Consider the following 110,003-nt stretch of genomic DNA (forward strand, 5'->3'; position numbering starts at 1 on the left):
CAACTCGGTTAAAGGCAAGAAAGAGCGCGTGGGTCGTATGGTGCAAATGCACGCAAACGCCCGTGAAGAGATCAAGGAAGTACGCGCTGGTGACATCGCGGCCCTGATCGGCATGAAGGACGTCACCACTGGTGAGACTTTGTGCGACGCTGCCAAGCCAATCATCCTGGTTCGCATGGACTTCCCGGAGCCGGTTATTTCGGTTGCCGTAGAGCCTAAGACCAAGGATGACCAGGAAAAAATGGGTATCGCTCTGGGCAAGCTTGCTCAGGAAGATCCATCTTTCCGCGTCAAGACTGATGAAGAGACTGGTCAAACGATCATCTCCGGCATGGGCGAGCTGCACCTGGACATCCTGGTTGACCGGATGCGCCGTGAGTTCAACGTCGAAGCCAACATCGGTAAGCCTCAGGTTTCCTATCGTGAGCGCATCACGAAGAACTGTGAAATCGAAGGCAAGTTCGTTCGTCAGTCCGGCGGTCGTGGTCAGTTCGGTCACTGCTGGATCCGTTTTGCTCCTGCTGACGAAGGTCAGGAAGGTCTGCAATTCGTGAACGAAGTAGTAGGTGGTGTTGTTCCTAAGGAATACATCCCTGCTATCCAGAAGGGTATCGAAGAGCAGATGAAGAACGGTGTTGTTGCCGGCTATCCGCTGATCGGCCTGAAAGCAACCGTTTTTGACGGTTCTTACCACGACGTCGACTCCAACGAGATGGCGTTTAAGGTGGCTGCTTCCATGGCAACCAAGCAACTGGCCCAGAAGGGCGGTGGTGAGTTGCTTGAGCCAATCATGGCGGTAGAAGTTGTTACACCTGAAGACTATATGGGTGATGTCATGGGCGACCTTAACCGTCGTCGCGGCATGATCTTGGGTATGGAAGACACGGTTTCCGGCAAAGTGATTCGCGCCGAGGTTCCGTTGGGCGAGATGTTCGGTTATGCGACCGACGTTCGTTCCATGTCCCAGGGTCGCGCAAGCTACTCTATGGAATTCAAAAAATACAACACAGCTCCGGCGCACATCGCTGAAACTGTATCCAAAAAACAAGGCTGATTCAGTCCTTTAGGCAAGGAGTTAATTGTCGTGGCTAAAGAAAAATTTGATCGTTCCCTACCGCACGTAAACGTTGGCACCATCGGCCACGTTGACCACGGTAAAACCACTCTGACCGCTGCTCTGACTCGCGTCTGCTCCGAAGTTTTCGGTTCGGCTCGTGTTGACTTCGACAAGATCGACAGCGCACCAGAAGAAAAAGCTCGTGGTATCACCATCAACACCGCGCACGTTGAGTACAACTCGACTATTCGTCACTACGCTCACGTTGACTGCCCAGGTCACGCTGACTACGTGAAGAACATGATCACTGGTGCTGCCCAGATGGACGGCGCTATCCTGGTTTGCTCGGCCGCTGATGGTCCGATGCCACAAACCCGTGAGCACATCCTGCTGTCCCGCCAGGTTGGCGTTCCTTACATCGTGGTTTTCCTGAACAAGGCTGACCTGGTAGACGACGCTGAGCTGCTGGAACTGGTTGAGATGGAAGTGCGCGATCTGCTGAGCACTTACGACTTCCCGGGCGACGACACTCCGATCATCATCGGTTCTGCTCGTATGGCTCTGGAAGGCAACGACGAAAACGAAATGGGCACCACTGCCGTTCGTAAACTGGTTGAAACTCTGGACAGCTACATCCCAGAACCAGTTCGTCTGACCGACAAGCCGTTCCTGATGCCAATCGAAGACGTATTCTCGATCTCCGGTCGCGGTACTGTTGTGACTGGTCGTATCGAGCGCGGTATCGTTCGCGTTCAGGATCCACTGGAAATCGTTGGTCTGCGTGACACTACTGTCACCACCTGCACCGGTGTTGAAATGTTCCGCAAACTGCTCGACGAAGGTCGTGCTGGCGAGAACTGCGGCGTTCTGCTGCGTGGTACCAAGCGTGACGACGTTGAGCGTGGCCAGGTTCTGGTTAAGCCGGGTTCGGTCAAGCCGCACACCAAGTTCACCGCAGAAGTTTACGTTCTGAGCAAAGAAGAAGGCGGCCGTCATACTCCGTTCTTCAAAGGCTACCGTCCACAGTTCTACTTCCGTACTACTGACGTGACCGGTAACTGCGAATTGCCAGAAGGCGTTGAAATGGTAATGCCAGGCGATAACATTCAAATGACTGTTACCCTGATCAAAACCATCGCAATGGAAGACGGTCTGCGCTTCGCTATCCGTGAAGGCGGCCGTACCGTTGGTGCTGGCGTTGTAGCTAAAATCATCGAGTAATCTCTCTTTTGAGTGAGCTCTGATGTTTTGAAAAGGCCCCCGCTTAGCGGGGGCCTTTTTTATTGGGTTGACACCTATCTAGGGCGTCTATAGAATTGCGCCTCCTTTTAACGGGCGTATTGCGCCCGGTGGGAATAGCAGCCGGAGTCTGAAATCCAATGCAAAATCAGCAAATCCGTATCAGGTTGAAGGCTTTTGACCATCGCCTGATCGACCAATCCACCCAGGAAATCGTGGAAACCGCGAAACGTACTGGTGCTCAAGTGCGTGGTCCAATTCCACTGCCTACCCGTAAAGAGCGGTTCACCGTTCTGGTCTCCCCGCACGTCAACAAAGACGCGCGTGACCAGTACGAGATCCGTACTCATAAGCGCGTACTGGACATCGTCCAGCCAACGGATAAAACCGTTGATGCACTTATGAAGCTCGATCTGGCGGCCGGTGTGGAAGTACAGATCAGCCTCGGCTAAGACTTGGGTCTTAGTCGTGTAACGCTCTGAAATGGGCGGCCATAGCGGGTGAAAGCCCCGTACACTCATGAGGTTTACAACATGACTATTGGTGTAGTCGGTCGTAAATGCGGTATGACCCGTATTTTCACCGAAGAAGGTGTCTCCATTCCGGTCACGGTCATTGAGATCGAACCGAATCGCGTCACCCAGTTCAAAACTGAAGAAACCGATGGCTATCGTGCAGTGCAAGTCACTGTCGGCGAGCGTCGTGCTTCGCGCGTGACTGCTGCTCAAGCAGGTCACTTCGCTAAAGCAAACGTTGCAGCTGGTCGTACTGTCATGGAGTTCCGTCTTGAAGACGGCGACTACCAGGCTGGCGATCTGATCAACGCTGAAATCTTCGCCGCTGGTCAACTGGTTGATGTAACCGGTCAGTCCAAGGGTAAAGGCTTCCAGGGTACGATCAAGCGTTGGAATTTCCGTGGTCAAGACAACACTCACGGTAACTCCGTTTCCCACCGCGTCCCGGGCTCTATTGGCCAGTGCCAGACTCCTGGTCGTGTATTCAAGGGCAAAAAAATGTCCGGTCATATGGGCGCTGAGCGCGTGACCGTGCAGTCCCTCGAAGTAGTGCGCGTCGACGCTGAACGCAATCTGTTGTTGGTCAAGGGTGCTGTTCCTGGCGCTACTGGCGGCAACCTGGTTGTACGTCCAGCGGCCAAGGCTCGCGGTTAAGGGGAAGCTGACATGCAATTAAATGTAAATGACGCTCAAGCGATCGAAGTTTCCGAACTGACATTTGGCGGCGAATTCAACGAGACGCTCGTTCACCAAGCAGTCGTGGCCTACATGGCCGGCGGCCGTCAAGGTAGCAAGCAGCAAAAGACCCGTTCCGACGTACGTGGTGGCGGTAAGCGCCCTTGGCGTCAGAAAGGCACTGGCCGTGCTCGTGCCGGTACTATCCGTAGCCCAATCTGGCGTGGCGGCGGTACCACTTTCGCAGCTCGTCCACAGGATCACTCTCAGAAGCTCAACAAGAAGATGTACCGCGCAGCACTGCGCTCCATCCTTGCTGAACTCGTGCGTACTGATCGTCTGGTCGTGGTTCAGGACTTCGCTGTTGAAAGTCCAAAAACCAAAGATCTGTTGGGCAAACTGAACAACATGAGCCTGACCGACGTTTTGATCGTGTCCGAAGCTGTTGATCAGAACCTGTACCTGGCTGCTCGCAACCTGCCACACGTTGATGTACGTGACGTGCAAGGTTCCGATCCAGTTAGTCTGATCGCATACGACAAGGTGTTGATCACCGTGTCGGCCGTGAAGAAATTCGAGGAGCTGCTGGGATGAACCAGGAACGCGTATTTAAAGTTCTGCTTGGCCCGCACGTTTCCGAAAAGGCTACGGTTCTGGCTGACAAGAAAGGCCAGTTCGTTTTCAAGGTTGCAACTGACGCAACCAAGCTGGAAATCAAGAAGGCCGTCGAAAGCCTGTTCAGCGTGAAAGTAGAGCGTGTTACTACCCTGAATGTTCTGGGTAAGAGCAAGCGCACTGCTCGCGGTCTGGGCAAGCGTAATGACTGGAAGAAGGCGGTTATCTCCCTTCAGCCAGGCCAAGATCTCGATTTCAGCAGCAGTGCTGAGTAAGGAAGGGGTGCATCATGGCAATCGTTAAATGCAAACCGACTTCCCCTGGCCGCCGTTTTGTGGTCAAGGTGGTCAACCAGGAGCTGCATAAAGGCGCTCCTCACGCACCGCTGCTCGAGAAAAAATCGAAGTCTGGTGGTCGTAACAACAATGGTCGTATTACCACTCGTCACATCGGTGGTGGCCATAAGCAGCATTATCGTCTGGTCGACTTCCGTCGCAACGACAAAGATGGCATCGCTGCCACTGTCGAGCGTATCGAATACGATCCAAACCGTACTGCTCACATCGCTCTGCTGCTGTACGCAGATGGCGAGCGTCGCTACATCATCGCCCCTAAAGGCGTGAGTGCTGGCGACCAGCTGATCGCAGGTGCTCTGGCACCGATCAAGCCGGGCAACGCTCTGCAACTGCGTAACATTCCAGTTGGTAGCACCGTACACGGCATCGAATTGAAGCCAGGTAAAGGCGCACAGATCGCTCGTTCCGCTGGTGCTTCGGCTCAGTTGATCGCTCGTGAAGGTGTCTACGTGACCCTGCGTCTGCGTTCTGGTGAGATGCGTAAAGTACTGGCTGAATGCCGTGCGACCCTGGGCGAAGTCTCGAACTCCGAGCACAGCCTGCGTTCGTTGGGTAAAGCTGGTGCCAAACGCTGGCGTGGCGTTCGCCCAACCGTTCGTGGTGTTGCCATGAACCCGGTTGACCACCCACACGGTGGTGGTGAAGGTCGTACCTCTGGTGGTCGTCATCCGGTATCGCCATGGGGCTTCCCGACTAAGGGCGCGAAGACTCGTGGTAATAAGCGTACCGACAAAATGATCGTCCGTCGTCGCAAGTAAATAGAGGGATACGACAGTGCCACGTTCTCTGAAAAAAGGTCCTTTTATTGATCTTCACCTACTGAAGAAGATCGAAGTGGCGGCGGAAAAGAACGATCGCAAACCAGTTAAGACCTGGTCGCGTCGTTCGATGATCCTGCCACAAATGGTCGGTCTGACCATCGCAGTACACAACGGTCGTCAACACGTCCCAGTTCTCGTTAACGAAGACATGGTCGGCCACAAACTGGGCGAGTTTGCCGGTACCCGCACTTATCGTGGGCACGTGGCAGACAAGAAAGCCAAGCGTTAAGGGGTTAGGAAATGGAAGTAGCCGCTAAGTTGTCGGGCGCTCGAATCTCCGCCCAGAAAGCCCGCTTGGTCGCCGACCAGATCCGCGGGAAGAAGGTGGGCGAAGCGCTCAACCTGTTGGCTTTCAGCAGTAAGAAAGCCGCCGAGATCATGAAGAAAGTGCTGGAGTCGGCCGTAGCCAACGCCGAGCATAACGAAGGCGCAGACGTTGATGACCTGAAGGTCAGCACCGTTTTCGTCAACGAAGGGCGTTCGCTGAAGCGCATCATGCCACGTGCCAAAGGCCGTGCTGATCGCATCGTCAAGCGGTCTTGCCATATCACTGTCAAGGTTGCTGACAAGTAACGGAGTCGAAGAGATGGGTCAGAAAGTACATCCCATTGGCATTCGCCTGGGAATCGTCAAGGAGCACACCTCCGTCTGGTACGCAGACGGTCGGACTTATGCGGACTATTTGTTCGCTGATCTGAAGGTGCGTGAGTATCTCCAAGACAAACTAAAAAGCGCGTCCGTAAGCCGTATCGATATCCATCGTCCGGCCCAAACTGCACGTATCACCATCCACACCGCTCGTCCAGGTATCGTTATCGGGAAGAAAGGTGAAGATGTTGAGAAACTGCGTCAGGACCTGACCAAGCAAATGGGTGTGCCTGTGCACATCAATATCGAAGAGATCCGCAAGCCGGAGCTCGACGGTATGCTGGTTGCGCAGAGCGTAGCTCAGCAGCTGGAGCGTCGCGTAATGTTCCGTCGCGCTATGAAGCGCGCCGTACAGAACGCCATGCGCATTGGTGCCAAAGGCATCAAAATCCAAGTGAGCGGTCGTCTCGGCGGTGCTGAAATCGCACGTACTGAATGGTATCGCGAAGGTCGTGTGCCACTGCACACCCTGCGTGCCGACATCGACTATGCCAACTACGAAGCTCACACCACTTACGGTGTGATCGGTGTAAAGGTTTGGATCTTCAAAGGCGAAGTAATTGGTGGTCGCCAAGAAGAACTGAAACCACAAGCACCAGCGCCTCGTAAAAAAGCTGCTAAGTAAGGGGTACGCCAAATGTTGCAACCTAAGCGTACGAAGTTCCGCAAGCAGATGACAGGCCACAACCGTGGTCTGGCTCAGCGCGGTAGCAAAGTCAGCTTCGGCGAGTTCGCGCTGAAGTCTGTAGCTCGTGGTCGTCTCACCGCTCGTCAGATCGAGTCAGCGCGTCGTGCTCTGACCCGTCACGTAAAACGTGGCGGCAAGATCTGGATCCGTGTATTCCCGGACAAGCCGATCTCCAAAAAACCTCTCGAGGTTCGGATGGGTAAAGGTAAGGGTAACGTGGAGTACTGGGTAGCCCAGATTCAGCCAGGCAAAGTCCTGTATGAAATCGAGGGTGTTTCTGAAGAGCTGGCGCGTGAGGCTTTCGCCCTGGCTGCTGCAAAGCTGCCGCTCGCCACCTCCTTTGTTAAACGGACGGTGATGTGATGAAAGCGAATGAACTTCGTGAAAAATCCGCACAGCAGCTGAACGAGCAACTGCTCGGCCTGCTGCGCGACCAGTTCAATCTGCGTATGCAGAAAGCAACTGGCCAGTTGGGGCAGTCTCATCTGCTCTCGCAAGTTAAGCGTGACATCGCTCGCGTGAAGACTGTGCTCAACCAGCAGGCAGGTAAGTGATCATGGCTGAAGCCGAAAAGACTGTCCGTACGCTGACTGGCCGTGTTGTCAGCGACAAGATGGACAAAACCATCACCGTTTTGATCGAGCGTCGCGTTAAGCACCCGATCTACGGTAAATATGTTAAGCGTTCGACTAAGCTGCACGCGCACGACGAAACCAATCAGTGCCACATCGGCGACAAAGTCACTATTCGTGAAACTCGTCCGATGGCCAAGACCAAGTCTTGGGCACTGGTTGATGTTCTCGAACGCGCTGTGGAAGTCTAAGGACTAGGGGTCGGAGAAATTATATGATTCAGACTCAATCCATGCTCGATGTGGCCGATAACAGCGGCGCTCGCCGTGTTATGTGCATCAAGGTGCTGGGTGGCTCCCATCGTCGTTACGCTGGTATCGGTGACATCATCAAAGTTACCGTGAAGGAAGCAATTCCTCGCGGTAAGGTGAAAAAAGGCCAAGTGATGACTGCTGTTGTAGTCCGCACTCGTCACGGCGTACGTCGTGCTGATGGCTCCATTATCCGCTTTGATGGCAACGCTGCTGTTCTTCTGAACAACAAGCAAGAGCCGATCGGCACCCGTATCTTTGGGCCAGTGACCCGTGAACTTCGTACTGAGAAGTTCATGAAGATCGTCTCGCTCGCCCCAGAAGTGCTGTAAGGAGATCCGACATGCAAAAGATTCGTCGTGACGACGAGATCATCGTGATCGCCGGCAAAGACAAAGGTAAGCGCGGTAAGGTGCTTAAGGTTCTCGCTAATAACCGTCTGGTTATCGGTGGTCTGAACCTGGTCAAGCGTCATACCAAGCCTAACCCGATGTCGGGCGTGCAGGGCGGTATCGTCGAGAAAGAAGCTCCGCTGGATGCTTCTAACGTCGCCATCTTCAACGGCGAAACCAACAAGGCTGACCGCGTTGGTTTCAAAGTAGAAGACGGTAAGAAAATTCGTGTCTTCAAGTCGACCCAAAAAGCGGTTGATGCTTGAACACTGCTAGGTAGATTAGACCATGGCACGACTACAAGAGATTTACCGGAAGGAAATCGCCCCTAAGCTTAAGGAAGAACTTAAGCTCGGGAACGTGATGGAAGTTCCGCGCGTCACCAAAATCACCCTGAACATGGGTCTGGGCGAAGCGATCGGCGACAAAAAAGTCATCGAGCACGCTGTTGCTGACCTGGAAAAGATCACCGGTCAAAAAGTCGTTGTGACTTACGCTCGGAAATCCATCGCTGGCTTTAAAGTCCGTGAAGGTTGGCCGATCGGCGTCAAAGTGACTCTGCGCCGTGAGCGTATGTACGAATTCCTGGATCGTCTGCTGTCGATCTCCCTGCCTCGGGTCCGCGACTTCCGCGGCCTGAATGCCAAGTCCTTCGATGGTCGTGGTAACTACAGCATGGGCGTTAAAGAGCAGATCATCTTCCCGGAAATCGACTACGACAAGATCGATGCTCTCCGCGGTCTGGACATCACCCTGACCACCACTGCCAAGAACGATGATGAAGGCCGCGCTCTGCTGCGTGCGTTCAAATTCCCGTTCCGCAACTGATTGGAGTAGGACCATGGCCAAGATGAGCATGAAAAACCGCGAGCTGAAGCGTCAGCTCACGGTTGCCAAGTACGCCAAGAAGCGTGCAGCACTGAAAGCAATCATCGTTGATCTGAACGCAAGTCCAGAAGCGCGTTGGGAAGCTACAGTTGCTCTGCAGAAGCAGCCACGTGACGCAAGCGCTTCGCGCATGCGTAACCGCTGCCGCCTGACCGGTCGTCCACACGGCGTTTACCGCAAGTTCGGCCTCGGCCGTAACAAACTGCGTGAAGCGGCAATGCGTGGTGACGTACCAGGTCTGGTTAAAGCCAGCTGGTAAGTACTTTCAACGTCCAGGTGGTCGGAATCGCAAGATACTGACCGCCGGTGACCTTGAATCTGGATCAAGCCCCTTTTGGGGCTTGTTTCATTTCTGGAGTATGTCTAAAATACGCGGCTCGCCTGAGCCCGTGTTTTTTGTGCTCGGAGATTCTCGGCGACATATGTAGCCGCAAGGCTAATTTTTTTGTATTAGGAGCGTCTAGCCCATGAGTATGCAGGACCCGTTAGCGGACATGCTAACTCGTATCCGTAATGCCCAGATGGCTGAAAAGTCCGTCGTAAGCATGCCATCTTCCAAGTTGAAGGTAGCTGTTGCCAAAGTCCTGAAAGACGAAGGCTACATTGCGGGTTATCAGATCAGCAGCGAAATCAAACCACTGCTGTCCATCGAGCTGAAGTACTTCGAAGGCCGTTCGGTCATCGAGGAAGTGAAGCGCGTTAGCCGTCCAGGCCTGCGTCAGTACAAGTCCGCTGAAGATCTGCCGAAAGTTCGTGGCGGTCTGGGCGTGTCTATCGTCTCCACCAACAAAGGTGTGATGACGGATCGTGCTGCGCGCGCTGCCGGTGTCGGCGGCGAAGTTCTTTGCACTGTGTTCTAAGGGGGGATAAGCATGTCTCGCGTCGCTAAGAACCCCGTTAAGCTGCCAGCCGGTGTCGAAGTCAAATTCGCAGGCCAACAGCTTTCGGTGAAGGGTGCCAAGGGTACTCTTGAACTGAACATCCATTCGTCCGTTGAGATCGTTGAAGAAGCTGGTGAGCTGCGTTTCGCTGCTCGCAATGGCGATCAACAAACTCGCGCAATGGCCGGTACCACGCGTGCGTTGGTAAACAACATGGTCCAAGGCGTAAGCCAAGGCTTCGAGCGTAAGCTCCAGCTGGTCGGTGTTGGTTACAAAGCGCAAGCAAAAGGCACGGTTTTGAACCTTGCCCTTGGCTTCTCGCACCCAGTGGATTACGAACTGCCAGCGGGCATCACTGCTGAGACTCCTAGCCAGACCGATATCCTGATCAAGGGCATCGACAAGCAGCTGGTAGGTCAAGTGGCCGCTGAGATCCGCGACTTCCGTCCACCAGAGCCGTACAAAGGCAAAGGTGTGCGCTACGCGGACGAAGTCGTCCGTCGTAAAGAAGCCAAGAAGAAGTAGGGCATAGCAAATGACCGACAAAAAAGTTACTCGACTGCGTCGCGCTCGCAAAGCACGCCTGAAAATGCACGAACTCGAAGTCGTGCGTCTCTGCGTGTTCCGCTCGTCGCAGCACATCTACGCCCAGGTCATCTCGGCCGACGGCAACAAAGTCCTGGCAAGCGCCTCGACTTTGGATAAAGAACTGCGTGATGGTGCCACTGGCAACATCGACGCGGCCACAAAGGTTGGCCAGCTGGTCGCTACGCGTGCTAAGGCCGCTGGCGTCTCGCAAGTGGCTTTCGACCGCTCTGGCTTCAAGTACCATGGCCGCGTGAAAGCGCTGGCTGATGCTGCTCGTGAAGCTGGGCTGGAGTTCTAAGTTATGTCAAATAACGACCAAAAGCGCGACGAAGGCTACATTGAGAAGCTGGTTCAAGTTAACCGCGTAGCCAAAACCGTTAAAGGCGGCCGTATCTTCACTTTCACCGCGTTGACCGTGGTGGGTGATGGTAAAGGGCGTGTTGGCTTCGGCCGTGGCAAGTCACGTGAAGTGCCTGCTGCGATCCAGAAGGCAATGGAAGCTGCTCGTCGCAACATGATCCAAGTTGATCTGAACGGCACCACTCTGCAGTACGCAATGAAGTCCGCTCACGGCGCTTCGAAGGTGTACATGCAGCCTGCTTCTGAAGGTACCGGTATCATCGCTGGCGGCGCTATGCGTGCTGTCCTCGAAGTTGCTGGCGTTCAGAACGTTCTGGCCAAGTGCTACGGCTCGACTAACCCGGTAAACGTGGTTCACGCCACTTTCAAGGGTCTGAAGGCTATGCAATCTCCTGAGTCCATCGCTGCCAAGCGTGGCCTGACTGTCAAGGAGATCTTCTGATCATGGCTACCGTTAAAGTAACGCTGATCAAAAGCATGACCGGCCGCATCCCTAACCACAAATTGTGCGTTAAAGGTTTGGGTCTGCGTCGCATCGGTCACACTGTAGAAGTCCAGGATACTCCCGAGAATCGCGGGATGATCAACAAGGCTTACTACATGCTGCGTGTAGAGGGTTAATCGATGAAACTCAATGATCTGAGTCCAGCGCCGGGTTCCCGTCGCGAAAAGCATCGTCCGGGCCGTGGTATCGGTAGTGGTTTGGGTAAGACCGGTGGCCGTGGCCACAAGGGTCAAACCTCCCGCTCCGGTGGCACCATTGCTCCAGGCTTTGAAGGCGGTCAACAGCCGCTGCATCGTCGCCTGCCTAAGTTCGGTTTCGTGTCCCTGAAAGCTATGGATCGCGCAGAAGTGCGTCTGTCCGAGCTGGCTAAAGTGGAAGGCGACATCGTTACTGTGCAGACCCTGAAAGATGCCAACGTGATCAACGTCAACGTACAGCGTGTGAAAATCATGCTGTCCGGTGAAGTGACTCGCGCTGTCACTATCGGCAAGGGAATCGGCGCCACCAAAGGTGCGCGTTCGGCTATCGAAGCAGCTGGCGGCAAGTTCGAGGAATAAATGGCTAAGCAAGGTGCTCTCTCAGCGCTCGGCAAAGGCGGTATGTCTGAACTTTGGGCTCGTCTGCGTTTTCTGTTCCTGGCGATTATCGTCTACCGAATAGGCGCACACATCCCGGTTCCAGGTATCAACCCGGACCGACTCGCAGACCTGTTTCGACAGAATGAGGGGACCATTCTTAGCTTGTTCAACATGTTTTCCGGCGGCGCGCTGGAGCGGATGAGCATCTTTGCACTGGGGATCATGCCGTATATCTCGGCATCGATCATCATGCAGCTGATGACAGCCGTCAGCCCGCAGCTGGAGCAGTTGAAGAAGGAAGGTGAAGCTGGCCGTCGCAAGATTAGCCAGTACACCCGCTACGGCACTGTCGTCCTCGCCCTGGTTCAAGCTATCGGCATGTCCGTTGGCCTGGCAGGGCAGGGCGTTGCGTTCACTGGTGACTTTGGCTTCCATTTCGTCGCGGTATCCACGTTTGTGGCTGGTGCGATGTTCATGATGTGGCTGGGTGAGCAGATTACTGAGCGTGGTGTTGGCAACGGTATCTCGATGTTGATTTTCGCAGGTATCGTCGCCGGTCTTCCGAGAGCAATCGGGCAGTCTTTCGAGTCTGCGCGTCAGGGTGATATCAATATCTTCGCCTTGGTTGCCATCGGTTTGCTGGCAGTAGCGATTATCGGTTTTGTGGTGTTCATTGAGCGTGGCCAGCGTCGTATTGCTGTTCACTACGCCAAGCGTCAGCAGGGCCGTAAGGTCTTTGCTGCGCAGACCAGCCACTTGCCGCTGAAAGTGAATATGGCCGGTGTTATTCCGGCAATTTTCGCGAGCAGCATCTTGCTGTTTCCGGCTTCGTTGGGTACCTGGTTTGGTCAGTCTGAAAATATGGGCTGGCTGCAGGACCTCTCTCAGTCGATCGCTCCTGGTCAGCCGTTGAATATTCTGCTGTTTAGTGCAGGGATTATTTTCTTCTGCTTCTTCTATACGGCGTTGATGTTCAATCCGAAAGACGTAGCGGAAAACCTGAAGAAGTCCGGTGCCTTTATTCCGGGCATCCGTCCAGGTGAGCAGTCGGCACGCTACATTGATGGCGTTCTGACCCGTTTGACCCTGTTCGGTGCTCTATATATGACGGCCGTGTGCTTGTTGCCCCAGTTCCTGGTGGTTGCAGCAAACGTTCCGTTCTACCTTGGCGGGACCTCGTTGCTGATCGTGGTCGTGGTTGTGATGGACTTCATGTCCCAAGTACAATCGCACCTCGTTTCGCACCAGTACGAATCCCTGATGAAGAAAGCCAACCTGAAGGGCTACGGCAGCGGCATGTTGCGCTGAGTACCCCATAAGGTTCGAGGAGTTGGTGATGAAAGTTCGTGCATCGGTGAAAAAGCTGTGCCGTAACTGCAAGATTATTCGCCGCGAAGGTGTTGTTCGAGTAATTTGCAGCGCGGAACCGCGTCACAAACAGCGCCAAGGCTGAGTGTGATCCGCTTGAAGCCCGGCAGCTAGTGCGCTGCCGGGTTGATTATTTGTTATTACAGCGATATTATCTCGCGCCCTATTTCTTGGCTTCCGGGGCGTAGGTAGCTGTCAATTGGAGTCCCACTGAATGGCCCGTATTGCAGGCGTTAACATTCCAGATAACAAGCACACTGTTATCTCGCTGACCTACATCTATGGTGTTGGTCGCACTACTGCGCAGAAAATTTGCGCAGTTGCTGGGGTAAACCCAGCCGCTAAGATCAAGGATCTGAGCGACGAGCAGATTGAACAGCTGCGTGGCGAAGTGGCGAAGTTCACCACTGAAGGTGACCTGCGTCGCGAAATCAACATGAAAATCAAGCGTTTGATGGACCTCGGTTGCTATCGCGGTCTGCGTCATCGTCGTGGTCTTCCAGTACGCGGTCAGCGTACCAAGACTAACGCGCGTACCCGTAAAGGTCCGCGTAAGCCGATCCGCAAGTAATCGCCCCAGCGAATCGACAGGAAAATTATCATGGCAAAACCTGCTGCTCGTCCTCGTAAAAAAGTTAAAAAGACAGTGGTTGATGGCATCGCCCACATCCATGCATCTTTTAACAACACCATCGTGACCATCACCGACCGTCAAGGTAACGCGCTTTCTTGGGCTACCTCCGGTGGTTCGGGTTTCCGCGGTTCCCGCAAGTCCACCCCGTTTGCTGCTCAAGTAGCTGCTGAACGTGCTGGTCAAGCTGCGCTGGAATATGGCCTGAAAAACCTCGACGTTAACGTCAAAGGTCCAGGTCCAGGTCGTGAGTCTGCTGTCCGTGCTTTGAACGGCTGTGGCTATAAGATCGCCAGCATCACCGACGTGACGCCAATCCCGCACAACGGGTGCCGTCCGCCGAAGAAGCGCCGCGTGTAATCCAGGAGATTGTAAAGAATGGCTCGTTACATTGGTCCAAAATGCAAACTCGCTCGTCGCGAAGGCACCGATCTCTTCCTGAAGAGCGGCGTGCGCGCGATCGAATCGAAGTGCAACATTGAAGCAGCACCTGGTATCCACGGCCAACGCCGCGGTCGCCAGTCCGACTACGGCACCCAACTGCGTGAAAAGCAGAAGGTCCGTCGTATCTACGGCGTTCTCGAGCGTCAGTTCAGCGGCTACTACAAAGAAGCTGCTGGCAAGAAAGGTGCAACCGGTGAAAACCTGCTGCAACTGCTCGAATGCCGTTTGGACAACGTTGTATACCGTATGGGCTTTGGTTCGACTCGTGCCGAATCCCGTCAGCTGGTATCGCACAAGTCGATCAGCGTTAACGGTCAGACCGTAAACGTTCCGTCCTACCAGGTTCGTGCTGGTGACGTGGTCGCAGTTCGCGAGAAAGCAAAAAACCAACTTCGCATTGTCCAAGCTCTCGATCTGTGTGCCCAACGTGGCCGCGTAGAATGGGTAGAAGTAGACACTGAGAAGAAGTCGGGCGTTTTCAAGAACGTTCCTGCTCGCAGTGATCTGTCCGCCGACATCAACGAAAGCCTGATTGTCGAGCTCTACTCCAAGTAAGGGCTAGAAAATAGGTGCATCCATGCAGATTTCGGTAAATGAGTTCCTGACACCCCGCCACATTGATGTGCAGGTTGTCAGTCCAACCCGCGCCAAAATTACTCTCGAGCCTCTCGAGCGTGGTTTTGGCCACACCCTGGGCAACGCGCTGCGCCGCATCCTGTTGTCCTCAATGCCCGGCTGTGCAGTAGTCGAGGCCGAGATTGACGGTGTGCTCCACGAGTACAGCGCCATCGAAGGTGTACAGGAAGACGTAATTGAAATCCTGTTGAACCTTAAAGGTCTGGCTATCAAGCTGCACGGCCGTGACGAAGTTACGCTGACCTTGTCGAAGAAGGGTTCGGGGGTGGTTACCGCTGCCGATATTCAGCTGGATCATGATGTCGAGATCGTTAACCCCGATCACGTAATCGCTAACCTGGCGTCTAACGGCGCCCTGAACATGAAGCTCACTGTAGCTCGTGGTCGTGGTTATGAACCGGCCGACTCGCGTCAGAGCGATGAAGACGAAAGCCGCAGCATTGGTCGCTTGCAGCTTGACTCTTCGTTCAGCCCGGTTCGCCGTATCGCATACGTGGTGGAAAACGCCCGTGTCGAGCAGCGTACTAACCTGGACAAGCTGGTTATTGATCTGGAAACCAACGGTACCCTGGATCCTGAAGAGGCTATCCGCCGCGCTGCAACCATTCTGCAACAGCAGTTGGCTGCGTTCGTCGACCTCAAAGGTGACAGCGAACCAGTGGTAATCGAGCAGGAAGACGAGATCGATCCGATCCTGCTTCGCCCGGTTGACGATCTGGAACTGACTGTACGTTCGGCTAACTGCCTTAAGGCGGAAAACATTTACTACATCGGTGACCTGATCCAGCGCACCGAAGTAGAACTGTTGAAGACTCCGAACCTGGGCAAGAAATCCTTGACTGAAATCAAGGACGTTCTGGCCTCCCGCGGTCTGTCCCTCGGCATGCGCCTCGACAACTGGCCGCCTGCAAGTCTTAAGAAGGACGACAAGGCGACTGCCTGATCGTCGTAATCACCGAACGTGAGTTTGGTAAGGAATGAACCATGCGTCATCGTAAAAGTGGTCGTCACCTGAGCCGTACCAGCTCGCACCGCAAGGCCATGTTCCAAAACATGGCGGTGTCGCTGTTCGAGCACGAGCTGATCAAAACTACACTGCCGAAAGCTAAAGAACTGCGTCGCGTTGCTGAGCCGCTGATCACTTTGGCCAAGACAGACAGCCTGGCTAACCGCCGTCTGGCTTTCGACCGTACTCGTTCGAAAGCTATCGTTGGTAAGCTCTTCAACGACCTGGGCAAGCGTTACGCTACCCGTGAGGGCGGCTACCTGCGCATCCTCAAGTGCGGTTTCCGCGCTGGCGACAACGCGCCTATGGCGTACGTCGAGTTGGTTGATCGTGCTACTGCCGGCGAAGCTGTAAGCGCCGAGTAATACGACAAGCTGCAACGAAGAACCGGGCCTAGTGCCCGGTTTTTTGTGCGCGTAACAAAAGCGCGTTGCGTACAAGAATCTTCAGGCGACACGCTTCACTATGAGCGTCGGGCATGTTGGTAGTTATTTTCTATTGAAGCCTACAATTTAATGAATTTGTAGGTGTCATGTGGATGGTCAATACTCCCTCCAAGCCGATTAGCCGGCAGTTTCAAGCCCGACCTGAGGAAGATGCGCATGAGCCAGAATAAAGTCCTTACCACCGCCAGCGGCGCGCCCGTTGCGGACAATCAGAACTCACGTTCCGCCGGCCCTCGTGGCCCCTTGCTGCTCGACGATTTTCACCTGATCGAGAAGCTCGCTCACTTCAACCGTGAAAACATCCCTGAGCGTCGCGTGCACGCCAAAGGTTCGGGTGCCTTCGGTACCTTCACGGTGACAAAAGACATTACCCAATACACCAGCGCCAAATTGTTCGAGTCCGTTGGCAAGCAGACCCCTACGTTCTTGCGTTTCTCCACGGTGGGTGGGGAGCGCGGTTCGGCCGACACTGAGCGCGATCCACGTGGTTTCGCCTTGAAGTTCTACACCGAGGAAGGTAACTGGGACATCGTCGGTAACAACACCCCTGTGTTCTTTATCCGTGATCCGCTGAAGTTCCCGGACTTTATCCACACCCAGAAACGCCTGCCGCAGAGCAACCTGAAAAGCGCGCAGATGATGTGGGACTTCTGGTCGCACTCACCAGAGGCGCTGCATCAGGTCACCATTCTGTTTTCGGACCGTGGCATCCCGGACGGCTATCGCCACATGCATGGTTTCGGCAGCCACACTTACAGTCTGATCAATGCCCAGGGCGAGCGTCATTGGGTGAAGTGGCACTACAAGACCAAGCAAGGCATCAAGAACCTGGCGCCGGCCGAGGCTGCCCGCTTGGCGGGTACCGATCCTGACTACGCCCAGCGCGATCTGTTTGGTGCAATCGAGCGCGGTGACTTCCCCAAATGGCGCGTGTGCATCCAGATCATGACCGAGGCACAGGCGAATGCCCATTACGAGAACCCGTTTGATGTGACCAAGACCTGGTCGCAAAAAGAGTTCCCGTTGATTGAAGTGGGTGAGCTGGAGCTCAACCGTAATCCGCAAAACTACTTCGCAGAAGTTGAGCAGGCTGCATTTGGCCCAAGCAACATGGTCCCAGGCGTTGGCCTGTCCCCAGACCGTATGCTCCAAGGTAGGGTGTTCGCCTACGCAGATGCTCACCGCTACCGTGTCGGCACTAACCACCAGCAACTGCCGGTGAACGCGCCACGTAGCCCGGTTAACAGCTACCAGCGTGACGGTTCCATGGCTTTCGGCAGCAATGGTGGGGCGGCTCCGAACTACGAGCCAAACAGCTATGCCGACGCACCAAAACAAGCCCCGCAATATGCAGAGCCAGCACTGGCCCTGAGCGGTGCCGCCGATCGTTACGATCACCGCGAAGATACGGACTACTACAGCCACGCCGGTGCGCTGTTCCGTCTGATGAATGATGAGCAAAAAGCGTTGCTCACCAATAACATCGCGGGCGCAATGGCTGGGGTTTCCAGCGATGTGGTCCAGCGTCAACTGCAGCACTTCTATAAGGCCGACCCGGCTTATGGAGAAGCAATTGCAAAGGCATTGGGTGTATCGCTTAACTGACTCTAAACGATAAGCAGAACCGCCCTCATTTGGGCGGTTTTTGCGTTATTTCAGCTACTTTTCTCCGGAAATCTTCACTTTTCTGCCGTTTGTCCCGTGACCTTCAAGTCAGCATGGTTCAAACTACAGTCTTTCAAGCAGGGAGATGTAGGGCGATGCAAGGTCACCCCGACGTAATCGATTACCTCAACACGTTGCTGACGGGCGAACTGGCAGCTCGTGACCAATATTTCATCCATTCGCGTATGTACGAAGACTGGGGCTTTACCGAGCTCTATGAGCGTATCAACCACGAAATGGAAGAAGAGGCACAGCACGCTGACGCCCTGATGCGCCGCATTCTGATGCTCGAAGGCACGCCGCGTATGCGTCCTGATGATCTGGACGTGGGTACCACAGTGCCTGACATGCTCGCTGCCGATCTTCGCCTTGAGTACAAGGTCCGTGCCGCACTCTGCAAGGGCATTGAGCTTTGCGAACAGCACAACGACTATGTCACCCGGGAAATATTGCGGGTGCAGTTGAATGACACCGAAGAAGATCACACCTACTGGCTGGAAAAGCAGTTGGGCCTGATCAAGTTGATCGGCCTGGAAAATTACCTGCAATCGCAGTTCTGATTCCCGGCTATAAAAAAGCCCCCGTCACCGCAAAGTGGCAGGGGCTTTTTATTGGGCGATGAAAAAATCAGGCCCTGTCGCGTTCCAGCAACGGTTTCAAGTAGTAACCGGTGTGCGATTGAGGCATTTCGGAAACCTGCTCCGGAGTGCCCACTGCGATGATCTGGCCACCCTTAGAACCACCTTCTGGCCCCAGGTCTACCAGCCAGTCGGCAGTCTTGATCACATCAAGGTTGTGCTCGATCACCACCACGGTATTGCCGTGGTCCCGCAAGCGGTGCAGTACGTCCAGCAACTGCTGGATATCCGCGAAGTGCAGGCCAGTGGTCGGCTCATCGAGGATATACAAGGTTTTGCCGGTATCACGCTTGGACAGCTCGCGAGACAGCTTGACCCGCTGCGCCTCGCCACCCGACAGCGTGGTCGCTGACTGCCCCAGCTTGATGTACGACAGGCCCACATCCATCAGCGTCTGCAGCTTGCGCGCCAGCGCCGGCACTGCGTCGAAGAACTCGCGAGCTTCCTCGATCGTCATTTCCAAGGTCTCGTGGATGCTCTTGCCCTTGTACTTGATCTCCAGGGTCTCGCGGTTGTAGCGCTTGCTCTTGCACACATCGCACGGCACGTAGATGTCCGGCAGGAAGTGCATTTCCACCTTGATCAGGCCATCGCCCTGGCACGCTTCACAGCGGCCGCCCTTGACGTTGAACGAGAAGCGGCCCGGCCCATAACCCCGTGAGCGCGACTCTGGCACGCCAGCGAACAACTCACGGATAGGGGTAAACAGCCCGGTGTAGGTGGCTGGGTTGGAGCGAGGCGTACGCCCAATCGGGCTCTGGTCGATGTCGACCACCTTGTCCAGATGTTCCAGGCCCTTGATGCTGTCGTGAGCCGCCGCTTCCAGGGTGGTCGCGCCATTCAGGGCGGTGGCACTCAGTGGGAACAGGGTGTTGTTGATCAGCGTCGACTTGCCCGAACCGGAAACACCGGTCACGCAGGTCAGCAGGCCCAGCGGAATCTCCAGGTCGACATTGCGCAGGTTGTTCCCGCGCGCGCCCTTGAGATGCAGCGCCATCTTCTTGTTACGCGGCGTTCGCTTGGCGGGTACTTCAATCTTCACACGCCCCGACAAGTATTTGCCGGTCAGTGAATCAGGATGTGCCATCACCTCGGCAGGCGTGCCTTCAGCAACGATATGGCCACCATGCACGCCCGCGCCGGGGCCGATATCGACCACGTAGTCCGCCAGGCGGATAGCGTCTTCATCATGCTCGACCACGATCACGGTATTGCCGATATCACGCAGGTGTTTCAGCGTGCCCAGCAGGCGGTCGTTATCTCGTTGGTGCAAGCCAATCGAGGGTTCGTCGAGGATATACAGCACGCCCACCAGGCCGGCGCCGATCTGGCTGGCCAGGCGAATGCGCTGTGCCTCACCGCCAGACAGGGTATCGGCACTGCGGTCCAGCGACAGATAGTCCAGGCCCACGTTGACCAGGAACTGCAATCGCTCGCGAATCTCCTTGAGGATCTTGTCGGCAATCTCTCCACGACGACCGGTCAGCTTCAGCACGCCAAAGTATTCACAGGCATCGCCGATCGGCAGGTTGGTTACTGCCGGCAGGGTCTTCTCGCCCACCCATACATGCCGGGCTTCACGGCGCAGGCGCGTGCCACGGCAATCCGGGCATGGCTGTGTGCTGAGGAACTTCGCCAGCTCCTCGCGCACGCTCGCCGATTCGGTTTCGCGGTAACGGCGTTCCAGGTTCGGCACGATGCCTTCGAACGGGTGCGAGCGCTTGACGATATCGCCGCGATCGTTCAGGTATTTGAAGTCGACATTCTGCGAACCGCTGCCATTTAGAATGACCTTCTGCTGGTCTGCCGGGAGTTGGTTGAACGGTACTTCCAGGCTGAACTTGTAGTGGGAGGCCAACGACCCAAGCATCTGGAAGTAGTAGACGTTACGCCTGTCCCATCCGCGTATCGCACCCTCGGCCAAGGTCAGCTCGCCATTGACCAGGCGCTTGATGTCGAAAAACTGCTTCACACCCAGGCCGTCGCAAGTCGGGCAGGCGCCGGCCGGGTTGTTGAAGGAAAACAGTTTGGGTTCGAGCTCGCTGATGGCATGGCCACAGATCGGGCAGGCGAAGCGTGCGGAGAAGATGATCTCTTCGCCCGGCTCGTCATCCATCGGCGCTACCAGGGCAATGCCATCGGCCAGCTTCAGCGCGGTTTCGAACGATTCCGCCAAACGCTGTTGCAAGTCGGCACGCACCTTGAATCGGTCGACCACCACATCAATGGAGTGCTTTTTCTGCTTGTCCAGCTTCGGCGCTTCGTCCAGCTCGTAGAGCTTGCCGTTGATGCGCGCACGTACAAAACCCTGGGCACGCAGCTCTTCGAAGACCGACAGGTGTTCGCCCTTGCGCTCGCGAATGACAGGCGCCAGCAGCATCAGCTTGGCGCCTTCGGGCTGGGCCAGCACCAGGTCGACCATCTGGCTGACGGTCTGGGCTTCCAGGGGAATATCGTGGTCCGGGCAGCGCGGAATGCCCACGCGCGCATACAGCAGGCGCAGGTAGTCGTAGATTTCGGTAATGGTACCCACGGTGGAGCGCGGGTTGTGGGACGTGGATTTCTGCTCGATGGAAATAGCCGGCGACAGGCCTTCAATGGTGTCGACATCGGGCTTTTCCATCATCGACAGGAACTGCCGGGCGTAGGCCGACAGCGATTCCACATAGCGACGCTGACCTTCGGCATACAGCGTGTCGAACGCCAGGGACGATTTGCCGGAGCCGGACAAGCCGGTGATGACGATCAGTTTGTCCCGGGGCAGGGTCAGGTCGATGTTCTTCAGGTTGTGGGTTCTAGCCCCACGAATCAGGATCTTGTCCAAGATGGCCTCGCACGGCGGGCGTAAATGATGCCGGAGTATACGGCTAAAGACTGGATGAATATACACTGTCAAAACGCCGCCTGCAGCCTTACATGAAAGCTGCGCGGCAAAGCGCCGCATATACCCTCTCAATCGATGGGACTGGTAGAATCGCCGCCGGTTCACACGAGGTTTTTCCATGCACGATCCCCACAGCGAACGCATGAGTAGCGGCGAGACCCGAGCGGCAAGCGGGCTGGCCCTGGTGTTCGCCTTCCGTATGCTGGGCATGTTTATGGTGTTGCCAGTGCTGGCCACCTATGGGATGGATCTCGCAGGTGCGACCCCCGCCTTGATCGGCCTGGCGATTGGTGCCTATGGCCTGACCCAGGCGATTTTCCAGATCCCGTTCGGGATTATTTCCGACCGCATTGGCCGTCGCCCGGTGATCTATCTCGGGCTGATCGTATTCGCCCTTGGCAGTGTGCTAGCGGCCCAATCCGATTCGATCTGGGGCGTGATCGCCGGCCGCATCCTGCAGGGCGCCGGTGCGATTTCCGCCGCCGTGATGGCGCTGCTGTCGGACCTGACCCGCGAACAACACCGCACCAAGGCCATGGCGATGATCGGCATGACCATCGGCCTGTCGTTTGCCGTGGCCATGGTGGTCGGGCCCTTGCTCACGCGCGCGTTCGGCTTGCATGGGCTGTTCCTGGCCACGGGCGGCATGGCGTTGTTTGGCATCCTGATCGTTGCCTTTATGGTGCCGCGCTCCACCGGTACCCTGCAGCATCGTGAATCGGGCGTCGCACGCAAGGCGTTGCTTCCCACGCTCAAGCACCCGGACTTGCTGCGCCTGGATTTAGGTATCTTCGTATTACACGCCATGCTGATGTGCAGCTTCGTCGCCTTGCCCCTGGCCCTGGTGGAAAAAGCCGGCCTGCCCAAGGAACAGCACTGGTGGGTCTACCTCACTGCGCTGTTGATTTCGTTCTTCGCCATGATCCCGTTCATCATCTATGGCGAGAAGAAACGCAAAATGAAACGAGTTTTACTCGGCGCCGTCGCGACATTGATGCTCACTGAACTATTCTTCTGGCAGTTCGGCGACAGCCTGCGAGCATTGGTGATCGGTACGGTGGTGTTTTTCACCGCCTTCAACCTGCTCGAAGCGTCGTTGCCGTCATTGATCAGTAAAGTTTCACCGGCAGGCGGCAAGGGCACGGCCATGGGGGTGTATTCCACCAGCCAGTTCCTGGGTTCCGCGTTGGGCGGCATCATGGGCGGCTGGATGTTCCAGCATGGCGGTTTGTCGGTTGTGTTCCTCGGATGCGCCGGGCTGGCTGCACTTTGGCTGGTCTTTGCTGTTACCATGCGCGAACCTCCCTACGTCACCAGTCTGCGTTTGCCGCTATCGCCCGAGGCGATCCGCGAAGCCGGCCTGGTAGAGCGCCTGAAGGCTGTCGTAGGGGTAACGGATGCAGTCGTGGTCGCTGAAGAGGCGGCCATTTACATCAAATTGGACACCGAATTATTGGATCGCGCGACGCTCGAGCAACTGGTCAACCCAGTGCCGACAGCGCGCCCAGCCTAGGAGAACGTTATGGCCCGTGGGGTTAACAAAGTCATATTGGTCGGTACTTGCGGCCAGGATCCCGAAGTTCGCTACTTGCCTAACGGTAACGCCGTGACCAACCTGAGCCTGGCGACCAGCGAACAGTGGACCGACAAGCAGACCGGCCAGAAGGTCGAGAAGACCGAATGGCACCGCGTGTCGATGTTCGGCAAGGTTGCGGAGATCGCCGGTGAATACCTGCGCAAAGGTTCGCAGGTGTACATCGAAGGCAAACTGCAAACCCGCGAGTGGGAAAAAGACGGCATCAAGCGTTACACCACCGAAATCGTGGTCGACATGCAAGGCACCATGCAACTGCTGGGCGGCCGTCCACAGGGCGACCAACAGGGCCAGGGCGGCATGTCCAACTCGGCACCGCGCCCACAGCAGTCGCGTCCGCAGCCAAGCCAGCAGCCACAGCGTGAGTCGCGCCCAGCACCACAACAGGCTGCTCCGCAACCGGCTCCGGATTTCGACAGCTTTGATGACGATATCCCGTTCTAAGGTCCAAGACCGACCCTGAACAAACAAAACCCCCGATAGCGAAAGCATCGGGGGTTTTTTATGGTCGACGTGCAGGCGTCGCGCGCGGGGTGCCTTTGTACAGGCAGCACACCAACCCCAGCATTTGTTCTCATGGCTCACAAGATTTAGGCTGGCGCCACCTCTAACAAAGAAGGAAGGCTGTGATGACCTGGTCCGCCAAGCAGTACACGATGTTCGAACAGCAGCGCACTCGCCCCGTCCGTGACCTGGTTGCGGCAATTCCCAACACCGACGTGGGCACCGCAGTCGACCTGGGGTGCGGGCCGGGAAACTCCACTGAAGTGCTGGCCGAGCGTTTCCCCCAAGCGCACGTCACTGGCATGGACAGCTCCGATGACATGTTGGCAGACGCCCGCAAGCGCCTGCCCAGGTTGAACTTCGAGCTGGCGGACATCGGCGCCTGGCATCCTGCGCAACGCTTGGATGTGATTCTGGCCAATGCCTCGCTGCAATGGCTGCCCGACCACGCCACGCTCTACCCGCATTTGGTCCACCAACTGAACCCAGGCGGTACGCTGGCGGTGCAAACCCCGGACAACCTTGACGAGCCCGCTCATCGCCTGGCCCGAGAAGTCGCGGCCGATGGCCCATGGTCGGCAAAGATAGGGGCGGTCAAACACAATGAACGGCACACCGCCAGTTACTACTACGAACTGCTGAGCAAGCATTGCAGTACCGTGGACGTGTGGCGCACCACCTATCAACACCCCTTGGCGGACCACGCGGCGGTGGTGGAGTGGTTCAAGGCTTCGGCATTGCGGCCTTTTCTTGCGCCGTTGACGGACGATGAAAAAGCCGCCTTCCTGCAGCAATACCAGGCGCGAATTACCCAGGCTTATCCAGCCCTGGCCGATGGCACGGTGTTGTTGCCCTTTCCGCGGCTGTTCATCATTGCCACACGCTAAAGCGATCAGCCCAGGTGGCGGTCACGCAGCCGCTGCTTGGGCTTTCAGATATTCCTCTGCCGACACTACACCCGCATAGCCAAATGCCAGGGAGGCCATGTACGCCCCGTGCACCTGTGCCGCCGGAATCACCTGGCCGTTGAATTCCTGGTCGCGGGTCGCGCAGGCGTCATGGATCACCGTAACCTTGTAGCCCAGGTCCGCTGCCGCCCGCACCACGGCGTCAACGCACATATGGCTCATGCTACCCACCACCACCACCTCGGTGATGCTGCGCTGTTCCAGCAGTTCGCGCAGGTTGGTTTGGCGAAACGCATTCACGAAGTGTTTGAGCACCACCGGTTCATCGCCCTCGTTGAGCACCTTGGCATGCAAATGCGCGCCTTCGGAGCCCGGTGTGAAGAACGGTGCGTCGTCGCCAGCGAACTCATGCCGTACATGAATCACCGCATCGCCTGCTTGTCGAAACGCCTGGAGCACCTGCGCCGCCTTGTCCGCTGCGGCTTCCACGCCGTCGAGCGGCCACTTGCCCTGGGGGAAGTAGTCGTTCTGGATATCGATTAGGATGAGCGCCTGCTTGGCCATGTGTGTTGCCTCGTGATGGGTTGATGGGCCTAGTATCTTAGCTTGGCGATCACACCGAGAATTGGCTGCACCGACAATAACAGGGGGAAAACTGACAATGGTCGCGCAACGCAGCACTGTCGAGCTAGGTGTGTTGATCTACCAGGGCGCGCAACTCGCCGCAGTCCACGGGCTGACCGACCTGTTCGGGGTCGCTAACCGCATCGCCGCCGAGCATGAATCTGCGCAGTTACCGCTGCTGCGGGTCAGCCACTGGCAGGTAGATGCCCACGGCACGCCCGCGCGCACGTTCGACAGCCACCCAGGCCCCGAGCAACCGATGATGGCCGTGTTGGTGCCGCCCTCGATTGCAGAGTTCACCGAAGACCAGGCGCCGCCTGCGCTGCTGCAATGGCTGCGCCTGCAACATGCGGGCGGCACCGTGCTGGGCGGCGTGTGCATCGGCTCGATCATGCTGGCGCGCAGCGGCTTGTTGGATGGCCGCAGTGCCACCACCCACTGGTCCTCCGCGAAATCTTTTGCGACCTGTTACCCGGCGGTGCGACTGGAAGCGGATAAACCTATCGTCGATGACGGCGACCTGATCACCTCCGCTGGGCTGATGGCCTGGTCGGAACTGGGCCTGCGCCTGGTCGATCGGCTTATGGGGCCGAGCATTGCAGCTGACACTGCGCGCTTTCTGGTGATCGAGCACAGCGCCAGTGCCAGCCAGTGCGGTAGCAACTTTGCGCCGATTCTCAGGCATGGTGATGGTGCGGTCCTCAAGGTCCAGCATTGGCTGCAGGCCAGTGGCGCGGTGGATGTGTCCGTGGCGGCGATGGCGCAGGAGGCGAACCTGGAGGAGCGCACGTTCTTGCGCCGCTTTCGCAACGCCACCGGGCTGAAACCCACCGAGTACTGTCAGCATCTGCGAGTCGGCAAGGCGCGGCAGATGCTGGAGTTCACCAACGGCACGATCGATCACATTGCCTGGACCGTGGGCTATCAGGACCCCAGCGCCTTTCGCGCCATCTTCAAGAAAATCACCGGCCTGTCCCCCAGCGATTACCGCAACCGCTTCGGGGTTTGAATCGTGCAGAACGCCGCAGGCTTCTCCCCGGGTCGTGCAGAATAAAACAGGCTAACGGCCATCACTTTTTGCGCAACTGATTGATTTAACAGCTCTTCCCTCAATCCCAGCGTTGGCCTGATCCATGCAACCTCACTGCTACACAAAGGTTGATAGAAAAGGGGACCGCATGACCCCCATAAGTCGCAAGAAGTTGGTGGTCGCCCACTCCATGCGAGAGGGTGCGCCCCTGCATGAAATTGAGACCAACCGCGCCCTCGCACGCTGGCTCGCGCAGATCCTGGGGCTCAAGTTCGGTGGCAGTTACGACCCGGCCCTGCATGCGGGTCGGGAATTGTATCTGCTGCCCACGCAAACCCTGGTCGGGCCAGCCCAAGCGCACCAGCTCAATATCAAGGGGCCACAAGATCTGTGGGGCGGCTATGTCGATCACGCGTTCATCTGCACCAAAGCCATCAGTCACGGGCTGCTGAGTCCCGAGGCCAAGGCGCCCGAAGGCTGGTCGCCGTCATTCTGCGAGCGTGTGCGTGACGTGGTGTTGGACGGTGTGAGTGTGTTCGCCCTTGAGGATGCACGGCCTGCCGCGACCCGCTTGCTCTACAGCGGCCCGATTCGTCTGAAACCCGTAAATGCCTGTGCAGGGCGGGGGCAGGAAGTTATCCACAGCCTTGATGAGTTCGACGCGATAGTGGCGCGCCCGGAAGCGGCCCGAATGTTCAATGAAGGTGTGGTGCTGGAACAAGACCTGCACGCGGTGGTCACCCACAGTGTGGGCCAGAGCTTTATCGGCGATCACCTCTTCAGCTACTGCGGCGAGCAGCACCTGACGCAAGACGGGCAGGGGGAAGAGGTCTACGGCGGTTCCGATCTGCTGGTCGTCCCCGGTGATTACGCTGCCCTGCTCAAACTGGATCTGCCTGAAGACGTGCGTGAGGCCATCGAACAGGCGCTGGTTTTCGACCGTGCTGCGAATGAGGCCTACCCAGGCTTCTTCGCCTCGCGCCGCAACTACGACATCGCCCAAGGCCTGGACAGCACAGGCCAGCGCCGCAGTGGTGTGCTCGAACAATCCTGGCGCATGGGCGGGGCCAGCAGCGCGGAAGTCGCGGCGTTGCAGAGTTTTATCAACCATCCGGGCCTTAAAGCCATCCGTGTGTCCTCGGTAGAAACCTATGTAGACCAGGCGCTGCCGGCGGATGCCATCGAGGTATACCGAGGCCCGGCCGAAAACAGCGACTTTCTACTCAAGTATGTGACGGTCAAGACTTATGACGGCTAGAAGCGAGAGCATCACCATCGATATAGACGACGAACAGATGAGCGGGACATTCCTCAGTCCCAAGTCCAAAGTGCCCGGCGTGTTGTTCGTGCACGGCTGGGGCGGTAGCCAGGAGCGCGACCTGGAGCGGGCCAAAGGCATCGCAGGCCTTGGGTGTGTGTGCCTGACCTTCGACCTGCGTGGCCATGCTGGCACCGGCATCCCTTTGTCGCGCGTCACCCGCGAAGACAACCTGCGCGACCTGCTGGCCGCCTACGACCGCCTGCTGTCCCACCCGGCTATCGACACCTCGGCGGTGGCAGTGGTGGGCACCAGTTATGGCGGCTACTTGGCAGCGATCCTCACCTCATTGCGCCCGGTACGTTGGCTGGCGCTGCGAGTGCCGGCGCTGTACCGCGATCAGGAATGGCTCAAGCCCAAGCGCGACTTGGATAAAGCCGACCTGATGGATTACCGCGGCACCCTCGTGCACGCCGAAACCAACCGTGCCCTGCATGCCTGCGCGCAATTTACCGGCGATGTGCTGATTGTCGAATCGGAAACCGACGACCATGTGCCCCACGCCACCATCATGAGTTACCGCGCGGCGTGCCAGCAGACCCATTCGCTGACCCACCGCATCATCGACGGCGCCGACCATTCCCTGAGCGACCCGGTGTCGCAACAGGCCTACACCTCGATCCTGGTGGACTGGATTACCGAGATGGTGGTAGGGGAGCGGTTGAGCATCATTCAGGCTCGATAGTCGTTGCCCTTGTGATCGCTTTCGCGGACAAGCCCGGCTCCCACCTGGGAATGCATTCCCCTGTGGGAGCCGGGCTTGCCCGCGAAAGCGATTCCACCGTCACCACCGTCTCAACAGGCAGTTTTCTTAACCCGCAACGCCTTGGCCTTGGCCTCCACCCCCAAATACATCACCAGTGCAATCAACAACGGGCAGATAAAATAAATCGCCCGGTACGCGATCAGCCCGGCCAGCAAACTCCCCCGCGACGCCTCATGCTGCAACAGCGCAATGAACACCGCCTCCAAAACCCCCAAGCCGGCGGGAATATGGGTGACCACCCCGGCAATTGCGCTGATCAACAGCACCCCCAGCACCAGTGGGTAATCCAGTTTGGCGGGCAACAAGGCAAATATCACCGCCGCCATCAACGACCAGTTCAACGCACCCAGGGCCAGTTGCAAACAGGCCATGCGCAGCGACGGCAAGTTGATCTCGATACCGCGGATCGACCACGCGCGCTTTTTCGAAAACCGGCACGCCGCCAGGTAGCCCAGGCTCGCGAGCACCAACACCCCCCCGACCCCTTGCAAGGCGCCGCTGCTGAGCTTCCAGCCCGGCGGCAGAGTCACCAACCCGCTGCTGAAAACCACTCCGGCCAACGCCATATAGCCAAACCAATTGGTGGCCAGGCTCAGGCCGAGGATCTTGGCGATATTGCTGGTGCTCACGCCCAGGCGTGAATACAGCCGATACCGCATGGCGATGCCACCGACCCAGGCGCTGAGGTTGAGGTTGAACGCGTAGCTGATGAAACCCACCGGCAATATCTGCTTCCAACGCAACGGCTGGCGAATGTAGGTGCGGCCGATCAAGTCGAAGCAGGCATAGACGATAAAACTGCACAGCGTCAGCGCGCCGGCGATGAACAATGTGCGCAGCTTGAACTCGCTCAGGGTCTGGAACACTTCGCTCCAGTCGATGCGCCGGGCCAGCAGGGTAAACAACACGATCAGCAGCACGAAGAACGCGATCGTCAGCGGTTTCTTCCAGCGCTTGAACCCAGAGGCTTGCGCTTGGGGGCGGGCTTCAGACGTCATGGGGCGTGGCCTCAAAAGGTTTCAAGCGCGGTTTGTGGGCCGGTAACCAACTGGCCAGTACCGGGAAATGGCGCATCACATGAAACACCAGGAAACCCACGGTCAAGCGCCAGAGCCACAGGCGTGGCTTGCGCTTTTCCGGCATGGTCTGGCAATGATTGTGGGCGAGGGCTTCCAGGCGTTCGTAGAGATGCTGATTGAAAGCCCGGTCGCGAATCAGCACATTGGCCTCCAGGTTCAATGCCAGGCTGAGTGGGTCCAGGTTGCTCGAACCGACGGTGCTCCATTCGTCATCCACCAGCGCCACCTTGCCGTGCAATGGGCGTTGGCAGTATTCGTGAATCACCACGCCATCCTTGAGCAAGTAGTCATAGAGCATGCGCGCGGCCAGTTTCGCCAACAGCACGTCGGGCTGGCCCTGCATGATCAATTGCACCTGCACGCCACGGCGCGCCGCGTTACGGATCTCGCGAAGCAGGCGGTAGCCGGGGAAGAAGTACGCGTTGGCGATTACCACCCGCTGCCGGGCCTGGCTCAAGGCGTGGATATACGCGTCTTCGATGTCGTCACGATGCTGGATGTTATCGCGATAGATCAGGCGTACCAGGCCGTCGCCTGGCTCGTTCGTCCAGGGTGAAGGCCGCTGCTGGCGCCGTCGCCAACCGCGACGGCTGCGCACTTGGCGGCCACTTTGGGCGAGGGCGAAATGGTGCAGGTCGGCCACAGCCGGGCCGATCACCTGTACTGAGTAATCCTGCTTGGCTTCGGGGCCGAAATCCGCCAAGTGGTCAGCAGAAAAATTGATCCCGCCGATAAACGCCACGCGGGCATCCACCACGACAATCTTGCGGTGCAGGCGGCGAAACCAGTTAGTGCGTATGCCGAAGGTCTTGGGCGCCGGGTCGAACATCTGCACCATCACCCCGGCTTCGGCCAACTCCCGCAGGAAGCCCGGGCTCAGCTCGCCGCAACCAAAACCGTCGAGGCTGACCACCACCTTCACCCCGCGCTTGGCCGCCTCGATGAGGATGCTGTGCAGCTCAAAGCCGACCTTGTCTTCAAAAAGGATGAAGGTCTCCAGCAGGATCTCGCGCTCGGCGCTGCGCAATGCCTCGAACACGGCAGGAAAGTACGCCTCGCCGTTCTCCAGCAACGCCACCTGGTTGCCGCTCTGCCAGCCGTAATCCAGATCTCGCGCCTTGCTGTCATCTGGCGGTTGGTCTGTGGCGATATGGTCTACCGCAACGTTCATAGCTCAACCTCCACCGACAGCGGCACATGGTCTGATAAATGGGACCAGGGGCGAGTGGTGAGCACGCGAGGGTTGTGCACCGTCAGGTTGCGCACATAAATGCGGTCCAGCGGCAGCAACGGCAGGCGTGCCGGGAAGGTGCGCGCTGGTTTGCCGAGGGTGTGCATGAACACTTCCTGCAGGCCGCTTTGGCTCAGGTCGGCTTTTTGCCGCCAGTCGTTGAAATCGCCAGCGACCACCAACGGCGCATCGGCCGGAATCTCGCTGATACGTTGTTCCAGCAAGCGCAATTGTTGTTGGCGATGCACCTCGCGCAAGCCCAGGTGGATGCAGATCGCGTGCACCTGCTGGCCGCCGCCCGGCAGGCGCAACACGCAATGCAGCAGGCCGCGGTTTTCATGGCCGCTTTGCGAAATGTCGAGGTTGTCGTAGCGGATGATCTGGAATTTCGACAGCAGTGCATTGCCATGGTCGCCATGGGGGTACACCGCATTGCGCCCATAGGCAAATTGCGGCCAGATGCTGTCGGCCAGGAATTCATACTGCGGCATTTTTGGCCAGTCGCTGTAGCGCTGGGGATGACGTTCGTGGGTGCCATGGATCTCCTGCAAGAACACCATGTCTGCGCCCACGCTGCGCACCGCTTCACGCAGCTCGGGCAAGATGAAGCGGCGATTCAGTGCGGTGAAACCCTTGTGGATATTGACCGTCAGCACCGTGAAACGGGTGATGGCGGTGGTCGGCGGGGTGGGGATTAGCTCTGGATGCGTCATGGCAATACTCCTGGTTCCGGCAGCCGGCCAGGTTCGGTGAGCAGGTGTTGGTCCAGCCCGAAGCGTTGCAGCAATTGGCGTGCATCGAAAGGGGCGCGAACTTTGATGTCGTTGTCGAAAAAGCAGAACACGTCACGGTGTTTACGCCTGCGGGGTGTGTGGTGCGGGTCGACCAGGTGTGCATCGGCAGGCTGCTTGCCCTGGGCCCAGCGCTCGATGCGGTCACCCCAGCGCTGGAGCGCTTCGGCGCTATAACCACTGGCGTATAACTGCTTGTCGCCGTGCAAGCGCAGGTACATGAAGTTGGCGGTCACGTCTTCCATGTACGGCCACTTGCCGGCGGTGTCCGCGACCACCAGCGCCACACCGTGCTTATCCAGCAGTTGGATGAACTCCGGCACGGCAAAACTCTTGTTGCGAATCTCCACGGCATGGCGCAAAGGTTTCTTGGCATAGGCCTTCATGCTCGCCTTGCCGTTCAGGCGTGGCTCATGCTGGCGGGCGAGGGCGGCCGCCTGTTGGGTATCGGTGGGTAATTGGGCCAGGAAGGTTTCGAACAGCGTGGCGTCAAATTTGAAGCTGGGCGGAAACTGCCAGAGGATGGGGCCGAGTTTTTCTTTGAGTTCCAGTACCCCGGAAGCGAAGAAATTCGCCATCGGCTTGTGCACGTCCCGCAGGCGCAGGATATGCGTGATGAAACGGGGCGCCTTGACACTGAACAGGAAACCTTCGGGCGTATCGGCATACCACTCGGCGTAGCGCTTGGGGGTTTGCAGCGCGTAGAACGAGCCGTTGATTTCGATGCTGTTGACGGCGCGTGACGCAAACTGCAACTCGCGTTTCTGGGTCAGCCCTTCGGGGTAAAAGTCCCCGCGCCAGGGCGTGTAGCGCCAGCCGGAAATGCCGATGTGAATCGCCGCCATGTTTACTCCCGTGGATGGTGGGTGAGGTGACCTCCGTTATGGGATGACTGCGCTATTTGGCTGAAAGTTTCCACATTCCTACAGGCGGTAATAGGGGTGAAATGCGGGAGGGGCATTGCAAATGCAGGGAACGATAAAGGCCCAATCTCGTCAGTTCCTTACAGACCCTGCTGAAGGAGCTTGCTGTTTTGCTGAATTTAAAGACTGCATTACTGCTCGGCGCGCTGCTGCTCTGCGGCAATGGCGCATTGCAGGCCGCGGCCTCTGCGCCTGCTGCCGACACACCGGCCAAGCCGGAGCTGCTGGTGGAGGGCGGGTTGCTCGGGGCCATCAGTTCCAGCATCGACGACGTGCAGAACAAGCTCGACCTCGACCAGAACCTCATCGACGCCTGGCGCCTGCGTGCTGATCGCGCCGCGGACGAAGTAGGGCGCCTGGTAGACCAGACAGCCGCACGCTCGCCGTGGAGCGTGGCGGGCGATTTCCTGCTGTTGTCTGGGGTGTGGGTCGGTGCCTTTGCGGTCTTGACGATACTTGGGCGCCTGGTTGTGCAACGCTCGAGCCGCCGCCCATTCCTCGCGCGGCGCCAACGGCTGCAAGGCTTGCTGGGCTATGTGGTGCCCTACACGATTCCAGCGCTGATCTGCCTGCCGCTGACCCTTTATGTCAGTCACTTTTTACCTGCGTCTGTCGGCCGAGCCCTGGCACTGTGTTTTGCCTACGCCACCAGCAGTGGCATCTTTTCCACCTCGCTGTTGCTGTGCGTCATTGTCATGTTCAACGTCGGGCACAAGCGGCCTGCCGTGCAGATCATTCGTGACTATTGCCCCAAGCCGCTGTTCCTGATCGGCTTTCTCGCGGCCCTCAGCGATGCGCTGACCAGCCCGCAAATCGCTCGTCAGTTGGGCGGCAATATCACCAGCAGCATCGCCGTGTTTACCGGCCTGTTTGCCGCGGTCATCTTTGGCGTGCTGGTGGTACGCCTGCGGCGGCCGGTGGCCCATTTGATCCGCAACCGGCCACTGGCCCAGCGCCTCAAACATCCAGCATTGCAACAGTCGCTGCGGGTGTTTTCCGGGCTCTGGTACTGGCCGATTCTGTTGATGGTGCTGGTGTCGGTGGTCAACCTGATTGGCGCCGGTGACGACAACCAAGAGGCCCTGCGCTGCGCGTTGCTCACCACCTTGTTACTGATCGGCACGGTGTTTCTCAGCACCGTGCTGCAACACCTGTTCAAGTCCCGCAGCCAGGTATCGATCCAGCGCAGCAGTGCCTACAAGGAACGCTTCCTGAGTTTGCTGCACGCAATTTTGCGTATCGTCATGGCCATCGCGTTTATCGAGATACTCGGGCGTATCTGGGGCGTTTCGCTGTTCGAATTCGCCCAGCGCAACTCGGTGGGCCGGGCCATCAGTGATTCCCTCAGCAGTATCGGCCTGATCCTGTTGGTGACCTGGCTGTTCTGGGTGGTGCTCGACACTGCGATTCAGGAAGCCCTCAAACCACCGGTGAATAAACGCTCCAGTCGCCAGCCCAGCACCCGGGTCAAAACCATCCTGCCGCTGCTGCGCAATGCGGTGAAGATCATCCTGGTGGTGATCTGCGCGATTACCACCATGGCCAACCTCGGCATCAATGTCGCGCCGTTGCTGGCGGGCGCCGGGGTGGTGGGACTGGCGATCGGTTTCGGTTCCCAGCAACTGGTGCAGGACGTGATTACTGGCCTGTTCATCATCATCGAAGACACCCTGTCCATCGGCGATTGGGTGGTGCTCGACTCTGGTCACGCCGGCACCGTGGAGGGCCTGACCATCCGCACCCTGCGCCTGCGTGACGGCAAGGGGTTTGTGCATTCGGTGCCGTTCGGGCAGATCAAGGCGGTCACCAACCAGTCCCGTCAATTCGCCTATGCCTTTTTCTCGGTGCAGTTCACCTACGACACTGACGTGGACAGGGCCGTGGAGCTGATCCGCGAGGCCGGCCAGTCGATTCGCGACGATGTGTTCCTCAAGTACAACCTGCAAGGGCCGTTGGAGGTGTTCGGGGTGGACAAGATGGACCTCAATGGCGTGGTGCTCACGGCGCAGTTCCGCACGGTTTCGGGTGGCCAATACGCTGTCAGCCGTGCGTTTAATCAGCGCTTGAAAAAGCTTGTGGATAACTGTGATGAGGTGCATTTTGCGCAAACTTATCCACAGCAGGTGTTGTTGCCTAAGCGTGTGGCGCAGGAGCATGAGCAGGATGCGGTGGTGTTGACGGAGCAGCCCAGGTCTCAATCATGAGGCCCTCAAGGTCAGCGCCTGATCAACTTCTCCTGCACCGCTTGCTGATCCATCTCCAACAAAACCTGCTGCTTGCCCCCTACCATCACCGCCGCCGGCACCCCATCACGGTACACAACCCGATTACCGCTTACCGCTGGCACCTTGGCTCCCGGTAACAGCGTGCCGACAAGATTCAACGGATCCGCCCCACACACCGCAATTAAACTCCCATCATGGGGCCGCCGCCGCACCTCGCGCAGCAACGGTATCGCCTCCGGCAATGCAAACTGCTCTCCCGCCAACCCACTGACAAACCGCCCGCCACGGATCTCGCCTCGCGCCTCCAACCGATGGAAAGTGCGCAGCAACTCGCGCCAACTCGGTAACCAATCCGCCTCGCGCTCCAGCAGCCGCCAGAACACCACGCCATATCGGCGCAGCAGGGTCATCGCCACATGCTCCAGGGTCTCGGCCGTATGCGCGCCGGCGGCGGTCGCCGAGCGGCGAACCAAGGCCCAACGCCCGGCGTCGTCCATACCGCCGACAAATGCCCCGCGCCCACGTCGACTGCTGCGCGCCTGGCGTTTGCTCGCGGGGGTGGTCAAGGCGCGCAGGCCGGCGAAGCTGTCAGCATTCACCAAGCCGGCGCCTACCAATTCCTGCAAGGCTGTCTCCAGCTCGCTGCGCAGCAAATGGGCCTCGTGTACCAGTTCATCGAAAAACAGCGCGCCATGCTCGCGCAGGGCCAGGTGGACCTTCTGCGTCTTGGGCGACAACGTGGTGCTGTCGGTAGGCTCAGTCAGCCCGCTCCACAACGCTACCTGGCTACGGGGGAGCAAAACCACCGGGGTGCTGCGCAACGCCATGGCGCCGGCCCTGTTGCTCAGGCGCGTCCAGACCAGCTTGCCGCTGCGGCACAGGTCATCGAGCCAGGTCGATGAGTAATCCTTGATGCGGGCGCTGAGCAGGTCTGTGTCCCAGGCTGACGTGGCGGCGGCATAGCCTTCGAACTGGCCGACGATTTGCGGCAACACGGCGCTGCCCTGGCCGCGGGTGCTGTCGGACAGGTGTTGCCAATCGAACAGAAAGCGCATGAAATCCTGCAATGCCACCGGCTCGATTTCCCGGCGCAGGCGCTTGACCGTGTAGCGATGAATGCGCGCCAGCAAATGACGTTCGCACCATTGTTCTTCACCCACGCCGGGGCTGAAGTGACCGCGCAGCACGTAGCCTTCTTGTTCCAGGCGTGCCAGGGCCTGGGTAAGCGCCACCACCGGTAATGCCAGGGGCGCTGCGATCTCGACCAGGGTCAGTGGGCCAAAACCACTGAGGCGCGCACGTAGCACTTCCACCAGCGCTTCATCAAAGGACCAGGGCTCATCGAACCCCGGCAGCAACGGCAGATCGTTGGGATACAGCGCCTGCAAACAATTCAAGCGCTCTACGGCGCCCCACATTCCGTTGGGCAACTGATAGGCCCGCCCGGCCTTGCGCAAGGCCTGCAACCATTGGGCCCATTGCGGCGTAACTTCGCCCGCTGCGATGCACGCCAGGCTCATCAACGCTTCATGCATTTCATCCAGGCCATTGGGCGCCGGCCAGGCTTCTTCGCGTACACCGGCGATGGCGTCGGCATCCAGGGCGCCCAAGTCGTCAGTGCTCTGCGGGTCGCTCCAGCGGCGGTTGAGCACGGCCTGGGTGCGGCGCTCTTCCAGGGGGGCGTCGTCGAGGAAGGTATAGGGTTTAGCGCTGAGGATTTCTGCGGCCATGGGCGAGGGCGCGGGCAGGTCGCGGCTAATCAACCGCACGTCGCCGCGTTCCATGCGCCGCAGCAGCGCCAGCCAGGCGTCGCTGTCCATGGCCTCGTGCAGGCAGTCGTCGAGGGTTTGCTCCACCAGCGGGTGGTTGGGGATTTCGCGTTCGCCGGAGAGGTTTTCCAGGCAGGCGATCTGGTCGGGAAATACGCTGGCGATCAGGTCTTCGCTCTTCATGCGCTGGATCTGCGGCGCCACCTTGCGCCCGCCGGTATAACGCGGCAGCGCCAGGGCCACGCCGGCATTCCAGCGCCAGCGCACACCGAACAGTGGCGCATCCAGCACGGCCTGGATCAGGATGTGCTCGGCACTGTTGCTGTTGAGGTAACGCCACACCTCATCCAGCGCGAAGCTGTGACTGGTGGACAACGACAGCACGATGGCATTTTCACTGGCCGCCGCTTGCAACTCGAAATTGAAGGTACGGCAAAAGCGCTTGCGCAAGGCCAGGCCCCAGGCGCGGTTGATGCGGCTGCCAAACGGCGTGTGGATGATCAGTTGGGTGCCGCCGGACGCATCGAAAAACCGTTCCATGATCAATGTGTCCTGGGACGGCAAGGCGCTCAGGGCCTGGCGCGACCGGGCGAGGTAATCCAACAGTTGGTCGGCGCTGGCGACATTGAGACCCAGGGTGCCGGTAAGCCAGTCGAGGGCCGGTTGCAGGTCGCCGGGCGTGGCGCCGAGCAAGCTGTCCAATTGCCCTTGCAAGCGGGCCACGGCCACCGATAACTCGTTGCTGCGCCCGGGCGCTTCACCCAACCAGAACGGAATGGTCGGGGGTTGGCCCTGGGCGTCTTCGACCCGCACCTTGCCGGCTTCGACACGCAGGATGCGATAGGAGGTATTGCCGAGCTGGAAGATATCCCCGGCGATGCTTTCCACCGCAAAGTCTTCGTTGACGCTGCCGATATTCAGGCTTTGCGGCTCCAGCAACACGCTGTAGTCGGCGTTGTCGGGGATCGTGCCGCCGCTGGTTACCGCCGTGAGCCTGGCGCCACGGCGGCCACGCAGGGTGTGGGCCACAGCGTCGCGGTGCAGGTAGGCGCTGCGCATGCCCTGGCGGCCGTTGTAGCCCTCGCTGAGCATCTGCAAAAGGGCCTGGTAGTGGCGTTCATCCAGTTCGGCGTAAGGCGCGGCGCGGTGGATAAGCGCCAGCAGCGCCTGTTCCGGCCATTCCTGGGCGCTGACCTCGGCGATGATCTGCTGGGCCAGTACATCGAGCGGTGCCACCGGAATATGCAAGGTATCCAGCTCGCCACGGCGCACGCAGTCGAGCAGCGCGGCGCACTCGATCAGGTCGTCGCGGGTGGTGGCAAACAGGCGCCCCTTGGGCGTGCCACCGACCTGGTGCCCGGAACGGCCGACCCGTTGCAGGAAGCCGTTGATGGAACCGGGTGAGCCGATCTGGCACACCAGGTCCACTTCGCCGATATCAATCCCCAGCTCCAGGGACGCCGTGGCGATCAACACTTGCAGTTCGCCGGCCTTGAGGCGCTGTTCGGCATCCAGGCGCATCTCCTTGGCCAGACTGCCGTGGTGAGCGGCCACGGCGGTCTTGCCCAGGCGCTCGCTCAAGTGCCGGGCCAGGCGTTCGGCCAGGCGTCGGGTGTTGACGAATACCAGGGTGGTGCGGTGTTCACGGGCCAATTGCGCGAGGCGATCGTAGACCAACTCCCACACGTCGTTGGCCATCACCGCCGAGAGCGGCACCAGCGGCACTTCGATCGCCAGGTCACGGGGGCGGGCGTGGCCGATATCCACAATGGCGCAATCACGTTCGGTGCCAACTAAAAAGCGTGCGACGGCTTCGATGGGTTTTTGCGTGGCCGACAAGCCGATACGGGTCAATGGCTCGGCACACAGCCCTTGCAGGCGCTCCAGGCTCAAGGCCAAGTGGCTGCCGCGCTTGCCAGCGGCGATGGCGTGGATCTCATCGACGATCACCGTACGTGTGCTGGCGAGCATGTGCCGGCCGGAATCCGAGCCGAGCAGCACGTAGAGCGATTCAGGAGTGGTTACCAGGATATGCGGTGCGCGTTTGCGCATCTGGGCGCGGTCTTTTTGCGGGGTGTCGCCGGTGCGCACAGCGGTGCGGATTACCAGCGGCGGCAGCCCCCGCTTCTCTAGATGTTCGGTAATGCCGGCCAGCGGGTTTTGCAGGTTGATCTGGATATCGTTGGATAGCGCCTTGAGCGGCGACACATACACCACCAGGGTTTGGTCCGGCAGTTCGCCGCCGTTGGCCAGGCCTTGGTGCACCAGGTCGTCCAGCACTGCCAGGAAGGCCGTCAGCGTCTTGCCGGAGCCGGTGGGCGCGGCGATCAGCGTCGAGCGGCGCTGGCGGATCAACGGCCACGCCTGGGCCTGGGCGTTGGTCACCGAAGGAAAGGTACTACGGAACCAAGTGCTGACGGCGGGGTGAAAGCCGTGCAAACCCTTGTCCGTTGATTCGGGAAGGTTCATTCACCCTATATGCAACCGGCGGGGCCAAGTTGCAACCCCGCACTTTATCCGTGACGGTTGCGCTACAAACCCGCAAAATGCAACGATTCTGGCAACTACCTACGGCAAGGCGCACATGCCTGTCGATAATAACCATCGTTCCAAACAGACCGGGCCTGCTCAATCTATGCGAATGCGCCTTATGTTACTGGGCGGCGGGAATGCCCTCGGGCAGGCGCTGATTCGCCTCGGTGCGGAGGAAGACATCGGTTTCCTCGCCCCCAAACCGCCCCAAGACGGCTGGGATGCCGCAAGCCTCACCCAATTGCTCGACGACACCCGTCCCGATGCCTTGATCAACCTCGCCTACTATTTCGACTGGTTCCAGGCCGAAGCCGTGAGCGAAACCCGCTTGGCCGCCCAGGAGTTCGCCATCGAACGCCTGGCCGAGCTGTGCCAGCATCACAGCATCACCCTGCTGCAACCGTCCAGCTACCGCGTATTCGATGGCTCCCGCGCCACGGCCTACAGCGAGAAAGACGAGCCGGTGCCCCTGGGCCTGCGCGGCCAGGCGTTGTGGCGTATCGAACAAAGCGTGCGCGCTACGTGCCCGCAGCATGTGCTGCTGCGGTTTGGCTGGTTGCTCGATGACAGCGTCGACGGCACGCTCGGGCGCTTCCTGGCCCGGGCCGAGAACGCCGACGAGCTACTGATGGCCGACGACCGCCGGGGCAACCCGACGCCGGTGGACGATGCGGCGCGGGTGATCATCTCGGTGCTCAAGCAACTCGATTGCGCTGCGCCGCTGTGGGGCACCTACCACTACGCCGGCCACGAGGCGACTACCCCGTTGGCGCTGGGGCAGGCGATTCTGACTGAAGCGCGCAACTTCCATCCGCTGGCCATCGAGTCTCCCACCGCGCAGGCTCACGCAGCGCGGCCGGATGCGGCGGATGAACCGCAGCATGCGGTGCTGGCCTGCAAGAAAATCCTCCACACCTTTGGCATCAAACCACGGGCATGGCGGGCAGGTTTGCCGGCGCTACTGGATCGCTTCTACCGCCATAGCTGACACCCTCAAAACCAAAATGTGGGAGGGGACTTATGTGGGAGCTGGCTTGCCTGCGATAGCATCACCTGGGTATCACTGATACACCGTGGTGTCTGCATCGCGGGCAAGCCCGGCTCCCACATAAGCCCCCTCCCACATGGGTTATGCGGTGTGGCTTAAACCGAACTCAGAACTTGTAGCCGATACCCACCATGTAAACCATCGGGTCTACATCCACATTGACCTTGGCCCGAGTGCCCTGGCCCAGCGCGTTGTTATCCACAGTCGCCTTGGTGCTGATGTCGATATAGCGCGCCTGGGCGTTGATCATCCACTTGTCGTTGATCATGTAGTCGGCGCCGATCTGTGCAGCCCAGCCCCAGGAGTTCTCGGCCTTGAAGTTGCTGAAACCAGCCTGTTCGGCGCGGCTGCCCACGTGCTCGTCGTAGATCCAGGTGTAGTTGATACCGGCGCCCACATACGGTTGGAACGCGGATTTGTGGTCCAGCGGGTAGTACACGACGCTCAAGGTCGGCGGCAGGTGCTTCAGCGTGCCGAGCTTGCCATTGGCGGCGCCCAGGGCGGTGTTCTTGATCTTCACGTCATGCTCGAACGGTGTGGCCGCGAGCAATTCGATGCCGACGTGGTCGGTGATCATGTAGGCGAAGTTCAAGCCCAGTTGGGTGTCGCTGCTCATGGTCGCCTTGCCGCCCAGATTGGTGCCGGCCAATGGGCCCTGGTCAACCTTGACGCTGCTGCTGTCGGCCTTCGGGTTCACGGTAATTGCACCGGCGCGAACCAGAATATCGCCCGCCTGGTGAGCGTGAGCGACGGGGGCGACGAGGGCGAGCGCGAAGAGGGACGCGCCGAGCAGAGACTTGTTCATGGGAGCTCCAAAGGACGTTTAAAAGTTGTACGTCCAATGGTAAAGATCGTTCCGTACGGTCTTTTGACTCAGCTCAATGAAAGGGTGATCAGTCACTTGCGCCACTGATCTAAACCTGTGGGAGCTGGCTTGCCTGCGAAAGCGGTGGTGCAGTAACAGATGCAGCGCCTGATACACCGCTTTCGCGAGCAGGCCCGCTCCCACATTTGGATCTTCGGTGTGTGGGGTTATTCCTCAAGCTCGTACATGTAAATCTTCTGGGCATCCATCTGGTAACCAGCGTCCGCTAACTCGCTGGACGATGGCTTGACCTGCATCGCGCCCTCGATCCAGTACGGTTGATACAGCTCATCGAGCTTCACCCCGACTTCACTTTTCACATGCACGATCTGGTTCGATGGCGGTGGCGGCACATGGATACAGGCGCCGAAATACGGCACCAGCAGAAACTCCGTGGTGCGGCCTTCTTCGCTGACTTCCAGGGGCACGATATACCCCGGCAGGCGAATGTGCTGGCCGTCCAGGCTCTGTACCACTGGCGCGTTAGGCATGTCCTGCTTGGCCGCCGGCGCGGCTTCGACGGACAAGGCATCGGCCATGTTCGACAGGTCGTGCAGCGGCTTCATATTGGGCACTTCAGGTGGCGCATCCGGTGGGATCATCTCCTGCCAGGACAGATCCTTGGGCTGTTCCTGCGCCCAGGCAGGCACGGCTATCAACAACAACAGGGCAAACAGGGCACGACGCATCGAAGCCTTCCTCATAAACGGATGGACAGGCCATCGGCCAAAGATTGGCGGTAGGCGCGCCACGCGGGCACGCTGCCCATCAACAGGGCGGCTGCCAGGATACCGGCGAGCAACGTCCATTCATATTCGCTCGGCCACGACATCGGCAGGTCCAGACCGTAGTTGGCCTGCAAATAACCCCGCGAGGCGGCGATGCACAGGTACAGCAACCCCAGGCCCGCCACCACGCCAGACAAGGCCAAGGCGAAGGCTTCGAAGATCAGCAGCGTTGCGATGTGCCAAGGACGCGCGCCCACCGACCGCAGGATCGCCATCTCGCGGCGACGCTCGTTAAGGCTGGTGAGAATCGCGGTGAGCATGCCGATCAAGCCGGTCAGCACCACGAACAGCGAGATCACAAACAAGGCTTTTTCGGCAGTGCCCATCATGCTCCAGAGTTCTTGCAGCGCGACACCGGGCAGGATCGCCAGCATTGGCTCGCCACGGAATTCATTGATCTCCCGTTGCAAGGCAAAGGTGGAAATCTTGTTGTTCAGGCCGAGCATGAACGCGGTAATGGCCTGCGGCGTCAGGTCCATATTGCGCGCCTGGTCGGCACTGATGCGGCCTTTGCCCTGGGCCGGCACACCGTTGTGCCAGTCGATATGGATCGCTTCCATGCCGCCGAGGCTGATATGCAGCGTGCGGTCCACCGGCGTGCCGGTGCGCTTGAGAATGCCGACCACCGTGAACGGCTTGTCGTCATGCTTGACCAGGCTGACCACCGCCACGCCGTGGGCCAGCACCAGCTTGTCGCCGAGTTTGTAATGCAGGGCGTCGGCCACTTCGGCGCCGAGCACCACCTCGAACGGGTCGGTGGCGAAGGCGCGGCCGCTGGCCAGCTCGAGGTTTTGCTTGCGCCCGTACTGGTAGTGCTCGAAGTAGGATTCGTTGGTGCCCATCACCCGGTAGCCGCGGTGGGAGTCGCCGAGGGAGATCGGGATCACCCATTTCACTTGAGGGCTGGCGGCGAAGTGCTCGTAGCTGTCCCAACGGATGTTGTTGGTGGCGTTGCCAATGCGGAACACCGAATACAGCAGCAGGTTGACCGAGCCGGAACGAGCGCCGACGATCAGGTCGGTGCCGCTGATGGTGCTGGCGAAACTGTTGCGCGCCTCGACGCGCACACGCTCCACCGCGAGCAGCAAGCAGACGGAAAGCGCGATGGCAAACGCGGTGAGGATCGCGGTAAAGCGGCGGTTAGCCAGGCTGGCCATGGCTAGACGGAACAGATACATCTCAAACCTCTGCGGGCATGGCGGCGCGATTGAGTTCGGCCAGCGACAGGTTGCGGTCGAACAGCGACGCCAGGCTCTGGTCATGGCTGACAAACAACAGGCTGGCGCCCGCTTCGCGGCATTCTGCGAACAGCAACTGCAGGAAGGCTTCGCGGGCGTCGTAGTCCAGGGCCGAGGTGGGTTCGTCGGCAATCACCAGTTCCGGTTGTCCGATCAGCGCTCGGGCAGCGGCCACCCGTTGTTGCTGGCCGATGGACAGCGAATCGGCGCGGCGTTCCAGCAGGCTCGGGTCCTTCAAACCCAGGTGCGCTAGCAAGGCCGCGGCGGCCTGGTCGACACTGCCGTGGCGCTGTTTGGCCCGTTGCGCGCGCAGCTTGGAAAAGTGGCAAGGCAGCTCGACGTTTTCGCGTACCGATAGAAACGGCAGCAAGTTGAACTGCTGGAAGATATAACCGGTGTGGTCCACACGGAAACGGTCACGAGCGCCGGCCGAGAGTTCGGTCAACTCCTGGCCGAGCAGGCGGATGCTGCCTTGGCTGGGTTTCTGCACGCCTCCCAACAGCCCGAGCAAAGTGGTCTTGCCACTGCCGCTCGGGCCCTTGAGGAACAGGGTTTCCCCGGGTTCCAGGCGGAACGCGGGGATGTCCAGCAACCGCGGGTGCCCGGGCCAGTTGAAGCCCAGGTCGGACAGTTCGATTAACGCTTGAGTCATGGGAAGTCAGTGTCGCCTGGTAGTCGAAAATGGCGCCGATCCACTGTGGGAGCTGGCTTGCCTGCGATGGCATCGCTACGGTGTGCCTGCTGCACCGCATCGCCTGTATCGCAGGCAAGCCAGCTCCCACAGGGACTGTGCTTTCAAGTCAGAACTTCAGGGTGGCGGCGGTGGCCGTCGCTTCAACACCTTGCTGACCGCTAGGGCCGATCAGTTGTACCTGAATTTTCTGGGTGGCGGGGAAGGTCTTGAACACTTGGCTCAAGTCCAGGTTGCCCAGGGCCGCCGGCGTGGCGCAGGTGAACTGGTAATGGGCGTGGATTTCACTGTGGTCGTGATCATGCTTGTGGGCGGCTGCGCCCTTGCCGTCGGTGGCGTGGTCATCGTCGTCATGCTCAGCTTCTGGTTTGTCACCGAACAACGGGCTGTTGAGTTCCTGGCTGCTGACCACGCAACCTGCGGCCTTGGGCAGGTTGAACAGTGCCGATGGATTTTCCAGCTGCTTGCGTACGGCGGCGACCTTGGCTTTGTCGGCGGCGCTGGTGGCGGCATGTTCAAAACCCACCAGGTTCATGGCCGGGCTGTCCAGTTCCAGCTCCAGGGCCTGGCCGTCCAGTACGGCATTCAGGCGCCCGACGCCATGTTCATGGGCGCCGAGGCTGCCGTGCTCGTGGTCGTGGTCTTCGTGAGCATGAGCGACAGCCAGTGGCAGCAGGGCAAACGGCAAAGCAAGCAGCAAACGGCGCATGAGTGGGCTCCAGAATGAAAGTTTTGTTATGTGATCTTATAACAATTGATCAGAGAGTTTGACCGCCCGCTTGGTGTTGCGCAAGCTGCATGGGAGCATGCCCGTCAGAAAAATGCAGGAGTAAGGACGATGTTGCGAATTCGTGGAACCATCGGCGACCTGCCGGTGGACTTGACCCTTGAGCTGGACGACGGCGATTGGGCGCGATTAGGCGCTCAACTGCAGGCCGCTCCAACGCCCAGCGCACCGGCTGCGGCGCCGGTCAAACAGAACGAAGACCTGTGGCAGAACGCCCAGGATTTGCTACGCAAGGCCGGGCAACTCAATGGCCTGGAATTGCTCGACCAACTCGAAGGCTTGGCTGGCGATGCCGGGGCGGGCAAGCGCCTGTTGGTGCGCCTGCGCCACAGCGCGAACGTGAAGGTGGCCAGCGGCGGCGACACACCGCTCTACACATGGATTGACCCTTTGTAGGAGCGAGCTCGCTCGCGAAAAACCCTCAGGCTCCGCGTTCATTCAGGATGCCCGCGTTATCGTTGTCGTTTTTCGCGAGCAAGCTCGCTCCTACAAGGTTGGGTTAATACAACGCGGCAAACAACTTGCGGCGGTACACCGTGACCAGCGGGTGATCATTGCCCAGCAATTCGAACACCTGCAGCAAGGTCTTGTGGGGCAGGCCTTCGCTGTAGCTGCGGTTGAGGATAAACAACTTGAGCAAACCTTCCAGTGCCGCGTCGTATTGCTGGCGCGCCAGTTGCTGGATCGCCAACTGATAGGCCGCTTCGTCATCCTGCGGGTTTTGCGCCAGGCGGCTTTTCAGCTCGGCAGCGTCCGGCAAATCCGCAGCCTGGCGCAGGAAGGTTATTTGCGCCTTGGCCCCGGCCAGGGCGGCCTTGTGGTCGTCGCTCTTGACCGCGTCGAGCACGGCCTGGGCTTCACCCAATTCACCGCGTTCGGCCAGGCAGCGTGCATACAGGATCAGGGCGGCGGCGTTGGTATTGTCCTCACCCAACAATTGCACCAGCAACGCTTCGGCCTCGCTGATGCGCCCTTCGCTGAACAGCGCCTGAGCCTGCTCCAACGGGTCCGCCGCAGCCGGCGGTGGCATTTGCACATGGGGCTCCAGCATCGCCCGCACTGCCGACTCCGGCTGTGCACCGGCAAAACCGTCTACCGGTTGGCCATCCTTGAACAGCACCACCGTCGGCAGGCTTTGAATGCCAAAACGCGCCACGATGTCCTGTTCGGCTTCGCAGTCGATCTTGGCCAGCAGCAACTCACCCTGATAACTCTCGGCAATCTTCGCCAGCATTGGCATCAGTGCTTTGCAGGGTGCGCACCACTCGGCCCAGAAATCGACCAATACGGGTTTTTCGAAGGAGTTCTGGATAACGGCCTGGTCGAAGTTGGCGGTGGTGACGTCGAAGATGTACGGCGTGGGCTCACTCATGGGGCGTCTCGAATAAAGCGGGAATGGGGGCAACTATAAGGGCTGGCGAGGTTGGCTGAAAGCATCCTGGATTCAAGACCGCTATCGCAGGCAAACCCGCTCTCACCTTTGAAATGCATTCCCCTGTGGGAGCGGGCTTGCCCCATCGCAGTCAGTTAAGCGGCCATCGCCTACTGTAGGAGCGAGCTTGCTCGCGAAAATCGTCAACGATAACGCGTGCTTGCTGAATGAACGCGGCGCCTGTGAGTTTTTCGCGAGCAAGCTCGCTCCTACAAAAAAACCTTAACTGACTGGCATTGGGGCTTGCCCGCGAGGGCCTCAAGCGCGCCGCGAATGGTACAGGCTCACCTTGCGAAACTCCCAAGGCTCGGCCAGGTCCGGCAGGGTCAAAGCCTCGAGGATCTCCAACCGCTGATAATTCGGATGCTGGAAGTCCCGTACCCGTGAATCCGCTACCAGCGCTTCGCGGCCGCGGGTGAGGAACTGATCCAGCAACGGCAGGTTGGCGCGGTCGTAGAGTACGTCGGCCACCAGGATCAGGTCGAAGCGGTCGGCTTCGGCAAAAAAGTCTGCCGAATAACTCAATGACACCTGGTTGAGCTCGGCATTCGCACGGCAAGCGGCCAAGGCCAGTGGGTCCAGGTCGCAGGCCACCACCTCCAGGGCCCCAGCCTTGACGGCGGCGATCCCGGCTACTCCCGAACCTGCGCCGAAATCCAGCACGCGTTTGCCGGCGACCCACTCGGGATGCGCCACCAGGTAGCGGGCCAACGCCAGGCCGCTGGCCCAGCAAAAGCTCCAGTAGGGAGGCTCATGCAGGATGCGCCGGGTTTCTTCCTGGCTGAAGGCGCGGTCCATGTTGTCGGCGTCGAGCAGCCACAGCGACAATTCGGTGCCCGGCAGTGGGCAGGGCACTAATTGCGCGTCGCCGATCAGTTCGCTCAAGGCACGCTGCAGGTGCAGCGGTGGTGTCATGGTGCCTTGACGAGTTGCAAGGGGCCGGTGCTCTGGGTGATCGCCTGGGTGACGCGCACGGCAGGTAGATGCAGGATCAACTGGCCGGACTGGCTGGCGCGACCGCGCAATTCCACGCGGGCACCGGCCGGGAAGGCTTCAGGGTTGAAGCGCAGGCGGAAGGCCAAAGGCTTGCCGTTGCCGCTCAGTACGCTGCTGGCGAGCAGTTGCTGCGGGCGCGAACGCTCGTCGATCACCAAGAGCGCCATCTCGACTTCGGCACCGGCGGGCACGTTGGTCAGGCTGCCGCTGATTTCGCGCTGATAGGCGGGCAGGGGGCCGAGGTCTTCAATGCCCGGGACTTTCTTCTCTTGCGCGGGTGTCGGTTGAGGCGCGGCCGGCTTGGGGGCTTCGCTGCTGCAGGCGACCAGAAAACTGAACAGGCTGAGTAGAACGAGTGGTCGTAACTGCATGTACGGCTCCAGAAAGGACAAAATCCGTGGCTTAAAAAATATCAAACATATAAGCCTGCCTATATACCGTAAAGGCTATGGCTTGTCTTGCCACAGGGATGCGCTACCATGGCCCTCCCATTTTTTGTTGCCTGCCAACCATGCACTGTCCCTTCTGCGGTGCCAACGACACCAAGGTCATCGACTCGCGTCTGGTCGCCGAGGGCGACCAAGTGCGTCGCCGGCGCGAATGCCTGGCCTGTGGTGAACGTTTCACCACCTTCGAAACCGCCGAACTGGTGTTGCCGCGTCTGATCAAGTCCGACGGCAGCCGCCAGCCTTTCGACGAAGAAAAACTGCGCGCCGGTATGCAGCGCGCCCTGGAAAAACGCCCGGTGAGTGTCGAGCGCCTGGAAGCGGCGCTGGTGCATATCAAGCACAAGCTGCGGGCGACCGGCGAGCGCGAGGTCAAGAGCCTGGTGGTCGGCGAGTTGGTGATGGGCGAGCTGCAAAAGCTCGACGAAGTCGCCTATATCCGTTTTGCCTCGGTGTATCGACGCTTCCAGGACCTCAATGAGTTCCGCGAAGAGATCGACCGCCTGGCCCGTGAGCCCTCCAAACAATGACATCTGAACAGGCTGTGCTTGACGCCCACTACATGGCCCGCGCCCTCGAATTGGCGCGCAAGGGCCTGTACACCACCCACCCCAACCCGCGGGTCGGCTGCGTGATAGTGCGTGACGGGCAGATTGTCGGCGAAGGCTGGCATGAGCGCACCGGCGAGCCCCATGCCGAGCCCAATGCCCTGCGCGCCGCTGGCGACAAGGCCCGTGGCGCGACAGTGTACGTGACCCTTGAACCGTGCAGTCATCATGGCCGTACGCCGCCCTGTGCCGATGCGCTGGTGACCGCCGGCGTCGCGCGGGTGGTGGCTGGCATGCAGGACCCGAACCCCGAAGTGGCTGGCCGAGGTATGCAGCGCCTGGCCCAGGCGGGTATCGAGGTGCGCAGCGGTGTGCTGGAAACCGAAGCGCGGGCGCTTAACCCCGGCTTCCTCAAGCGCATGGAGCACGGTCTGCCGTTTGTGCGGGTCAAGCTGGCGATGAGCCTGGACGGCCGCACGGCGATGACCAGCGGCGAAAGCCAATGGATCACCGGCCCCGCCGCCCGTGCTGCGGTGCAACGCTTGCGTGCCGAGGCCAGCGTGGTGCTGACCGGTGCCGACACGGTACTGGCCGACGGTGCCCGCTTGACCGTACGCGCCGCCGAACTGGGCCTGGACGACGCAACCACCGCCCTGGCCATGTCGCGCCCGCCGTTGCGCGTGCTGATCGATGGCCGCCTGCGGGTGCCGCTCAACGCACCGTTCTTCAAGGCCGGCCCGGCATTGGTCATCACCTGCGTGACTCCGGAGAACCAGTTCCCCCGCGGGCCTGAGTGCCTTGTGGTTCCAGGTGTGGAGGGGCAGGTTGACCTGCGCTCGGCATTGGTCGCCCTGGCCGCCCGTGGCGTCAACGATGTGTTGGTGGAAGCCGGCCCAAGCCTGGCCGGCGCGTTTGCCCAACAAGGCCTGGTGGATGAATACGTGATATTCATCGCCGGCAAGTTCCTCGGCTCCGCTGCCCGCCCGTTGCTGGACTGGCCGCTTGATAAGTTGGCCGATGCTCCCCAACTCAAGATCACCGAAATGCGCGCTGTGGGCGACGACTGGCGAGTCACTGCCATCCCCGTCCCAGCAGTGAGCGTATAATTCCCGGCCTGCGCTTGAGCGTCAGCCCCCTCGTTTTCAGGAGAACGAAATGTTCACCGGCATTATCGAATCCATCGGCAGCATCCGTGCAATGACCCCCAAAGGCGGGGATGTCCGCCTGCTGGTTGAAACCGGCAAGCTGGACCTCGGCGACGTCAAGCTGGGCGACAGCATCGCCGTCAGCGGCGTGTGCCTGACCGTCATCGAGCTGCCGGGCAACGGCTTTGCTGCCGATGTCAGCCGGGAAACCCTGGACTGCACCGCGATGAACGATCTTGCGGCCGGCAGCCCGGTCAACCTGGAAAAAGCCCTGACGCCCACCACACGCCTGGGCGGTCACCTGGTCAGCGGCCACGTCGACGGTGTCGGCGAAGTGGTGGCCCGCAGCGAAAACGCCCGCGCCGTGGAATTCCGTATCCGCGCGCCAAAAGAGCTGGCCAAGTACATCGCCCACAAAGGCTCGATCACCGTCGATGGCACCAGCCTGACCGTGAACGCCGTGAATGGCGCCGAATTTGAACTGACCATCATTCCCCACACCCTCAGCGAAACCATCATGGCCTCGTACCAGCCGGGTCGCCGGGTGAACCTGGAAGTGGACTTGCTTGCCCGTTACCTGGAGCGCCTGTTGTTGGGCGAAAAGGCCGCAGAGCCTGCAGCCGGTAACATCACCGAAAGTTTTCTGGCCGCTAACGGCTACCTGAAATCCTGACCAAGGGGGTGCCGCGTGGCGCTCAATAACATCGAAGAACTGGTTGAAGATATCCGCCAAGGCAAGATGGTCATCCTCATGGATGACGAAGATCGCGAGAACGAAGGCGACATCATCATGGCCGCCGAGGCGTGCAAGCCCGAGCACATCAACTTCATGGCCAAGCACGCCCGGGGGCTGATCTGCATGCCCATGAGCCGTGAACGCTGCGAACTGCTCAAGCTGCCCTTGATGGCGCCGCGCAATGGCTCGGGTTTCGGCACCAAGTTCACCGTATCGATTGAAGCCACCACGGGCGTCACTACTGGCATTTCCGCCGCTGACCGCGCCCGCACCGTGCAAGCCGCTGCCGCGAAAGACGCCAAGGCCGAAGACATCGTCAGCCCCGGCCACATCTTCCCGCTGATGGCCCAACCGGGCGGTACCCTGGCCCGCGCTGGCCACACCGAAGCCGCCTGCGACCTGGCGCGCATGGCCGGTTTCGAGCCAAGCGGGGTGATCTGCGAAGTGATGAACGACGATGGCACCATGGCCCGTCGTACTGAACTCGAGGCCTTTGCCGCAGAGCACAACCTCAAGATCGGCACCATCGCCGACCTGATTCACTACCGGATGATCCACGAACGTACCGTTCAGCGGATTGCCGAGCAGCCACTGGACAGCGAGCTGGGCCAATTCAATTTGGTGACCTACCGTGATTCAGTGGAAGGCGACGTGCATATGGCCCTGACCCTGGGCAACATTTGCGCAGAAGAACCGACCCTGGTACGCGTACACAACATGGACCCACTGCGTGACCTGTTGATGGTCAAGCAGCCGGGCCGCTGGAGCCTGCGCGCCGCCATGGCTGCGGTTTCCGAGGCCGGCAGCGGTGTGGTGCTGTTGCTCGGTCACCCGCTCGATGGTGATGTGCTGCTGGCGCACATCCGCGAAACCGCCGACGCCGTGCCGGTGAAAAAACCGACCACCTACAGCATCGTCGGTGCCGGTTCGCAGATCCTGCGCGACCTGGGCGTGCGCAAAATGCGCCTGATGAGCGCACCGATGAAATTTAATGCGATATCCGGATTCGACCTGGAAGTTGTAGAATACGTGCCCTCCGAATAAAGGCTGGCGATTTTTGCCCCTTGTTCGCGGTTAAATCATCACTGAGGGACGCACTTTTCGCGTCCCGGCTCTTTAAGAGATTTGTCGAATGACCCTGAAGACCATCGAAGGTACCTTCATCGCCCCCAAAGGCCGCTATGCCCTGGTGGTTGGCCGCTTCAACAGCTTCGTGGTTGAAAGCCTGGTAAGCGGTGCGGTTGACGCCCTGGTTCGCCACGGTGTGAGCGAGAGCGATATCACCCTTATCCGTGCCCCTGGCGCCTTCGAAATTCCACTGGTTGCGCAAAAAGTTGCTCAGCAGGGTGAATACGCGGCGATCATCGCCCTGGGCGCGGTCATTCGTGGCGGCACCCCGCATTTCGAATACGTGGCCGGCGAATGCACCAAGGGCCTGGCCCAGGTGTCCATGGAGTTCGGCGTGCCAGTCGCTTTCGGCGTACTGACCGTGGATTCCATCGAGCAAGCCATCGAGCGTTCCGGCACCAAGGCCGGTAACAAAGGCGCTGAAGCTGCCTTGTCCGCCCTGGAAATGGTCAGCCTGCTGTCGCAGTTGGAGGCCAAGTGATTTCCGACGAAAGCGATCAGTTCAACCCTCAGGACCCGCGTCCTGCCGATGCCGGCAAACCGTCCAAGAGCGAGAAGCGCCGCAAGGCGCGTCAACTTGCGACCCAGGCGCTGTACCAGCGTCACCTGGCGGGCGCTTCGCTGAACGAAATCGAGGCACAGTTTCGCGTCGATAACGATTTCACCTTCGCCGACCAGAGCTACTTCCACGACATCCTGCACGGCGTGCATGCCAACCTGACCGAGATCGACACAGCCCTGGCGCCATGCCTGGACCTGACCATCGAAGAACTCGACCCGGTTGAGCTGTGCGTGATGCGCCTGTCCACCTGGGAGCTGCTCAAGCGCGTCGACGTGCCGTACCGCGTCGTGATCAACGAAGGCATCGAACTGGCGAAAGTCTACGGTTCGACCGATGGCCACAAGTTCGTCAACGGCGTGCTCGACAAGCTGGCCCCGCGCCTGCGTGAAGCCGAAGTGAAGGAACACAAGCGCTAATCTGCGCTTGATTCCTCAATGGGTGAGTTTGAGCTGATCCGCACATACTTCGCCGCCGCGCCTTGTGCGCAAGGCGGCGAAGGCATTGCCCTGGGGATCGGCGACGACTGCGCCTTGCTGGCGCTTCCCGCCGGGGAGCAACTGGCAGTCTCCACCGATACGCTGGTGGCTGGCGTGCATTTTGCCGACCCCTGTGACCCGTTCCTGCTCGGCCAGCGCTCGCTGGCCGTGGCGGTGAGCGACCTGGCCGCCATGGGCGCCCACCCCCTCGCCTTTACCCTTGCCCTGACCACGCCGAGCGTCGAAGCCGATTGGCTGCAACGCTATGCCCAAGGCTTGAACGCCATGGCGCAAAGCTGCGGCGTAGGCTTGGTGGGCGGCGATACCACCCGTGGGCCGCTGAGCCTGACCCTGACCGTGTTCGGCCGTGTGCCGGCTGGCCAGGCCTTGACGCGCAACGGTGCACAGCCGGGCGATTTGCTGTGTGTGGGCGGCGAGTTAGGCAATGCCGCTGGTGCCTTGCCGCTGGTATTGGGGCAACGCACGGCTGACGCAGCAATCGCTGAGCCGCTGTTGGCGCATTACTGGTCGCCGCAACCGCAGCTGGCCTTGGGGCTGGCGCTGCGGGGCAAGGCGACAGCGGCGATGGATATCTCCGATGGGCTGTTGGCTGACTGTGGGCATATCGCCAAGGCGTCAGCGGTGCGCCTGGTGGTTGAGCGCCAGCGGTTGCCGTTGTCCGAGGCCTTGCTGGCGTTTGTCGGTGAAGACCAGGCTCAAGTAGCGGCGTTGAGCGGGGGCGACGACTATGTGTTGGCGTTCACTTTGCCACCGTCCGAGTTGGCGCCGTTGCAGGCGGATGGCTGGCCGGTGCATGTGGTCGGTCGGGTCGAAACGGGGCACGGCGTGACGCTGCTCGACGGCGACTGCCAGGACATCACCCCGGCTGTGCGCGGCTACCAGCATTTTCGCCAGACGCCCTGAGCCGGCGGTCTGCGCTACCCTTTAGACGATTATCCCGAGTAAGAGGCCGTGACTATGGCTGCATGCCGCTGGCTGCTGATCGTGCTGTGTTCCTTCGTTTCCCTGGCCCAGGCGGACACTCCCGTGCCCGGTAAAATCGTGCTGGCCAGTGAGGAGTGGAACGACTACACCAACAGAGATGGTAGCGGCCTGGCCTGGGACCTGCTGCGCCGCGTCTTCGAGCCAGCAGGCATTACCCTGGAAACTCGCAGCGTGCCCTATACCCGATCGGTCGGCCTGGCCCAGCGTGGTGAGGCGGATGGTTGTGTCGGCACCTACCGCGATGAGGTCAGCGCAGTGCTGTACCCGCGCTGGAACTTCGACGCCGATCATGTCTACGCTCTCGGGCTGGCAACTTCACCCACGCCGACGTTGGCGACCCTGGGCAACTACCGCCTGGCCTGGGTGCGCGGCTATAAATACGAGGAATACCTGCCCACCGTGCGCCGCTTCAACCAGATCGAGCGGCGCAGCGGCATTCTGCCAATGCTGCAACACGGCCGTGCCGATTTTTATATCGACGCCCTCACCGAAGCCAAATACGTGCTCAGCCAGGCGCAAGACCCGGCGCTGTTCAAACTCACCCATATCGCTGAATTACCGCTCTACGTAGGCTTTGCCGACACCGAGCGCGGCAGGGCATTGATGGCCGTGTATGACCAGCGTTTGGGTATCCTGGTCCAGACCGGTGAGTTGAAAGCGATATTCGAACGCTGGAAACAGCCGTATCCGTTCTGACGCCCATAGAACTGACTCAAAGGCCAATCGAACCTATTGATCTTTATCAGCGATAATTCAGCTTAAGCGTCTGTAGGAACGTGCTGTTACAATGCCCGCCTCTGTGAAATCTGAAATCAGGAGCACACGGTGCCCGTCGTTTTCGTCGCCGCTTCCAAGCTGCCTACCCCTTTTGCCACGTTCACCATGAACGGCTTTCTTGAAGAAGCCACCGGGCGCGAGCACGTTGTGCTCAGCCTCGGCGACATCACCGATGGCGCGCCGGTGCTGGGGCGTGTGCATTCCGAGTGCCTGACCGGCGATGCGCTGTTCAGCCAGCGCTGTGACTGCGGCTCGCAACTGGAGGCCGCACTGCAGGCCATCGCCCGTGAAGGGCGTGGCGTGCTGCTGTACTTGCGCCAGGAAGGCCGGGGCATTGGCCTGTTGAACAAGATCCGCGCCTACGAACTGCAAGATGGCGGCGCCGACACCGTGGAGGCCAACGAGCGCCTGGGCTTTGCTGCCGACCAGCGCGACTACGCCATCTGCCTGCCGATGCTCGAGCACCTGGGGGTCAAATCCCTGCGCCTGATGACCAACAACCCCCGAAAGGTCAAAGCCTTGACCGAGATGGGCATCACCGTGGCCGAGCGCGTACCACTGCACACCGGGCATAACCCGCACAACAAACTCTACCTGGCCACCAAAGCCAGCAAGCTCGATCACATGATGGGCAACGAGCACCAGGGCGAGGTCGACCGCGCGTGACCCGTGGCCAGGTGAAACGGCGACTGTCCTTCAACTGGTGGCAGTACCTGGCCCTGGCGTTGCTGCCCTTGTTCGTGATCAACCTGCTGTTTGGCCGTGCTGAATCCTTGTTGCCCGTATTGGCCATGCCGTTCTTCATCGCCGGCGTGGCCTCGATGTTTCTCAGCCTGCGTTATTTTCACGCTTACAAACACGCGCTGATCGCCACCTCCAAAGCCCTTGATACTGCTGAAGAGCCCGCAGCCTGGATCACCCTGGCGGCGCGTCGGCGCACGGCGTTGCTGGTTGCAGCGTTACCGGCCTGGATTGGCGCGCTGGCGGTGTTCGTCGGCCTGGAGGCGGTGCCGCTGTTTCTGTTGGCGCTGTCGACGCTGGTGTTGTTCTATCTCTATCGCATACCGCGTCAGTTGGGATGAAGCGCTATTGGCTGGCGCTGCTGCTGGTATTCAGTGCCCAGGGCTGGCCGGTCGAGCGGGTTGTCAGCCTGGCGCCGTCACTGTCTGAAATTGTGCTTGAGCTGGGTGCCGAGGACTTGCTGGTCGGCATGCTTGATGGTGGTGACCGCCCGGCGGCGTTGGCGAAGGTGACCTCGGTCGGGCACTACGGCCAGTTGGACATGGAGCGCCTGCTCAGCCTCAAGCCCGACCTGATCCTGCTCTGGCCTGGCAGCGTCGGCCCGGCCCAGCGGGAGCAGCTCCAACGATTGAATATCCCGGTGTACGTCGCCGAACCCCACAGCCTTGAACAACTGACCGCCCAGGTGCAGGCCATTGCCGAGCAATTGGGCCGCGCTGAGGCAGGGCACCCGCTCGCTGCACAACTGCGTCAGCGCTTGGCCGAGTTGCGCCAGCGCTACCAGCGGGCCGAGCCGCTGCGGGTGTTTTACCAAGTGTGGAACCAGCCGCTGTACACCGTGGGTGGTGGGCAGATTATCAGCGATGCCCTCAGAGTGTGCGGGGCGCGCAATGTGTTTGATGACCTGAAGTTGCCGGCGCCGCAGGTGAATATCGAATCGGTGCTGGCGCGAGACCCCGAGGTGATCCTGGTGGGGGATCAGGCTCAGAAGGAGGCCTGGAAAGCATGGCCGGCGATGGCTGCTCGGGTGCGGTTGGTGCCGGACAAGGGCCTGGAGCGGCCCAGCGGGCAGATGTTGGAGGCGGTAGCGCGGTTGTGCCAGGTGATTGCGCCGAACCTGTGACAACGCTATCGCAGGCAAGCCAGCTCCCACTGGGGAATGCATTTCAATTGTGGGAGCTGGCTTGCCTGCGATGACGCCGGATCAGGCTACTTAGATCTCAGGTGTCCACGTCACCCCAAGCATCCACACCCGACCTTCTTCACGATAATTCTGAGCTTCCCCGAGGTAGCTGTACTTCGCCCGTGCGTAAGACTTGTCCAGCACGTTATCCACCTTCAGCGACAACGACACCTCCCGGTTCAACGCCCAACTACTGCGCAGCCCCAGCAAGGCATAACCGCCCAGACGGTTGCGGTTGGCTTCATCGTCGTAGCTGCTGCTGATCGCTTGCCAGCTGGCGCCGAGACCGAGTTGATCAAATTGCCGATCCAGATCCAGGTTGACCGTGCGCCGTGCGCGACGTGCCAGGGTGTGGCCGCTGTCACGGTCACGCGGGTCGATAAGCGACAGGCCCAGGTTGCCCTGCCAGCCAAACAGTTCCTGCTTGAGCGCCGCTTCAAAGCCGTTGATCCGCGCCGACGCCACGTTTTGCGGCTTGCCAGCGTCAAGGATAATCGCGTCGCTCAGGTCGGTGCGATACAGCGAGGCTTCCAGGCGCGTGCTGTCGCTCAGTTGGCTGCGCCATTGCAGCTCGTAGCTCTTTGATGTCTCGGGCTGCAGGTTGGGGTTGCTGTACTGGGTGTCGGGGTAATAGAGGTCGTTGAAGGTCGGCGCGCGAAAGCCTTCGCTGTAGCTCAAGAGCAGGTCATTGTCAGGGTTGACCGGCAAGGTCAGGGTGCCGCTCCAACTGTTCTGGCCGCCGAACTGCTGGTTCTGGTCGCGGCGCAGGCCCAGCTCGGTGGAAAACCACTGGCTATGGAAGCGATGCTGCACGAACGCTGCCCGGTTCCAGCGGCTGTTCTCGGTAAAGGTGGTAGAACCGTGGAAACGGTCTTCGTACCAGTCGCCGCCGACGATCAGGCTGTTTTGCTCATCCAGGGTCAGGTCGTTCTGCCAATTGACCGAGTCGCGGTAGGTGTTGAATGCACTGTAATCATCGCTGAGGGTGTCGCGCTTGGTGTCGCGGTTTTCACTGTGGCCCAGCTCCAAGCGCGACTGCCAGCTGTCATTGAGCTTGGCATCGAGATAGCCGCTGGCGCTGCTCACGGTGTAGTCGGTGTAGGGTTTCTGGCCCAGGCTCTGCCCGGTGGCGCCGTCGTAGCGGCCATAACTGTTGTCGTACTCCGACTTGCCACGGTTATCCAACAGGTTGAAGCCCGCCTCCAGCTCATCGCTGAACGAATGGCTGAGGTTCAGGCTGATGGACTGGTTGCGGTAGGCATCATGGTCGCCGTCACTGGGAAACGACGCGTGGCTCGCGTTGATACCGGCGGTTTCATCCAGGCTCGCGCCCAGGTTGAAACGCGTGTGTTCATCGCCGCCCGACAGGCCCAGGCTGCGCTCCCAGGTCTGGTTGCTGCCAAAGCCCAGTTTCAAGCGCGGCTGCAAGCCTTGCTCGGCATTGCGCCGAGTGAACACCTGAATCACCCCGCCAATCGCATCGCTGCCGTAAATCACCGAACGTGAACCGCGCAGCACTTCCACCCGTTCAATCTGATCGACGTTGAGGTATTGCAAGCCGCTGTCGCCGGAGGTGGTGTTGGCGATGCGTTGGCCGTCCACCAGCACCAGGCTCTGCGCCGACTTGGTGCCGCGAATGAAAATCCCCGGCAAACTGCCACGCCCACCGGTTGGCGCAACTTGCACGCCCGGCACGCGGCTGAGCAGGTCAGTGACACTGGTGGGCTGAAGGCGGTCGATGTCGGCGCGGGTGAATACGGTGTTGGCGGCGCTGCTGTCATTACGCGCCTGGACTTGGCGGTTGGCGCTGATGACCACGTCGGAGAGCTTCAGGGCCTGGTCGCGGGTGTCGGCGAGCAGGTCAGCGCAGGGTAGCAGCAGCAGGGCAAGGCACAGGCGTTTCATGGGCTGTCCATAGCATTCGAAGGTCATGCAAAACCACTGTGGGAGCTGGCTTGCCTGCGATAGCGGTGTATCTGACACATTGTTAGCGAATGTGCCGCCGTCATCGCAGGCAAGCCAGCTCCCACATTTGGGGCAGATTACAGATTCAGTAGCGCCAGGCGCTCGCGAACGGACGCCTCGATACCCGCCTCATCCAACCCGCATTCAGCCAGCATCTGCGCCGGCTTGGCGTGCTCAACGTATACATCCGGCAAGCCCAGGTGCAGCACCGACTTGAGGATATTCTCCCGCGCCAGGAACTCGCTGACCGCCGCACCGGCGCCGCCCATGATGGCGTTCTCTTCGACGGTCACCAGCAGCTCATGGCCAGCGGCGATCTCGCGCACCAACGCGTCATCCAGTGGCTTGACGAACCGCATGTCGACCACGGTAGCGTCGATCTTCTCAGCGACTTTCAAGGCTTCGGCCAGTTGTACGCCAAACACCAGGAATGCAGTTTTGCTGCCTTGGCGACGCACGATGCCTTTACCGATTTCAATCGGCTCCAGGTCTTTTTCGATCACGGCGTTCGGGCCGGTGCCGCGCGGGTACCGCACAGCGGCCGGGCCGTTGTACAGGTGGCCGGTGCTGAGCATCTTGCGCAGTTCGTTCTCGTCGCTCGGAGTCATCACCAGCATGCCGGGGATGCAGCGCAGGTACGAGAGATCGAAACTGCCGGCATGGGTCGGGCCGTCTTCGCCTACCAGGCCGGCGCGATCGATGGCGAACAGCACATCGAGGTTCTGCACCGCCACATCGTGAACCAGCTGGTCATAACCGCGTTGCAGGAAGGTGGAGTAGATCGCCACTACTGGCTTGGCGCCTTCGCAGGCCATGCCGGCCGCGAAGGTAACGGCGTGTTGCTCGGCAATCGCCACGTCGAAGTAACGCAGCGGGAAACGCTCGCTGAACGCCACCAGATCGGAGCCTTCCTTCATCGCCGGGGTAACCCCTACCAGACGCGGGTCGGCGGCGGCCATGTCGCACAGCCATTCGCCAAACACCCCGGAATACTTCGGCCCGCTGGCCTTTTTCGGCGCGGCGGCGGGGGCATCGAGGGGTTCGAGCTTGGTGATCGCGTGGTAACCAATCGGGTCGACTTCCGCCGGAGCGAAACCTTTGCCTTTTTTGGTGACAATATGCAGGAATTGCGGGCCCTTGAGGTCGCGCATGTTGCGCAACGTGGCGATCAGGGTGGGCAGGTCGTGGCCGTCGATAGGGCCGATGTAGTTCCAGCCCAGCTCTTCGAACAGGGTGCCGGGTACCAGCATGCCCTTGGCGTATTCTTCGGTGCGACGCGCGATTTCCCACGCGCCAGGCAGGCGCGACAGCACTTTCTTGCTGCCTTCGCGCATGCTGGCGTAGGTACGGCTGGAGAGGATCTTCGCCAGGTAATTGGACAGGCCACCCACGTTGCGCGAAATCGACATGTCGTTGTCGTTGAGGATCACCAACATGTTGGCGTCCACTTCCGGCGCATGGTTCAGCGCTTCGAAGGCCATGCCTGCGGTCAGCGCGCCATCACCAATCACCGCAATCGCCTTGCGCTCACTGCCTTGCAGGCGGGCGGCAATCGCCATGCCCAGCGCTGCACTGATGGACGTGCTGGAGTGGCCGACGCCAAAGGTGTCGTACTCGCTCTCGGAACGGCGCGGGAAGGCGGCCAGGCCGTCCTTCTGGCGCAGGCTGGCCATGCGCTCGCGACGGCCGGTGAGGATTTTATGCGGATACGCCTGGTGGCCCACGTCCCACACCAGCCGGTCGTCCGGGGTGTCGAACACGTAATGCAAGGCGATGGTCAGCTCGATCACGCCCAGCCCGGCGCCAAAATGCCCACCGGTCTGGCCGACCGTGTAGAGCAATTCCAGGCGCAGCTCATCGGCCAGGGTTTCCAGCTCGGCTTCACCCAGTCGACGCAGGCCGTCCGGCGTGGCAGCACGGTCGAGCAGGGGCGTAGACGGGCGTTTGCGGGGAATCTCTTGAAACGTCGTGGGCATCAGGCGAATCGTTATAGGTATAGAAGAGGCGGCAGTTTACCTCAAGCCGTGCAAACTGCCCACGCAGAGGGCCTAACTTGGCCGATATGCGGCGCAAATGGCCGCGGCTGTCAGTGGCGACGTTCGACGATATACCGCGCCAGGTCACGCAGTGGCTCGGCCGCCGCGTCGAAAGGTCGCAGGGCATCCAGGGCCTGGTCGCGCAGCTCGACGGCATACGCCTTGGCGGCTTGCAGCCCCAGCAATGCAGGATAAGTCGGCTTGTCCCGTGCGATATCGGCGCCTTGGCGTTTGCCGAGGGTGGCGGTATCACTTTCCACGTCGAGAATATCGTCCTGCACCTGGAAGGCCAGGCCGATAGCGCGGGAGTAGGTCTGCAGGGCCGCCAATTGCTCGGCGCCGGCGCGGCCACTGGCCAGGGCGCCCAACTGCACGGCCGCCTCAATCAGCGCGCCGGTCTTGTGGCGATGCATGTGTTCCAAGGCTTTTTGATCCAGCTTGAGGCTGACCGAGCCCATGTCGATGGCTTGCCCGCCGACCATGCCAGCCGGGCCTGCGGCGTGGGCCAAGGCGGTGACCATGCGCAGGCGGATCTCGGCGTTGACGCTGCTTAGCGTCGGGTCCAGCAATGCGCTGAACGCCAGGCTCTGCAAGCCATCTCCGGCCAGAATTGCGTAGGCCTCATCGAAGGCTTTGTGGGTGGTGGGCTGGCCGCGACGCAAATCATCGTCGTCCATTGCCGGTAAGTCGTCATGCACCAGGGAATAGGCGTGGATCAACTCGACCGCACAGGCCGCACCATTCGCCTCGGCTGCCGGCGCCCCGAGAGCTTCGCAGGCGGCATAGGCCAGCAACGGGCGCACACGCTTGCCGCCATTCATCACGCTGTAGCGCATGGCCTCATAGAGGCGCGTCATTTCCGGGCTTGGCGCAACAAACAGGGGCTCCAGCGCGGCATTCACCCGGGCTTGGCTACTGGCCTGGTATGCGCTGATCATTCCGGCTGTTCCGCATCGAAAGGCTCTTCGGCCAACTCCCCGTCACGCTCCAGCAACACCTGGACCTTCTGCTCCGCCTGCGCCAACGCGCTCTGACAGTCGCGGGTCAGGCCGATGCCTTGCTCAAACGCTGTCAACGAGTCTTCCAGCGACAACTCGCCGTTCTCCAGACGCTCGACCAGGGCTTGCAGGTCGGCGAGGGATTGTTCGAAATCGAGTGCAACTTTTTTGCGGGCCATGGCGGCAATTCCGGTAGACGGTAAACCGGCGCGACACTAGCAGACATGGGGGATTGGGGCAAATGAGTGGCGCACACACGGTGATGTGAGCCGATTGATGGGTTTATTCGGCTCACCCCATGAGCCGATTAGCGACCTTATTCGGTTCACCGAGTCTCAGCTTGCCTTCGTGGCGACCCAGCACTTCCCCTGCGCCGCTTTCAATTGGGCCTCGAAGACCAATAAACCCTGATGCATATTCTGCAATGTCACAATTTGCATGGCTAACGCTTGCTTCTTATTGGCGATGGCTTGGTCAGCCTTGTCCCAGGGAAGCGCATCACCCTCGTACCCCTGCAAAATCTCCTGTAATTCCTTGAGCTTGAACCCCAGCTGTTGCGCGCACTTTATAAACATCAGCCGCTCGACACTCTGCTCGGTATAAACGCGATAACCGCCCCGACGCGCAGGCGCTGGCATCAGCCCGATTGCCTCATAGTGACGAATCGCCTTGATGGTCGTGCCGGACAACTGCGCGGCTTTGCCGATGTACATGAAAATTCCCTTTTTCAAATAGTGCGCCGGCCTGGTTGAGCCACTTGGCCCGCTGCGTCAGCGAAGAGCCCAGCACCGGCCCCAACAGCAGCGTCTTGCTCGTCGCGATGCCGCACAGCGCCAGCGTGGTGCGCCGCATTTGGTGGATGGCCGGCATGCGATAAGCCCAGCGGTAATACCACGGCGGCGTGTCTAGGGTCACTAACAAGTGCGCGGTTCGGCCCTTTAGCAGCGTGTCTGGGAATGCCTTGCCTGCGCGGTACTTGAAGGCAAAGCCGGGTAGGAACGCGCGGTCGATAAAGCCCTTCATCAGTGCCGGGATACCGCCCCACCAGACAGGGAAAACCCAGGCCAGATGCTCGGCCCAAAGGATGTCGGCTTGGGCGCTGAGCACGTCAGGTTCCAGCGCTTGAACCTGGGTGTAAGCATGATGAAGGATGGGGTCGAACCTGAGATCACCCAGGCGCAGGACGCGGACTTCGTGACCGGCCGTTTTAGCAGCGTGGATATAAGTGTGTGCGAGGGCGGAACAAAAGCTATCGGCGGACGGGTGGCCGAGAATGACCAGAATGCGCTGACTCATGGTGATAAGTTCTGAGAAAAGGGCATTCAGGGTAGGGGGTGCCGTATAGGGGAGAGTCAAGTGCCAGCAGGACCTTTCTGTGAGGTACGCAGGCCCCTTCTTGAACTGTTCACGAACGCTTGTGACGGTACTGTCGGCTGGCTAGCCTGCCGAAAACACCAGAGTAAAAAAGGCATGAGCGAAACTTCTATCGGGTTGATCGCGCCTCCTGAGGGCTACGGCGATTGGCTGACAGACCTCAAGGGCCGCATCCATCAGGCGCAACAACGTGCGTCAATTGCAGTCAATCGTGAACTGGTACTGCTCTACTGGCAGCTCGGCCACGATATTTTGACGCGTCAGCACGCTCAAGGCTGGGGTAGTAAAGTGATTGACCGCCTTGCGCAAGATCTGCGAGCGGCCTTTCCGGACATCAAGGGTTTTTCGCCGCGCAATCTTAAGTACATGAGGGCTTTTGCCGAGGCGTGGCCGGATTCGGAGTTTGTGCAAGAGGTGCTTGCACAATTGCCTTGGTACCATCAAATCGCGCTTCTGGACAAACTTCCCGGCCCTGAAACGCGACGTTGGTACGCCATCCAAACGATCAAGCATAGTTGGTCGCGCAACACCTTGGTGATGCACATTGAAAACCGCCTGTTGGAGCGCAGTGGCAAGGCAGTGAGCAACTTCGAAAGCCATCTGCCCAAAGCGCAATCCGACCTGGCTCGCGAGTCTCTTAAGGACCCTTATCGCTTTGATTTCCTCAGCCTGGGTCAGAATGCACAAGAGCGCGAAATCGAAAACGCCCTGATCAAGCATGTCACTGACTTCTTGTTGGAGTTGGGCGCAGGTTTTGCCTTCGTTGGCCGGCAAGTGCTGCTGAATGTAGGCGGCGATGAGTTCTTCATCGACCTGTTGTTCTATCACCTGAAGCTGCGTTGCTATGTGGTGATCGAACTCAAGGCGGGCAAGTTCAAGCCCGAGCATCTGGGCAAATTGAGCTTCTATCTTGCGGCGGTGGATGCCGAGATAAAGCACCCACAAGACGGCCCGACTATCGGTCTCTTGCTGTGCAAGGGTAAAAATGAAGTGTTGGCTGAATATGCACTGCGCGATAACAACCGACCTATTGGTGTGGCGGAATATCAACTGATGGAGTCTTTGCCAGTCGAACTGCAGTCGAGCTTGCCTAGCATCGAGCAAATCGAGCGAGAGTTGGCGGGATAGGCTGGGTCTTTTCGGTGGCTGAAAAATGTAAGGAAAAATCTCACGCGTGAGCTATTGAGTGCCTTGAGGATTGCCTGTAGATTTTCTCACGCGTGAGTTTTTCACAGCGAGGTCAGTACCAATGAACAGCAGCTCTCCATCGAGCCCATCAGCAGGGCCCGATACCGATTCAGCAAGCCTCAAGGGAGAGCGCTTGAAATCGCCTGCAAAAAAACCGTCGAGCTTTTACATGAAGCAGATGCGTGCGGGGCTGGCGGCGGCCGGTTATGTGAAACACGAGACTTGGGTGCTTCCCGAAAACCGAAGCCTGCTCAAGCAAATGGAGAAACAGCTACGCCAACCGATCCTGGCTGGCTCATTCATGTCGGAGAATTTCATGAGCGCAGGTACCAACTGGAATATCGATCGCCTCTTCAGTGCTCTTCAGGCGCTGGATGACGTGACGTCCAATGACATTACGCTTTCTCTCGTCCAAGGCTCCGAGTCCAGCATCAAGATGGAGATGAACGACTTTGGTGGCTTGCCGATTTACATCGCGGTGGTGGGCGAGCAAATCATCGTGGATACCGTCCTGGTCGACGCCGAGTCCATCAACGATGTCGCGAAATTCAACGACGCCGTGCTGCGCAGCCGGGAGATGTTCCCGTTGTCGTCCATCGGTATCGAGTCCATGCCGAACGGGCAGGTGGTTTACAACATGTTCGGTGCGCTCAGCTCCGACTCCAGCCTGACCAACATCGTGACCGAGGTGAAAACCCTGGTTGATAACGTGCAGCGCGCCAGCGAAGCCTTCGAACGTTTCTTCATTTAATTATTCGGGAAAATCCAATGACTCAGTCCATCTGGAGCAAATTGTTCACCGCGTTGCGTGGCGGTGCCAGCGAAGTCGGCGAATCGATCGTCGACCAACAGGCCCTGCGCATCCTCGACCAGGAAATTCGCGATGCCGACAGCGCCTTGGCCAACGCCAAGCGTGAATTGGTAAGCATCATGGCCAAGCACAAACTGGCGGCTGATCGCGTTGGCGAGTACGACGCCAAGATCAAAGACCTGGAATCCAAGGCGATGGCCGCTATCCAGGCCAACCGTGAAGACCTCGCCCTGGAAGTGGCCGAAGCCATTTCGACCCTGACCAACGAGCGGGACGTGGAGCAAAAGCAGACGACCGAGTTCGGTGGGTACGCTGAAAGCATGCGCAAAGACATCACCAAAGCCGAGAGCCGCATCAAAAGCCTGCGCCAGCAAGTGGACATGGCCAAGGCTCGCGACAGCGTGCAAAAGGCCCAGGTCAGTGCCTCCATTGCCAGCGGCGGTGCCAACGGCAAGCTGGAAACCGCGGTCGGTACGCTCAACCGCTTGCAGGCCAAGCAGCAGCAACGTGCCGCTGAGCTGCAAGCCCAGGATGAGCTGGCTGATGCGTCAACGGGCACGGACCTGGAGCGCAAACTGCGCGATGCCGGCATCACGCCGAACGAAGGCAGTGCCAATGCGATTCTGGAGCGTCTGAAGCAAAAGTCGGCTGAGTAATCAACGCAGGTCAGTTAAGCCTGCAACTTTGTGGGGAGGGAGCTTGCTCCCGCTGGGCTGCGCAGCAGTCCTGTTTTTGGGGCCGCTTCGCGCCCCAGCGGGAGCAAGCTCCCTCGCCACAGTGGCAGTGCCTTTCTTTTGTATGTTGAGGTCAGGATGAACGCCTTGAAGGGTTTCAAGACAATCGCAGGCCTGGCCCTCTTCATGGTCGCGCTGCAACTGCTCAATGTGGCGACCGGTTACAGCCTCATGGCATTCGGGCTAATCCCAAGAACGGTGCAGGGTCTGTTCGGCATCCTCTCCTCGCCGTTTTTGCACGCCTCCTTCGCCCACCTGAGCGCCAACCTGATTGCCTTTGTGATCCTGGGTTCTCTGGTCATCATCGAAGGGGTCAACCGGTTCATCGCCGTCAGCGCCATCATCATTCTGCTGGGCGGCTTGTTGGTCTGGCTGTTTGGTTTTTCAGGCGTACACGTCGGCGCCAGCGGCTGGGTGTTCGGGCTATGGGCTTATCTGCTGTCTCGCGCCTGGTTCCATAGAAGCTGGGGCAACCTGCTAACAGCCGCTGTCGTGGCTTTGCTGTATGGCGGACTGGTCGTGGGCTTCCTTCCGCGGCAGGGCGTTTCCTTCGAAGGGCATCTGTTTGGTGCGCTCGCCGGATTTATTGCAGCCAAGGTACTTCTATCCACGCCGCGCAGCGGGTTTAATGCCGGGTGAACGCACTTGAGCATCCAGACGCCGAGGCGATGCTGTCGTCAGGATTCAAGTACCCAGGGAGCCAGGGGCCAAATGTCGATTTTCCTACTGTTACGCATGTACGCCTCGTCCCTCTTTCACCGCTTCGGTTGGGCAGGGCTGATCGTTGCCTTGGGTGTCCACCTGAGCACGGCTTACCTGGGCCTGGTGTTGCTGGGCGAACAACACCTCACCGCTCCCGCCACGTTTATCTACTTCTACCTCACCACCACACTCACCGTCGGCTATGGCGACCTCGCGCCGCAGACCTCGGCGGGACGAATTTTCGTGGCGACCTGGGTCATGCTCGGGGGCATTGCGCTGCTCACGGCCGCCATCGGCAAAACCACCAGCAGTGTTATCGATGCATGGAGAAAAGGCATGAAGGGCAAAGGTGATTTCACCGGCAAGGTCGGCCATACCGTGCTGATCGGCTGGGAGGGCGCGTCCAGCGAGCGGGTGATTGAATTGTTGCTGCAAGACGAAACCTCGAACGACAACCTGATCGTGATCTGCGATTGCAGCCTTGAAGAAAATCCGATGCCGGGCAAAGCAGCGTTCATCCGCGGCGAAAGCCTGTCTTCCACCGCACTGTTGCTGCGTGCCGGTGTGCCCGGTGCCGAGCGTGTGCTGGTGCGAACCCCGTCTGATGACCTGACGCTGGCCACCGTGCTGGCGGTGAATCAACTGAGCCCCGTCGGGCATGTGGTCGCCCACTTCAACGAAAGTGAAATCGCTGCACTGGCCAGCTCCTACGCCCCGCGCCTGGAATGCACGTCCAGCATGGCTATCGAAATGCTGGTGCGCGCCTCTCAGGATCCGGGCTCGTCGGTGGTCATCAATGAGTTGCTGTGCGTGGGGCAGGGCGCCACCCAGTACCTGATGAAATTGCCCGAAGCCTTTGAGGCAACATTCGGCGAGCTGTACACGCAGATGAAGGAGCGCCACAACGCCACCCTCATCGGCTATCGCGCCAAAGGTGTTCAGCAGCCATCGATCAACCCGCCCAGTGCCACAGAGGTCAAAGGCGGCGAACTCTTCTACATCGCTTCCACTCGCCTTAAGGAAATCTCCCATGGGATGGCTTAAACAGTTGATGGGGCTTGAGGCCCCAAAAGCCACTACCGACTCGAGCCGAACCGCCAGCCCAAGCCTGCCTGCCACTGGCCCTTTGGGCCTGGCGCCGGGCAAGGGCGTGATGTTCGACACCACCCTGAAATTGCTGCTCGATGAAAAAACCAACGTGGTGATCCCCGGCTCCCAGGAAATCTGGAGCAATGGCACCATCGATCTTGGCCAGTCCACCTGGCTGTCGCGCTATTACATGAACGACGAAGATTATTGGTTGCAGGTGCACACCACCGGCCAGATAGCGGGCCAGGTCGAGTCAGTGATTCTGTTCAACTACCTCAGCTACGTCACCATCAGCAGTGAAGCGGAACTGCGCAGGCTGGCGGGCCCACAGAGCCTGATCGGGCTGCCGACCTACACCCACGACGGCGTTGAGTACTTCCGGGAGTGGGGCAGCGAGGACGGCCAGACCGAATTGGTGGCGATGAGCGAACAGGTCACCAGCCCAGAAGCCACCTACAGCGTCGAGCACCGTTCGATGCTATACGCCCGCGACACCGGCCTGACCGACCGTCGAGAGTTCCTGCTGTTCTCCGTCGAAGAAGATGCCGAAGGCACCATCAGCCTGAGCACATCCCTGGGCATTTCGCTGTACACCACCGACCTGACTACGCTCTAAAAAAGGAAGCCGTCCATGCTAGAAGCACTCTCCATCTCCCTCAACAAAGCTGCGGTGCTCGGCTTTGTCCTCTACATCCTGGGGGCTGCGGTACTGTTCGCGCTGTTCCAGTTCATCTACACCCGCATCACCCCGCACAAGGAGTTCGAACTGATCCGTGCGGGCAACACCTCCGCAGCGGTCGCCCTGGGCGGTGCCATCGTCGGTTTCGCCATTCCGGCCAGCAACGTGATTGCCTACTCGATCAACGTTCTCGACTTCATCGTCTGGGCCGTGATCGCCGCCGTCGTCCAACTGCTGGCGTTCCTGCTGACCAGCCTGGTGCTCAAAGGCACGTCCGAGCGCATCAAGAAGGGCGAACTGGCGGCCGGTATCTACGTGGCCGCGGTGGCCATCAGCGTCGGCATGCTGAATGCCGCGTGCATGACGCCCACCTCGAACTGATTGCCCACGGAGCTCCCGATGAAACGAAGCAAGTACGTCCAGCTGTCGCTGGCAGCGTCGGTCGCCATGGCGATATCCGGCTGTGGCCCAACGGAAAAAACCTACGACCTGCAAAAGAAGTACAACTTCCAGTCGGTACAGCAATGCGCCGATGAAAAACTTCCGGTGGACGTCTGCTCGGACGCCTACATGACGGCCATGGCCGAGCATCGCCGCATTGCGCCGGTGTATGACAGCCAGGCCGATTGCGACGCCGACTTTGTTGCTGATTGGTGCCAGCAAGACTCCACCGGCAAATTCATCCCGCGCTTGGGCGGTTTCGAACTGACCGCCGAAGGCCAGGTGACCCAATCCCAGGTCGACGCTGCCAATGCGCAAGCGGCCAACGCTCAGGCCAGCGGCGGCGGCTCAGGCTTCTCCACCAGCAGCCTGCTGACCGGCTTGCTGATCGGCAACATGCTTAGCAACAACCGCAACAGCTACCGTTCGGAACCGGTGTACCGCTATCGCGATGATCGCGGCAACTACGGTAATTCGACGCTCAACCAGCGCGTGTCCAATGGCGCGACCTTTGGCCGTTCCAACCAGGCCCGCTACGGCAGCAGCAATTACACCAGCACGCTGCGCTCTTCACCTAAGTCGAGCTCGGTTTCATCGGCCACCTCTCGCGGCGGCTTCGGCAGCAAAGCCAGCGCACGCAGCGGCTGGGGCGGCGGGTCGAGCAGCTAAGGAAACCGGCCATGAAGAAGATCCAATGCGCAGAGCGTCATGACTGGAAACATACAGCCGAGAGTCTTGGCTTCCTGTTCCATACCATTGACGGCGAACCTTACTGGGACGAAAGCGCGTACTACCAGTTCACGCTCAAGCAAATCGAGCGCGACCTCGAAGACCCGACCGCCGAGCTCCATGACATGTGCATGGACCTCGTCGCCCGCGTGGTCCACAGCGAAGAACTGCTTGAACGCCTGAGCATCCCCGCGCCTTTCTACGACATGATCCGAACCTCATGGCTCGAAGGTCACCCGCACCTGTACGGGCGCATGGACTTCTCCTACAACGGCAGCGGGCCCGCCAAGTTGCTGGAGCTCAACTACGACACCCCCACCAGCCTCTATGAAGCAGCCGCGTTTCAGTGGGGCTGGCTGGAACAATGCATCGAGCGCGGCCTGCTGCCCAAGCACGCCGACCAGTTCAATAGCATCGACACCAAACTGCACCAGGCCTTCGCCCAACTGCAGGTCAACCAGCCGTTCTACTTCGCCTCGATGAAAGACTCCATCGAAGACAAAGGCACCACCGACTACCTGCGTCTGGTTGCCGAAAAAGTCGGCATCGAATCGCGCCACATCGACGTCGAAGACATCGGCCTGACCAGCGAAGGCCGCTTCGTCGACCTTGAAGATCGCTGGATCCCCCACCTGTTCAAACTGCACGCCTGGGAGTTCATCTTCCACGAGCCCTTTGGTGCCGCGATTGCCAAGAGCGACACGCAGTTCTTCGAACCCGCGTGGAAATCGATCCTCTCCAACAAAGGCATCCTGCCGCTGCTGTGGGAGTTCAACCAAGGCCACCCCAACCTGCTCGCGTCCCACCTGGACACCGACCCAGGCAAGGCCGTGCCAAAAGGCTGGGTGCGCAAGCCGTTCTTCTCCCGGGAAGGCGCCAACATCGAACTACAAACCGCCGACGGCCTGATCGTAAAAGAAGGCGGCCCCTACACGGATGCGCCCTTCATCCTTCAGGAGTTCGCACCGCTGCCAAAATTTGGGGACAGCTACACGCTGATCGGCTCCTGGGTCATTGGCGACCAGGCCGCTGGAATAGGTGTGCGAGAGGACAATAGCTTGATCACCAAGGACTCAAGCCGGTTTCTGCCGCACTTGATCCTGGATTAAGGAAGTTGATCGTTCCCACGCTCCGCTTGATCGTTCCCACGCTCCGCGTGGTAATGCATCCAGTGACGCTCCGCGTCACCCACACGCATCTCAATCTACACCCATAAAAAAGCCTGCCTTTTCAGGCAGGCTCAATACGGAGCATGGCAGTCTTAGCTCTGGCGAGCAGACAGGGCCGAGTAGCTGTTCATCAAATTGCGGTAGTTAGGAATCCGCTGGGACAACAAATTCCCCAGCCCTTCGATATCGTTGCGCCAGTCGCGGTGCAACTCACACGCCACCGAGAACCAGTTCATCAACTGTGCACCGGCCTGTGTCATCCGGCTCCACGCCGCCTGCTGCACCGTGGTGTTGAACGTGCCCGACGCATCCGTCACCACAAACACCTCAAACCCTTCCGCCAGCGCCGACAACGTCGGGAACGCCACACACACATCCGTCACCACACCGGCAATGATGATTTGCTTACGCCCCGTGGCCTTGATCGCCTTGACGAAATCCTCGTTGTCCCAGGCATTGATCTGACCAGGGCGAGCGATATACGGCGCGTCCGGGAACATCTCCTTCAACTCCGGCACCAGCGGGCCGTTAGGGCCTTGCTCGAAACTGGTGGTGAGGATGGTCGGCAAGTTGAAGAACTTGGCCAGGTCAGCCAGGGCCAGCACGTTGTTCTTGAACTCGTTGGGGGAGAAGTCCTGCACCAGGGAGATCAGGCCGGTCTGGTGATCGACCAGCAGAACAATGGCGTCGTCTTTGTTCAAGCGGTTGTAGGTTGCAGTGCTCATGGTTGAATCCTTTTTTGTTTAGGTTGGTTGGGCGTTGCGTTCAACATGGGCACAGATTAATGGGTGGGTGACGAGGGATAAATCGGGTGGAAGGAGTCTTACTGTCAACTCAAGGTGGACAATGGTTAAGGCGCGATTTCAGGCCTCAGGTCGCTGCGCAGAACAGGAATGAATTGTCTGCCTCAATGACATTGATTGAAGGGTGGGCCAGCAGCTGTTGGGTAATTGAACTGTGTTTTACGGGCATTAAAAAGCCGGCTTGTGGCCGGCTTCTCGGGGACTGCCTCAGCTTGTTTTTGACAAACCTCACCAGCCTTCAAATCGCTCAGCCCACATTGCGTCAGGCTGAATAGTAGGGGCATCCGCGGGAACTCCTCCGCTTCGCCGGCAGGAAATCAGCTAAAAGCGACCCCTGCCAAATGTGCGGCGCATGATACCCACATTCACCTCAGTTGCCCACCTCCGGTTCCGATTTAGAGCCTTCCCAGCCCAGCAGGTGTTCATCCAGTGGCACCGCTGGGCGGCGGTTGTTGAGGGTGGACCACCAGAATACCCAGCCGACGATCTTGAAGCTTTGTTCGAAGCGTTCTTCGTGGTTGAGGTATTCGTCCGGGTGTTCGCTGGCGTTGTGGCTGCGCATGCGCAGGCCGCCGCCAGGACGGTTGTAGAGGTATTTGATGCGCAGCATGCCGTCGTGTTCAACGGCGTAGATTTCACCGTCGATGATTTGGGTGCGGCCTCGGTCGATGGCGAGGGTGGCGCCTTGTTGGATGATGTCGATCATGCTGTTGTCGACCATGTAGGCGCCTATCGCGCGGTCGGGGTTGACGTTGAGGGTTTCCAGATTGTGCAAGGAGACGCGGATGCGTTCGGTTGAGGTGAAGGTGGGGTGGAGAGGGATCTCCACGTCGGTTTTTTCCGGGCGGCAGGCGGGGCCTGTGAGGTATTTGCCTGTGTCTTCGCGGGTGGTTGCAATCCTTGCGATGGGGCCTTCCAACAGGTAGTTGGCAGGCGGGTGCTTGGGGCCTTTACCGTCGCTTAACCAGCGACTTGAGACGCACAGCAATTCTGCGATCTCGTTGAGTCGGCCCATGGGGACGCCGCGTTTGAACCAGTTGTTCACGTGCTGAGGCGTGACGCCGCGGTTCTTGGCGAAGTCGGAGGCGGAAAGATGAACTTCCCGTAGTAGTGCTTTTAAACGATCACCTGATGTATTCATAAACGCAGAGTTTACTGGCCGGAAAGTCCCATCAAATAAACCATGCGTTGATTTGCCGTTGTAGGATCTGGCTTAGTTATGGCTTGATCTTTCATGTATGCAACTTGGTTAAACGCTGCAACTAAACATTGAACTTGATGTTTAGTCTGGCCCATAAAAAAGCCCCGAATTAACGGGGCTTTTTATTTGCCGTGGCACTGAGGTGCGGGTATCAGCCTTTGTAGGCAGCAACCGACTTCATGATCTCGGCGCGGGCGGCGTCTGCGTTGCCCCAACCGTCGATCTTCACCCACTTGCCTTTTTCGAGGTCTTTGTAGTTCTCGAAGAAGTGCTTGATCTGTTCCAGCAGCAGTGGCGGCAGGTCGGTGTATTCCTTCACGTCCACGTACAGCTGGGACAGCTTGTCGTGTGGCACTGCGATGACTTTGGCATCGCCGCCGCCGTCGTCGGTCATGTTCAGGATGCCGACTGGGCGGGCGCGGATAACCGAGCCTGGGGTGACCGGGTAAGGGGTCACGACCAGCACGTCGAGGGGGTCACCGTCGTCAGCCAGGGTGTTGGGGATGAAACCGTAGTTGGCCGGGTAGAACATCGGGGTGGCCATGAAACGGTCAACGAACAGGCAGTCGCTGTCTTTGTCGATTTCGTATTTGATCGGCGCGTGGTTGGCCGGAATTTCGATGGCGACGTAGATGTCGTTCGGCAGGTCTTTGCCAGCCGGAATCTTGCTGTAGCTCATTGGGCGTTGCCCCCGTTAGTTGGCCATGTGACATGGCCGGATTGGCCTAAAAGTGGCGGCGATTATAGGCATATTCTGACGCCTATGCCATGCGCCAAGCGTCGTACGGTCATTCGCCCTGTGGCGAGTAGCGCGGGTCGCTGGCTTGCAGTTGAGTCAGGCGGGCCAGGGGATCCTGGCGATAAAAGCGGCTGAGTTGGGCGTACACCTGTGGATAACTGTTGACCAGTAAATCCGGGGCGCTGAAGAAATATTCACTGGTGACGGCAAAGAATTCCGCCGGGTTTTCCGCAGCGTAAGGGTCTATCTCGGTCTCGGCGTCTGGGTTGGCGTCCAACTGGCGATTGAGGTCATCGAAGGCGCCTTGCATGACGCTGGCCCAGTCCTGCACGCGCATGTCATGGTGCAGAGGCGGCAGGCCGTTGGCGTCGCCGTTGAGCATGTCCAGCTTGTGCGCCAGCTCGTGGATGACCAGGTTGTAGCCTTCCCATTGGCCGCTGGCGAGCACACCAGGCCAGGCGAGAATCACCGGGCCTTGTTGCCAGGCTTCGCCGCTGTGTTCGCCGTCCCATTCGTGCTCCACGCCACTGGCATCGCGATGGCGTTGCGGGCTGAGGAAGTCGTCGGGGTACAACACGATCTCATGGAAGCCCTGGTACCAGTCGAGGTCGCCCAGGTTCATCAGCGGCAATTGCGCCTGGGCGGCGAGCAACAGGCGTTGTTCCTGATGCAGTTCGACGCCGGGCAGGGCGGTGAGGTGTTTTTCGCTGAGGAACACCACGCAGGCTTCGCGCAGCCACTGGTCTTGCTCCGGCGTGATGCCGTCGAGGAAGGTCAGGTGGTGGCGCACCCGTTGCCAGGTGTCATCGGCAATCGGGTGCTTGGCCAGCAGGCGCCGGCGACGCCAGGCGCTGAGGGACCACACGGGGAGTCAGTGCGGGTTGGCTTCGGAGGACGTGCGGCCAAAGCGGCTGCGCACTACGCCAATAATCATCGGCACCAGTGACAGCAGGATGATGAACACCACCAGCAGCGACAGGTTCTTCTTGATAAAAGGCACGTTGCCGAAGAAGTAACCCAAGGTCACCAGGCCACCGACCCACAGGATGGTGCCCAGTACGCTGAAGCCGAAGAAGCGCGGGTACGGCATCTTGGCCACGCCCGCGACGAACGGCGCGAAGGTACGCAGGATCGGCAGGAAGCGCGCCAGGGTCACGGTCTTGCCGCCGTGCTTGTCGTAGAAGTCGTGGGTTTTTTGCAGGTAGTCGCGGCGGAAGATCTTGGAGTTCGGGTTGCTGAACAAGCGCTCGCCCGCCGTTCGTCCGATCACGTAGTTGGTGCTATCGCCGAGGATGGCCGCCAGCATCAGCAGGCCGGCCAGCAGGACTGGGTCCATACCGCCGCCAGCCGCTACAGCACCGGCGATGAACAGCAAGGAGTCGCCCGGCAGGAAAGGCATGACCACCAGGCCGGTTTCGCAAAAAATCACCAGGAACAGAATGGCGTAGATCCACGGACCGTAATTGGTTACCAGCATGTCGAGGTAGACGTCGAGATGCAGGATAAGGTCGAGCGGGTTGAAATCCATGGATGGCACCTGTGTGAATAGCCCGACTCAGCGGGCTTGTGCGGAAGCTCAGGCAATAAGGCTACAAGTAATTGTCGCGGTTCTTACAACCCTGAAAGGTCGGCATTATACGGATTGAGAGGTGAAAAGCGTGTGGCTTTTGTAGCGGGGAGTGTCGCGAAATTGTGAAGGGGTTGGGCTTCAAGCCAGTCGCCGGATCCAATGTGGGAGTTGGCTTGCCTGCGATAGCGGTGGGTCAGTATGAGAAATGCTCGCTGACACTCCGCCATCGCAGGCAAGCCAGCTCCCACAAGGATAGTGCGGTGTCTGGCTGACTGGTTTTCAGTCTTCGTTGATCGGCAACACGTAGTTTTTGAATTCGGTGTCTTCGCGAAACCCAATCGATTCATAGGTCTTCTGCGCCACGTCGTTATCGCTGCTGGTCGATACCCGCAACCGTACAGCGTGGGTGTCCTTGGCCATTTTCTTGGCCGTGCGCATCAGGTTGTCAGCCACCAGTTGCCGGCGTGCGTCCTCGGCCACATAGATGTCGTTGAGGATCCACACTCGCTTGAGCGACAACGAAGAAAAACTCGGATACAGCTGGCAAAACCCCAGCAGCCGCTTGTCGTCATCGTCGGCCAGGGCCAGGTAGATCACCGACTCCTTGCGCCGCAGGCGCTTTTCCAGGAAGGCCCGTGACGAGTCCGGGAACGGCAAGGCCCCGTAGAACTCGCGGTATTTGACGAACAACGGGGTCAACAGGTCCAGGTGTTCCAGGGTCGCTTGAGTAATCCGCATGCCAGGCCTCAACTTCCAAATGGGGTATGACCACACGAGCGGCCGTGACTCGATGCTGCCTAATGACGCTAAAAAGCGCAATCGTGCCGCTAGCGGTCATCTGCCGGGCTGAGCAGGAAATTGCCCTTCATCAGGTCCGGGTCGTCGGATTCGAGGGTCTGAACCTGTGCCTCATCCTTGAGATTGACCCCCGACAACTGCCGGCGACACGCCTCTCGCATCAAGTACAGCAGGCGATGGGTCGCCATGCCATAACTCAAGCCCTCCAGCCGCACATTGGAGATGCAGTTGCGATAGGCATCGGTGAGGCCGACCTTGGGGTTGTAGGTGAAATACAGGCCCAGGCTGTCCGGCGAGCTGAGCCCCGGTCGTTCGCCGATCAGGATCACCACCATCTTGGCGCCCAGTAGCTGCCCGATTTCATCGGCCACCGCTACGCGGCCTTGCTCCACCAGGATCACCGGTGACAAGGACCAGCCTTCGGCGTGGGCTTGTTCTTCCAGGCGCGCCAGAAACGGCGCTGTATGTTTATGCACGGCCAGTGCCGACAGGCCATCGGCCACCACGATGGCCAAGTCCACGCCACCGGGCTGGGCCAGGGCGTAGTCGCGCAGCGTTTGCGCCGACTCATCGCTCAGGCGTCGCCCAAGGTCCGGGCGTTGCAGGTAGATGTGCCGGTCCGTGGCGGCGCTGTGCAACAACAGGCTGTCTCGGCCACGTTCGGCCAGTTGGTGGCTGAGCCCGGCGTGATCGAAGGGCAGGTGCACCGCGTCCCGCGCCTGGGCGTGGGCAAACTGGAAGTCCAGTTGGGCGCTGGTGGGAAGGCTGGTGCCGGTGCGGCCCAGGGCAATACGCGCCGGGGTCAGGCGGCGCAGTTCCAGCCACGGGTTGTCAGGCAATTCTGGTTGCACAGTCGGCTCCTTCATCCCAATTGCGCCAAGGCGTGACGAAAGGCCGGTGGCAGGCTGTTGCCAAAGTGCACCTTGCCATCGGCCTGCGTGAAGATGCCCATTTTCGCCAGCCACTGCTCGAACTCCGGCGCCGGTTTTAAACCCAATGTTTGCCGCGCGTACAGAGCGTCGTGGAACGAGGTGGTCTGGTAGTTGAGCATGATGTCGTCGGAGCCGGGGATGCCCATGATGAAGTTGATGCCGGCCACACCGAGCAGGGTCAGCAGGGTGTCCATGTCGTCCTGGTCGGCTTCGGCGTGGTTGGTGTAGCAGATATCGCAACCCATGGGCACGCCGAGCAGTTTGCCGCAGAAGTGGTCTTCCAGGCCGGCGCGGATAATCTGCTTGCCGTTGTACAGGTACTCCGGGCCGATAAAACCGACCACGGTGTTCACCAGAAACGGCTTGAAGTGCCGCGCCACGGCGTAGGCACGGGTTTCACAGGTTTGCTGGTCGACGCCAAAGTGCGCATTGGCCGACAAGGCGCTGCCCTGGCCGGTTTCGAAGTACATCAGGTTCTGGCCCAGGGTGCCGCGCTTGAGGCTCAAGCCGGCGTCGTAACCTTCCTGCAGCACGTTCAGGTTGATCCCGAAACTGGCATTGGCCGCTTCGGTACCGGCAATTGACTGAAACACCAGGTCCAGCGGTACGCCGCGGTTGATCGCTTCGATGGAGGTGGTGACGTGGGTGAGCACGCAGGCCTGGGTGGGGATTTCGTAGCGCTGGATGATCGCGTCCAGCATCTCGAGCATGGCGCAGATCGAGGCGATGCTGTCGGTGGCCGGGTTGATGCCGATCATGGCGTCGCCGTTGCCGTACAGCAGGCCGTCGAGAATGCTCGCGGCGATGCCGGCCGGTTCGTCGGTGGGGTGGTTGGGCTGCAAGCGCGTGGACAAGCGCCCGCGCAGGCCCAGGGTGCCGCGAAACTGGGTGACCACGCGGATCTTCTGCGCCACCAGCACCAGGTCTTGCACGCGCATGATCTTGGACACGGCCGCGGCCATTTCCGGTGTCAGCCCTGGCGCCAATGCGCGTAGGGTATGTTCATCAGCCGCATCGCTGAGCAGCCAGTCGCGCAGGCCGCCGACGGTTAGGTGGCTGACCGCTGCAAACGCCTGTTTATCGTGGGTGTCGATGATCAGCCGGGTGACTTCATCGCTTTCATAAGGAATCAGTGCTTCTTGCAGGAAGTGCTTGAGCGGGATATTCGCCAGCGTCATCTGCGCCGCCACACGCTCACCGTCATTCTGGGCGGCGACACCGGCGAGGAAGTCCCCGGAGCGTGCGGGGCTGGCCTTGGCCATCACGTCCTTGAGGCTGTCGAAGCGGTAGGTTTGAGCACCCACCGCGTGGGAAAAACTTGCCATACAGTGTCTCCTTGATGACGCGGGCCTGCTGTGGGCAAGGCACCGCGTCGAGGTTTTCGGCAGTTAGTGCAGAGCGGCCTCTGCGGCCTGGATCGCCGCGAATTCCTCTTCCGGCGTGCCTGCTACCAAGTGATGCCGGCTGTAGAAAGCAAAGTAAGCAATTAATACTCCATAGATGATCGCCGCGCCAATCACCACGCGCGGGTCCACCAGAAAGCCCGCCACTACGGCCACGCAAGCCAGCACCAGTGCCACGCCTGAAGTGAAAATGCCCCCCGGCGTGCGGTATGGCCGCTCCATTTTAGGGCGACGAATGCGCAGGGTGATGTGGGCGGCCATCATCAATACGTAGGAAATGGTGGCGCCAAACACCGCCACCAGGATCAGCAAGTCACCCTGGCCGGTCAGCGACAGGCCAAAGCCGATAATCCCGGGGATCACCAGTGCCAATACTGGCGCCTTGCTCTTGTTGGTCTCGGACAATTTGCGCGGCAAGTAACCGGCACGGGACAAGGCAAAGATCTGCCGCGAATAGGCGTAGATAATCGAGAAAAAGCTCGCGATCAAACCGGCCAGGCCGACCAGGTTGACGAAGCTGCCCATCCAGGTGGAACCGCCGTAGGACAACGCCAAGGCTTCAACCAGCGGGTTGCCGGATTTGATCAGCGCGTAAGCCCCCGCACCGCCCGGCGCGATCACCAGGATCAACAGGGCAAAACTGGTCAGCACCACAATCGCGCCGATCAGCCCGCGCGGCAGGTCGCGCTTGGGATTCTTGGTTTCTTCAGCGGCCAGGGGCACGCCTTCCACCGCCAGGAAAAACCAGATGGCATAAGGGATCGCGGCCCACACGCCGACGTAGCCGAACGGCAGGAAGCTGCTGGCGCCCTTGGCCTCGGTCACGGGTATATCCAACAGGTTGGCGACGTTGAAGTGCGGCACCATCGACACCAGGAACACGCCCAGGGCAATCGCGGCGACGGCGGTGATCACGAACATCAGCTTCAAGGCTTCGCCCACACCAAAGATGTGGATGCCGATAAAGATTATGTAGAACGCCAGGTAGATCATCCAGCCGCCAATGCCGAACAACGACTCGCAATAGGCGCCGATAAACACTGCGATGGCGGCGGGGGCGATGGCGTATTCGATAAGGATGGCAGTACCCGTGAGGAACCCGCCCCAAGGGCCAAAGGCGCTGCGGGCAAAACCGTAGCCACCGCCAGCAGTGGGGATCATGGAGGACAGCTCGGCCAGGGAAAAGCACATGCACAGGTACATGGTGGCCATCAGCAAAGTGGCGAGGAACATGCCGCCCCAGCCGCCTTGGGCCAGGCCGAAGTTCCAGCCGGCGTAATCGCCGGAAATAACATAGGCGACGCCAAGGCCAACCAGTAGTACCCAGCCGGCGGCGCCTTTTTTCAGTTCGCGTTGTTGAAAATAATCGGTGCCGACTTTTTCGAAGTCGACAGAAGAACCAGTGGGTTCGCTAGGCATGGGAAGTACCTTCCATTCTTATTGTTTTTGACTCGGCGTCTGTGTGCCGAACGAGGTAGCAATTGCTTGTGATATCAAATGTGGGAGCTGGCTTGCCTGCGATAGCGGCCTGTCAGCTACCCCTTATTTGGCTGATACATCGTTATCGCAGGCAAGCCAGCTCCCACACTTGATTGCATTTCAAGTTGGGAACTGGTTGCTTGCTATAAGGCTGAGTTAGAAAAAGCCCAACGGATTAATGTCGTAGCTCACCAGCAAGTTCTTGGTCTGCTGGTAGTGATCCAACATCATCTTGTGGGTTTCACGGCCCACGCCAGACTTCTTGTAACCACCAAACGCGGCATGCGCCGGGTACAGGTGGTAGCAGTTGGTCCATACACGGCCGGCCTTGATCGCCCGGCCCATGCGGTAGGCGCGGTTGATGTCGCGGGTCCACAGGCCGGCGCCCAGGCCGAACTCGGTGTCGTTGGCAATCGCCAGGGCTTCGGCTTCATCCTTGAAAGTGGTGATGCTTACCACCGGGCCGAAGATTTCTTCCTGGAACACACGCATGTCGTTGGTGCCCTTGAGCAGGGTCGGCTGGATGTAATAGCCGGTGGCCAGGTCGCCCGTGAGCTTCTCGACCTTGCCACCGGTGAGCAATTGCGCGCCTTCGCCCTTGGCGATTTCCAGGTAGGACAGGATCTTGTCGAACTGCTGCTCGGACGCTTGGGCGCCGACCATGGTGTCGGTGTCCAGCGGGTCACCACGCTTGATCGACTCGACCTTCTTCATCACCACTTTCATGAAGTCATCGTAGATCGACTCTTCCACCAGAGCGCGGGAAGGGCAGGTGCACACTTCGCCCTGGTTGAAGAACGCCAGCACCAGGCCTTCGGCGGCTTTTTCGATAAATGCAGGTTCCGCTTTCATGATGTCGGCGAAGAAGATGTTCGGCGACTTGCCGCCCAGCTCGACCGTGGACGGAATGATGTTCTCGGCCGCGGCATGCATGATGTGCGAGCCCACAGGCGTTGAACCGGTAAAGGCGATCTTGGCGATGCGCTTGCTGGTGGCAAGGGCTTCGCCAGCTTCCTTGCCGAAACCGTGCACCACGTTCAGCACGCCCGGTGGCAGCAAGTCGCCGATCAGCTCCATCAGCACGCTGATGCCCAGCGGCGTTTGCTCGGCTGGCTTGAGCACCACGCAGTTACCGGCGGCCAGGGCCGGTGCGAGTTTCCACGCGGCCATCAGCAGCGGGAAGTTCCACGGGATGATCTGGCCAACCACACCCAGCGGTTCGTGGAAGTGGTAGGCGGCGGTGAGTTCGTTGATTTCCGCGCTGCTGCCTTCCTGGGCGCGGATGCAGCCAGCGAAGTAGCGGAAGTGGTCGGCGGCCAGAGGGATGTCGGCGTTGAGGGTTTCGCGCACGGCCTTGCCGTTGTCCCAGGTTTCGGTGATGGCCAGCAGTTCGAGGTTTTGCTCGATGCGGTCGGCGATTTTCAGCAGTACCCGCGAGCGGTCCTGGGCGCTGGTTTTGCCCCAGGCGTCTGCGGCTGCGTGGGCGGCGTCCAGTGCTTTGTCGATGTCTTTGGCAGTGGAGCGCGGGAAGTCGGCGATGGGCTTGCCGTTGACCGGCGAGGTGTTGGAGAAGTAGTTGCCATCGACCGGCGCCACGAATTCGCCGCCGATGTAGTTGCCGTATTTGGCCTTGAACGAAACGATGGCGCCTTCGGTACCGGGGTGTGCATAACGCATGGTGGGCATCTCCTGCTTTTATGTTTATCGGAGTACAGCGCTGCGAGCGCGTTATAAAGCGTAGAGCAAAGGTCGGGCCATCGCCGTGCGGGCCAGCAGAATCAAGAGGTTGGGCTTTGTTGCAAGGCTTTGCCGTGACGGGAGTGATACAGGCAAGGTGACAGTTTGTGCCATAAACGATACAGCCTGTGACCGGTGGGTCGGGCCGGGATTGCAATGGCCGGATGGCTGGGGGATGCTGGGCGTTCTCACGCAGGGAGAATAATAAGAACATGCATAACGATCATTTCAGTCGCCATGCCCAGCAAGTCTTGACCGTCACCCGTGGCCAAGAGCTTTCCCAAGGGCCTGGCAGCGATCCGTCCATCGCCCGTTCCTGGCTGCGCTGCGTGGAGGATTACCACCTCGACCCGGCGCTGACCATCGCGCCCACCGTGCTCGAGCACGGGCGCTTGCTGGAAAGTCGCGAGCGCCTGCGCCAAGTGCTGCACATCGCCGGCAGCGAAATGAACAGCCTGCACCAGCAACTCTCCGGCGCCGGTCATGCGGTGCTGCTCACCGATGCGCGTGGGGTGATCCTCAACTGTGTCACCGCGCCGTCCGAGCGCAAGATATTCGAGCGCGCCGGCTTATGGCTGGGCGCTGACTGGAGCGAAGCCTGCGAAGGCACCAACGGCATCGGCACCTGCCTGGTGGAGCGGCAGTCGTTGACGATCCACCGTGACGAGCATTTTCGCGGCCGTCATACCGGGCTGACCTGTTCGGCCAGCCCGGTGTTCGACCCACATGGTGAATTGCTGGCGGTGCTGGATGTGTCCTCGGCCCGCGAAGCCGTGTCGCGCCAGAGCCAGTTCCACACCATGGCGCTGGTGAACCTGTCGGGCAAGATGATCGAAAGTTGCTATTTCCTGCGCCACTTCGAACACCACTGGCTGTTGCGTTTCCACCTGCAGGCCGAGTCGGTCGGGTTGTTCAGCGAAGGCTTGCTGGCGTTTGATGGCGAAGGGCGCATTTGTGCGGTCAACCAGAGCGCTCTGAACCTGTTGGGGCAGCTACGCGGCGGCTTGGTAGGCCAGCCGGTGGAGGCATTTTTCGACTGCTCCCTGGATCAGTTACTGGGGCGGGCCAGCGCGAATGCCACGGCCAGTTGGCCGCTGCGCACCCGCGATGGCCGGCTTTTGTTTGCAGCGCTGCGAGGCCAGCCGCGCAGTGTGCCGGTACCCATCATCAAGCCGCAGGCGCCACGGCCTTTGGGTATCTGCGTGGGCGACCCGGCGTTGCAAAATGAGCTACGCAAGGCCTCGCGAGTGTTCGAGCGCGACGTGCCCTTGCTGATCAACGGCGAAACCGGCTGCGGTAAAGAAGCCTTCGCCAAGGCTGTGCACCAGGGCAGCCAGCGGGGCGATAAGGCCTTTGTTGCGCTGAACTGTGCGGCGATTCCAGAAAACCTGATCGAGAGCGAACTGTTTGGCTATCGCGCCGGCAGTTTCACCGGCGCCCTTAAAGAAGGCATGCGCGGCAAACTGCAACAGGCCGACGGCGGCACGCTGTTTCTCGACGAAATCGGCGACATGCCCCTGGCGTTGCAAACCCGCCTGTTACGGGTGCTGGAGGATCGCCTGGTGGTGCCTATCGGCGGCGAACCTCAAGCGGTGAACGTGCGCATCATCAGCGCCACGCACCGTAATTTGCTGGAGCGCGTGGCCGATGGCAGCTTTCGCGAAGACCTGTATTACCGCTTGAACGGCTTGGAAGTGGCCCTGCCGCCGTTGCGCGAACGCAGTGACAAGTCGCAACTGTTGGACTTCCTCCTGGCCCAGGAAGCGGGCAACGAGCAGGTAATGCTGGACGAACCTGCGCGCCAGGCCTTGTTAGCATTCCAATGGCCCGGCAACCTGCGGCAGTTGCGTACGGTGTTGCGCACGGTAGTGGCGCTCTGTGAGGGCGGGCGAGTCGGTCTTGAAGACTTGCCGGCCCTGATTCGCCAAGCGCAGCCGCAAGGGGCGAGGGTGGATGCGCCGTGCGCCTCGCCGCTGGAGAACGCCGAGCGCCAGGCATTGCTCAACGCGCTGGCGCAGCAGCGCTGGCATATGAGCCATGTGGCTGAACAGTTGGGGGTCAGTCGCAATACGCTGTACCGCAAGTTACGCAAACATGGCATTTCACGGGACGCCATGCAGTAAGGGGCGCTGTCGGAGTAACCTGGTTATTGCGAACTGCTCGTTTTTTGTCTCACGCGCTACCTTGGAAGACGCTGAGCTTAAAAACGCCGGCAGCGCGGTTCAAGGCCTCCCTTGTGCCGGATCCTACCGGCGAGCGTTTCGTGCTCAGCTAAAGCGTGCGAACTTTCCCACCCTACGCTAACCTGCCTCGATGTTTACGAGGTCGACTATGCACATTCATATTCTGGGTATCTGCGGTACGTTCATGGGTTCGATGGCGGTTCTGGCCAAAGAGCTGGGCCATCACGTAACAGGCTCCGATGCCAATGTTTATCCACCCATGAGCACGCAGCTACAGGCGCAAGGGATTGAGCTGACCCAAGGTTACGACCCTTCGCAATTCGACCCGGTGCCGGACCTGGTCGTCATCGGCAACGCCATGTCTCGCGGCAACCCGGCGGTGGAATACGTACTGAACAAAGGCTTGCCTTACGTCTCCGGCCCCCAGTGGCTGGCGGACCATGTGCTGCAGGGCCGTTGGGTCCTGGCAGTGGCGGGCACTCACGGCAAGACCACCACCAGCAGCATGCTGGCCTGGGTACTGGAGCATGCGGGCATGAGCCCGGGTTTCCTGATTGGCGGTGTGCCGCAGAACTTCTCGGTATCGGCGCGCCTGGGCCAGACCCCGTTTTTTGTGATCGAGGCCGATGAATACGACAGCGCCTTTTTCGACAAGCGCTCCAAGTTCGTCCATTACCGCCCACGCACAGCGATCCTGAATAACCTTGAGTTCGATCACGCGGATATCTTCCCCGATCTGCCGGCGATTGAGCGCCAGTTCCACCACTTGGTGCGCACTATCCCAAGTGAGGGCCTTGTCATTCATCCCACCACCGAGCCTGCGTTGCAGCGTGTGATCGACATGGGCTGCTGGACCCCGGTGCAAACCACCGGCGCGGACGGGCAGTGGCAGGCGAGGTTGCTCAGCGAAGACGGTTCGCGGTTTGAAGTGCTGTTCGAAGGCCAGCCCCAAGGCATCGTCGATTGGGGCATGACCGGCCAACACAACGTGGCCAACGCTTTGGTGAGCCTGGCTGCCGCTCGGCATGTTGGCGTGGTGCCAGCCATGGGCATTGTCGCCTTGAGCGCGTTCAAGAGTGTGAAGCGGCGCATGGAGAAAGTCGCTGAAGTAAATGGAATTACCATCTACGACGACTTTGCCCACCACCCGACCGCAATTGCCACCACCCTGGATGGCCTGCGCAAGCGCGTCGGCGATGCGCAGATCATTGCCATCGTCGAGCCGCGCTCCAACTCCATGAAGCTGGGCGCGCACCGTGATGGCCTGCCCGAGAGCGTCAACGATGCCGACCAGGTGGTGTGGTATGCGCCGGCCAACCTCGGCTGGGATTTGCCCGCGATTGCTGCGCTATGCACCGTGCCCTCCACAGTCTGCGATTCGTTGGAAGGCATCATTGAGCATGTGAAATCCTTGGCCCAGCCCGGCACCCACGTGGTGGTCATGAGCAACGGCGGCTTTGGCGGCCTGCACGGCAAGCTGGCCGAGGCACTGAAATGAGCGGGCCGGAACGCATCACCCTGGCGATGACCGGCGCATCCGGTGCGCCCTATGGCCTGCGCCTGCTCGATTGCCTGGTGCGTGAAGACCGTGAGGTGCATTTTCTGATCTCCAAGGCGGCGCAATTGGTGCTGGCGACTGAGACCGATGTCGCGCTGCCTTCCAAGGTGCAGATGATGCAGGCATTCCTCACCGAGTACACCGGCGCAGCGGCGGGGCAGATCAAGGTCTACGGCAAAGAGGACTGGATGTCGCCGGTAGCCTCAGGCTCCGGTGCGCCAGCGGCGATGGTGGTGGTGCCGTGTTCCACCGGCACCTTGTCGGCGATTGCCACGGGCGCCTGCAACAACCTGATCGAACGGGCGGCGGATGTGACCTTGAAGGAGCGCCGCCAGTTGATCCTGGTGCCGCGCGAAGCGCCGTATTCGAGCATTCACCTGGAGCACATGCTCAAGTTGTCGAACATGGGCGTGACCATCCTGCCCGCGTCGCCTGGTTTCTATCACCAGCCACAGACCATCGATGACCTGGTGGACTTTGTGGTGGCGCGCATTCTCAACCTGTTGAACATTCCCCAGGACATGTTGCCGCGTTGGGGCGAGCACCATCTGGGCGGCGATGAATAAAGCACTGCTGCTGTTGATGGCGCTGCAACTCACCGGCTGTGCCACCGCGCGTACTCTGGATGCCGCGCAACCGGGCGCCCCGGTGGTGTATGCCGGCACACGCCTGGATCTGTACGCGATCAATGGCGGCTGCTGCGCCAAGGACCGCTTTGGTGCCGAGGCCCCGAGCTATCCCCATCTCGACCTGCCGGCCAGCGCGTTGCTCGATACCTTATTGTTGCCACTGTCGGTGTTGACGGTGCTGGGGGTTGGCTTCAACGCCACGGGCGGACTGTAAGATAAGGGCTACCTGGGTGGATCGTTCCCACGCTCCGCGTGGGAATGCAGTCGGGGACGCTCCGCGTCCCAAGCATGACGCAGAGCGTCATAACCGGCGCTCCCACGCAGAGCGTGGGAGCGATCAGTACAAGCGCTGCACCATTACTTACCGAGCTTGCGCAACTCGTCCGATTCCACCACCCGCACGCCATCCTGTTCTTCCAGCGCCAGGCGCCACATGGCGCGGGCCAGTTCGCAGACTTCAATACCGTGGTACTTACCGGGAATCAGCCGTGACAGCGGCCCGGCCAACTGCTCGGCCAGGCGCGGTTCCAACCGCTCCCCCAGCAGCAGCGATGGACGTACGATGGTCAACTGCGGCCAGTCTTGCGCTCTCAGCGCCAGTTCCATTTCCCCCTTGACCCGGTTGTAGAACACCGAGGATTTCGGGTCGGCGCCAATCGCACTGATCACGATCAGATGCCGCGCGCCCAGTTCCCGTGCGCGCTTGGCGAAGGCCACCACCATGTCCAGGTCGACCGCACGGAACGCCCCTTCCGAGCCGGCCTTTTTGATCGTGGTGCCCAGGCAGCAGAAGGCAATATCCACGCGGCCGCTCAGTTGCGGCAGGAACACCGCCGGGTCGCCCACCGGGTTTTCCAGGCGTGGATGTTCAGCCAATGGTTTGCGGCTGGGTGCCAGCACGCGGGTCACGGTGGGTTCGTTGAGCAGGCGGTCGAGCAGGTGTTCGCCAGTGAGGCCGGAAGCCCCGGCCAGCAAGATATGCTGCGGTGTCAGGTACATGGTGTTTCCCCCTTGTTACACGTTACAGCTTAGTTGCCTTTGGCTTCCTTGCTATTCATTGAGACGCTTTCGAGCGCCTTTCGTGCCTGCTGTTTACGTAATAATTGCCAATGGGCGATCACGCCTTTAGGGGCCCAGATCTGCGGTTCGGAGGCTTCGAAGTTGTCCGCCTGTTCGCGTTCGGCCACGTGCAGTTGCGCCAGTTTGAAGGCGTGTTGCAAATCATCCGTCTGGTTGAAAGCTTGTGCGAAAAGGGCATCACCGAAGTAGGTGAAGTCTGCTTCTTCCGAGCAGCCGAATGACACGCGGTCTGCACGGGAGGCGGTCATGATCAGGGTGCGCTCATCTTTGAGCGCCGGTATGAAACCGCCGGAGTAACACGCGGAGATCACGATGACCTTGTCGCGGTTTTTCAGCGGTGCGAGCACGGCGGCCAGCTCGTCGGCGGGCAGGTCGGCCAGTTCCATGCGCGGTTGGTCGAGCACCAGCTCATGCTCATGGGTGCCATGGCTGGTCAAGTAAATGAACACCAGGTCTTCCGGCCCGGTCCGTTCGGCCAGGGTTTGCACCGAGCGGCGCAGGCTTTCACGGGTGGCCAGGGGGCGGTCGGCGATATGGTCGCGGTGGTTGACCAGGCGCACCTGCCCGCGCGCGCCGAAGCGGGTGGCGAGCAGGTTGCTGACGTAATCGGCCTCGCGCAGGAACACGCTTTGTTTGCCGTCGCCCGCCAGCACCAACGTGTATAGCTCGACGGCCGGAGTGGACGCGGGCACTGTCGCCAGGGCGTCATCGAGCAAGCGGCCTTGAGCCAGTATGCCGGTCTCCAGAGGGTCGGGCAGCAGCTTGCCCTCGGCGTCGCGCACGCGCAGGCCGTTGACCCAGGTGCCGGACTGCACGGTGCCGTCGGTGAGTACCAGGGTGCCACGGCCTTGATAGTTGTCGCTGTCGAAGCCACCGATATAGAAACTGCCATCGGTGAGGTTCAGGCGCCCTTCGCCGGTAAAGCGCCAGTCACTGAACTGGCCGACATAGTGGCTGCCATCGACCCCGATCAATTCGCCTTTGCCGGTCAGCGCGCCTTCCTTGAACTGGCCGATCCACACATCACCGTCGGCGTTCTCGTAGCGGCCTTTACCGTTGAGCTGGTTCTGCTTGAATTGACCGACATAGATATCCCCCTCGGCGCTATTAAAGGTGCCATTGCCTTCCAGTTGGCCATCGACAAAGCGGCCGCTGAACTGGTTGCCGCTGTCGTCATTGCGCTGGCCTTCGCCATTGGGCTTGCCGTGGGCGAACTGGCCCTGGTACTGGCTGCCGTCGGCCAGTTCCAGGCGGCCGAGGCCTGAGTACTGGTCGTCCTGAAATTCGCCGCGATAAGTCATCTGCCCCTCTTTGAGGGTGCCTTCGCCGTTGCGTCGGCCGTTCTTGAAACCGCCCACGTAGCTGCTGCCCGAGGTGGTCAGGCTGCCCTGGCCATCAAACAGGCCCTGCTTGAATTCGCCTTTATAGACTTCGCCATTGCTGCCATGCCATTCGCCCTGGCCGTGCCACTGGCCTTTGTCAAACTGGCCGGCGTACCAACTGCCATTGGGGTAGTCCACACGGCCTTGGCCTTGCAGCAAACCGTTGACCACATCGCCACGGTAGCGGCCGCCATCGGGCAAGCGCGCATCGGGCGGCAACAGCGATTCGCCGTCTCCGCAAGCGGTGAGCAACAGGGCAAGGGCAAGGGGAGCGAGTGGGCGCATAGCGGGATCCGGATAATTGAGCGCCGAGTATGCCGTAGCCGGGGTGCCGAACCTAGTGGTCTATGCGCAGGATCCATCACCTGTAGGAGCGGGCTTGCCCGCGAAAACTCACAGGCGCCGCATTTGTTCAGCAAGCACGCGTTATCGCTGACGACCTTCGCGAGCAGGCTCGCTCCTACAGTGGGGGTGTGGCGATCATACGAAGCAGAGTGACAGCGACTCGGCAATATAGGCCGGCTTCTCCTGACCTTCGATTTCCAGGGTGGCGGTGGCCTTGAACAGCCATTGGCCCGGTTTTTTCTCGGTGACGTCAGTGAGGGTGACGTTCAGCCGCACCTTGGAGTTTACTTTCACCGGCTGGATAAAGCGCACGCTGTCCAGGCCGTAGTTGACGGCCATCTTCAAGCCTTCGGGCATGATCAGGATGTCTTCCATCAGCTTGGGCATCAGCGACAGTGACAGGAACCCGTGGGCGATGGTGCTGCCGAACGGGGTTTGCGCCGCCTTGACCGGGTCGACGTGGATGAACTGATGATCGCCGGTGGCTTCCGCGAACAGGTTGATACGCGCCTGGTCGATGGTGAGCCATTCGGAACGTCCCAGTTCCTTGCCGACGTAATCTTTGAGCTGCGCTACGGGTACATAGGGCATTGCGTCTCTCCTTGGTTCATCACTTATGTGCCCGTTGATAAGGGGCGTTTTTATGGGTTACAGAGAACCAATGTAGATCATCATGGGCAATCAGCCTGGTCAACCCAACATGCTTTTGGCGAATGCCGGAGCATAGGGCGGGCATGCTTATAATGCGCGCGAGTTTTGAGGGGGAGAGCGGGATGCTGTTACGTGGCCTGACCTGGCTGGTGCTGTTTCAACTGATCGGCACGGCGATCAATCATTTACTGGTGCCGGTACTGCCGGGGCCGATCATCGGCTTGTTGCTGATGCTGGGCTTTCTGGTCTGGCGCGGTGAAGTCGGCGAGCCCCTGAGCCTGGCTGCCGGCAGCCTGTTGCGTTACCTGCCACTGCTGCTGGTGCCGCCGGCCGTGGGAGTGATGGTGTATGCCAAGGACATCGTGGCGGATTTCTGGGCCATCGTCGGGGCGTTGGTGGTGTCGCTGGTGATCGCCATGGGCTTTGTCGGTGTGCTGATGCAGCAGATGGTCAAGCGCAAGGAGAAGGACCAATGATCCTCGACTGGCAGGGCGCCTGGACGGCGGTCATTCATCACCCGCTGTTCGGTATCGGTATCACCCTGGGCGCCTATCAACTGGTGCTGGCGGGGTTCGAGAAAACCCGCTGGATCTTCCTGCAGCCGGTGCTGGTGTCGATGCTGCTGGTGATCGGCGTGCTGCTCACCTGCGGGCTGAGCTACGCCGAATACCGCAAGAGCACCGAGATCATGGGCATCCTGCTGGGGCCTGCCACAGTGGCCCTGGCGGTGCCGCTTTATCTGAACCTGCGACGGATTCGCCAATTGTTCTGGCCGATATTTACTACGCTGGTGGTAGGCGGGGTATTGGCCACCGGCCTTTGTGTGGCGTTGGGATGGTGGTTCGGGGCCGAGCACAGGGTGCTGATGACCATGGCGCCCAAGTCGGTCACCTCGCCGATTGCCATGCTGGTGGCCGAGCAGATCGGCGGCGTGGCGGCCTTGGCGGCGGTGTTCGTGTTGATCACTGGGGTGGTCGGCGCGATGATCGGTCCAGCGCTCTTGTCGCGCCTGGGTGTACGCAGCCCCGAAGCGCGGGGCATGGCCCTGGGCATGACCGCCCACGCCGTCGGCACTTCAGTAGCCCTGCAGGAAAGCGAAGAATGCGGCGCCTTCGCGGCGCTGGCCATGAGTTTGATGGGCGTGGCCACGGCGGTGTTCCTGCCGTTGGCGGTGTCGGTCATTGTTTAACCCAGGTTTTAAGGAAGCCGTTATGATCCGGCACCTTGCAACCGTTAAATATTCCGTCTAAAAGAAACAGACCCTCACGATTTCATAGTTCCACGATGTGCTTGAGGGTCGATCTAATAGCCCTAGCTCTGCCAGAGCAGACAAAGGGATTGGCTGCCTAGTCAGTACAGGGGATGGCAGATGGAGCTTGTGTGGGCTACTGACGATTTGGTGATCGCTGGGCAACCCTATCCTGGATTCCCCATTCTGCTATGGGACTCAATGGAAAGTTGTGTCCCGGCCAATCAGTTCTTTCGTCACTACCTGTTTCGCGGGGTCATTGGCTCTAAGCGATCCTGGCCCAGCACCGGACGCGCGCTCTACGACTTTTTCAGCTTCATCCAGGCTCATGAGCTGGACTGGTGCGACGTTGATCGTGGCGAGGCAAAGAGCCTTGTGGCGGCCTATCGGGACTACAGCCTGATTGCGTGCGAACTGGCATCGAACACCACTCGCCAGCGTCTGCATTACATCTGCAAGTTCTACGAGTTCGCGCAAAAGGAAGGGTGGGTGAAGCGCCTGCCCTTCGCCTATGAGGAACGCAGCGTGAGGCACGGGAGACGTTTTCTTGCACATATTGATGCAAGTGGCGGCAAGGCTATGGCAAACGATGTGATGCCGCGTAGGCATAAGACTCTGCCCAAGTTCCTGAACATGGCCGACGTCAAGGCGCTACTGACCGCTGCGGAGAATCCGCATCACCGCATGATGATGCGCCTGGCGCTGCATACGGGTCTGCGCCGCGAGGAACTCGCCGCCTTTCCGCTGTCCTATGTCTTCGATCCAGACAAGGCGTTACGAACCGAGCGCAACCTTCGCATCTACCTCGATCCATTCGACGGCAGCGGCATGGTGACCAAGGGCAGCAAACCGCGAGGTATCTACGTTAGTCGCGAGTTTATGGCTGAACTCTACCGCTATGTGACGAAGTTCCGCAGCGAGCGTGCGTCGCTGAGCAAGACCCCGCAAAGGGCGCTGCTCCTCAACCAGTTCGGACGACCGTACGGTGGGGACGGCAAGAGCATCAATCGGATCATCAGCAAGGTAGGCAAGCGGGCGGGGATCAAGGTCCATACGCATATGCTCCGACATACCTATGCCACACATACCCTGATCAGTCTTCAACGCAATCCAGCGAGCGGACTGGAACCACTAGTATTCATCCAACGGCAACTTGGCCACAGTTCGATTCAAACAACCATGGTGTACCTGCATCTGGTCAACGAAATAGCCGACGAGGCTGTGCTGGCCTATGACGATGAGTTGAACGCGCTAGTGGGGGGACTTGATGGGCAAGCGCAAGGTATTTACTAAAACCGATCTCAGCGTCCCGCAAGTCGAGCACTGTCACAACGCGGCAGGCAATGTGGTCATTCTCCCCGAGGTCATCCCGCCGACTAACACTACGATCGAGTTCGGGCGGAACTCTATTAACGCCCGTCGCTTTAAGTTTGGCCGCTGGTACGGTGTCGGCATCGACCACGTTACCTACGCCTGTCAGCGCCAAATCGAGCGGTTCCTCGCCGGCCAGGACCAAGCCGCCTCAGTCACCACAATTATTAGCTATTGCAACACTGGCCTGTGCAACTTCCTTGACTACTGTGTGCTACGTGGGATGGCTTTTAGTCGTAACTTAGCTTTGTCTGATTTACATCGGGATCTGATCGACGGCTACCTTGCACATCTGGCGGGGCGGGGCTGGGTTACTAATACTCAGAAGAGCGTCTATTCGAAGACCAAGCCTGTGCTGCTCGCCTTGGGTCGGCGTGGGCTGATCACTCTTATCGACTCCGGCAATGCAGCCACCTTTCCGCGCAACCCTTTCCCAAACAGCAACCTCAAGGGCAAGGGCGAGACAGCGCTATCTAAACGCGAGCGACAAGCATTCAAAATAGCACTCAGGCAGGCTCTTAAGCCGATCTGGGATGACGACGCACCAGTGACCAAGGAGCTACTGGTCTTCGCTCTGTTGGTCATTGCGCTGCACACCGGACGCAATACAACTCCACTGCTGGAAATGGGCCGGGACTGCCTGCGGCCGCACCCCAAAGACAACGCCGTATTTCTGGTGCTATGGAAGCGGCGTGGTTACAACACCAGCAAAGTGGCGCTACGCTCAGACTCGAACGCCAATCGCCTCCTGGAATCAACACCGAGTGTGAGAACCAACGTGGAGCGACTAATCCGCCGCGTGATGTCGCTGACCGAGTCTCTGGATGCAGATGCCCCGGACGACCTGAAGGGCAGAGTATGGCTATATCGATATGGTAGCGATAAGGGTGCCAGTCGAGTCTCGGCTTTGAATCAAAATGTGCTAGCTAAGGCGACAAGTAGCCTCGTAACCAAATATAGCTTGACCGACAGCGACGGGAAGGCACTACGCATCAACGTCTCGCGCCTTCGCAAGACCTTCGCTAATCGTATCTTCGAGTTGACCGATGGCGATTTAACGACTTCCGCCGCGGCGCTCGGCAACACTCCCCAGGTGGCCGACCAGAACTACTTGGCGCCCGGCGAAGATGCCCGTCGCAACTGGCAGTTCATGGGTGAGGTACTGGTGCAGGAGTTGCTGACTAACACCATCGGTACGACCTACAAGGACACCCCCATGGGCCACTGCTCCGACTTGGTATACGGACAGTACGCCCCGGCGCGCGAAGGCGCGACTTGCATGAATTTCATGAACTGTCTGCGCTGCAAGCACTACGCGGTGACGGCAGAAGATCTGTACAAACTGTTCAGTTTCTATTTCCGCGTACTGACCGAGCGCTCGCGCATGGACAAGCGGCGCTGGGCACGGGAATACGCCCACATTCCACGGCTGATTGAGCATTACATCGTTGCCGAGGGGCTGCGCCGCGGCACCTTTAAGGCCACAGCAGTGGAAGCCGCCCGTGAGCGCGCCCGAACCCAGCCACACCAGTTCTGGTCGATTGATTTGATTGACAGCCTGGAGACATTTTCATGAACGGCAACCTCCTGACGGTACCACCCCAAGTACCTCTTCCCACCCAGCCGAACGATGTGTATGAGCTCGCCGAATCCGAGCGCGACGCTCTGATCATCAGCGCGACCAAGGTCGGTGAACACTGGGTCATCCTCAGTTGCTACGGCGATGACACCTGGCAACTCGACGGCTTCCCCAACAACATCTCTACCAGTAAAACACGACTGGACTTCAGCATCGTGCCACCGGTATTTCGGGCGGTAATGAAGGCGGCGCTGTATCGTTATCTCCGGAGTGGGCGCACAGATTCGGGTCGGCCTAAAGGCAGCATAGTGCGACAACTTTTCTTTAATGCAATGATATTCCTTCGGCATTTGAAGGTGCTCAAGCTCGACCATCTGGGCGCGGTGACACCTCTGGTATGTGCGAGCTATGTGACCGCCTGCAAAGCGTACCGGCAACCCCACCGGTCTAAGGGAAAACCGCTGTCGCAAGAGGGACTACGTAGACGTTTAGCGGCCGTCGAAGCGCTCTATGAACTGAGCCAGTACACCAATGATCCAATGCCAAAGCATCCCTGGCCAGAGACGTCCTCTTTAGCAATGGCAGGGCTTACCGGTAGCGGCTCCCGTCAGAAGAAAGACAGCAAGACGCCGCTGATCCCCGATGATGTGTTCTGCATCCTGTTCGAACGGGCCTACCTGCAGGTTGAACGCGGCCATCAACTGTTAGACCTTCGCGATAAGTTGGAAGTCATCGCGAAGGAGCGAAAGGGGCAATGTCGCGAAGCAGTCATAGCGGCCAAGAATCGCCTTCTGAGCGATAGTGGTCGGAAGGGAGGTCTGAGAGCATTCAACCGGGCGCTGAGCGACCTGCGTACGGCCTGCTACATCATCCTGGCCAGCACCTCCGGCTGTCGCCACCATGAGTTGGCAAACTTGCGGTTGGGTGCGCACCACCGTACCCAAGACGATGAGGGCACCATCTATCATTGGATGCGCTCGCGGTCGGACAAGACTGACGTAGGAATTCATGACTGGATGATCCCTGAGGCAGCCGTGCTTAGCCTGCGGGTGATGGAACGCTGGTGCGCGCCCTATCAGGCCATGATTGCTGCAGAGATCGTGCGCCGCCGCCGCGCCAACCCACATGATCCGCGAATTGTAGAGGCGCAAAAGCACCGGCATGCGTTATTTCTCGGCGTATATCCAAAAGAGGGTAACCAAGTACGCACGCTTACCACGTGGGGTTTGGGTTTCAACTTAAACATATTCGTCAAGGATTGCGGGTTGAACTGGAGTCTCACCAGCCACCAGTTCCGCCGCAAGTTTGCCAACTACGCTGCGCATAGCCGCTTCGGTGACCTACGTTATCTCAAGGAGCATTACGCGCACTGGTCACTGGACATGACCTTGGGCTACGCGCTAGACGACAGTTGGGGACAGCACTTGGACCTAGACCTTTACGCCGATATTCAGACGGAATTGCAAGATGTAAAACTCGGCATCGTTGATTACTGGTTGGGAGACGAACCCATGGCTGGCGGCTATGGTCGTGCGCTCAAGCAGTGGCAGCGAGAACCCCAGAACCTGCTGATATTCAAGGATCACGCTTCTATGCTGAACTCTATTGCTGAAAGCACTGCGATTCGCAGCAACGGTCATGCCTGGTGCACGGCGGACAACGACGGTTGCGTCGGCAATACTTTAGAACGTACCCGCTGCAGCAACTGCAACAATGCCGTGATTGGACGTCGCCACGCGGCCATATACCAGCGACTCTACGATGATCTGAAAGGGCTGCTGCATTGCCCGGACATTGGCGAGAGCGGACGACAGCGCGTTGAACGCGACCTGAATCGGTGCCGAGACGTACTGGACAAGTTAGGCATGGACCCGGAGAGCCTGATAGCATGAAGCCGATCGACAAGGCAACTAACTACAAGCCGGCTGACGATCGTGAAAAGGATCTGCGGCTCGCGCTTTACCGCATCCAGAAGGGACGTACCCGCTCTGGGGAAACCAAGGTTACGATCACCGCAGTCGCCCGCGAAGCAGGCGTATCAACGGCGCTAATTCACAACTACTACCCAGGAATTGCCGAGGCTATCCGCGAGGCTCAAGGGCGCTCCAGTCGCGCCATGCGTGATGTGAAACACCAAGACTTGCTTGCTGAACGCATAAAGTCAGCAGCACATCGTCAGGAGATAGAGGAACTGCGGGCCAAGATCGCCCAACTCGCATCCGTCAATGAGGTGCTATTGGACGAGAACCGTGTGCTCAAGAGTAAGATGAACGATCATAAGGTGATCGATCTGGCTTATAAGGAGTAAACGTCCGACCAACTCACCTTGAGTAAGTCAGGCCGGTACCCACTAGTTTGGTAACTGCTAGCTGCGTGAGCAGAAGTCTCAGAATGGCAAAAGCCCGGTAATCAACCGGGCTCTGCAAATCCCTCAAGGGGTTAAAAATCAAGTGCCTCAAGGGCTACCTTTAGAACTCTATGGCCGGTTGACTCAAATGTCAACATTCGTCATATAAGACCGACTCGCTTGTCTCGCGACATTGGACCACTGCTGCTCTGCATCTTCAAAGGCATCGAAGGGATGATCGGCGCCGAGTTGCTGCCTGGAGAATCCTTGCTCTTTGAAAAATGGCCTAAAGAGGCCCTTGAAAAGCTGTTGTCAATGGTGTCTGAGCGCTACGCCAGTTCCTTTGATCTTTCGACCTTCCGCGCCGACGGATCATGCCCGATTTAGATGAGACAGAGGGTTTCAGGGCACTGATTTACTGTGAGGTTGCAGGACCGGCAAGTTTCGACGAAAGCCGATTAACGCCCTACGGGAGCTACCAACCACTCGGCCCCTATGCGGACATGTCCTCCATCTTACGTGTACCACTACCCATTCGCCTTGACCGAACCATTTCCCGTGTGCGGGTAATGCCGGACGAAGGCGATTTGATTCTCATGGTCGGCCAATTTCGTTGCGGGTAAGCCTTAAAGCTTGACGATGGCTCTTTTTGCGCCGAAGAATTTGCGCCGGAACATCGGCGTCGGGTGGGTCGCTAACGGCGTGGTTCACGTCAAAATTTCAAACCCTACTACTGCAAACATCACAATTCCCGCAACGGAGACTTCAGCGTTTTTGAAGCGCACGGGAGTATAGAAATATAGGGCCCGTCTTTTAGGCGGACCTCATATATCTAAGACGGTCAGTCTAACCGAAAGCACCTTCTTTGATCCTGCGTCATAGTCACACTCAAAGCTGGCCTTCTTATATACTCCCGCTCCATGCTGATACGCGACCTTGCCGTGAGAATCTTGAAAAACACCAACGTCCTCCAAGGTTTCAAAGTTTTCGCCCTTTATGGTTATCGTCGATTTGTTGTAATCCAGCCAGGCGATATCCTTTATTGCTATGCCCCCACTGCCACCAGTCCATTTGAAAGCGTTTTTAGCTGTTTTCTGTATTGCTTGTTGGCAACCGTCAACATAGTAGGGATAGTTTAGCTTTCCCCAGCATGACAAATCCCTGGAACAAGCTTGCTCGCTGACGTCGGTAGGATCTACTTGGCCGGCCTGTGCCACGCCTGTGATGCTTGTCATAGACAGCACGAAAGAAAAGATAGTTGCCATTACTGGTTTCATAAAGCGTCCTTATATATTTTTGATTCGTGAGACGAACTCGGCCCGCTGTTGCTCGGTCATGCGCTTCCCGAAGCGCATCAAGATAGTCCGCATACCACTGCACCATCTTCTTGCGCTGCGGCAGGTAGATCGCTTTGCCATACACGCCTTTGAGTCCGGCCTTCTTGTGGGCCAGATGCATGTGCCGCCAGTTTTCATCCCAGCCAAATTCGGATAGCAAAGTTTCGCAGTTGTGCCGACTGCCGTGGCCCGTCATCCGCCCTTTGTACCCGATCAGTGCAAAGCACTTATTGATCGACGCATCTGAAATTTCCGGCACCTTCTCGCCCGATGATGGGATCAGGTAGCGGGACCGGCCAGTAAGCCGTTGCAGATCACTGATCAGCTCCACTATCTGGGTGGGCAGCAGTACGACGTTGTCACGCCGCATTTTCATCTTGACAGCCTGTTCGGCCCATTCCGCCCAGCGCGTCATGCCTGGCTTTGAGCGGTCAGCAGAGTCAGCCATGCGGCAGTGCGGACAATGGTGCCGCTGCGTGATTCAACCAGCGCCCGCAAGAACTTTGGCAGCTCCGACTCCAAAAGGTGTGGGTACTGCGATTCCTCTGGTGCCTTTTCGGCAATGTCTATCAAGTTGCTGGCCGGATTGTTCTCATTCATGCCCTTGGCAATGGCCAGTCCAAATATCTGATTCACCCACACGCGCACCTTCTCTGCGGTGTTGTGGGCACCGCGGCTCTCGATGCTCGCCTGGAGGTTGGCGCAATCCGACCTGGTGATCCTGCTCAGGGGCTTGCTACCAAGGGCCGGGAGTATGTCGTTGGTCAGCGCGCCTTTGATTCCGGACAGGGTCTTTTCAGCCCGACCGTCCCTGATCTTTTTATCAAGCCATAGATCGGCTGCAGCTTTGAACGTGTTCGCCTCGACGGCATTCTTGGAAAATTTCAACGTTGCCTTATGGGTGATAGGGTCTACGCCTTCAGCATTGAGCCGCTGCACTTCCTGAGTTTTCTCCCTGGCCTTTTTGGCGGTCACGTCCGGGTAGGCGCCCAGTCCGTGCCATCCCCATTTGCCATCAGACTTCTTGAAACGAAGCTCCCTGCGTTTACAGCCCGTGCTGCTGACCACGAAATAAAGCCGGTCTATTCCATAGTTTTCGCGGTATTCCTCTCCCCTGGCTCAAGGGATGCCAGCACCGTGTCGGCCAGTGGCCGGCGCTTTATCTCGGATCGTTTCATGCTGGATTCTTGTATGGTTAGGTTCGATGTTGCGCGAACCATATATGGCGCCATACACAGAATCAAGGATAAGAGGACACAAAAGGAATAGCGGGGATCAGAAGGGATTGGAGCTTGTTCAGTATTGCAGGGGGGTTGGTGCATAGCGGGAGGGTGTGGGACAGGGGGGAATAAGAATGTAGAGCGGGTAGAAGGGTTTGAACCAAGGGATGTTCGCCGAATCCAGGTCGGCCATTACGAGATGCGCTACGTGATAGTGGATTCGACTATCTACCTTCTGCGCCTGTGGCAAACCCGCGCAGATAGGTGAATGGATGGCCTACCAAGGCTCAGAAAACCTTAGCGTACGTTTTTTACGAATTCTGTAGGCTCCCCTTTGCAGGCTACCAGCCACCCAAGACCCTCACTGGCCTTAGGTGCACTTTTTATTCCGTTGCTCCCCAAATCCTAAATACAGGATAGGTCGCCCCGAGGCCGTGTTCAATTTTCTAACTGACAAGATAATTAGCCTGAAAACCAATGAATCAGGTGCTGACTGATTGGGAGTGAAATGAGCTGATTCCCAGCCCAGCCACCCTCTGTGGATAGGATGCAGACTGTTGACATGTCTACGAAATTCGCATACATTGAGTCAAGTAATACGCGTAACACATGAGGCATGACATGACAGCAAAGAAACACGTCAGCGTTCGATTGGAACAAGAGACCAGGGTAAAGCTAGAGTTAATCGCCAAGCGCAGGATGATGGCGACAGGCGTGGCGGTGACACTGGCAGATCTGATCCGCGAAGGTCTGGCCCAGTTTACCGACAGTGAGCCATCAGAGAATTCTATGGCACCTATTCACTCCCTCGCACCAGTAAAGCCAGCTCCAGCCGAAGAATAGGCCGATATGATCCCTCAGATCGCAGCCAAGCCAAAGACTAGCCGCACCCGTACAGAGGATGAAATGAGCGAGCTACGCCGTCAGGCTCTGAAGCTGAAAAGTGAGGGGATGAGCAGCTAAGAGATTGCAGACCAGCTAGGCGTTAACCAACGATGGCTGCCCGCAAGCTGCTGAAGTAATACCGGAGATGGCTCAGGTTTGAGCTATCAGAAAGAGTGCCAGTCCACTGCGCTAGCAACGGAATGACGTCCACACAGAAACTACCGTAGGAATAGTGCAATCTGGAACCAACAGAATAATCGTGTAGCACTTAGTTCCTGCAACCAAGTAACTGTTTGATGGGTATTATTCACAGCTTGCCAGTTGTGGTAGATTGCAAGTCCAATGTTTATAAAAAAGCTGTAGGGTTTTAGAAAATGAGTAAGCTTTTTTTTAAATATTTGTCTGTGGGTATAGTCAATACTATGCTGCATTGGGTTGTATTTGCATGGCTGGTTTATAAGGAAGACTTCAGTCAAGCCACGTCAAATTTGTATGCTTTCAGTATCGCGGTTACATTTTCTTATTTTGCTAATTCGTATATGACGTTCGAGAAAAAGCCTACGACACTCAGGTATATTGCGTTCGTTGCTTTTATGGGTGCATTAAGCTATGCGTCTGGTTTGTTAGCCGATCGAATAAGCTTGACGCCAATTTTAACGCTGATAACATTTTCTGCAATTAGCTTGATTGTGGGATTCTTTTACTCAAAACTGATTGTTTTTAAAGATAAAAAATGAAAATATCATTGGTTGTACCTGTTTTCAATGAAGAAGATGCAATACCTATCTTCTATAAAGCCGTTCGTGAAAACAAAGAGTTGAGCGAGTATGAAGTAGAAATAATCTTCATAAATGACGGTAGTCACGATGCAACAGAGTTGATTATTAATAAATATGCGACTGCAGATTGTCTAGTGATGGCGCTAAGCTTCACCCGAAATTTCGGTAAAGAGCCAGCGCTATTTGCTGGTATAGAATATGCGACTGGAGATGCTGTAATTCCAATTGATGTAGATCTTCAGGATCCCATTGAAGTAATTCCAGAGCTTATTAGAAAATGGCAGTTAGGGGCTGATGTAGTGTTAGCCAAGCGTACTGATCGCTCTAAAGAAAACTGGTTGAAAAGGAAAACAGCCGAGTGGTTTTATAGATGCCACAATAAAATCAGTACGCCGAGAATTGAAGAGAATGTAGGTGATTTCCGACTAATGTCAAGAGAGGCAGTCGAAAATGTTAAGCTGCTGCCTGAGCGCAATTTGTTTATGAAAGGGATATTGTCATGGGCAAGCGGAAATATTGAACTGGTTGAATACTCTAGAGCAGAAAGGTCTGCTGGGGATTCAAAGTTTAATGGCTGGAAATTATGGAATCTGGCGATTGAAGGAATAACCAGCTTTTCATCTGTACCTCTAAGAGTATGGACATATTTAGGGTTGTTTGTGGCTACCTGCTCATTTTTGTATGGTAGCTTCATGGTAATTGATAAAGTTATCTGGGGTAATGCTGTGCCTGGTTATCCATCGCTACTCGTCTCCATTCTGTTTCTTGGTGGCATTCAATTGATAGGTATTGGTGTGCTGGGTGAATATATCGGGCGCATATACACTGAGGTAAAACAAAGACCGCGGTATATCCTCAAAAGGCACAGAAAATGACTTATAGCAAAAACTGTTTTATTTCATGCCTGCTGATATTGGGAGTGGCGTTAATTCCCATTTTTAGTTCGAATGTTTACTATATGGATGACTTGTATAGGGTTGTCCTAGGTATTAAAGGATGGTCTGGCGATGCAAGACCATTCGCAGAGATCTTCTACAATGTATTAACTTTGCAAAGCGATATTGTGCCTGATTTATATCCAGCACCATTAATATTGGCAGTGGTTTTCTTGTGCTTTGTTTTTTCTATGTTGTCCAAGAGACTTTCTAACGGGAGGGATATTTTATTTGCTTTTTGTATATGCCCCTTAATCCTTAGCCCTCTGTTTAGCTCAAACTTACATTTTAAATATGATTCACCTTTTATGGTGCTTTCTGTTGCATTTGCCTTGCTGTCGTTTTGTTTTGAATTCAAAAGAACAGTTGCGTGTGTTCTGATTACGGCAACATTTGTGACGCTGACATTGTCAACCTATCAAGTTTCAGTAAATATTTTTGCTGTGCTGACAGTTGTTGAGTTCTTGTATTTCGCTACAAAAGGAGATTTCAGAGTAGCCGTATTAAGACTTGTTAACCGGGGTTTCGGTTTCATTGTTGGATATTTTGTTTACTCCAAAATAATAATCCACTTTGTGCAGGTCAATAAATACTTCTTAGAATACAGCACTACTGTGGGGCTGGATAAGTCTGGTGCTTTGAAAGTATTCGATAATTTTACATCTTCATTTTCGATATTCACTAACAGTCAAAGCTTGGGCTTTGAGATTTTCGTCTTATGTCTAGTTTCTGCTTATGTCTTGACAATTACAAATTTATTGATATCAAACTACAAATCTATAAGTCCATTTGCTTTGGCTTTGTCAAGCGTTTTGGCATTCTTCACGTTTGTATTGCTAATTCCTGGGGTTATGATTTTTAGCGAGCAACCACTATTCTTTGCTAGAGGCTATATAGGCTTTGGTGGATTTATCTCGGCAATGCTTATACCTTTGTGCTGGGCTTCGGTTAGGGCGCTTAGATATATTCTGGTTATTCCTTATATTTATATGGTTGGTTTTGTCTATGCTGCGCATAACGCTTTTAAACTAGAAAACGACCATATTGAACGAACGGCTATCAGCATTATTGATGACATAAATAGAAGCGGATATGATGATATAAAATATATACGCGTCGATGGTGTGCTAAAAAATTCCTCTGGCACTGAAGTCATAGTGACTGCGTATCCCCTGGTAAAAAATATTTTGCCTAAAGCATTTTCATATCAATATGACGGAGGTCTATACGTCATTAAAAGACTTGGTCTTCCAGATGTAAAATATGCAACGGATGAAAATGCTGAGGCTTTTTCTAATGGTTGCCTGCCTAAGCTAAAAAGATATTATTACGATATTTGTTTCGGATCCGAAGATACGGCATATGTCAAATTTAAATAATACGGGATGGCTCATCACCCTTACGTGTCGAATTTTTATGTTTGCAGGATGTCGACTAGCAGGCGCTCACTCGAGTGCTTCCGTCGCTGCGGTGTAAATCATAGACTGTTACGGTAATTCACCCCCGCTTTTAATGCTTGCTAGAAGTATAGGCTTGTCCGTTGGGGCCAGTTTCTGTTTGGGGGTAATATCTCCAAGGGCCCTATTCGCCGGGGCCTTGCTGGACTTCAAGGCCGCTGTCGAGCGCCATGATAAATCCGAGGCACACCTCCATTACGCACTGGTTTTCGGGCTGATTTGTGGTGCGGCATTGAGTGGAGGGATCAACAAACAGGCAGGACATAAATTGCTGATCCCCCTAGAAGAAACCCGAGCAGCACTGATGGACGCTTTCGGTGAAGCGCCGAAAGTGTCTGCGCCTTCGATCAATTGAGGGAAAAGGCCTAGGTACGACCAAGTCCTAGCCTCGCAGCGGGGCGGGTTCGTAGAAGGACGCCCATTTTCGCATCCGCGAAAACAAAAGAAAGACGACTCAGAAGTGAACGCAAGCGGCTGGCTCTTACGCAAGCTGTAATGACTGAACGTTGCGGCATATCTCGCGAGATTTGGTGTCGCTACGAGCAAGGCAAGGGGCTTCCAGGGAGCGAAGTGCTGCAAGCCTTCTTGAAGGCGGGATGCAACGCCCACTTTGTCTTATCAGGTAAATCACCTGTGGAGGAAACGTTGTTGATCGAGCGTTTCAGGGCGTATCCGAAGATGCTGCAAGATGCCATCTTGCGGCATTGAAAACAGAACACTGAATTTCAGGAAAAGTCGCTCAGCAACGCCCAAGCCCAGCACCTGCGGGGCTGAGGCGGTAGAGGAACGCCGCGTTGGCCTCTACCCCCTTAAGCTAAGGGACACTTATGGATTTCAAGCTTACTTATTGGACGCGTCGGTGGTCAGCGAACACGACGCTCACGGTACAGAAATTCGAAGCTGGATGGCACATTTCCCACGTCACGATCTATAGTGATGCTGATCGAGAAGGTGCGCCGTTCCTTGAGTCGAGCTTACATCAAGACCATGGTAAGCAGATGGCGAACACACCTACCGAACTCCAGTATTTAGGATGATGGTGTCCGCGTATTTTAAGCGGACGCGATTACTCTTATCGCCAGGATTTCCATGGGCCAACGTAGCTCTTACCCCAAATCGTTCAAACCCCAGGTCGTCCAGGAATGCCTGCAACCTGAAGCGACGATTTCCAGCGTAGCCGTCAATCACGGCATCAACGCCAACGTGATTCGTATCGACTCCATCTGGATCGCCACCCAGCCCATGGACATGCGGGCCGGCACTGACACTGCACGGGCACGCGTGGTCGCGGTATTTGGTGCGGCGAAGCCGCACTGCGCCTACCAGCTCTAAAAAGCGCCGGCGTCAGATATCGCCGCTCTTATCAAACTCTTCACACCTACGCATCGATGATGCTTTCCGCTGGTGAGCAATAAGCGGGCGGCGAACACACCTACCGAACTCCAGCATTAAGGGCGATGGTGTCCGCGTATTCATAAGCGGACGCGATTGCCCTTATCGCTAGGATTTCCATGCGCCAACGAAGCTCTTATGTATCTGTCCGGCCAACACACTTTCCTGACGCAACCGCCGAAGGCCTTGGTGTCCACCTAATTAAGTGGGCCCCATTTCCAGCCTTTTAAGCGGGTCTTTCATGCAGTCATAACGCCGTTCCTATTCCAAATTGTAATGGTCAACTAATCCCAGACACGACGTTAAGTTTTTCCTCGGCTCGCGCTGGAGCCAACCCATCGTTGAATTGATGAGGCCTAATCCAGTTGTAGCAATGCATCAAAAATGGCTGATATCGCGCTATGCTTCCTGCGCAGTTCGATAACCCACGGTCGGTATCCATTCTGTTTTCAAGCTGCGAAATACGCGCTCCATCGGTGCGTTATCCCAGCAGTTTCCTCGTCGACTCATGCTCTGGCGCATGCGGTATCGCCACAACCGCTGGCGAAAGAGTCGGCTTGCATATTGCGATCCCTGGTCCGAGTGGAATAGCAGGTCCGAAGGCCTGCCACGCTGCTCGTAAGCCATATCCAGCGCTTAGATCACCAGCTCAGCGTCTGGCTTTTCCGACAGCGCCCAGCCCACGATCCGACGCGTACAAAGATCCAGGACGACAGCCAGGTAATGCCACTTTCCTTGCGCCCAAATGTGGGTGGTATCGCCGCACCAGACTTGATTGGGCGCTGGCACGTCGAACTCGCGGTTCAATGTGTTCGGGATATCCAGTCTTTCTACTGTTGCTAGTTTGTAGGCATGGGAGCAGGGTTGTTTGCTGACTAAATCAAGCTCGCGCATCAAGCTGCGCAATTTGAATCGACCGACCTGCTCACCGTCTTCACGCATCAGCGACAGGATGCTGCGAATGCCCGCAGCGCTACGACTTTTCGAGAACAGCGCACTGACGCGACTACGCAATCGAAGCCGTTCAACATCGGGCGTGCGGCGCTGCAGGCGCTGGGCGTAGTAACACGAGCGAGTGACGTCAAACACCTTGCACAGCCAATCAACCGGCTCATGGGTGCTCAACTGGGCAATCAGCGCGAACGCTCGTGATCTTCCGACATCAAGAGCGCGGTAGCCTTTTTTAGTATTGATTTCTCTCGCTCAAGCCGAGCAATCCGGGCTTCCAGCTCCTGAATTTTTTGCTGTTCCGGAGTCAGTGCTTTGCTCTGCGGGGTGACGCCTTTATGTTCTTTCTGAATCTGGTCAACCCAGCGACGCAATGCCGATTCACCAATGCCGAGTGAACGGCTGGCTTCGGTGTAGCTGTAGTTTTGCTTGAGCACAAGATCGGCAGCCTCGCGCTTGAATTCAGGAGTAAAGGAGCGGCGTTGTTTGGTCAGCTGACACCTCGATCTGGCGAGCATTCTCGTCAAAATGGGTGTCCGGTTTCATTAGACCACTACAGTTATAGGCATTTCTCATCAAGGTTGCATATGCTCGATTCTCCAGAAAAGGGCTATTCTGGCCTTCAGACGAGACCCCGTCCTCTACAACACTCTCCTAACAAAGTCACCAACCTGCCTTGGGGTGCACTACCTGAAACGTTACTGGTTGCTCTAGCCTAACCTCCACTCCAGACGAGCTCAAAATGAGAAGGTTCTTAGGATTGCAATTGTGCATGCTGGCCTTCACTCACTCGGTCCACACGTGAAAACACGTGAAAAACGTTAAATTAGGTAAGTAACTGATTTATGGAAGATAAAACAAATTTAACCGTTAGCAGGGCACCAGAACTTATGAGTCTGGCGCTATTCCCCCTCAACACTGTGCTGTTCCCGGGCTGCACCCTCGACTTGCAGATATTTGAGGCGCGCTACCTGGACATGATCGGCCGTTGCATGAAAAAGGGCGAAGGCTTTGGCGTGGTGTGCATCCTTGAAGGCTCGGAAGTGGGCACGGCCCCTGACGGTTATGCGCTTGTCGGTTGTGAGGCGCTGATTCGTGACTTCAAACAGCAGGACAACGGCCTGCTGGGCATTCGCGTCGAAGGTGGCCGTCGTTTCCGCGTGCGTGAGGCCGGCGTGCAGAAAGACCAGTTGCTGGTGGCCGATGTGCAATGGCTGCAAGAATTGCCGGACCAGCCGCTGGGCGAAGAGGACGCCGACTTGCTGGCGTTGCTTGAGGCCTTGGCCGAACACCCGATGGTGGCCTCGCTGGACATGGGCGGCCAGGCCGAAGGCCAGCAAGCCCTGAGCAATCAGTTGGCCTATCTGCTTCCATTTAACGAGGCCGACAAGATCGACTTGCTGCAACTGGACGACCCAGGACAGCGCCTGGATGCGATCCAACTGTTGCTCGATGAATTGCAGGGTGAACTGTTCACCTGATGTTCGGATTTGTCTGGCAGGACTTTCAGACTTTGGTCGGTCGCCTCCACTGCGCCGCCTGCACTATTTTCCGATCGCACAACAATGATCGGAGATAACCATGATTCGGCTGACCCCCTCGGAACAAGTCGCGTGGGACGCTTATTTTGTCAGCGTGACCACGCAATTACTCCAGCAGGAAGCCACGCGTGGCGCGGAGTACATCACCGAGCGCGCCGCCGAAATGGCCGATGAGATGCTGCTGGAGCGCCGCGAGCGTTACGCTGAACGGCGCAGCGCCTCCGTGGACTGGATCGGCCCGGCCAAGGGTCAATAGGCGTACCTGAGCAGTGCGTGGGGCGTACCGGTAAAGGCGATGAAACCGAGCACGGCCACCACGGCGGGCAGCACCAGCCACCAGGCTTTTTGCGACATGGCTGGCAATGGTCTGCGGTGCTCGATTGCCGTCAGGCTGAACGCACACACGGTCATTGCCAGCAAGGTGCCGGCCAGGATGTCCGTGGGCCAATGGGCGCCCAGGTACACCCGCGACAAGGCAATGAACGCCGCGGGAATGCAGCCCAGCAGCATCCAGGTCAGGCGCAGCCGCGTAGGTTGGCCGCGACCGGCCAATACCGCGAGCGCCAGGAAGAAGGCAAAGGCCCCGGAGGCATGGCCGCTGGGCATGCTGAAGCTGGTCAGCGGGTCCGTTAGGATTTCCGGGCGGCCACGGGCGAAAAACAGCTTGGTGCCGGTGTTAATCACTGCCGCGCCAGCGAGGGTGGCGCCGACAAATACGGCGTGGTGCCACTGCCGTGCCAACAGCAACAGGCCAGTGAACACGGCGCTGGCGAAAAACATCTTCTTGAACTCACCCAGTTGGGTGACCCGCACCATCACCTCGTCCAGCCACGGGCTGCGATGTTCCTGCACCAGTGCGCTCAGGCCCTGGTCGAAGTCATTGAGATGGGGGTAGCCGATAAACAGCGCGATCAACAACACCAGGCTGGCGCAACCAATCCACAAGGTGGTGCGCCGATGCCCGCGCCAACTGCTGTTCAAACTCATCCCCAGCAACACCGCGAGACACGCCGCGATAATCGCCGCTTCCGGCCAGAAGCCTTCCGGCAAGGGCAGACGGAACGCGGCGCCGGCAGCCCAGCCCGGCAGCAGATAGGCCACGGTCCAACCCGCTGCGGCAATGATGCTCACAGCGGCAAAGCGCGGGAAGGGCATGTCGCACATGCCGGCGACCATGGGCAGCATGGGACGCAATGGGCCGATGAAGCGCCCGACCAACAAGCTGGCGATTCCGTACTTGTGGAAGTAGGTTTCTGCGCCGTTCATCCATTCAGGATGCTGGCGCAGGCCGGGCAGGCGCCGGATGTTCTGATGGAAATGGCGGCCCAGGTAATAGGAAACGCCGTCGCCCAATAAGCCGCCGAGGAAGCCCAGCAGCAGGGTTTCACTCAAAGGCAGCGCACCGCTGCCAGCCAACGCGGCGATTGCAAACAGCAATACCGTGCCTGGCACGATCAACCCGGCAATCGCCAGGCATTCCACACACGCGACAATAAACACCGCCGCTGCCAGCCATTGTGGGTTGAGGGTCAACCAGCCGGTGATGCTATCGAGCCATTGGCCCATACAATCCACTCCATGCATACAAAACAGAATTTGAGACGGTGAAATTCAACTGTGGGAGCTGGCTTGCCGGCGATGGCTGCGGCATGGCCAGCATTGAAGTTGCCTGACACACCGCTATCGCAGGCAAGCCAGCTCCCACATGGGATGTGTCGCGCGTTAAATCAAAAAATAATCCCGGCCTTCGACCTGCCCCCGACGCAGCGGGTTCCGCGTGCAATAAGGCGCATAGCCAGCATCGACGAAACGGTACATCAAGTGCTCATCGCGCCCAGTGGGAATGCCCAGGCGCGTAGTCTGGATAATCTGCGTGGGCACCTGGCCCACGTCTTCGACATACAGCAGTTCCTGATCGAAGCGCTTGGCATCCCACATTGGCACTTTCAGGCCCAGTGCCTTGCACAGCAGCGTCTGGCCTGCACACAGCTTCTGCGAGGGGCGTGGGCTGCCGTCGGGGTTGGGGTTGTTCAACAGCATCTGCGCCAGGCTCGCCGCCCCGGAAATTTCGTCGACCCAGGGATAGGCCGATTTGATCAGCACGGCATTGCCCGGGCCGTGGGCGCTGAAGTTCAACGAATCACCGCCACGGGCGTAGTACATGTAGATATGGCCACCATCCAGAAACAAAGCCTTACGCTTTTCTGTGTAGCCGAGTGAGGCGTGGCTGCCTTTTTCGGCCACGTAATAGGCTTCGGTTTCAATAATTCGCGCCGAAAGCCAGAGATCGCCCACACGATGACGAATGACTTTTCCGAGTAATTCACGCGCAAGCAGTTGGGCATCGCGGTCGAAGAAGCTATCGGGCAGCGGGCTGGCGGGGAACAGTGGGGGAAAGTCGGGCATGGCGGTCAAGGGTTGATACGGCTAAATGTGACCGAATCATAACAACTCTCACCTTAATTACGGCTGAACCTGGGGTTTTTACAGTTCATTTCGACCATCCGCCCCTCACCGCTGTCAGTCGGGCGGCGTCACAGCTATAATCTGCCGCTTTCCTCTTTGCCAAGACTCCCTGACCATGACTGAGTCCGTTCTTGACTACATGACCCGCCTGGGTCGCGCTGCCCGGCAGGCCTCGCGGTTGATCGCCCGTGCGAGCACCGCGCAGAAGAACCGTGCGCTGCTGGCGGCTGCGGATGCTCTGGATGCTTCGCGCTCCGAGTTGACCGCCGCCAACGAGCTGGACCTGGCCAATGGGCGCGCTAACGGCCTGGAGCCAGCCCTGCTGGACCGCCTGGCGCTGACCCCGGCACGTATCGACGACATGATCGAAGGCCTGCGTCAGGTGGCCAAGCTGCCTGACCCCATCGGTGAAATTCGCGACATGCGCTACCTGCCGTCCGGCATCCAGGTGGGCAAGATGCGCGTGCCCCTGGGCGTGATCGGCATCATCTATGAGTCGCGTCCGAACGTGACCATCGACGCCGCGAGCCTGTGCCTCAAGTCTGGCAACGCCACTATCCTGCGTGGCGGTTCCGAAGCGATCAATTCCAACCGCGCCATCGCCGCCTGCATCCAGCAGGGCCTGGCCGTGGCCGAGTTGCCGGCTGAAGTGGTGCAAGTAGTGGAAACCACCGACCGTGCTGCCGTGGGCGCGCTGATCACCATGCCGGAATTCGTCGACGTGATCGTGCCGCGGGGTGGCAAGAGCCTGATCGAGCGCGTCAGCCGTGATGCCAAGGTGCCAGTTATCAAGCACCTGGACGGCGTCTGCCATGTGTTCATCGACATCGCCGCCGACCTCGACAAGGCGATTCGCATTGCCGACAACGCCAAGACCCACCGCTACGCGCCGTGCAACACCATGGAAACCCTGCTGGTGCACGCTGGCATTGCCGAGCGTGTGCTGCCGCCGCTGGCCGCCATCTACCGTGACAAGTCGGTAGAGCTGCGCGGTTGCGAGCGCACCCGTGCGCTGCTGGGCGCGGACGTCATCGAGGCGACCGAGCAGGACTGGTACACCGAGTACACGGCCCCGATCCTGTCGATCCGCATCGTCGACGACCTGGACCAGGCCATCGAACACATCAATACCTATGGCTCCAAGCACACCGACGCCATCGTTTCCGAGCATTTCAGCGATGCCCGGCGTTTTCTCAACGAAGTGGATTCCGCTTCGGTGATGGTCAACGCCTCGACGCGTTTTGCCGACGGCTTCGAGTACGGCCTGGGGGCTGAGATCGGTATTTCCACCGACAAGCTCCACGCACGCGGCCCGGTGGGCCTCGAAGGGCTGACCAGTGAGAAGTACGTGGTGTTTGGCGACGGTCATGTGCGCACTTGATGACTAAACGCATCGGGCTGCTCGGCGGTACTTTCGACCCCGTGCACATCGGCCATTTGCGCAGTGCCCTCGAAGTTGCGGATGCCCTTGCGCTGGATGAGCTGCGCCTGCTGCCCAATTTCCGGCCGCCCCATCGCGACACGCCGCAGGTGGCCGCCGAGCAACGCCTGGAAATGGTGCGTGTTGCCGTGGAAGGTATATCGCCGCTGGTGGTGGACGATCGCGAACTCAAGCGCGATAAACCGTCCTACACTATCGACACCCTGGAGCTGATGCGCGCCGAATTGGCCGCGGATGACCCACTGTTTCTGCTTTTGGGCTGGGACGCATTTTGCGGCCTGCCCTCTTGGCACCGCTGGGAGGAACTCCTCCAGCATTGCCACATCCTGGTTTTGCAACGCCCGGATGCCGACAGCGAACCGCCGGATGCCTTGCGCAACCTGCTGGCCGCGCGGTCGGTAAGTGACCCCTTGGCCCTGACCGGGCCGAACGGGAATATTGCATTCGTCTGGCAGACCCCGCTTGCGGTGTCCGCCACCCAGATCCGTCAACTGCTGGCCAGCGGGAAGTCGGTACGTTTCCTGGTGCCTGACGCGGTCCTGGCCTACATCGATGCGCACGGGCTTTACCGTGCGTCGAACTGAAAAGGCGCGCTTGAACGCACGAACCGTGCAGCAAGCGCCCGAACATACGAGCAAAACGAGTTTTATATGACGAACAAAGACGTAAGCAAAGTTAAGCGCAAAGGCACCTTCAAAAGCGCGCCGCTGCCGGTTGAAGCCCATGTCGGCCCGGAATTGGCTGGCGAAGAGCTGGTGAAAGTCGCCGTGGCTGCCCTGGAAGACGTTAAAGCCCAGGACATCCAGGTGCTGGACGTGCGCGACAAGCAGAGCATCACCGACTTCATGATCATCGCCACCGGTACCTCCAACCGCCAGATCGGCGCGATGCTGGACAAGGTTCGCGAAGCCGTCAAAGCCCAGGGCGTCAAGCCACTGGGTGAAGAAGGCAAGGGCGACAGCGACTGGGTGCTACTGGACATGGACGATGTGATCGTTCACATGATGACCTCCAATGCTCGCCAGTTCTACGACCTGGAACGTCTGTGGAAAGGCGCCGAGCAGAGCCGTGCCGCCGATGGCAAGCACCACAGCCCGGAAGTGGGCCACGCGCACTTCGACAAGCTCAACAAAGACCAGGAATAAGGAACGGCTGTGCGCCTGCGTCTGATCGCTGTCGGTTCACGCATGCCCAAGTGGGTGGAAGAAGGCTGGCACGAATATGCCAAGCGTCTGCCCGCTGAGCTGTCGCTTGAGCTGGTGGAAATACCGCTCAATACCCGGGGCAAGAATGCCGACGTGGCGCGCTTTATCCGTCAGGAAGGCGAAGCCATGCTGGCCAAGGTCGGCCCCAATGAG

The 110,003-nt window shown here is 58.7% G+C and carries 123 protein-coding genes and 3 pseudogenes (2 of these 126 only partly in view); 87 read left to right on the plus strand and 39 right to left on the minus strand.

Annotated features, from left to right (window positions below; translation table 11 throughout):
• The 32 genes from fusA to bfr all read left to right on the plus strand — a co-directional run.
• Positions 1-1,054, plus strand: partial view of an elongation factor G gene (gene fusA / locus FXO12_RS22085; protein WP_003194651.1) — the 3' portion only. Its footprint begins 1,052 nt before the window's first position; only the last 1,054 of its 2,106 coding nucleotides appear in the window; its start codon lies off the left edge, out of view; it ends in the stop codon at positions 1,052-1,054.
• Between the two features lie 30 nt (positions 1,055-1,084).
• Positions 1,085-2,278 carry an elongation factor Tu gene (gene tuf, locus FXO12_RS22090; RefSeq protein ID WP_005791980.1) on the plus strand — a complete coding sequence of 398 codons (1,194 nt, stop codon included), beginning with the start codon at positions 1,085-1,087 and terminating at the stop codon, positions 2,276-2,278.
• A 158-nt stretch (positions 2,279-2,436) separates the two neighbouring features.
• Positions 2,437-2,748: a 30S ribosomal protein S10 gene (rpsJ, locus tag FXO12_RS22095; protein ID WP_003186070.1), complete on the plus strand. Its 312-nt coding sequence runs from the start codon at positions 2,437-2,439 to the stop codon at positions 2,746-2,748.
• Between the two features lie 81 nt (positions 2,749-2,829).
• A complete protein-coding gene (gene rplC / locus FXO12_RS22100; protein WP_003194649.1) occupies positions 2,830-3,465 on the plus strand; it encodes a 50S ribosomal protein L3 in 636 nt (211 codons plus the stop codon).
• Positions 3,466-3,477: 12 nt separating this feature from the next.
• Positions 3,478-4,080: a 50S ribosomal protein L4 gene (rplD, locus tag FXO12_RS22105; RefSeq protein WP_003176424.1), complete on the plus strand. Its 603-nt coding sequence runs from the start codon at positions 3,478-3,480 to the stop codon at positions 4,078-4,080.
• On the plus strand, positions 4,077-4,376 hold the full coding sequence (gene rplW, locus FXO12_RS22110; protein ID WP_002555488.1) for a 50S ribosomal protein L23: 300 nt from the start codon (positions 4,077-4,079) through the stop codon (positions 4,374-4,376). Before rplD ends, rplW begins: the two co-directional genes overlap by 4 nt.
• A gap of 14 nt (positions 4,377-4,390) precedes the next feature.
• The gene (gene rplB, locus FXO12_RS22115) at positions 4,391-5,215 is read left to right on the plus strand and encodes a 50S ribosomal protein L2 (RefSeq protein ID WP_003186055.1); all 825 of its coding nucleotides are present in this window, start codon (positions 4,391-4,393) and stop codon (positions 5,213-5,215) included.
• A gap of 16 nt (positions 5,216-5,231) precedes the next feature.
• Positions 5,232-5,507: a 30S ribosomal protein S19 gene (gene rpsS, locus FXO12_RS22120; protein WP_002555486.1), complete on the plus strand. Its 276-nt coding sequence runs from the start codon at positions 5,232-5,234 to the stop codon at positions 5,505-5,507.
• An 11-nt stretch (positions 5,508-5,518) separates the two neighbouring features.
• Positions 5,519-5,851 carry a 50S ribosomal protein L22 gene (rplV, locus tag FXO12_RS22125; protein ID WP_003103908.1) on the plus strand — a complete coding sequence of 111 codons (333 nt, stop codon included), beginning with the start codon at positions 5,519-5,521 and terminating at the stop codon, positions 5,849-5,851.
• 13 nt (positions 5,852-5,864) lie between these two features.
• Positions 5,865-6,551 carry a 30S ribosomal protein S3 gene (rpsC, locus tag FXO12_RS22130; protein ID WP_003176422.1) on the plus strand — a complete coding sequence of 229 codons (687 nt, stop codon included), beginning with the start codon at positions 5,865-5,867 and terminating at the stop codon, positions 6,549-6,551.
• Positions 6,552-6,563: 12 nt separating this feature from the next.
• Positions 6,564-6,977, plus strand: a complete 414-nt coding sequence (gene rplP / locus FXO12_RS22135; RefSeq protein WP_003176421.1) for a 50S ribosomal protein L16 — start codon at positions 6,564-6,566, stop codon at positions 6,975-6,977.
• A complete protein-coding gene (gene rpmC, locus FXO12_RS22140) occupies positions 6,977-7,168 on the plus strand; it encodes a 50S ribosomal protein L29 (RefSeq protein WP_002555481.1) in 192 nt (63 codons plus the stop codon). The genes rplP and rpmC overlap by 1 nt, the downstream gene beginning before the upstream one ends.
• A gap of 2 nt (positions 7,169-7,170) precedes the next feature.
• A complete protein-coding gene (rpsQ, locus tag FXO12_RS22145) occupies positions 7,171-7,437 on the plus strand; it encodes a 30S ribosomal protein S17 (RefSeq protein WP_003194644.1) in 267 nt (88 codons plus the stop codon).
• 23 nt (positions 7,438-7,460) lie between these two features.
• Positions 7,461-7,829 (plus strand): 50S ribosomal protein L14, encoded by a 369-nt coding sequence (gene rplN, locus FXO12_RS22150; protein ID WP_002555479.1) that lies wholly within the window; start codon positions 7,461-7,463, stop codon positions 7,827-7,829.
• Positions 7,830-7,840: 11 nt separating this feature from the next.
• On the plus strand, positions 7,841-8,155 hold the full coding sequence (gene rplX / locus FXO12_RS22155) for a 50S ribosomal protein L24 (protein ID WP_003176416.1): 315 nt from the start codon (positions 7,841-7,843) through the stop codon (positions 8,153-8,155).
• Between the two features lie 22 nt (positions 8,156-8,177).
• Entirely contained in the window at positions 8,178-8,717 is a 540-nt protein-coding gene (gene rplE / locus FXO12_RS22160; RefSeq protein WP_003194642.1) for a 50S ribosomal protein L5, read from the plus strand.
• A gap of 13 nt (positions 8,718-8,730) precedes the next feature.
• The gene (gene rpsN / locus FXO12_RS22165; protein WP_003176414.1) at positions 8,731-9,036 is read left to right on the plus strand and encodes a 30S ribosomal protein S14; all 306 of its coding nucleotides are present in this window, start codon (positions 8,731-8,733) and stop codon (positions 9,034-9,036) included.
• 208 nt (positions 9,037-9,244) lie between these two features.
• Entirely contained in the window at positions 9,245-9,637 is a 393-nt protein-coding gene (rpsH, locus tag FXO12_RS22170; protein ID WP_003176413.1) for a 30S ribosomal protein S8, read from the plus strand.
• 12 nt (positions 9,638-9,649) lie between these two features.
• A complete protein-coding gene (gene rplF, locus FXO12_RS22175; RefSeq protein ID WP_003194640.1) occupies positions 9,650-10,183 on the plus strand; it encodes a 50S ribosomal protein L6 in 534 nt (177 codons plus the stop codon).
• Between the two features lie 10 nt (positions 10,184-10,193).
• Positions 10,194-10,544: a 50S ribosomal protein L18 gene (gene rplR, locus FXO12_RS22180; RefSeq protein WP_003186037.1), complete on the plus strand. Its 351-nt coding sequence runs from the start codon at positions 10,194-10,196 to the stop codon at positions 10,542-10,544.
• Between the two features lie 3 nt (positions 10,545-10,547).
• On the plus strand, positions 10,548-11,048 hold the full coding sequence (rpsE, locus tag FXO12_RS22185) for a 30S ribosomal protein S5 (protein WP_003176409.1): 501 nt from the start codon (positions 10,548-10,550) through the stop codon (positions 11,046-11,048).
• A gap of 2 nt (positions 11,049-11,050) precedes the next feature.
• Complete coding sequence (gene rpmD, locus FXO12_RS22190) at positions 11,051-11,227, plus strand: 50S ribosomal protein L30 (protein WP_003176408.1); 177 nt, start codon at positions 11,051-11,053, stop codon at positions 11,225-11,227.
• Between the two features lie 3 nt (positions 11,228-11,230).
• Positions 11,231-11,668: a 50S ribosomal protein L15 gene (rplO, locus tag FXO12_RS22195; protein WP_003176407.1), complete on the plus strand. Its 438-nt coding sequence runs from the start codon at positions 11,231-11,233 to the stop codon at positions 11,666-11,668.
• On the plus strand, positions 11,669-12,997 hold the full coding sequence (secY, locus tag FXO12_RS22200) for a preprotein translocase subunit SecY (RefSeq protein WP_003194637.1): 1,329 nt from the start codon (positions 11,669-11,671) through the stop codon (positions 12,995-12,997).
• 28 nt (positions 12,998-13,025) lie between these two features.
• Positions 13,026-13,142, plus strand: coding sequence for a 50S ribosomal protein L36 (rpmJ, locus tag FXO12_RS22205; RefSeq protein WP_002555468.1), 117 nt, complete (start codon positions 13,026-13,028; stop codon positions 13,140-13,142).
• A gap of 129 nt (positions 13,143-13,271) precedes the next feature.
• Positions 13,272-13,628, plus strand: coding sequence for a 30S ribosomal protein S13 (gene rpsM / locus FXO12_RS22210; protein ID WP_003194635.1), 357 nt, complete (start codon positions 13,272-13,274; stop codon positions 13,626-13,628).
• Positions 13,629-13,658: 30 nt separating this feature from the next.
• Positions 13,659-14,048 (plus strand): 30S ribosomal protein S11, encoded by a 390-nt coding sequence (gene rpsK, locus FXO12_RS22215; RefSeq protein WP_002555466.1) that lies wholly within the window; start codon positions 13,659-13,661, stop codon positions 14,046-14,048.
• A gap of 18 nt (positions 14,049-14,066) precedes the next feature.
• On the plus strand, positions 14,067-14,687 hold the full coding sequence (gene rpsD / locus FXO12_RS22220) for a 30S ribosomal protein S4 (RefSeq protein WP_003176404.1): 621 nt from the start codon (positions 14,067-14,069) through the stop codon (positions 14,685-14,687).
• 22 nt (positions 14,688-14,709) lie between these two features.
• Entirely contained in the window at positions 14,710-15,711 is a 1,002-nt protein-coding gene (gene rpoA / locus FXO12_RS22225) for a DNA-directed RNA polymerase subunit alpha (protein WP_003176403.1), read from the plus strand.
• Positions 15,712-15,752: 41 nt separating this feature from the next.
• Positions 15,753-16,139 (plus strand): 50S ribosomal protein L17, encoded by a 387-nt coding sequence (rplQ, locus tag FXO12_RS22230; RefSeq protein ID WP_003176402.1) that lies wholly within the window; start codon positions 15,753-15,755, stop codon positions 16,137-16,139.
• A gap of 237 nt (positions 16,140-16,376) precedes the next feature.
• Positions 16,377-17,825 (plus strand): catalase, encoded by a 1,449-nt coding sequence (locus FXO12_RS22235; RefSeq protein ID WP_044269390.1) that lies wholly within the window; start codon positions 16,377-16,379, stop codon positions 17,823-17,825.
• 155 nt (positions 17,826-17,980) lie between these two features.
• Positions 17,981-18,445 (plus strand): bacterioferritin, encoded by a 465-nt coding sequence (bfr, locus tag FXO12_RS22240; RefSeq protein ID WP_003176400.1) that lies wholly within the window; start codon positions 17,981-17,983, stop codon positions 18,443-18,445.
• A gap of 67 nt (positions 18,446-18,512) precedes the next feature.
• Here bfr and uvrA read toward each other — a convergent pair whose 3' ends face one another.
• A complete protein-coding gene (gene uvrA / locus FXO12_RS22245; protein WP_003194630.1) occupies positions 18,513-21,347 on the minus strand; it encodes an excinuclease ABC subunit UvrA in 2,835 nt (944 codons plus the stop codon).
• A gap of 178 nt (positions 21,348-21,525) precedes the next feature.
• On the opposite strand from uvrA, the gene FXO12_RS22250 reads away from it, so the two are divergent.
• The 3 genes from FXO12_RS22250 to tam all read left to right on the plus strand — a co-directional run bounded on the left by FXO12_RS22250 (position 21,526) and on the right by tam (position 24,392).
• A complete protein-coding gene (locus FXO12_RS22250; RefSeq protein ID WP_014720149.1) occupies positions 21,526-22,920 on the plus strand; it encodes an MFS transporter in 1,395 nt (464 codons plus the stop codon).
• A gap of 9 nt (positions 22,921-22,929) precedes the next feature.
• Positions 22,930-23,445, plus strand: a complete 516-nt coding sequence (locus FXO12_RS22255) for a single-stranded DNA-binding protein (protein ID WP_003232445.1) — start codon at positions 22,930-22,932, stop codon at positions 23,443-23,445.
• Between the two features lie 185 nt (positions 23,446-23,630).
• Entirely contained in the window at positions 23,631-24,392 is a 762-nt protein-coding gene (gene tam, locus FXO12_RS22260; RefSeq protein WP_054896951.1) for a trans-aconitate 2-methyltransferase, read from the plus strand.
• Between the two features lie 21 nt (positions 24,393-24,413).
• Here tam and FXO12_RS22265 read toward each other — a convergent pair whose 3' ends face one another.
• A complete protein-coding gene (locus FXO12_RS22265; RefSeq protein WP_057975594.1) occupies positions 24,414-24,977 on the minus strand; it encodes a cysteine hydrolase family protein in 564 nt (187 codons plus the stop codon).
• Between the two features lie 97 nt (positions 24,978-25,074).
• On the opposite strand from FXO12_RS22265, the gene FXO12_RS22270 reads away from it, so the two are divergent.
• The 3 genes from FXO12_RS22270 to FXO12_RS22280 all read left to right on the plus strand — a co-directional run bounded on the left by FXO12_RS22270 (position 25,075) and on the right by FXO12_RS22280 (position 28,070).
• Positions 25,075-26,046 (plus strand): GlxA family transcriptional regulator, encoded by a 972-nt coding sequence (locus FXO12_RS22270; RefSeq protein WP_057975593.1) that lies wholly within the window; start codon positions 25,075-25,077, stop codon positions 26,044-26,046.
• Positions 26,047-26,215: 169 nt separating this feature from the next.
• Positions 26,216-27,325 (plus strand): DUF3182 family protein, encoded by a 1,110-nt coding sequence (locus FXO12_RS22275; RefSeq protein WP_057975592.1) that lies wholly within the window; start codon positions 26,216-26,218, stop codon positions 27,323-27,325.
• Positions 27,315-28,070 (plus strand): S9 family peptidase, encoded by a 756-nt coding sequence (locus tag FXO12_RS22280; RefSeq protein ID WP_019818878.1) that lies wholly within the window; start codon positions 27,315-27,317, stop codon positions 28,068-28,070. The genes FXO12_RS22275 and FXO12_RS22280 overlap by 11 nt, the downstream gene beginning before the upstream one ends.
• A gap of 110 nt (positions 28,071-28,180) precedes the next feature.
• Here FXO12_RS22280 and FXO12_RS22285 read toward each other — a convergent pair whose 3' ends face one another.
• From FXO12_RS22285 to FXO12_RS22300, 4 genes are read right to left on the minus strand one after another with little or no spacing between them, the layout of a single operon-like run.
• Positions 28,181-29,149, minus strand: coding sequence for a lysylphosphatidylglycerol synthase domain-containing protein (locus tag FXO12_RS22285; protein WP_057975591.1), 969 nt, complete (start codon positions 29,147-29,149; stop codon positions 28,181-28,183).
• Positions 29,139-30,401: a cardiolipin synthase ClsB gene (gene clsB, locus FXO12_RS22290; RefSeq protein ID WP_057975590.1), complete on the minus strand. Its 1,263-nt coding sequence runs from the start codon at positions 30,399-30,401 to the stop codon at positions 29,139-29,141. Before clsB ends, FXO12_RS22285 begins: the two co-directional genes overlap by 11 nt.
• Positions 30,398-31,174, minus strand: a complete 777-nt coding sequence (locus FXO12_RS22295; RefSeq protein ID WP_057975589.1) for an endonuclease/exonuclease/phosphatase family protein — start codon at positions 31,172-31,174, stop codon at positions 30,398-30,400. The genes clsB and FXO12_RS22295 overlap by 4 nt, the downstream gene beginning before the upstream one ends.
• Positions 31,171-32,097 carry a DUF72 domain-containing protein gene (locus FXO12_RS22300; RefSeq protein WP_057975588.1) on the minus strand — a complete coding sequence of 309 codons (927 nt, stop codon included), beginning with the start codon at positions 32,095-32,097 and terminating at the stop codon, positions 31,171-31,173. Before FXO12_RS22300 ends, FXO12_RS22295 begins: the two co-directional genes overlap by 4 nt.
• 188 nt (positions 32,098-32,285) lie before the next feature.
• Between FXO12_RS22300 and FXO12_RS22305 the strand changes: the two genes are divergently transcribed.
• On the plus strand, positions 32,286-34,379 hold the full coding sequence (locus FXO12_RS22305) for a mechanosensitive ion channel family protein (RefSeq protein WP_057975587.1): 2,094 nt from the start codon (positions 32,286-32,288) through the stop codon (positions 34,377-34,379).
• A gap of 11 nt (positions 34,380-34,390) precedes the next feature.
• Here FXO12_RS22305 and FXO12_RS22310 read toward each other — a convergent pair whose 3' ends face one another.
• Positions 34,391-38,638: a DEAD/DEAH box helicase gene (locus FXO12_RS22310; RefSeq protein WP_087715933.1), complete on the minus strand. Its 4,248-nt coding sequence runs from the start codon at positions 38,636-38,638 to the stop codon at positions 34,391-34,393.
• Between the two features lie 166 nt (positions 38,639-38,804).
• Here FXO12_RS22310 and FXO12_RS22315 point away from each other — a divergent pair, with 166 nt between their 5' ends.
• Positions 38,805-39,689 (plus strand): sugar nucleotide-binding protein, encoded by an 885-nt coding sequence (locus tag FXO12_RS22315; protein WP_054896955.1) that lies wholly within the window; start codon positions 38,805-38,807, stop codon positions 39,687-39,689.
• Positions 39,690-39,855: 166 nt separating this feature from the next.
• On the opposite strand, the gene FXO12_RS22320 is transcribed toward FXO12_RS22315, so the two are convergent.
• The 5 genes from FXO12_RS22320 to FXO12_RS22340 all read right to left on the minus strand — a co-directional run bounded on the left by FXO12_RS22320 (position 39,856) and on the right by FXO12_RS22340 (position 44,040).
• Positions 39,856-40,554: an OmpW family protein gene (locus FXO12_RS22320; RefSeq protein WP_014720136.1), complete on the minus strand. Its 699-nt coding sequence runs from the start codon at positions 40,552-40,554 to the stop codon at positions 39,856-39,858.
• A gap of 227 nt (positions 40,555-40,781) precedes the next feature.
• Positions 40,782-41,303 (minus strand): DUF3299 domain-containing protein, encoded by a 522-nt coding sequence (locus tag FXO12_RS22325; protein ID WP_054896942.1) that lies wholly within the window; start codon positions 41,301-41,303, stop codon positions 40,782-40,784.
• A gap of 11 nt (positions 41,304-41,314) precedes the next feature.
• Entirely contained in the window at positions 41,315-42,580 is a 1,266-nt protein-coding gene (locus tag FXO12_RS22330; protein WP_057975585.1) for an ABC transporter permease, read from the minus strand.
• Position 42,581: 1 nt separating this feature from the next.
• Complete coding sequence (locus FXO12_RS22335; protein ID WP_034125931.1) at positions 42,582-43,292, minus strand: ABC transporter ATP-binding protein; 711 nt, start codon at positions 43,290-43,292, stop codon at positions 42,582-42,584.
• A 148-nt stretch (positions 43,293-43,440) separates the two neighbouring features.
• Positions 43,441-44,040, minus strand: a complete 600-nt coding sequence (locus tag FXO12_RS22340; protein WP_054896939.1) for a DUF2796 domain-containing protein — start codon at positions 44,038-44,040, stop codon at positions 43,441-43,443.
• 129 nt (positions 44,041-44,169) lie between these two features.
• On the opposite strand from FXO12_RS22340, the gene FXO12_RS22345 reads away from it, so the two are divergent.
• Positions 44,170-44,514, plus strand: coding sequence for a hypothetical protein (locus FXO12_RS22345; protein WP_057975584.1), 345 nt, complete (start codon positions 44,170-44,172; stop codon positions 44,512-44,514).
• A 103-nt stretch (positions 44,515-44,617) separates the two neighbouring features.
• Here the strand turns inward: FXO12_RS22345 and trxA are convergent, their stop codons facing one another.
• The 3 genes from trxA to FXO12_RS22360 form a co-directional block, all read right to left on the minus strand.
• Positions 44,618-45,490, minus strand: coding sequence for a thioredoxin (gene trxA / locus FXO12_RS22350; protein ID WP_057975583.1), 873 nt, complete (start codon positions 45,488-45,490; stop codon positions 44,618-44,620).
• A 318-nt stretch (positions 45,491-45,808) separates the two neighbouring features.
• The gene (locus tag FXO12_RS22355; RefSeq protein WP_057975582.1) at positions 45,809-46,465 is read right to left on the minus strand and encodes a methyltransferase; all 657 of its coding nucleotides are present in this window, start codon (positions 46,463-46,465) and stop codon (positions 45,809-45,811) included.
• Positions 46,462-46,917: a YbaY family lipoprotein gene (locus FXO12_RS22360; protein WP_034133864.1), complete on the minus strand. Its 456-nt coding sequence runs from the start codon at positions 46,915-46,917 to the stop codon at positions 46,462-46,464. Before FXO12_RS22360 ends, FXO12_RS22355 begins: the two co-directional genes overlap by 4 nt.
• A gap of 140 nt (positions 46,918-47,057) precedes the next feature.
• On the opposite strand from FXO12_RS22360, the gene nrdR reads away from it, so the two are divergent.
• The 11 genes from nrdR (at position 47,058) to FXO12_RS22415 (ending at position 55,233) form a co-directional block, all read left to right on the plus strand.
• Positions 47,058-47,522 (plus strand): transcriptional regulator NrdR, encoded by a 465-nt coding sequence (nrdR, locus tag FXO12_RS22365; RefSeq protein WP_019818855.1) that lies wholly within the window; start codon positions 47,058-47,060, stop codon positions 47,520-47,522.
• The gene (gene ribD / locus FXO12_RS22370; protein ID WP_057975581.1) at positions 47,519-48,646 is read left to right on the plus strand and encodes a bifunctional diaminohydroxyphosphoribosylaminopyrimidine deaminase/5-amino-6-(5-phosphoribosylamino)uracil reductase RibD; all 1,128 of its coding nucleotides are present in this window, start codon (positions 47,519-47,521) and stop codon (positions 48,644-48,646) included. Before nrdR ends, ribD begins: the two co-directional genes overlap by 4 nt.
• Before the next feature lie 49 nt (positions 48,647-48,695).
• The gene (locus FXO12_RS22375) at positions 48,696-49,358 is read left to right on the plus strand and encodes a riboflavin synthase (RefSeq protein WP_047711880.1); all 663 of its coding nucleotides are present in this window, start codon (positions 48,696-48,698) and stop codon (positions 49,356-49,358) included.
• Positions 49,359-49,373: 15 nt separating this feature from the next.
• Positions 49,374-50,465, plus strand: coding sequence for a bifunctional 3,4-dihydroxy-2-butanone-4-phosphate synthase/GTP cyclohydrolase II (gene ribBA, locus FXO12_RS22380; protein WP_060772740.1), 1,092 nt, complete (start codon positions 49,374-49,376; stop codon positions 50,463-50,465).
• Between the two features lie 88 nt (positions 50,466-50,553).
• Positions 50,554-51,030 carry a 6,7-dimethyl-8-ribityllumazine synthase gene (ribE, locus tag FXO12_RS22385; RefSeq protein ID WP_003194576.1) on the plus strand — a complete coding sequence of 159 codons (477 nt, stop codon included), beginning with the start codon at positions 50,554-50,556 and terminating at the stop codon, positions 51,028-51,030.
• Positions 51,027-51,527 (plus strand): transcription antitermination factor NusB, encoded by a 501-nt coding sequence (gene nusB, locus FXO12_RS22390; protein ID WP_014720126.1) that lies wholly within the window; start codon positions 51,027-51,029, stop codon positions 51,525-51,527. The genes ribE and nusB overlap by 4 nt, the downstream gene beginning before the upstream one ends.
• 18 nt (positions 51,528-51,545) lie before the next feature.
• On the plus strand, positions 51,546-52,511 hold the full coding sequence (gene thiL / locus FXO12_RS22395; protein WP_054918165.1) for a thiamine-phosphate kinase: 966 nt from the start codon (positions 51,546-51,548) through the stop codon (positions 52,509-52,511).
• A gap of 54 nt (positions 52,512-52,565) precedes the next feature.
• On the plus strand, positions 52,566-53,288 hold the full coding sequence (locus tag FXO12_RS22400; protein WP_054918163.1) for an ABC transporter substrate-binding protein: 723 nt from the start codon (positions 52,566-52,568) through the stop codon (positions 53,286-53,288).
• 129 nt (positions 53,289-53,417) lie between these two features.
• Positions 53,418-54,035 carry a GTP cyclohydrolase II gene (gene ribA / locus FXO12_RS22405; protein ID WP_005791841.1) on the plus strand — a complete coding sequence of 206 codons (618 nt, stop codon included), beginning with the start codon at positions 53,418-53,420 and terminating at the stop codon, positions 54,033-54,035.
• On the plus strand, positions 54,032-54,451 hold the full coding sequence (locus FXO12_RS22410; RefSeq protein ID WP_044269046.1) for a hypothetical protein: 420 nt from the start codon (positions 54,032-54,034) through the stop codon (positions 54,449-54,451). Before ribA ends, FXO12_RS22410 begins: the two co-directional genes overlap by 4 nt.
• A complete protein-coding gene (locus FXO12_RS22415; protein ID WP_057975579.1) occupies positions 54,448-55,233 on the plus strand; it encodes a cobalamin-binding protein in 786 nt (261 codons plus the stop codon). Before FXO12_RS22410 ends, FXO12_RS22415 begins: the two co-directional genes overlap by 4 nt.
• A 90-nt stretch (positions 55,234-55,323) precedes the next feature.
• Here the strand turns inward: FXO12_RS22415 and FXO12_RS22420 are convergent, their stop codons facing one another.
• From FXO12_RS22420 to FXO12_RS22445, 6 genes are all read right to left on the minus strand, one after another.
• Complete coding sequence (locus FXO12_RS22420; protein ID WP_057975578.1) at positions 55,324-57,198, minus strand: TonB-dependent receptor domain-containing protein; 1,875 nt, start codon at positions 57,196-57,198, stop codon at positions 55,324-55,326.
• Positions 57,199-57,335: 137 nt separating this feature from the next.
• Positions 57,336-59,234, minus strand: coding sequence for a 1-deoxy-D-xylulose-5-phosphate synthase (gene dxs, locus FXO12_RS22425; protein WP_057975577.1), 1,899 nt, complete (start codon positions 59,232-59,234; stop codon positions 57,336-57,338).
• 110 nt (positions 59,235-59,344) lie between these two features.
• Entirely contained in the window at positions 59,345-60,232 is an 888-nt protein-coding gene (gene ispA, locus FXO12_RS22430; protein WP_057975576.1) for a (2E,6E)-farnesyl diphosphate synthase, read from the minus strand.
• Positions 60,229-60,471 carry an exodeoxyribonuclease VII small subunit gene (locus tag FXO12_RS22435; RefSeq protein ID WP_003194556.1) on the minus strand — a complete coding sequence of 81 codons (243 nt, stop codon included), beginning with the start codon at positions 60,469-60,471 and terminating at the stop codon, positions 60,229-60,231. The genes ispA and FXO12_RS22435 overlap by 4 nt, the downstream gene beginning before the upstream one ends.
• A gap of 156 nt (positions 60,472-60,627) precedes the next feature.
• Positions 60,628-61,005 (minus strand): MerR family transcriptional regulator, encoded by a 378-nt coding sequence (locus FXO12_RS22440; RefSeq protein WP_054918153.1) that lies wholly within the window; start codon positions 61,003-61,005, stop codon positions 60,628-60,630.
• A complete protein-coding gene (locus tag FXO12_RS22445) occupies positions 60,944-61,588 on the minus strand; it encodes an NAD(P)H-dependent oxidoreductase (protein WP_082631510.1) in 645 nt (214 codons plus the stop codon). The genes FXO12_RS22440 and FXO12_RS22445 overlap by 62 nt, the downstream gene beginning before the upstream one ends.
• A 174-nt stretch (positions 61,589-61,762) precedes the next feature.
• Here FXO12_RS22445 and FXO12_RS22450 point away from each other — a divergent pair, with 174 nt between their 5' ends.
• The 9 genes from FXO12_RS22450 (at position 61,763) to FXO12_RS22490 (ending at position 69,148) form a co-directional block, all read left to right on the plus strand.
• On the plus strand, positions 61,763-62,794 hold the full coding sequence (locus FXO12_RS22450; RefSeq protein ID WP_057975575.1) for a YhcG family protein: 1,032 nt from the start codon (positions 61,763-61,765) through the stop codon (positions 62,792-62,794).
• 229 nt (positions 62,795-63,023) lie between these two features.
• A complete protein-coding gene (locus FXO12_RS22455) occupies positions 63,024-63,605 on the plus strand; it encodes a YjfI family protein (RefSeq protein ID WP_057975574.1) in 582 nt (193 codons plus the stop codon).
• A 17-nt stretch (positions 63,606-63,622) separates the two neighbouring features.
• Entirely contained in the window at positions 63,623-64,321 is a 699-nt protein-coding gene (locus tag FXO12_RS22460; protein ID WP_057975573.1) for a PspA/IM30 family protein, read from the plus strand.
• A gap of 156 nt (positions 64,322-64,477) precedes the next feature.
• Positions 64,478-65,038 (plus strand): rhomboid family intramembrane serine protease, encoded by a 561-nt coding sequence (locus FXO12_RS22465; RefSeq protein WP_054896928.1) that lies wholly within the window; start codon positions 64,478-64,480, stop codon positions 65,036-65,038.
• Between the two features lie 72 nt (positions 65,039-65,110).
• Positions 65,111-66,145 carry an ion channel gene (locus tag FXO12_RS22470; protein WP_054896927.1) on the plus strand — a complete coding sequence of 345 codons (1,035 nt, stop codon included), beginning with the start codon at positions 65,111-65,113 and terminating at the stop codon, positions 66,143-66,145.
• Positions 66,132-66,806: a DUF2491 family protein gene (locus tag FXO12_RS22475; protein WP_054918144.1), complete on the plus strand. Its 675-nt coding sequence runs from the start codon at positions 66,132-66,134 to the stop codon at positions 66,804-66,806. The genes FXO12_RS22470 and FXO12_RS22475 overlap by 14 nt, the downstream gene beginning before the upstream one ends.
• Before the next feature lie 15 nt (positions 66,807-66,821).
• Entirely contained in the window at positions 66,822-67,250 is a 429-nt protein-coding gene (locus FXO12_RS22480) for a DUF350 domain-containing protein (RefSeq protein WP_003194539.1), read from the plus strand.
• An 18-nt stretch (positions 67,251-67,268) separates the two neighbouring features.
• A complete protein-coding gene (locus FXO12_RS22485; protein WP_032895116.1) occupies positions 67,269-67,979 on the plus strand; it encodes a DUF1190 domain-containing protein in 711 nt (236 codons plus the stop codon).
• Between the two features lie 11 nt (positions 67,980-67,990).
• Entirely contained in the window at positions 67,991-69,148 is a 1,158-nt protein-coding gene (locus FXO12_RS22490) for a glutathionylspermidine synthase family protein (RefSeq protein ID WP_057975572.1), read from the plus strand.
• 152 nt (positions 69,149-69,300) lie between these two features.
• On the opposite strand, the gene ycaC is transcribed toward FXO12_RS22490, so the two are convergent.
• The 10 genes from ycaC to FXO12_RS22540 form a co-directional block, all read right to left on the minus strand.
• Positions 69,301-69,933 (minus strand): isochorismate family cysteine hydrolase YcaC, encoded by a 633-nt coding sequence (ycaC, locus tag FXO12_RS22495; protein ID WP_014720109.1) that lies wholly within the window; start codon positions 69,931-69,933, stop codon positions 69,301-69,303.
• A 448-nt stretch (positions 69,934-70,381) separates the two neighbouring features.
• On the minus strand, positions 70,382-71,152 hold the full coding sequence (locus tag FXO12_RS22500; RefSeq protein ID WP_057975559.1) for a S24 family peptidase: 771 nt from the start codon (positions 71,150-71,152) through the stop codon (positions 70,382-70,384).
• 211 nt (positions 71,153-71,363) lie between these two features.
• A complete protein-coding gene (gene ppa, locus FXO12_RS22505) occupies positions 71,364-71,891 on the minus strand; it encodes an inorganic diphosphatase (RefSeq protein ID WP_003176323.1) in 528 nt (175 codons plus the stop codon).
• 109 nt (positions 71,892-72,000) lie between these two features.
• Complete coding sequence (locus FXO12_RS22510) at positions 72,001-72,816, minus strand: zinc-dependent peptidase (RefSeq protein ID WP_057975558.1); 816 nt, start codon at positions 72,814-72,816, stop codon at positions 72,001-72,003.
• A 6-nt stretch (positions 72,817-72,822) separates the two neighbouring features.
• Positions 72,823-73,479 carry a DedA family protein gene (locus FXO12_RS22515; protein WP_003194521.1) on the minus strand — a complete coding sequence of 219 codons (657 nt, stop codon included), beginning with the start codon at positions 73,477-73,479 and terminating at the stop codon, positions 72,823-72,825.
• Positions 73,480-73,800: 321 nt separating this feature from the next.
• Positions 73,801-74,259: an N-acetyltransferase gene (locus FXO12_RS22520; protein ID WP_014720105.1), complete on the minus strand. Its 459-nt coding sequence runs from the start codon at positions 74,257-74,259 to the stop codon at positions 73,801-73,803.
• Positions 74,260-74,348: 89 nt separating this feature from the next.
• Entirely contained in the window at positions 74,349-75,185 is an 837-nt protein-coding gene (gene eutC / locus FXO12_RS22525) for an ethanolamine ammonia-lyase subunit EutC (RefSeq protein WP_057975557.1), read from the minus strand.
• Positions 75,182-76,576, minus strand: a complete 1,395-nt coding sequence (locus FXO12_RS22530; protein ID WP_057975556.1) for an ethanolamine ammonia-lyase subunit EutB — start codon at positions 76,574-76,576, stop codon at positions 75,182-75,184. The genes eutC and FXO12_RS22530 overlap by 4 nt, the downstream gene beginning before the upstream one ends.
• Positions 76,577-76,639: 63 nt before the next feature.
• Entirely contained in the window at positions 76,640-78,073 is a 1,434-nt protein-coding gene (eat, locus tag FXO12_RS22535; protein ID WP_057975555.1) for an ethanolamine permease, read from the minus strand.
• A 216-nt stretch (positions 78,074-78,289) separates the two neighbouring features.
• Positions 78,290-79,810, minus strand: a complete 1,521-nt coding sequence (locus tag FXO12_RS22540) for an aldehyde dehydrogenase family protein (RefSeq protein WP_054896912.1) — start codon at positions 79,808-79,810, stop codon at positions 78,290-78,292.
• 272 nt (positions 79,811-80,082) lie between these two features.
• On the opposite strand from FXO12_RS22540, the gene FXO12_RS22545 reads away from it, so the two are divergent.
• From FXO12_RS22545 to FXO12_RS22560, 4 genes are all read left to right on the plus strand, one after another.
• Positions 80,083-81,993, plus strand: a complete 1,911-nt coding sequence (locus FXO12_RS22545) for a sigma-54-dependent Fis family transcriptional regulator (protein WP_057975554.1) — start codon at positions 80,083-80,085, stop codon at positions 81,991-81,993.
• A gap of 208 nt (positions 81,994-82,201) precedes the next feature.
• On the plus strand, positions 82,202-83,551 hold the full coding sequence (mpl, locus tag FXO12_RS22550) for a UDP-N-acetylmuramate:L-alanyl-gamma-D-glutamyl-meso-diaminopimelate ligase (RefSeq protein WP_057975553.1): 1,350 nt from the start codon (positions 82,202-82,204) through the stop codon (positions 83,549-83,551).
• Complete coding sequence (ubiX, locus tag FXO12_RS22555; protein WP_032895136.1) at positions 83,548-84,177, plus strand: flavin prenyltransferase UbiX; 630 nt, start codon at positions 83,548-83,550, stop codon at positions 84,175-84,177. The genes mpl and ubiX overlap by 4 nt, the downstream gene beginning before the upstream one ends.
• Positions 84,170-84,454: a YceK/YidQ family lipoprotein gene (locus FXO12_RS22560; protein ID WP_003194502.1), complete on the plus strand. Its 285-nt coding sequence runs from the start codon at positions 84,170-84,172 to the stop codon at positions 84,452-84,454. Before ubiX ends, FXO12_RS22560 begins: the two co-directional genes overlap by 8 nt.
• Positions 84,455-84,597: 143 nt before the next feature.
• On the opposite strand, the gene FXO12_RS22565 is transcribed toward FXO12_RS22560, so the two are convergent.
• The 3 genes from FXO12_RS22565 to FXO12_RS22575 form a co-directional block, all read right to left on the minus strand.
• Positions 84,598-85,239 carry an oxidoreductase gene (locus FXO12_RS22565; protein ID WP_054896194.1) on the minus strand — a complete coding sequence of 214 codons (642 nt, stop codon included), beginning with the start codon at positions 85,237-85,239 and terminating at the stop codon, positions 84,598-84,600.
• 29 nt (positions 85,240-85,268) lie between these two features.
• Entirely contained in the window at positions 85,269-86,987 is a 1,719-nt protein-coding gene (locus FXO12_RS22570) for a C13 family peptidase (protein ID WP_019818759.1), read from the minus strand.
• 195 nt (positions 86,988-87,182) lie between these two features.
• Positions 87,183-87,638, minus strand: coding sequence for a MaoC family dehydratase (locus tag FXO12_RS22575; protein WP_003194496.1), 456 nt, complete (start codon positions 87,636-87,638; stop codon positions 87,183-87,185).
• Positions 87,639-87,820: 182 nt separating this feature from the next.
• Here FXO12_RS22575 and FXO12_RS22580 point away from each other — a divergent pair, with 182 nt between their 5' ends.
• The 7 genes from FXO12_RS22580 to FXO12_RS22610 all read left to right on the plus strand — a co-directional run bounded on the left by FXO12_RS22580 (position 87,821) and on the right by FXO12_RS22610 (position 94,631).
• Positions 87,821-88,174: a CidA/LrgA family protein gene (locus FXO12_RS22580; protein WP_054918124.1), complete on the plus strand. Its 354-nt coding sequence runs from the start codon at positions 87,821-87,823 to the stop codon at positions 88,172-88,174.
• Positions 88,171-88,887: an LrgB family protein gene (locus FXO12_RS22585; RefSeq protein ID WP_034126899.1), complete on the plus strand. Its 717-nt coding sequence runs from the start codon at positions 88,171-88,173 to the stop codon at positions 88,885-88,887. Before FXO12_RS22580 ends, FXO12_RS22585 begins: the two co-directional genes overlap by 4 nt.
• A 180-nt stretch (positions 88,888-89,067) precedes the next feature.
• Positions 89,068-90,240 (plus strand): site-specific integrase, encoded by a 1,173-nt coding sequence (locus tag FXO12_RS22590; protein ID WP_056791103.1) that lies wholly within the window; start codon positions 89,068-89,070, stop codon positions 90,238-90,240.
• Positions 90,215-91,894, plus strand: a complete 1,680-nt coding sequence (locus FXO12_RS22595; protein ID WP_131672134.1) for a hypothetical protein — start codon at positions 90,215-90,217, stop codon at positions 91,892-91,894. The genes FXO12_RS22590 and FXO12_RS22595 overlap by 26 nt, the downstream gene beginning before the upstream one ends.
• Complete coding sequence (locus FXO12_RS22600; protein ID WP_054899050.1) at positions 91,891-93,789, plus strand: hypothetical protein; 1,899 nt, start codon at positions 91,891-91,893, stop codon at positions 93,787-93,789. The genes FXO12_RS22595 and FXO12_RS22600 overlap by 4 nt, the downstream gene beginning before the upstream one ends.
• Positions 93,786-94,205 carry a hypothetical protein gene (locus FXO12_RS22605; protein ID WP_054899051.1) on the plus strand — a complete coding sequence of 140 codons (420 nt, stop codon included), beginning with the start codon at positions 93,786-93,788 and terminating at the stop codon, positions 94,203-94,205. The genes FXO12_RS22600 and FXO12_RS22605 overlap by 4 nt, the downstream gene beginning before the upstream one ends.
• A gap of 219 nt (positions 94,206-94,424) precedes the next feature.
• Positions 94,425-94,631, plus strand: a complete 207-nt coding sequence (locus FXO12_RS22610; RefSeq protein ID WP_131672133.1) for a hypothetical protein — start codon at positions 94,425-94,427, stop codon at positions 94,629-94,631.
• Positions 94,632-95,360: 729 nt separating this feature from the next.
• On the opposite strand, the gene FXO12_RS29130 is transcribed toward FXO12_RS22610, so the two are convergent.
• Positions 95,361-96,029, minus strand: a complete 669-nt coding sequence (locus tag FXO12_RS29130) for a hypothetical protein (protein WP_131672132.1) — start codon at positions 96,027-96,029, stop codon at positions 95,361-95,363.
• Positions 95,993-96,649, minus strand: a complete 657-nt coding sequence (locus tag FXO12_RS29135) for an integrase arm-type DNA-binding domain-containing protein (protein ID WP_256678906.1) — start codon at positions 96,647-96,649, stop codon at positions 95,993-95,995. The genes FXO12_RS29130 and FXO12_RS29135 overlap by 37 nt, the downstream gene beginning before the upstream one ends.
• A 291-nt stretch (positions 96,650-96,940) precedes the next feature.
• On the opposite strand from FXO12_RS29135, the pseudogene FXO12_RS22625 reads away from it, so the two are divergent.
• The 9 genes and pseudogenes from FXO12_RS22625 to FXO12_RS29145 form a co-directional block, all read left to right on the plus strand.
• Positions 96,941-97,069, plus strand: a pseudogene (locus tag FXO12_RS22625) (type II toxin-antitoxin system RelE/ParE family toxin); the annotation flags it as partial.
• 353 nt (positions 97,070-97,422) lie between these two features.
• Complete coding sequence (locus FXO12_RS22630) at positions 97,423-97,644, plus strand: hypothetical protein (RefSeq protein WP_060772710.1); 222 nt, start codon at positions 97,423-97,425, stop codon at positions 97,642-97,644.
• Positions 97,645-98,060: 416 nt separating this feature from the next.
• A complete protein-coding gene (locus tag FXO12_RS22635) occupies positions 98,061-98,423 on the plus strand; it encodes a GtrA family protein (protein WP_056791091.1) in 363 nt (120 codons plus the stop codon).
• Positions 98,420-99,340 carry a glycosyltransferase family 2 protein gene (locus FXO12_RS22640; protein ID WP_054899054.1) on the plus strand — a complete coding sequence of 307 codons (921 nt, stop codon included), beginning with the start codon at positions 98,420-98,422 and terminating at the stop codon, positions 99,338-99,340. The genes FXO12_RS22635 and FXO12_RS22640 overlap by 4 nt, the downstream gene beginning before the upstream one ends.
• Complete coding sequence (locus tag FXO12_RS22645) at positions 99,337-100,779, plus strand: glucosyltransferase domain-containing protein (RefSeq protein ID WP_096001721.1); 1,443 nt, start codon at positions 99,337-99,339, stop codon at positions 100,777-100,779. Before FXO12_RS22640 ends, FXO12_RS22645 begins: the two co-directional genes overlap by 4 nt.
• Before the next feature lie 217 nt (positions 100,780-100,996).
• Positions 100,997-101,212, plus strand: coding sequence for a hypothetical protein (locus FXO12_RS22650; protein ID WP_223816856.1), 216 nt, complete (start codon positions 100,997-100,999; stop codon positions 101,210-101,212).
• Between the two features lie 140 nt (positions 101,213-101,352).
• Positions 101,353-101,565: a hypothetical protein gene (locus FXO12_RS29460; protein ID WP_372241957.1), complete on the plus strand. Its 213-nt coding sequence runs from the start codon at positions 101,353-101,355 to the stop codon at positions 101,563-101,565.
• Between the two features lie 381 nt (positions 101,566-101,946).
• Positions 101,947-102,189, plus strand: a complete 243-nt coding sequence (locus FXO12_RS29140; protein WP_056791085.1) for a transposase — start codon at positions 101,947-101,949, stop codon at positions 102,187-102,189.
• A pseudogene (locus tag FXO12_RS29145) lies at positions 102,180-102,266 on the plus strand (site-specific integrase); the annotation flags it as partial. The gene FXO12_RS29140 and the pseudogene FXO12_RS29145, both read left to right, overlap by 10 nt.
• A 263-nt stretch (positions 102,267-102,529) precedes the next feature.
• Here the strand turns inward: FXO12_RS29145 and FXO12_RS22665 are convergent.
• A pseudogene (locus FXO12_RS22665) lies at positions 102,530-103,691 on the minus strand (IS3 family transposase).
• Positions 103,692-104,087: 396 nt separating this feature from the next.
• Here FXO12_RS22665 and FXO12_RS22670 point away from each other — a divergent pair.
• A complete protein-coding gene (locus FXO12_RS22670; protein ID WP_057975552.1) occupies positions 104,088-104,678 on the plus strand; it encodes an LON peptidase substrate-binding domain-containing protein in 591 nt (196 codons plus the stop codon).
• A gap of 100 nt (positions 104,679-104,778) precedes the next feature.
• Complete coding sequence (locus tag FXO12_RS22675) at positions 104,779-104,994, plus strand: hypothetical protein (RefSeq protein ID WP_034126901.1); 216 nt, start codon at positions 104,779-104,781, stop codon at positions 104,992-104,994.
• Here FXO12_RS22675 and FXO12_RS22680 read toward each other — a convergent pair.
• Together FXO12_RS22680 and FXO12_RS22685 are read right to left on the minus strand one after the other, a co-directional pair.
• Positions 104,988-106,304 (minus strand): bifunctional DedA family/phosphatase PAP2 family protein, encoded by a 1,317-nt coding sequence (locus FXO12_RS22680; protein ID WP_057975551.1) that lies wholly within the window; start codon positions 106,302-106,304, stop codon positions 104,988-104,990. The two genes, FXO12_RS22675 and FXO12_RS22680, sit on opposite strands and share 7 nt — an antisense overlap.
• Before the next feature lie 156 nt (positions 106,305-106,460).
• The gene (locus tag FXO12_RS22685) at positions 106,461-107,144 is read right to left on the minus strand and encodes a DNA-3-methyladenine glycosylase (RefSeq protein WP_057975550.1); all 684 of its coding nucleotides are present in this window, start codon (positions 107,142-107,144) and stop codon (positions 106,461-106,463) included.
• 175 nt (positions 107,145-107,319) lie between these two features.
• Between FXO12_RS22685 and FXO12_RS22690 the strand changes: the two genes are divergently transcribed.
• The 4 genes from FXO12_RS22690 to rlmH form a co-directional block, all read left to right on the plus strand.
• A complete protein-coding gene (locus FXO12_RS22690; protein WP_034126904.1) occupies positions 107,320-108,585 on the plus strand; it encodes a glutamate-5-semialdehyde dehydrogenase in 1,266 nt (421 codons plus the stop codon).
• A complete protein-coding gene (gene nadD, locus FXO12_RS22695) occupies positions 108,585-109,229 on the plus strand; it encodes a nicotinate-nucleotide adenylyltransferase (protein ID WP_003194480.1) in 645 nt (214 codons plus the stop codon). The genes FXO12_RS22690 and nadD overlap by 1 nt, the downstream gene beginning before the upstream one ends.
• A gap of 66 nt (positions 109,230-109,295) precedes the next feature.
• Positions 109,296-109,790, plus strand: coding sequence for a ribosome silencing factor (rsfS, locus tag FXO12_RS22700; protein WP_003176298.1), 495 nt, complete (start codon positions 109,296-109,298; stop codon positions 109,788-109,790).
• A gap of 9 nt (positions 109,791-109,799) precedes the next feature.
• Positions 109,800-110,003, plus strand: partial view of a 23S rRNA (pseudouridine(1915)-N(3))-methyltransferase RlmH gene (gene rlmH / locus FXO12_RS22705; RefSeq protein WP_003176297.1) — the start only. The gene runs 264 nt beyond the window's last position; 204 of the gene's 468 nt are visible here — the first part of the coding sequence; the start codon lies at positions 109,800-109,802; the stop codon falls past the right edge of the window.

It is taken from the genome of Pseudomonas sp. J380 (assembly GCF_009827115.1).
Classification (GTDB): Bacteria; Pseudomonadota; Gammaproteobacteria; order Pseudomonadales; family Pseudomonadaceae; genus Aquipseudomonas; species Aquipseudomonas paracarnis.

Excerpts from the sequence above, each read along its gene's own strand:
- FXO12_RS22270 (WP_057975593.1), top strand. The coding sequence starts at position 25,075 with ATGGTCGCGCAACGCAGCACTGTCGAGCTAGGTGTGTTGATCTACCAG.
- FXO12_RS22440 (WP_054918153.1), bottom strand. The coding sequence starts at position 61,005 with ATGTACATCGGCAAAGCCGCGCAGTTGTCCGGCACGACCATCAAGGCG.
- rpmC (WP_002555481.1), top strand. The coding sequence starts at position 6,977 with ATGAAAGCGAATGAACTTCGTGAAAAATCCGCACAGCAGCTGAACGAG.
- FXO12_RS22335 (WP_034125931.1), bottom strand. The coding sequence starts at position 43,292 with ATGACTCAAGCGTTAATCGAACTGTCCGACCTGGGCTTCAACTGGCCC.
- eat (WP_057975555.1), bottom strand. The coding sequence starts at position 78,073 with ATGCCTAGCGAACCCACTGGTTCTTCTGTCGACTTCGAAAAAGTCGGC.
- FXO12_RS22545 (WP_057975554.1), top strand. The coding sequence starts at position 80,083 with ATGCATAACGATCATTTCAGTCGCCATGCCCAGCAAGTCTTGACCGTC.
- rplO (WP_003176407.1), top strand. The coding sequence starts at position 11,231 with ATGAAACTCAATGATCTGAGTCCAGCGCCGGGTTCCCGTCGCGAAAAG.
- FXO12_RS22580 (WP_054918124.1), top strand. The coding sequence starts at position 87,821 with ATGCTGTTACGTGGCCTGACCTGGCTGGTGCTGTTTCAACTGATCGGC.
- rplQ (WP_003176402.1), top strand. The coding sequence starts at position 15,753 with ATGCGTCATCGTAAAAGTGGTCGTCACCTGAGCCGTACCAGCTCGCAC.
- FXO12_RS22540 (WP_054896912.1), bottom strand. The coding sequence starts at position 79,810 with ATGCGTTATGCACACCCCGGTACCGAAGGCGCCATCGTTTCGTTCAAG.
- ribD (WP_057975581.1), top strand. The coding sequence starts at position 47,519 with ATGACATCTGAACAGGCTGTGCTTGACGCCCACTACATGGCCCGCGCC.
- FXO12_RS22235 (WP_044269390.1), top strand. The coding sequence starts at position 16,377 with ATGAGCCAGAATAAAGTCCTTACCACCGCCAGCGGCGCGCCCGTTGCG.
- rpsM (WP_003194635.1), top strand. The coding sequence starts at position 13,272 with ATGGCCCGTATTGCAGGCGTTAACATTCCAGATAACAAGCACACTGTT.
- FXO12_RS22325 (WP_054896942.1), bottom strand. The coding sequence starts at position 41,303 with ATGCGTCGTGCCCTGTTTGCCCTGTTGTTGTTGATAGCCGTGCCTGCC.
- FXO12_RS22605 (WP_054899051.1), top strand. The coding sequence starts at position 93,786 with ATGAAGCCGATCGACAAGGCAACTAACTACAAGCCGGCTGACGATCGT.
- FXO12_RS22565 (WP_054896194.1), bottom strand. The coding sequence starts at position 85,239 with ATGTACCTGACACCGCAGCATATCTTGCTGGCCGGGGCTTCCGGCCTC.
- FXO12_RS22630 (WP_060772710.1), top strand. The coding sequence starts at position 97,423 with ATGACAGCAAAGAAACACGTCAGCGTTCGATTGGAACAAGAGACCAGG.
- FXO12_RS22345 (WP_057975584.1), top strand. The coding sequence starts at position 44,170 with ATGTTGCGAATTCGTGGAACCATCGGCGACCTGCCGGTGGACTTGACC.
- FXO12_RS22400 (WP_054918163.1), top strand. The coding sequence starts at position 52,566 with ATGGCTGCATGCCGCTGGCTGCTGATCGTGCTGTGTTCCTTCGTTTCC.
- rpsH (WP_003176413.1), top strand. The coding sequence starts at position 9,245 with ATGAGTATGCAGGACCCGTTAGCGGACATGCTAACTCGTATCCGTAAT.
- FXO12_RS22295 (WP_057975589.1), bottom strand. The coding sequence starts at position 31,174 with ATGACGCATCCAGAGCTAATCCCCACCCCGCCGACCACCGCCATCACC.
- FXO12_RS22310 (WP_087715933.1), bottom strand. The coding sequence starts at position 38,638 with ATGAACCTTCCCGAATCAACGGACAAGGGTTTGCACGGCTTTCACCCC.
- rpoA (WP_003176403.1), top strand. The coding sequence starts at position 14,710 with ATGCAGATTTCGGTAAATGAGTTCCTGACACCCCGCCACATTGATGTG.
- rpsD (WP_003176404.1), top strand. The coding sequence starts at position 14,067 with ATGGCTCGTTACATTGGTCCAAAATGCAAACTCGCTCGTCGCGAAGGC.
- FXO12_RS22490 (WP_057975572.1), top strand. The coding sequence starts at position 67,991 with ATGAAGAAGATCCAATGCGCAGAGCGTCATGACTGGAAACATACAGCC.
- ppa (WP_003176323.1), bottom strand. The coding sequence starts at position 71,891 with ATGAGCTACAGCAAGATTCCGGCTGGCAAAGACCTGCCGAACGACATC.
- nrdR (WP_019818855.1), top strand. The coding sequence starts at position 47,058 with ATGCACTGTCCCTTCTGCGGTGCCAACGACACCAAGGTCATCGACTCG.
- rpsC (WP_003176422.1), top strand. The coding sequence starts at position 5,865 with ATGGGTCAGAAAGTACATCCCATTGGCATTCGCCTGGGAATCGTCAAG.
- FXO12_RS22375 (WP_047711880.1), top strand. The coding sequence starts at position 48,696 with ATGTTCACCGGCATTATCGAATCCATCGGCAGCATCCGTGCAATGACC.
- FXO12_RS22500 (WP_057975559.1), bottom strand. The coding sequence starts at position 71,152 with ATGAATACATCAGGTGATCGTTTAAAAGCACTACTACGGGAAGTTCAT.
- clsB (WP_057975590.1), bottom strand. The coding sequence starts at position 30,401 with ATGAACGTTGCGGTAGACCATATCGCCACAGACCAACCGCCAGATGAC.
- dxs (WP_057975577.1), bottom strand. The coding sequence starts at position 59,234 with ATGCCCACGACGTTTCAAGAGATTCCCCGCAAACGCCCGTCTACGCCC.
- FXO12_RS22515 (WP_003194521.1), bottom strand. The coding sequence starts at position 73,479 with ATGGATTTCAACCCGCTCGACCTTATCCTGCATCTCGACGTCTACCTC.
- FXO12_RS22640 (WP_054899054.1), top strand. The coding sequence starts at position 98,420 with ATGAAAATATCATTGGTTGTACCTGTTTTCAATGAAGAAGATGCAATA.
- FXO12_RS22435 (WP_003194556.1), bottom strand. The coding sequence starts at position 60,471 with ATGGCCCGCAAAAAAGTTGCACTCGATTTCGAACAATCCCTCGCCGAC.
- FXO12_RS22445 (WP_082631510.1), bottom strand. The coding sequence starts at position 61,588 with ATGAGTCAGCGCATTCTGGTCATTCTCGGCCACCCGTCCGCCGATAGC.
- FXO12_RS22275 (WP_057975592.1), top strand. The coding sequence starts at position 26,216 with ATGACCCCCATAAGTCGCAAGAAGTTGGTGGTCGCCCACTCCATGCGA.
- rpsN (WP_003176414.1), top strand. The coding sequence starts at position 8,731 with ATGGCCAAGATGAGCATGAAAAACCGCGAGCTGAAGCGTCAGCTCACG.
- eutC (WP_057975557.1), bottom strand. The coding sequence starts at position 75,185 with ATGAAGGAGCCGACTGTGCAACCAGAATTGCCTGACAACCCGTGGCTG.
- ribE (WP_003194576.1), top strand. The coding sequence starts at position 50,554 with ATGACCCTGAAGACCATCGAAGGTACCTTCATCGCCCCCAAAGGCCGC.
- FXO12_RS22280 (WP_019818878.1), top strand. The coding sequence starts at position 27,315 with ATGACGGCTAGAAGCGAGAGCATCACCATCGATATAGACGACGAACAG.
- rplE (WP_003194642.1), top strand. The coding sequence starts at position 8,178 with ATGGCACGACTACAAGAGATTTACCGGAAGGAAATCGCCCCTAAGCTT.
- FXO12_RS22645 (WP_096001721.1), top strand. The coding sequence starts at position 99,337 with ATGACTTATAGCAAAAACTGTTTTATTTCATGCCTGCTGATATTGGGA.
- FXO12_RS22590 (WP_056791103.1), top strand. The coding sequence starts at position 89,068 with ATGGAGCTTGTGTGGGCTACTGACGATTTGGTGATCGCTGGGCAACCC.
- rpmJ (WP_002555468.1), top strand. The coding sequence starts at position 13,026 with ATGAAAGTTCGTGCATCGGTGAAAAAGCTGTGCCGTAACTGCAAGATT.
- FXO12_RS22485 (WP_032895116.1), top strand. The coding sequence starts at position 67,269 with ATGAAACGAAGCAAGTACGTCCAGCTGTCGCTGGCAGCGTCGGTCGCC.
- FXO12_RS22465 (WP_054896928.1), top strand. The coding sequence starts at position 64,478 with ATGAACGCCTTGAAGGGTTTCAAGACAATCGCAGGCCTGGCCCTCTTC.
- ubiX (WP_032895136.1), top strand. The coding sequence starts at position 83,548 with ATGAGCGGGCCGGAACGCATCACCCTGGCGATGACCGGCGCATCCGGT.
- FXO12_RS22560 (WP_003194502.1), top strand. The coding sequence starts at position 84,170 with ATGAATAAAGCACTGCTGCTGTTGATGGCGCTGCAACTCACCGGCTGT.
- rpsE (WP_003176409.1), top strand. The coding sequence starts at position 10,548 with ATGTCAAATAACGACCAAAAGCGCGACGAAGGCTACATTGAGAAGCTG.
- FXO12_RS22680 (WP_057975551.1), bottom strand. The coding sequence starts at position 106,304 with ATGGGCCAATGGCTCGATAGCATCACCGGCTGGTTGACCCTCAACCCA.
- FXO12_RS22340 (WP_054896939.1), bottom strand. The coding sequence starts at position 44,040 with ATGCGCCGTTTGCTGCTTGCTTTGCCGTTTGCCCTGCTGCCACTGGCT.
- rplF (WP_003194640.1), top strand. The coding sequence starts at position 9,650 with ATGTCTCGCGTCGCTAAGAACCCCGTTAAGCTGCCAGCCGGTGTCGAA.
- FXO12_RS22460 (WP_057975573.1), top strand. The coding sequence starts at position 63,623 with ATGACTCAGTCCATCTGGAGCAAATTGTTCACCGCGTTGCGTGGCGGT.
- FXO12_RS22455 (WP_057975574.1), top strand. The coding sequence starts at position 63,024 with ATGAAGCAGATGCGTGCGGGGCTGGCGGCGGCCGGTTATGTGAAACAC.
- bfr (WP_003176400.1), top strand. The coding sequence starts at position 17,981 with ATGCAAGGTCACCCCGACGTAATCGATTACCTCAACACGTTGCTGACG.
- ycaC (WP_014720109.1), bottom strand. The coding sequence starts at position 69,933 with ATGAGCACTGCAACCTACAACCGCTTGAACAAAGACGACGCCATTGTT.
- rplV (WP_003103908.1), top strand. The coding sequence starts at position 5,519 with ATGGAAGTAGCCGCTAAGTTGTCGGGCGCTCGAATCTCCGCCCAGAAA.
- rplC (WP_003194649.1), top strand. The coding sequence starts at position 2,830 with ATGACTATTGGTGTAGTCGGTCGTAAATGCGGTATGACCCGTATTTTC.
- FXO12_RS22285 (WP_057975591.1), bottom strand. The coding sequence starts at position 29,149 with ATGACGTCTGAAGCCCGCCCCCAAGCGCAAGCCTCTGGGTTCAAGCGC.
- secY (WP_003194637.1), top strand. The coding sequence starts at position 11,669 with ATGGCTAAGCAAGGTGCTCTCTCAGCGCTCGGCAAAGGCGGTATGTCT.
- ispA (WP_057975576.1), bottom strand. The coding sequence starts at position 60,232 with ATGATCAGCGCATACCAGGCCAGTAGCCAAGCCCGGGTGAATGCCGCG.
- FXO12_RS22450 (WP_057975575.1), top strand. The coding sequence starts at position 61,763 with ATGAGCGAAACTTCTATCGGGTTGATCGCGCCTCCTGAGGGCTACGGC.
- FXO12_RS22600 (WP_054899050.1), top strand. The coding sequence starts at position 91,891 with ATGAACGGCAACCTCCTGACGGTACCACCCCAAGTACCTCTTCCCACC.
- FXO12_RS22265 (WP_057975594.1), bottom strand. The coding sequence starts at position 24,977 with ATGGCCAAGCAGGCGCTCATCCTAATCGATATCCAGAACGACTACTTC.
- rplR (WP_003186037.1), top strand. The coding sequence starts at position 10,194 with ATGACCGACAAAAAAGTTACTCGACTGCGTCGCGCTCGCAAAGCACGC.
- FXO12_RS22315 (WP_054896955.1), top strand. The coding sequence starts at position 38,805 with ATGCGAATGCGCCTTATGTTACTGGGCGGCGGGAATGCCCTCGGGCAG.
- rplX (WP_003176416.1), top strand. The coding sequence starts at position 7,841 with ATGCAAAAGATTCGTCGTGACGACGAGATCATCGTGATCGCCGGCAAA.
- FXO12_RS22685 (WP_057975550.1), bottom strand. The coding sequence starts at position 107,144 with ATGCCCGACTTTCCCCCACTGTTCCCCGCCAGCCCGCTGCCCGATAGC.
- FXO12_RS22585 (WP_034126899.1), top strand. The coding sequence starts at position 88,171 with ATGATCCTCGACTGGCAGGGCGCCTGGACGGCGGTCATTCATCACCCG.
- FXO12_RS22475 (WP_054918144.1), top strand. The coding sequence starts at position 66,132 with ATGGGATGGCTTAAACAGTTGATGGGGCTTGAGGCCCCAAAAGCCACT.
- FXO12_RS22670 (WP_057975552.1), top strand. The coding sequence starts at position 104,088 with ATGAGTCTGGCGCTATTCCCCCTCAACACTGTGCTGTTCCCGGGCTGC.
- FXO12_RS22480 (WP_003194539.1), top strand. The coding sequence starts at position 66,822 with ATGCTAGAAGCACTCTCCATCTCCCTCAACAAAGCTGCGGTGCTCGGC.
- nadD (WP_003194480.1), top strand. The coding sequence starts at position 108,585 with ATGACTAAACGCATCGGGCTGCTCGGCGGTACTTTCGACCCCGTGCAC.
- FXO12_RS22360 (WP_034133864.1), bottom strand. The coding sequence starts at position 46,917 with ATGCAGTTACGACCACTCGTTCTACTCAGCCTGTTCAGTTTTCTGGTC.
- rsfS (WP_003176298.1), top strand. The coding sequence starts at position 109,296 with ATGACGAACAAAGACGTAAGCAAAGTTAAGCGCAAAGGCACCTTCAAA.
- rpsQ (WP_003194644.1), top strand. The coding sequence starts at position 7,171 with ATGGCTGAAGCCGAAAAGACTGTCCGTACGCTGACTGGCCGTGTTGTC.
- rpmD (WP_003176408.1), top strand. The coding sequence starts at position 11,051 with ATGGCTACCGTTAAAGTAACGCTGATCAAAAGCATGACCGGCCGCATC.
- FXO12_RS22530 (WP_057975556.1), bottom strand. The coding sequence starts at position 76,576 with ATGGCAAGTTTTTCCCACGCGGTGGGTGCTCAAACCTACCGCTTCGAC.
- mpl (WP_057975553.1), top strand. The coding sequence starts at position 82,202 with ATGCACATTCATATTCTGGGTATCTGCGGTACGTTCATGGGTTCGATG.
- FXO12_RS29460 (WP_372241957.1), top strand. The coding sequence starts at position 101,353 with ATGACTGAACGTTGCGGCATATCTCGCGAGATTTGGTGTCGCTACGAG.
- FXO12_RS22250 (WP_014720149.1), top strand. The coding sequence starts at position 21,526 with ATGCACGATCCCCACAGCGAACGCATGAGTAGCGGCGAGACCCGAGCG.
- FXO12_RS29130 (WP_131672132.1), bottom strand. The coding sequence starts at position 96,029 with ATGGCTGACTCTGCTGACCGCTCAAAGCCAGGCATGACGCGCTGGGCG.
- rpsK (WP_002555466.1), top strand. The coding sequence starts at position 13,659 with ATGGCAAAACCTGCTGCTCGTCCTCGTAAAAAAGTTAAAAAGACAGTG.
- FXO12_RS29140 (WP_056791085.1), top strand. The coding sequence starts at position 101,947 with ATGGGCCAACGTAGCTCTTACCCCAAATCGTTCAAACCCCAGGTCGTC.
- FXO12_RS22520 (WP_014720105.1), bottom strand. The coding sequence starts at position 74,259 with ATGCGGATTACTCAAGCGACCCTGGAACACCTGGACCTGTTGACCCCG.
- rplW (WP_002555488.1), top strand. The coding sequence starts at position 4,077 with ATGAACCAGGAACGCGTATTTAAAGTTCTGCTTGGCCCGCACGTTTCC.
- rplD (WP_003176424.1), top strand. The coding sequence starts at position 3,478 with ATGCAATTAAATGTAAATGACGCTCAAGCGATCGAAGTTTCCGAACTG.
- FXO12_RS22420 (WP_057975578.1), bottom strand. The coding sequence starts at position 57,198 with ATGAAACGCCTGTGCCTTGCCCTGCTGCTGCTACCCTGCGCTGACCTG.
- thiL (WP_054918165.1), top strand. The coding sequence starts at position 51,546 with ATGGGTGAGTTTGAGCTGATCCGCACATACTTCGCCGCCGCGCCTTGT.
- FXO12_RS22570 (WP_019818759.1), bottom strand. The coding sequence starts at position 86,987 with ATGCGCCCACTCGCTCCCCTTGCCCTTGCCCTGTTGCTCACCGCTTGC.
- FXO12_RS22635 (WP_056791091.1), top strand. The coding sequence starts at position 98,061 with ATGAGTAAGCTTTTTTTTAAATATTTGTCTGTGGGTATAGTCAATACT.
- rpsJ (WP_003186070.1), top strand. The coding sequence starts at position 2,437 with ATGCAAAATCAGCAAATCCGTATCAGGTTGAAGGCTTTTGACCATCGC.
- FXO12_RS22300 (WP_057975588.1), bottom strand. The coding sequence starts at position 32,097 with ATGGCGGCGATTCACATCGGCATTTCCGGCTGGCGCTACACGCCCTGG.
- FXO12_RS22575 (WP_003194496.1), bottom strand. The coding sequence starts at position 87,638 with ATGCCCTATGTACCCGTAGCGCAGCTCAAAGATTACGTCGGCAAGGAA.
- FXO12_RS22675 (WP_034126901.1), top strand. The coding sequence starts at position 104,779 with ATGATTCGGCTGACCCCCTCGGAACAAGTCGCGTGGGACGCTTATTTT.
- rplN (WP_002555479.1), top strand. The coding sequence starts at position 7,461 with ATGATTCAGACTCAATCCATGCTCGATGTGGCCGATAACAGCGGCGCT.
- FXO12_RS22690 (WP_034126904.1), top strand. The coding sequence starts at position 107,320 with ATGACTGAGTCCGTTCTTGACTACATGACCCGCCTGGGTCGCGCTGCC.
- rplP (WP_003176421.1), top strand. The coding sequence starts at position 6,564 with ATGTTGCAACCTAAGCGTACGAAGTTCCGCAAGCAGATGACAGGCCAC.
- FXO12_RS22595 (WP_131672134.1), top strand. The coding sequence starts at position 90,215 with ATGGGCAAGCGCAAGGTATTTACTAAAACCGATCTCAGCGTCCCGCAA.
- FXO12_RS22255 (WP_003232445.1), top strand. The coding sequence starts at position 22,930 with ATGGCCCGTGGGGTTAACAAAGTCATATTGGTCGGTACTTGCGGCCAG.
- FXO12_RS22355 (WP_057975582.1), bottom strand. The coding sequence starts at position 46,465 with ATGACACCACCGCTGCACCTGCAGCGTGCCTTGAGCGAACTGATCGGC.
- FXO12_RS22415 (WP_057975579.1), top strand. The coding sequence starts at position 54,448 with ATGAAGCGCTATTGGCTGGCGCTGCTGCTGGTATTCAGTGCCCAGGGC.
- FXO12_RS22470 (WP_054896927.1), top strand. The coding sequence starts at position 65,111 with ATGTCGATTTTCCTACTGTTACGCATGTACGCCTCGTCCCTCTTTCAC.
- FXO12_RS22330 (WP_057975585.1), bottom strand. The coding sequence starts at position 42,580 with ATGTATCTGTTCCGTCTAGCCATGGCCAGCCTGGCTAACCGCCGCTTT.
- rplB (WP_003186055.1), top strand. The coding sequence starts at position 4,391 with ATGGCAATCGTTAAATGCAAACCGACTTCCCCTGGCCGCCGTTTTGTG.
- tam (WP_054896951.1), top strand. The coding sequence starts at position 23,631 with ATGACCTGGTCCGCCAAGCAGTACACGATGTTCGAACAGCAGCGCACT.
- FXO12_RS22320 (WP_014720136.1), bottom strand. The coding sequence starts at position 40,554 with ATGAACAAGTCTCTGCTCGGCGCGTCCCTCTTCGCGCTCGCCCTCGTC.
- trxA (WP_057975583.1), bottom strand. The coding sequence starts at position 45,490 with ATGAGTGAGCCCACGCCGTACATCTTCGACGTCACCACCGCCAACTTC.